This is a genomic window from Tenacibaculum sp. UWU-22 (genome assembly GCF_041021355.1).
Lineage (GTDB): Bacteria > Bacteroidota > Bacteroidia > Flavobacteriales > Flavobacteriaceae > Polaribacter.
Window position 1 is genome coordinate 1 of the sequence record NZ_JBFNGP010000006.1, and the last position, 112,489, is coordinate 112,489.

Below are 112,489 nucleotides of genomic sequence, written 5' to 3' on the forward strand. Positions count from 1 at the left end.
AAATATTTCAGGATCTTCTTTCGATAATACCTCTTCTAAACTTACCATTGGTATTGAAAATGGTGCCAACCAAACCCTTGACCTGTCTGCGCTAGAAGAATCTGCCGATATCAATGCCCTACAAGCAAACTTAAATACACATACAGCTGCAGATGGCGACTTAAGTGCTACCAATGAAATTCAAACACTTTCTATTTCTGGAAATGATATTTCTTTATCTAAAAACGGAGGAACGGTAACTGTACCAGTAACCGAACCATGGTTTGGCACAGATAATCATGCTGCGGCTACTTTGAATACAGAAAACATTTATTCAATGGGTAGAGTAGGTATTAGAACAAACGATCCTAATTTTGACTTAGATGTTGCTGGAGTTATTAACGCTACAAGGCGCGTTACAGCAGGTTATGGTTCTGGAATTGCTGGTTTAACGGTAAATGATGGTGGCGGAAATGCCAATGTTGTATTTAATCATGCAGGTAAAACAGCAGACATAGATGGTAATGCGGGTAGAATAACAGTAAATGTTGATGATACTACTAATGCTTACATGATTTTTCAAGTTGGTTCAAATTTAACAGCAGGTGTAGCCTCCAGCTTAAGCACCATTATGACTTTAAAAGAAGGCCCCTCTGTAGGCATAGGCACAGCTACTCCAACAGCTACACTTGATGTAAATGGTGATGCCAGAATACGCACTATGCAAGCAGGAAGTGCTACCGATGAACATGTGGTTTATTCAAGCGGAGGATTACTTAAAAAAGTACCTGCTCCTTCTCTATCGGTAACCAAAGAAACCATAGGGTATGTTTTTGCTACGGCATTTACAAGTGCATCTGGTGGAAATTTATATAATATAAATTCTTCTGTAAAGAGAACAGGAGTAGGACAATATACTGTAACTTTTACAACACCTCACCCTAATGGCAGTGATTATCCAGTAGTTTTTGGCACAGTAGAAGACGATGTTAATAGAGATTCTAATATTGTTCAATTAGTTGAAGGCTCTAGAACTCCAAATGGTTTTAAAGTATATATAGCTACGGGAGATAATGGCGTTACTGCAGATGTGCTAGTAGACAATGAATGGTCTTTTCAAGTACCTGCCAAAAAAGAAGTTATTACCAATGTTCAATTGAATTAAATTTTAATAATGAAAAGCTATATACAAAACATAGTATTTTTTATTATAATAATTATGACACACATCAGTTATTCTCAATCGCCAAATGGTATAGAAGGGCAAAACATTACCCGTACACTAATTCGCGTTAACAATGTACCTACACAAAGCGCTAACTTATATACCTTTCATAGAATATATCCTAGCACTTCACCGATAAATAATATATATTCAACAAAATATCAAATAAGTATTCAAGCATTAATATTACCTTTAACCACAGAACAAAAAAAATATCTATGGGCAAAAATTTAAAGGTATAAATACTAATGTGGCAGTTATCACTGTCAAGGTTCCTAGTATAACTACTAAAAAAATTAATTCATGAAATATTTTACTAAATTTTTAATTGTTTTTTTATACACATTAAGTAGTATAGCGCAAACACCTTCGGGAGAAAGTATGCTTGGTTTAAATAGTGTACCCACTTCAGAACTAGGAAATATTACCAACCCAATTAGAGGCTCTATTTTGTATAACCCCACTGAAAAAAACTTATATGCTTACGATGGAAAAAATTGGATACCAATTGGTAATGGTGCTGATGATAACCAAAAAATAGATAGTTTTTCTTTAAACACAACTACTGGAGAGCTTTCTCTTTCTATAGAAAACGATGCAGAAGCAGATAAAACTATTCTACTTAATACAATAGAACCTTGGTATGGAGTTGATGATAATACAGGAGCTACTTTAAATACTGAAAATATTTATTCAATGGGTAAAGTAGGCATAGGTACCAGTACAATTAATGGCAAATTACACATACAGTCTTCTGTTGATGCAGGATTAACCTCTACTGAACATGCATTAACCTTAGGTAATCCATCAGGATTTAATTTAATTTTCGATAATAATGAAATATTAGCCAGAAATAATGGTGCCTTTAGTAATTTATATATACAAAATGAATCTTCTGCAAATACTATTTTTAATAACAGTGGAAGTGGAAGAGTAGGTATTGGTGGAGTTCCTTCTCAAAAGTTAGATGTGTTTGGAACAGGACGAATTAGTAATTCTACTTATTTAGCAGTAAACGAAGACGGTACTAAAAACATAGTTAAGATTGGAAATCCCATAGGAGGAAATAATGATGGTTACTACCCTATTTCTTTATTTGGAGGTCCTCTGCAAACAGGTTGGAATAGTGCTTATATGGGGATTGATTCTCCCAATGGAATTTTCAACTTATACCCATACAGTGGACAGGGAAATTTTACTCAATTTAAAGTTACTTTTAATCCTAGTGGAGGAAATATGTATATAGCCAATGGAAATCTGGGGATTAAAGTATCCAGCCCAACAGCTATACTTGATGTAAATGGTGATGCTCGAATACGTAATCTTACATCTAGTAATAGCAGTACAGATATGATGGTAGTAGCTGATGCTAGCGGGGTATTAAAAAAAACCGAACGTGGTATTGCTCCTGTAAAAGAAGTAACAACCAACTACTCATTAACAGCTCAAGATAGTGGATTTATAATTTATGTAAATTCTTCTACCAACAGAACCATTACCATCCCTTCTGGGCTACCCATTGGTTTTAATGTAAGTGTGTATCAACAAGGAACTGGGGTTGTAACTTTCAATGGGGGGTCAGGAACAACTGTGGTTAATCGATTGGGTAGAAGTAAAACGGCTGGTCAATATGCTGGTGTAGGTATTGTACAATATACCAATAACCAATTTACTTTAACTGGAGATTTAAAAATGTAATTATAATGAAAAAAATATTCCTCTTTTTATTTTTCACTATCAACTACAATATCTATTCACAGGGAATTGGACATTACAATCAATACCCTACTTTACATGTAGATACCTATTTAGATCAACTTGACAATACTATTAGCTTTGCCTATTCTATGCGCAGGCTATACAGTAATTACACAGGCCCTATAATTAAATTAAGAAGAAAATCAGACAATATCACGAAAGTTTTTTATGCTATTGATACCGATTTAGTAGACATTAACGCAATTACTACTTGGGCAGCAGGTAGTAATCTTTATGTAGATACTTGGTATGACCAAAGCGGATTAAATAGAAATGCCATTCAAACAACCATTACTAAACAACCGCAATTTTATATCGATTCGGTTTTACCTTATTTTCAAGGCGACGGAGTCGATGATTTTTTAGTGGTAAGCAACAGCCATTTACATGATTTAACAACTAATGGTAAAGATGGTACTGTATTATTAGTAGCCAAAGCTACAGACAGAAATCAAAATTCATTTGGTATATCTAATGGTAATTACAGATGGCTTAGTCATTTAAATTGGGGTAACGAACGAGCTTATTTTGACGCTGGATTTTATAATACTAGTGTTGCTACCAATCAACGATCATTTTATAATTTATCTGGTATAAATGTTTTTAAGCAATATTCGTTAATTTCTGGTTCTCCAAATACAATAATAATGCGACAAAATACCGTAGAACAACTAAACACAACAACAAGCTCAAACAACTGTAATTATAATTTTTCTTTTTTTATTAGTGCCGCTTCTACTTCAACAAGCACCAATCCAGATACAGCTACAGGTAACATGTATGCAACCACTGGATTCAACGAATTTATTTTATACAAAACTAAAATTCCAGAAAATACTTATAAAACTGTTGAACAAATACAAATGGCCTTTTGGGGGCTTTAAATTTTTTTTAAAAAATGAAAGCATCATCTTTAAATAATAATATACTAACCAAAATACTAGTAATAGTTATTATCGGTTTAACGTATACTAGTGGTTTGTTGGCGCAAACTTCTTTTCACAATTTTGGCAACGTTCAAATTCACGATGAGGGTAAAATAGGGTTTCATACAAATTTAGTTAACGACGGCGTTTTTAATCAAAATAAAGGCTTTGCTGGATTTTACAACCTTAATGGAAATTTAACCGTTTCAGGTGAAAACAGACCTGTATTTCACGATTTAGAAGTAGATGTTGCAGACGATTTAGAACTCTATGTTTCGGTTGGTGTTAAAAATATTATGGAATATACTACAGGTAGAGTAATTACACCTAGAGATGATCGCTCAATTTCATTAGATTATTTAAATTTCGATTTATATGCTGGCGAATCAGATACCGAACATACCGACGGTTATGTATCGGTTACGGGTTTTGAAAAATTTATATTCCCTATTGGTGATGATATGCGATTAAGACCTATGATTATTCCTGAACAAAGTGGCAACACCTACTTTAAAGGAGCTTATTTTTACGAAAATCCTGATACCCCAACTACATTTATAAATTCTTTTTTAACTTCTGAAAAACAAACTTCTTTAGGAAACATCAGCAATTATGAATTTTGGGATTTAGATGGTAATACAGAAACGCTTGTTACCCTTACATGGGATAGTAAAAGTAACATTGAATTAATTTCTAACGATATGTCTTTTTTAACAGTGGTAGGCTGGAGCGAAACAGATAACAAATGGGTTGATTTAGGAAAAACCGATATTCAAGGTGATTTTGAAAAAGGAACAATAACTTCAGATTTATTTATCCCAAATTTATATACCGTAATTACTATCGGATCATACGGTGGTGAGGTTGGTGGAATGAGTTCAACTTATAATAAAATTATAACCCCTAATGGCGATGGCAAAAATGATGTATTAGTTTTTGAAGACTTAGATGAATTTGTTAAAAACAAGTTATCAATTTTTAACAGATGGGGTGCTATGGTTTACCAAGCTGAAGGCTACAAAAATAATTGGTCAGGTATATCAACAAACTCTAGTACTGTTAACCCCACAGACAAGCTACCCGTTGGTACTTACTTTTATGTATTAGACCTAAAAACTAAAAATAACGAAGATGTTGTACAAAAAGGATGGATTTATATTACTCGCTAAAAGAGAAAATGAATAGATGCCTAAAACCCTAATCATATTGTGTAATATTTTTTAAACATCCCCTGTTAATTCACAATTATTTCTGATAATTCTATTTTCTTTTTTATTTTGGCACGCTGTTTGAAAATTAGTTTGATAACTGCGGAAGCCGAAAAGCAAATAGAGTAAGCATAACCCTAAATTTAGCAATTATGAAAAAAGGGATACTTTTATTATTAATACTAACCAGTATAGCGACAATAAACGCTAATGACCTCAGAAAATCAACTGCCAAAATTGGGGTAAATAACCACAATAAAGAGGCGGTGACTTTTACTGAACACGGAGTAGAGTTTTACGTGTTTTTTAATGGTAACTTCGATTTTAATGTTCAATATCAAAATAATCGATACGCTGATTATAACGGGCATCGAATAAGAATGGAAGGCCCCAGAAGAATATTTGTTAAACGTGATTATAAAGGACGTATTAGACAAGTAGGTAACATATACATTCATTATGATTTTAGAAACAATGTAACACAAATTGGTAGTGTGCATATAGATTACAATTATGGTTTACTTGCCCGTGTTGGACACTTAACTATTGATTATGATCGATTAGGAATTCCTCATTTTTATGGTAAAGTAAAATACTATGATAATCATTACGACACCCATTTTGGCACCGTTTACGATTATGATGATATGTATTTTCGTAGTGCAGCGTTTAAACTACTTTATCATAAATATAAAGAAGATAACAATTTTTATTACTATAAAGCTCGCTCTGATGCAAAAACTGGTGTACACGATAAAATTTTAAAAAGAAGAAAACATAAAACGTCTAATTCTTTTTACAAAAATGATCACAAGAAAAATAAGTCTTACAATAATGATAGAAACTCTAATCGAAGAAAAAGTATTAAAACGCGTTAGCGTAAATAGCAACTATTTAAAACAATGATTTTTTGTTTTAACCTTACAAGTTAAGTAGTAAAAGTAAAACTTGTAAGGTTTTTTTATTTTTAAAAAATACAGTGAGCTTATAAAAGTATTATTTGAAAAAAATAATTGACAAATGTGCTTTTATTATGTAAAAAATCTATTTTTATGTACTTTTGATTTTAAATTACTTACTGCAATTAAAACCTATGTTAGAAAATATTTTTACTTTATTAATGCTCGTTCTTTTACAAGCCGTATTAGGTTTTGATAACCTCTTATATATCTCATTAGAATCTAAAAAAGCACCCGAATCTGAACAAAAAAGAGTTAGAAGAACGGGGATATTAATAGCTATTGTATTACGAATTTTATTACTATTTATTCTAATTTCTATTATCGATTTTTTTCAAGAGCCCTTTTCTTTTTTAACAGGAAGTATTAAAGGGGTTATTGACTTTTCTTTTAACGGGCATAGTATTATTGTACTAGTCGGCGGAGGCTTTATTATTTATACCGCCATAAAAGAAATATGGCATATGATAGCTAATGAAGATTTACAACATAAAAATAAAACCGAAAGTAACCGAAAAATATCTCCTAATGCTGTAATTATTAATATTGTTTTAATGAATTTAGTTTTTTCTTTTGATTCTATTTTAGCAGCTATAGGCTTAACCAAAGAAATAGACCATCATACTACCGCATTTATTATTATGGCAACTGCTATTGTTATTAGTGGTTTATTAATGTTAGCGCTTGCTGATAGAATTTCGGCATTTTTATCAAAAAACAGAATGTATGAAGTTTTAGGACTTTTTATACTTTTTATTGTGGGAATAATGCTAGTTACCGAAGGCGGCCATTTAGCTCATTTAAAGATTTTTGGTAACGAAATTACAGCGATGAGCAATACAACTTTTTATTTTGTAATTGCTATATTAATAATAACAGACGTTGTACAAGGTCGATACGAAAAAAAAATAGCACGAACTGAAAAACAAACAAAAAACTAAAATTTACGCTTTTTTTTCTAACATCGGTACAAAAATAAAATTACCTAATTCGTGTTTTTCAAACTCATTAGACGATTTTCGTACAAACAATGTCATAATTTGGGTATCACCCCCAATAGGTATTAACATCTTGCCTCCTACCTTTAATTGAGATAACAAAGGTTTAGGCACATACGGAGCCCCAGCAGTAACAATAATTTTATCATAAGGAGCATCTTTAGGAAGCCCTTTATACCCATCACCAAATACAAATTTTTTAGGTTTGTACCCTAATTTAGGTAAAAACAGTGATGTTTTTTTAAACAACTCATGTTGGCGCTCTATCGTATAAACAATGGCTTTTAATTCTAATAAAACAGCTGTTTGATAACCTGATCCTGTACCAATTTCTAATACTTTATCGCCTTCTTTAATTGTTAAAACTTCTGATTGAAAAGCAACCGTATAAGGCTGAGAAATGGTTTGAGCAGCCGCTATTGGAAAAGCCTTATCTTGATACGCATGTGCTTCAAAACTAGAATCTAAAAACAAATGACGTGGAATTTTTTTTATCGCAGTTAACACTTTTTCGTCGGTAATTCCCTTCTCTTTTAAACTAGTAACAAGCTGATTTCTAAGTCCTTGATGTTTTGCTGTATCTCTCATATTTTCAAAACTAAAATTACAAATAATTCAGCATAGATACTTATAAAATTGTATCTTTGTTTTCGTTATATTTTTATCAAGGTTAATTATATACAAGTTGTTTGTTTTATTTGCAAAAAACGACTTATTAAATAAGTATTTTATATTGCTTTCACTCACTAAATACACAAAATAACTATGTTAAAAGTTGGCGTTTTAGGTGCTGGTCACCTAGGAAAAATCCATCTTCGTTTATTACAACAATCTAATAAATACGACTTACTAGGGTTTTATGATCCTTTTAAAGAAAATGCGCAAAAAGTAGCAAAAGAGTTTGGCTATCAATTATTTAACTCTGTAGAAGAATTAATCGATGCCGTAGATGTAGTAGACATTGTAACTCCTACGTTATCTCATTTTGATTGTGCTAAACAAGCTATAGAAAAAGGGAAGCATATTTTTATAGAAAAACCCATAACCAATACCTTACAAGAAGCTGAGGCTATTAGAACTTTAGCCAGTCAAAACCATATACGAGGACAAGTAGGTCATGTAGAGCGGTTTAACCCTGCTTTTATGGCTGTAAAAAACAAAATTGATAACCCTATGTTTATAGAAACGCATCGGTTAGCTGAATTTAATCCGAGAGGAACCGATGTGCCTGTTGTTTTAGATTTAATGATTCACGATATTGACATTGTTTTATCAACCGTAAATTCTAAGGTAGCTGAAGTAAATGCAAGTGGTATATCTGTGGTTTCGAAAACACCCGATATTGCAAATGCACGTATCGAATTTGAAAATGGTTGTGTAGCAAATTTAACAGCTAGTAGAATTTCGATGAAAAACATGCGTAAATCACGTTTTTTTCAACAAGACGCCTATATTTCGGTAGATTTTTTAGAAAAAAAATCAGAAATCGTTCGAATGAAAGAAGTGCCCAAACACCCTGATGAATTTGCAATGATTTTACAAAATGCAGAAGGCGTAAAAAAACAAATTTATTTTGATAACCCCAAAATAGTGCCCAATAATGCTATTTTAGACGAATTAGAATCATTTGCCGATGCTATTATAAAAGATACCACCCCTATTGTTAGTTTAACACAAGGTGCAGAGGCTCTTAAAGTTGCCCAAATGGTTATCGATTCTTTTAAAAATTAAAACAATATTCTTTTTTCAAGTTTGTACAAAAGTGTTTTTTATTCGATCATTTATAAAAACAACTAAATATCGAAATAAAAACACCCCAAACGATTTAACTTAAATTTATTCAAATGAAAAACATTGCTGTAATTGGAGCTGGAACTATGGGTAACGGAATTGCCCACACTTTTGCTCAATTTGGATATCAAGTGCAATTGATAGATATTTCTGAATCTGCTTTAAACAAAGCGATAACAATTATTAGTAAAAACTTAGACCGCATGATTGCTAAAGAAAAAATAACCCCAAACGAGAAGGTTAAAACTTTAGCTAACATTACCACACACACATCTATAAAAGAAGGGGTTAAATATGCTAATTTAGTGGTAGAAGCTGCAACAGAAAACAAAAATTTAAAGTTAAAGATATTTAAAGAGTTAAGTGAAATTTGCTCTGAAGACACTATTTTAGCAACCAACACCTCTTCTATTTCAATTACAGAAATAGCTGCGGCTACAAATAAACCTGAAAGGGTAATTGGTATGCATTTTATGAATCCAGTACCCATTATGAAATTAGTAGAAATTATTAGCGGATATAACACCGCTAACTCAGTGATGGAAACTATTGTGGCTTTAACTAAAAAAATTAATAAAATTCCTGTTGAAGTAAACGATTATCCAGGTTTTGTAGCAAATAGAATTTTAATGCCAATGATTAACGAAAGTATTGAAACACTATACAACAAGGTTGCTGGAGTTGTAGAAATAGATACCGTAATGAAATTAGGAATGGCACACCCTATGGGACCTTTACAATTAGCTGATTTTATTGGTTTAGATGTTTGTTTATCTATTTTAAATGTAATGTATGAAGGATTTAAAAATCCAAAATACGCCCCCTGCCCTCTTTTAGTTAATATGGTAAATGCAAATAAATTAGGGGTGAAATCTGGAGAAGGATTTTACGATTATAGCGAAAACAAAAAAGCCCAAAAAGTGGCTAAAATGTTTGCTTAACCTAGTTATTATTTTTGAGGACTAGCAACAAAAAGCCAAATATTTTTTCACATTTTTCTAGTACATTTTATTTTTAAATTATACATTTGGCACATGTATATCAATAAAAGCATTTCAAAATCATCTATAAACCGCCCTACGGTTATATCTTTTATTGGCATTATTATTACTACTATTATTACCCGTTAAGGGTTAATTTTATTACATATAATCTCCGTTCTCATTTGTTTTCAAATTATTTGAAAACAGACAAATAATCAAAAAAATAATTTACATCAATTTTATTTAAAATGAAAGTTTTAAAATTCGGAGGCTCATCAGTAGCCAATCAACAAAACATAACACAGGTTATAGAAATTATAAAACAAGCTTCTAAAAAAGAAAAAATTGTAGTTGTGGTTTCTGCTTTTGGCAAAACAACAGATAATTTATTATTAGCGGCTAAATATGCTTTAGAAAATACTACCGAAGCAAAAAAAATAGTAACTGAGCTAGAAAAGCTACATATTGAAGTAATCACTGCTTTAGTTCCTTCAAAAAAGCAACAAGAAGTTATACAATACACACAACAATTATTTACCAAATTAACTGCTTTTTACGAGGGTATTTTTCTTTTACAAGAATTGTCGCCAAAAACATTAAGCACTATTGCCAGTTTTGGAGAACAATTATCTTCTTATATTATTGCAAATGCTGCAAAAAAAGAATTAGATGTTATACATAAAGATAGTAGAGATTTAATTATTACTAATGATAATTACGATAACGCTCAAGTAAATTTTAAAGAAACAAATAAAAACATAGTTGCCTTTTTTACCAAAAACACACATCAAATAGTTGTTTTAGGTGGATTTATCGCCGCAAATAAAACAGGGGAAACAACTACATTAGGGCGCGGTGGGTCAGACTACTCTGCAGCCATCTATGCCGCAGCACTAAACGTTAACGAACTACAAATTTGGACAGATGTTAGTGGTATGTTTACAGCAAACCCTAGAGAAGTAAAACAAGCCTTTCCTATAACTCAAATTTCGTACATCGAAGCAATGGAGTTATCGCATTTTGGAGCAAAAGTTTTATATCCGCCAACGATACAACCTATTTTAGAAAAAGAAATTCCGATTAGAATAAAAAATACTTTCGAACCCGAAAACGACGGAACGCTTATTGTAAAAAAATCAAACGACACCAAGGCTGTAAAAGGTATTTCACATATAGAAAATATTAGTTTATTAACATTAGAAGGTAGTGGTATGGTTGGTGTGCCAGGATTTTCAAAACGCATGTTCGAAACCCTTTCGTTACATCATATAAACATCGTTTTTATAACCCAAGCCTCTTCAGAACATTCTATTTGTATTGGAATTTATGATAACGATGCTAAAAAGGCAAAAGAATGTTTAGATGAAACTTTTCAACTAGAAGTTCAAAAAAACAAAATAAATCCTATCGCTGTTGAAAGTAACTTGTCTATCATAGCCTTAGTGGGTGACAATATGAAAAATCATCAAGGGTTAAGCGGACAAATGTTTAGTGCTTTAGGAAAAAACAATGTAAATGTTAGAGCAATTGCTCAAGGTGCATCAGAAAAAAATATTTCGGCTGTAATAAATAGCAACGATGCTAAAAAGGCCTTAAACACGTTGCACGAACAGTTTTTTGAAGAAAAAATAAAGCAATTAAATTTATTTGTTACTGGAGTAGGTAATGTAGGCGAACGCTTTTTAGCACAAATAAATCAACAAGCAGCTTATTTAAAAAAACATTTAAAATTAAATATTAGAATTATAGGAATTTCAAATTCTAAAAAAATGATTTTCAATAAAAAGGGAATCGATTTAACACAATGGAAAAAACAATTAGAAAATGGTGAACCAAGTTCTTTAACCGCTTTTTTTGAAAAAACAAAATCGCTTAACATGCGTAATTCGGTCTTTGTAGATAATACCGCAAACAAATCGGTTTCAGAAGTTTACGAAAACTACTTAGGTAATAATATTGCTGTAGTAACCTGCAATAAAATTGCATGTGCTTCTAGTTTGGTAAATTATAAAAATTTAAAACGTATTTCGCATAAGTATAACGCTCCTTTTTTATTTGAAACCAATGTAGGAGCTGGATTGCCTGTTATAGACACTTTAAAAAATTTAATAGCTTCGGGCGACCAAATTCATAAAATTCAGGCCGTATTGTCAGGTACTTTAAATTTTGTTTTCAATAACTTTAATGCAAGCAATACCTTTCATGATATAGTTGACCAAGCTCAAAAAGAGGGATATACTGAACCTGACCCAAAAATAGATTTAAGTGGAATTGATGTTGCTCGAAAAATTTTAATCTTAGCTCGTGAAAGCGGGTACGATTTAGAATTAGAAGACATTAAAAACGAATCATTTTTACCTGAAAAAAGTTTACAAACTACAAATAATTCTGATTTTTACGCTACATTAACTGAATTTGAAAAGCATTTTCAACAGTTATTTAAAGAGGCTAATGATAAAAATTGCCGATTAAAATATGTGGCTGAGTTTGAAAATGGAAAGGCTAAAGTAGGTTTACAACATATTCCTGCCAATCATCCTTTTTACAATTTAGAAGGCAGCGATAATATTGTGTTATTTTTTACCGAACGATATCCTGTAAATCCATTACAAATAAAAGGTGCTGGTGCTGGTGCTGAGGTTACCGCTTCAGGTATTTTTGCAGATGTAATTAGAGTTGGTAATCGATAAAACAAGTTAGATTTAATTTTTTAGTAAGAAATACACATAATGAATTATATAAAAATATTTGCTCCAGCTACAGTTGCTAATGTTTCATGTGGATTTGATTCGCTAGGACTAGCCGTTGATGGCTTAGGAGATGAAATGAGTTTTACAAAAACGCTAAAAAAAGGCGTTGTTATTAAACAAATTACAGGAGCAAACTTAAGTACAGAAGCTACTAAAAACGCAGCAGGTGTAGTTGCCCTAGCAATGTTAACCAAACAAAATGCAGATTTTGGTATAGAAATTACAATGCATAAAGGATTTTTACCGGGTAGTGGTTTGGGTAGTAGCGCTGCTAGCGCTGCAGGTGCCGCCTTTGCTGTAAATGCCTTACTAGGTAATGTTTATACGCAATTAGAGCTCACTCAATTTGCAATGTTAGGCGAAAAAGCAGCTTGTGGCACCCCTATTGCCGATAATGTTGCTGCTGCAATATATGGTGGTTTTGTTCTTATTCGTAGTTACAACCCCTTAGATATTGTTAAAATTCCTGTTCCTTCTGAATTAAGATTGGTTGCTATCCATCCACAAATAGAGGTAAAAACAAAAGATGCCAGAGAAGTACTACCTAAAAACGTTTTATTAAAAGATGCTGTAACGCAATGGGCAAATGTAGGAGGATTAATTAGCGGATTGTACTCTAACGATTATAATTTAATTTCAAACTCCTTAACCGATATTATTGTAGAGCCTGCTCGTAAACATTTAATTCCTCATTTTGATTTGGTTAAAGAAAATGCTCTTAAGGCGGGTGCTTTAGGTGCTGGAATTTCTGGATCTGGACCTACCATTTTTGCCTTGTGTAAAGGAGACGAAATAGCCGATACCGTATACAAAACTATTAAACAAACATATCAAGATAAAAACATTGGTTTTAACATGTATCGTTCTAAAATAAATGCAGAAGGCGTAAACATTATAGAATCTAAATAAAAAATAAAAAAATGAAGTATTATAGTCTTAATCATACCTCCCCAAAAGTTAATTTTAAAACAGCCGTAGTTAATGGTTTAGCACCTGATAAAGGGTTGTATTTCCCTGAAAACATTACCCCTATTGCAAAAGAGTTTATTGATAATATTGATAATTACTCTAATGAAGAAATTGCATACGAAGCCATTAAACAATTTGTTGGAGACGAAATACCTAAAGCTGTATTACAAGAAATAATAGCCGAAACTTTATCATTCGACTTTCCTGTTGTTAACCTTGAACAAAACATCGGTTCGCTAGAATTATTTCATGGTCCTACTATGGCTTTTAAAGATGTTGGTGCTCGTTTTATGGCTCGTTGTTTAGGATATTTTAATAAAAACTCTACAGAAGAAGTTACTGTATTAGTAGCTACTTCTGGTGATACAGGAGGTGCTGTTGCTAATGGTTTTTTAGGGGTTAAAGGTGTTGAAGTAGTAATACTTTACCCTAGTGGAAAAGTAAGTGATATTCAAGAAAAACAACTAACCACACTGGACAAAAACATTACTGCTTTAGAGGTAGCTGGTGTTTTTGATGATTGTCAAGACATGGTTAAAACCGCATTTTTAGATAATGAGATTTCGAGAACATTAACCTCTGCCAATTCGATAAATATTGCACGTTGGTTACCACAAATGTTTTATTTTTTCTTTGCTTATAAACAAATACATAACCAACATAAAGAAATTGTTTTTTCAGTACCTAGTGGTAATTTTGGAAATATTTGTGCAGGTATTATGGCTCAAAAATTAGGACTACCTATTAAACAATTTATAGCTTCAACTAATATAAATGATACAATACCTAATTATTTAGTAAAAGGTAAATATGAGCCTAAACCTTCTAAGGCTACAATTTCAAACGCTATGGATGTAGGTAACCCAAGTAATTTTGTTAGAATTCAAGAATTATTTAACCAAGATATAAATGCTTTAAAACAGGTGTTTTCATCATACTCTTTTACCGATAACGAAACTAAAGAAGCCATGAAAGCAATCTATAAAAATTCAAATTACATAACTGATCCTCATGGAGCTGTTGGCTATTTAGGATTACAAAAATATGGTTTAAAGAACAACGATTTTGGTATGTTTTTAGAAACGGCACATCCTGTAAAGTTTTTAGATATTGTAGAACAAACATTAAACGTAAAACTACCTATTCCTAATCAAATTAAATCGGTTCTTGACAAAGAAAAAAAGGCTATTAAAATTAGTTCTTATCAAGAATTAAAAGATTTTTTAAACAACTAATATAACTGTTTTATTGGGCGGTATCTAAAAAATATTTTTTAGATACCACCCAAAATTTAGTTTTTAGGCTCAATTAACTTATCTCGCTCCAAAACCCGCTATTCTTTTCTATTCTATGATAGGTTTTTAGTATCGATGCATGAACTGGTTTTGATAAATCTGGATCGTTTTGTAAAAGAGTTATTGCGGCATTTCTGGCTTGATATAAAATAGATGAATCTTTAACAAGATCAGCTATTTTTAAATTTAAAACCCCACTTTGTTGTGTTCCCATTAAATTACCTGGCCCTCGAAGTTTTAAATCTACCTCTGCAATTTTAAATCCGTCAGAAGTTTCTACCATTGTTTTTAAACGAGTTTTAGCCTCTGATGATAATTTAAAACTTGATAATAAAATACAATAGCTTTGTTTAGCACCACGCCCTACTCTACCCCGTAACTGATGTAATTGCGATAAGCCAAATCGTTCAGCACTCTCTACAACCATTACACTAGCATTGGGCACATTTACCCCCACTTCAATTACCGTAGTAGCTACCATAATTTGTGTTTCACCTTTTACAAATCGGTTCATTTCAAACTCTTTATCTGCTGGTTTCATTTTGCCGTGTACAATGCTAATTTGATAGGTTGGTTTAGGAAATTCGCGTTCAATACTTGCATAACCATCCATCAAATCTTTATAATCCATAACTTCCGATTCTTCAATTAACGGATACACTATGTAAACTTGTCTCCCTTTAGCAATTTCTTCTTTTAAAAATTTAAAAATACTTAATCGATTGCTATCATACCGATGCACTGTTTTTACTTCTTTACGTCCAGGAGGTAACTCGTCAATTACTGAAATATCTAAATCGCCATATAAAGACATGGCTAAAGTTCTAGGTATAGGTGTAGCTGTCATAACTAAAATATGCGGAGGAATAGTATTTTTTCTCCACATTTTAGCTCTTTGAGCCACCCCAAATCGGTGCTGCTCATCAATAATAGCCATGCCTAAATTTTTATATTGTATTTTATCTTCTAATAACGCATGAGTGCCTATTAATATTTTTAATGTTCCGTCGGCTAAAGATTCATGAATTTCTTTCCGCTTTTTTGTTTTAGTTGAACCCGTAAGTATCTCAACAGAAACATCCATATTCTGTAACAACTCAGTAATTGCATTATAATGCTGTATGGCTAAAATTTCAGTTGGCGCCATTAAAGTTGCTTGAAAATTGTTATCAATGGCTAACAGCATAGTTAATAACGCTACAATGGTTTTACCTGACCCCACATCACCTTGTAACAATCGGTTCATGTGTGCATGAGAGGCCACATCTTTTCTAATTTCTTTTAAAACTCGTTTTTGGGCATTCGTTAGTTTAAAAGGTAAATGATTTGTATAAAAATTGGTAAACGTTTCTCCTACATTTTCAAAAACAAAGCCTTTTATTTTTATTTTTTGAAGCTGTTTTTTTCGTAATAATTGTAATTGAATAAAAAATAATTCTTCAAATTTTAATCGATATTGCGCTTTTGCTACTAAACTTTGATTTTTTGGAAAATGAACATTTAGTAATGCTTCTTTTTTAGCTAATAAATTATAATTTTTTAAAAAATATTCAGGAAAATTTTCAGTAATTGTGTCTTTTACCTTTACTAATAAGTCTTCTATAAAACCTCGTATAACACGATTGGTTATATTTTTGTTAGTTAGTTTTTCGGTAGATGAGTATACGGGTTGTATTGCCGACTGTATTTTTAGTTTATGCTCTTTTAACAACTCCATTTCTGGATGTGGCATAGAAAAAGTACCTGCATAAAAATTTAATTTTCCATAAACCACATAGGGCTCGTTAATTTTTAGCGATTCTTTTAACCATTTTACACCTCGAAACCAAACTAGCTCAATAGTGCCTGTTTTATCTATAAAAGTAGCCACTAGCCTACTTCCTCTTTTTTGAGGAACCGTTTTTAAGTTAATTATTTTACCTATAATTTGTACTTCTGATGAGTTTTGACGCAATTGATTTATAGTATAAAATTGTGTTTTATCGATATATCGAAACGGAAAAAAATGTAACAAATCGCTACAGGTTTTAATTCCGAGTTCTTTATACAACAATTCAGCCCGTGCTAAACTAACTCCTTTTATATATGTAATCGGTTGTTGAAGATTCATTTAAACACGAAAATACAAAATGGTTTTTAAAATAAATTGTCTAAAAATTAAGATGTACTATTTATTTATAAATGTATTAAAAAACAGATAAAAAGTAAACAACAAATACTTTATCACTTTTTGATTATGTGTTAGCATAATCAACACCATAAATTAAAACAATTAACCTAAACATTTGGCATTATTCAAAATTCTGTGATGAACTTTTAAGGGTATTTAATAACCTTTTAGGAGCATTCTTATACGGTTTAATAAAATAAATTTGTTTTTAATGGTGTATCTTACAGAATAAGCGACGAAGTATTTAAGCCTCAATTATCGAATAAAAATTAGATTATAATTAACTCTAAATAGGGGGCTTTGTAATATTACAATCCAAAAAAAAGTAGCAACGTTCATTTTATAAATACAGTAACTATGAAAAAAACAAGTGTATTACTTTTCGTTTTTATTCTTCTTATTTTTTCGTGCAAAAAAGAAACTAAAAAAACAAAAACAGCGCCTTTACCCTACCCTGTAATTAGTGTGGCAAAAAGAAATGTTAACACCTATCATATATTTCCTACTAATATTACTGGAATTAATAACAATCAACTACGCCCTAAAATTTCAGGATATATAAAAGAAGTGCTAGTAGATGAGGGAGAGAAAGTAAAAAAAGGACAACTACTTTTTAAACTTGAAACCAATATACAAGACCAAAATGCATCTGTTGCTAAAAACCAAATTACTTCTGCAACTGCAAACATAGAGGCTGCAAGAGCTCAAGTTGAATCGGCTCAAGTTGAGGTAAATAAACTTATTCCTTTAGTAGAAAAAAACATCATAAGCGCTGTACAATTAGAAACTGCAAGAGCAAACTTACTTAAAGCAAAAGGCGGATTAAGTCAAGCCTTGGCAGCTCACTCTTCGGCAGAGGCAAATTATAGGGCTATAAATGAAAATATTAAATTCTCTAACATTACTAGCCCAATTGATGGGGTTGTTGGAAAATTTAACTACCGTATTGGTGCTTTAGTTAGCCCATTAGATTCTAAACCCATTACAACCGTTTCTGATGTTAGTAAAGTTTATGCTTATTTTACAATTAATGAAAAACAATACATTTATTTTTTTCAAAATTTTTCTGGTAAAACTTTAGAAGAAAAAATAAAATTAGTTCCACCAATAGAATTAGAGTTAGCTAACGGAACTATCTATCAAGAAAAAGGTACACTAGAAACATCAACAGGAGTTATCGACCCTAATACAGGCACCATACAATTTAGAGTTAAATTTGATAACAAAGATGGCCTTTTAACAAATGGTAATACGGGTAAAGTTCGTATTCCTAGAGTTTATAAAAACGTATTGGTTATACCTGAATCTGCCACTTTTGAACAACAAGGTGTTATTTATGCTTTTAAAACACAAGGTGATAGTGCCGTAGCTACCGTAATAGAACCTAGAGATAGAGTTCATAATTTAATTGTAGTTAATAAAGGAGTTCAAGAAAGAGAAAAAATTATTGTAAAAGGTATCGCAAGCCTAAAAAATGGTACTAAAATTACGCCAAAACTGGTAAATATCGATTCAATTATAAAAATAGCTAAGGTGCAATAACTCAACTATTAACTGCTAAAAAAGCATTAAAATGATAAAAACTTTTATTAATAGACCGGTATTATCATCTGTAATATCTATTTTTATTGTACTACTGGGTATTATTGGAATTTATGTACTACCTGTTACCCAATATCCAGATATTGCTCCACCTACAATTAACATCTCTGCCACCTACACTGGTTCTGATGCTGAAACCGTATTGCAAAGTGTTATTGTACCCATAGAAGAACAAGTAAACGGTGTTGAAGGCATGACCTACATTAGTTCTAAAGCCGATAATAATGGAAAGGCAGATATTAATGTTTATTTTGAACAAGGTGTTAACCCCGATATTGCAGCGGTAAATGTTCAAAATCGTGTAGCAAGAGCAATACCGCTATTACCTGCTGAGGTAAACCAATTAGGGGTGGTTACTCAAAAGCGACAAACAAGCGCTTTAATGTTTGCTACTTTTTATTCAGAAAATAAAGCATATGATGATGTATTTATTCAAAACTATATGAATATCAATATTATTCCAGAAATTAAACGGATTTCTGGGGTAAGTGATGCTTCTGTTTTTGGCTTACGCGATTATTCGATGAGGGTATGGTTAGACCCTCAAAAACTGGCAAATTTTAATTTAATTCCTGCTGATGTTATTAGGGTAATTAATGAACAAAGCCGTCAAGCTGCCCCTGGGCAAATTGGTCAAAATAGTGGTAAGGCATTTCAATATGTAATAAAATATGACGGTAAATATAATGATGTAAAACAGTATGAAAATATTATTATAAAAGCGAGTAGTGATGGCGAAATATTACGTTTAAAAGATGTTGCTAAAATAGAATTATCTGCTTTTTCATACGCTATTAAAGGAGAAACCGATGTGTACCCTTCGCTATCAATGGCAATATATCAAACCCCGGGTTCAAATGCCCAAACCATTATCGAAAACATTCATAAGTATTTAGAAAAAAGTAAAAGTTCTTTTCCTGACGGATTAAAATATACTGTAAACTACGATACTAATGAGTTTTTATCGGCATCTATGGAACATGTAATACGAACGTTATTAGAAGCATTTGTATTGGTATTTATTGTTGTTTTTGTTTTTCTTCAAGATTTTCGTTCTACTTTAATTCCTGCAATTGCGGTTCCTGTATCTATTATTGGTGCCTTTTTCTTTTTAAATGTTTTCGGTTTTTCATTAAACCTGCTAACATTATTTGCTATAATTTTAGCTATTGGCATTGTGGTAGATGATGCAATTGTCGTCGTCGAAGCGGTACACGTGCAAATAGAAAACAAAGAAAATACGGGCAAAAATATGAAAGAGATTACCAATAAGGCTATGAATGGTATTTCTGGAGCTATTATTTCTATTACCCTAGTAATGATGTCGGTATTTATACCTATAACTTTTATTCCTGGCCCGTCAGGTATTTTTTATAAACAGTTTGGTTTAACATTAGTATTTGCTATAGCTATTTCGTCATTAAACGCCTTAACTCTTAGCCCTATGCTTTCTGCTTTATTACTAAAACATGAAAAACACGAAAATTACGAAAAACAAAATTTTTTACAACGCTTTTATACAGCCTTTAACCACTTGTTTAAAAACTTAATTACACATTATGGTAAAGCCATCCATTTTTTAATTAATAAAAAATGGATTGCAATCGGTTTAATTCTACTCTCTATTTTCGCTATTAATTGGGCGAGTAAAACAACACCTACTGGCTTTGTGCCTAACGAAGATCGTAAAATTATTTTTGCTGATGTATCATTACCGCCAGGAAGTTCATTTGATAGAACCTTCAAAGTATTGCAATCTTTAAACGAAAAAGCAAAACAAATACCTGGTGTAAAACAAATGAGTTTTGTTGCTGGTAATAGTTTAATAAATGGTGGTGGCAGCAATTTTGGATTGGCTTTTTTAAAGTTAGATGATTGGAAAAAACGTACTGATAAAGACCAATCTATAGAAACTATAACTGCAAAACTATTTCAAGTAGGTGCCACTATACCTGATGCACGAATTTTATTTTTTAGTCCACCAAGTATACCTGGTTTTGGAATCAGTTCTGGATTTGAAGCACAATTATTAGATAAATCTGGGAAAAAAATAAAAGAATTAGATAATGTCAAAAATAAATTTTTGATGGCATTAAATCAACGTCCTGAAATTTTGTATGCCCAAAGTCCTTTAAACACTAACTATCCACAATTTAAATTAGAAATGGACATGACATTGGCTAAACTAAAAGGAGTTTCACCTGCCGATGTTTTTTCTACACTAAATGGGTATATAGGCGGAAGTATTGCTGGTGATTTTATTAAATATGGCAAATACTATCGGGTAATGATTCAAGCCGCCCCTAGTACTCGTGCTAGTAAAGAAGATTTAAATGCCATGTCGGTTAGAAATAATTTAGGAGAAATGATACCCATTACGCAGTTTGCAACACTAAAAAAAACAAACGGACCCCAATCGGTTAGTAGATTTAACTTATTTAATTCTGCCGCAATTAGTGGGGCTCCTAAACCCGGATATAGTACTGGTGATGCTATTACAGCTGTACAAGAGGTTGCTGCTAAAGAGTTACCTGACGATTTTGATATTGGCTGGTCTGGATTAACTCGCGAAGAAATTAACTCAGGCTCACAAACAGGACTGATTTTTACAATGACGATTATTTTTGTGTTCTTATTATTAGCTGCTCAATACGAAAGCTACATACTACCTTTTTCAATACTTTTTTCACTTCCTTTAGGTATTATGGGTGCTTTTTTATCGCAAAAACTACTAGGATTAGAAAACAATATTTATTTTCAAATTGCCCTAGTAATGTTAATTGGTTTATTGGCTAAAAATGCCATATTAATTGTTGAATTTGCTCTACAAGAACGCTATAAGGGTAATAGTATTATACAAGCAGCTATTTTAGGAGCTGAAGAACGATTAAGACCTATTTTAATGACCTCTTTTGCTTTTATTTTAGGGTTAATGCCATTAGTAGTATCAAGCGGAATTGGTGCCAACGGAAACCGATCATTAGCTACAGGTGCTGCATTAGGAATGTTAATAGGTACTTCTTTAGGTGTTTTAGTAATTCCTGTAATGTTTACCATATTTCAAACCATTCAAGAAAAAATTAAACCCATAAAATTTAACGATATAAAGCAAAATTAATATCGCTTGTTATTTTAAATAATGTAAAAAAATTAAAATGAAACTACTTTATAAATATATTACACTTGCGTTATTCTCTTTTTTGCTAACTTCATGTGGCACAACTTTAAAAACATACCAAAGAGAAACCCCTTATAATTTAACGCAATATCGTAATGCTAAAATACTTGCAGATAGTAGTTCTATAGCTACTTTAAACTGGAAATCATTTTTTAAAGATTCGCTGTTAATACATTATATAGACACTGCTTTAATTAATAATTTAGACATGCTTAGAGCTCAGCAAAATTTAATTATTACACAATCGTTAATAAAACAATCTAAAGCAAATTTTTTACCCAGTATTAACGGAACTTTTAGCGCAACTCGTAGCCACCCCTCAAACAAATCGTTTAACGGAGCAAATTTACCCGATAAAACAACTTTTAATGATTTTTCATTAGGAGCATCCTTTTCTTGGGAAATGGATGTATGGGGTAAAATAAATAGCCAAAAAAAAGCTTCTTTAGCACAATATTATCAAACTGAAAATGTAAAACGCTTAATACAATCACAAATTATTAATGCTGTTGCCAATAACTATTATTTATTACAATCATTAGATGCTCAAAAAGAAATTTTATTAGAAACCATCAAAAACCGAAAGGAAAGTATTACCACTACCAAAGCCTTAAAAAAATCTGGTAATGTTACCGAAGTTGCGGTTAAACAAACCGAAGCACAATTATATGATTCTCAAGCAATTTTATTAGATGTAGAAAATAAAACGACTATCACAGAAAATGCATTGAGTATACTGCTGGGCAAAGCCCCTAAAAACATTCACAGAAACAAACTTTCAACAGAATTATCGACTCCTGACGAGTTTATAAAAACAGGATTTCCTATACAAGTGCTAGATAATAGACCCGATATATTAGCTGCCGAATATAATTTAATGTATAGTGTTGAACTTACTAATATTGCAAAAGCAAGTATGTATCCGTCTATAACAATTAGTGGTTCTGGAGGATTAAATAGCCAAAATTTTTCAGAGTTATTCAATATCAATACTGTATTTGGAAATATTGCAGCAGGTTTATTACAACCTATTTTTAATCACCGAAAATTAAAAACTCAAAAAGAAGTTCGTTTACACGAACAACAAATAGCCTTATTAGATTATAAAGAAAATGTGCTGACTGCTTATCAAGAAATTGCAAACGAACTAACTAATTTAGCAACTAGCAAAAAAAAATTACTTATTAAAGAAAAAGAAAAGCAAGCCTTATTAAAATCGTTAGAATATTCAGAAGATCTTTTGGCGCAAGGTTTTGTAAACTATATAGAAATATTAAGAGCTAAAGATATTGTTCTTAATGCTCAGCTTGAAATTATTAATTTAAAACTAACTCAACTTACCAGTAAAACTAATTTATATAGAGCCTTAGGAGGTGGATGGAAATAAAACCGCTTCGTTTTTTATTTACACAAAACATAGAACAGTTTTGTTAATCATTCAAATAGCATTATTAATAATCTTATGAATTGGAAAAACGTTTTTTAACGTGCCTCTTTTAGTGTTAATCTGAAAAACTTCTTTAAAATCAGTTGTGTTTTGAATTGTAGCAAACAAGTCTTTTAATATGCCTAGATCTGTTAAATCCCCCATATTTGCATAAACTATAAATTTTAAATCCTCTACAGCGCTATATAAATACCTTGCCCCCGCTTTTATGGCTATAACTTCTTTTTTTTCTTTTTTTATATCTAAAATAGAAATATTACATTCAGAATTACGTGAAATTACTTTAAGTAACTTTAAAGTATCATCTTTACTCGCATTATTTACGAAACAAAAAATAGTATGTTTTGTTTTGTTAAATAAATTGATAAACTGATTATTTTTAATCTCATTTTCATTATCTGAAAATAATAATATAATTCCAAACTTCATGTATTTAGAGAATATAAGCATTTAAACTTATGCTACTTAGCATAAAAAAGATTTGTTTATTTTTGATCTACAATTACTGATCTATAATCTATTGATTTGGTTTTAGATTTGTATTCTAATTCTTTTTTACCTCTGTAAAACCATGCTATTTTTGCCAATTGTGCTACTATTTTTACAGAATCTTTCATTGATAATTTAGAGCCATCTGCATGAATCCATCTTTTTAAAGGTATTTCGCATAATAATGTCGTGGCTTTTTTTAATCCGAAATATCTTTTCATTCTCATAAATATTTCGACATCAAAGAGCCATTTAGTAATAAATTTTCTACCAAACACTAACGGAATAACCTCTTTATCAAATATTTTTGCCCCACATTGTGTATCTTTAAAATTCATACCTAAAATGGTTCTAATAATATAATTAATTGTTAGACTAATTATTTTTCGAGCTGATTCTTTGGTAATGTTAGCACCCATTCTGCTAATTCGAGAACCGCTAACAATTTTATATTCTGATTTTTCAATTGTAGACACTAAGTTGTCAAAATCTGTTAAGTCGGTAGATAAATCAGCATCTAAAAAACCTATATAATCTAGATCTTCTTTTTTTACCATATGCAACATCCCCAGCCTAACAGCTTCTGCCTTACCCCCATTTTTTTCGCAATTATAAACGGTTATAAAATCTTCACGCCCTTTTTGTATGTCTTTAAGTACCCCTAAAGTATTATCTTTACTACCATCGTTAACAAAACACAAATGATAGCCTGTGTTTTTATCTAAAAAATCAGTAAATTCTTTACTTAAAAGCCTATTTTCTTCATTATAACAAGGTATAACCACCCCTACACATCTTTCTTGAATTAATACATTATTAGTAGTTGCTTTTACATCTTTTTCTTCAATAGAAGCCCCTATAAGCCTCTTAACTCTTGCCGAAATTTCATTTAAACTTAACGGTTTTTTCATATAATCATTAATACCTAAATCAAACCCTTCTATAATGAGTTGATCATCTGTATTACCTGACAACACCATTATAGGTGTAGATGATTTTTTATGAGTTCTAATATATTTAACTACTTCCATGCCTGAAATACTAGGCATATTCATGTCTACAATTACCAAGTCGGGAGAATGTAAATTATATAATTCGATACCCTTTAAGGCATCTGTTTCAATAATTACCTGATAACCAAGCTCTGTTAATCTTTTTTCTAAAGGAATTAACACTAATTTTTGATCGTCTATGGCTAATACTTTCATAATTATTTAATTGATTCTGTATCAAAAATAATTTTGATTGCCGTTATTTTTTGGTAATTTTCCTCGAAGTATCAATTTCTTTAGATGAATGGGTGGTTATTTGCGATAAACAAATAAGTGACCAAACTGTAATTCTTTTATATTTACAATATGGAAAAAAGCGCAAATTTTTTGAAAGAAAAAACACTAAACAAACACTTAATTGTTGCGCTATTTCTTGGTCTTGTATTTCATGGGGCTACTATCTTTTTTACACTCGAAAGTACGTATGACGCTTTAATTCATTTATTTTTTGCTAATCACTATGCGCATAATTGGTTTGAGCCTTGGAGTTATAAATGGTATACAGGATTTACCCTGTTAAGCTACCCTCCATTAGTACATCAATGTATAGCTATTCTATCACTAATTGGAGGTCTAAAATTTGGACTTTTTAGCGTTGCTTTTATTTGTATTATTTTATTTATTACAGGGGTTTATCGTTTTTCATTACTACTAACCTCAAATAAAACTGTAGCTGGGTATGCAGCTATTTTAGCTGTATTTTCGTCTTCTTTTATAGAAACACTTCATCTTTTCGGGCAATTACCTAGCATTGTGGGTATTTCTTTATTAATGCACGCTTTACCCGAAATATACCAATGGTTAAAAACAGGCAAGTATTGGTATTTATATACATCGTTAGCGCTAATTGCTGTTACGGTAACCTCTCATCATGTTACCCCTATATTTGGAATGGTATTTTTTATTTTTCCTGTAATTGGTTTAGTTATTATGGATGTTTCTAAAGAGCAAATAACTACAGAAGAAAAAGTTACTTTTCGATTATTTTTTAAAAATTTTTCAAAACTATTTAAACGGATAATTGGTTTTGGTATATTATCGTTACTTACTATTATTATATGCATTTTACCCTATTGGATTAATTCTAAAAACAATCCCATTACTCAGGTTCCTATACCGCATGGCTCTCGTGATAATTTTTTAGACATTACCTCTTCTGGTCTTGTTTTTTTTGTAATACCATGGGGTATTTTACTTTTTATACTTCCTTATATTTTTTATCGATATTATAGTAGACGGTATATTTTTTTTGGTCTTTCAATTACAGTGCTTTTTATTTTGGGTACTGGAGGCACTACCCCTATTCCCAGAGCTGTTTTAGGTGAAAATGCTTTTAACATTCTTACCTTAGATCGGTTTACTTTATGGGCATCAATTATGGCTTTGCCTATGTTTGGTGAATTTGTGTACCGCTTTGCAGAAGGTGATATTAGAAAATACATGAAAAAAAAGTATGGGTCGCCTTATTATAGATTGGTTGGTGGGGTATTGGCTTCCTCTTTATTATTTATGTCTATTTTTACGATAGGGCTTGGTTATTTTAGACCCTCTCAGCCTCAAAAAATTAAAATGCTACCCATTGTTAATTTTTTAAATCAAGATCATCATTACCAATGGCGTTACTTAACTTTAGGATTTGGCGATCAAATGGCTTGGTTATCAACACAAACTAGAGCTCTTACTGTTGATGGAAATTACCATTCGGCACGTCGTTTACCCGAATTAACAAGTCGCCCCATTGAACGACTAGAAAATTCAAAATTTAAAGGAATGGCAGGCATTGGGTCTTTACAACAATTTTTAACGGTACCTGAAAAATATAATTTAAAATATATTTTTTCGAACGATAAATTTTACGACCCTATTTTGTACTTCTGCGGATGGCAACGATTATCATTACTTGAAAATGGAGTAATGATTTGGGAAAAATTAAATGTCCCCCCATTACGATCAATTTTACCGAAAAACGATGTAGCTACTTGGCAAAAAATTATGTGGGGAGTAGTTCCTCTTTTAACGCTTATTGTAGCTTTTATTTTAACCATTCAAGCACCTTTTATTTATAAAAGAAAAGCCGTAAGTGATTATTTAAAATTAAAAAACACCCCTGTTGTGTTTTCAAAGAAAATTATAAGTATTATGCTTGTTTGGTCTATAACACTATTATTTATAATTTTATATGGTTTTTACCTTTTTTACTTAAAAAATGATTCGCAAAGAACCCCCCAAAATGTTATTATGGCTTATTATAATGCCTTAGACTTTAAAAAATTTAAAAAAAGTTATGAGCTTATAGACCCTAAAAGTGGTAAAAGTATTGATCAATTTATGTTAGAAATTTCGATTACAGATGGTTTATTAAGCTCTTATGCAAAACTAGATGCTTTAAAAGCCTCTGTTATAAAACAAACCGATAGTATAGCTACAGTAAGAGTAACTACTCACTGGATTACTTCGCTAGAAAAAATAAAAAATATAGCTTACAAAACAGTAGTTAAAAGAAATAAAAAATGGTTTGTTAAACCCGATGATGTTGATTTAGATTTACCTCCCGACCAACTATATACTACAAATACTACCGTTTATTTTAACCAAGGAAGAAAGCGAATTACGACTGAACAAACCGTTCATGAAGATATTTTAAAACAACCCGTTTTAGAGGTTATTTCGGCAAAACTAGTGCAATATGAAGATAAATTTGCTATTGTTGGTGAAGTTCAAAATACAGATAATATTCCTGCCGATGTTGTATTAAAAGGGTTTTTATATAATGATAATAGTAAATTGTTGGCCTCCTATAACGCTAAGGATCAAGTTAAACATAAACTAATGCCTAAAGAGGTAAGTTCTTTTAAAATTGATTTTGAAGGAACGGCTTGGTCTAAAACAAAAGACTCTATTCCTAATACATTTAATCCTGACGAATTTACACCTATTGAATTGAGTGAACAACCTACCCTTTTTAATTTACAAGTAGCAGGTAATGTATCAGGTACTAACTTGTATAAAAACATTGCCTTAAACAACGTTAACGTTAACAATAAAACGGTTACAGGTACGCTGTTTAATAACGGAGTTAAAGAAGTTACAATACCCCAAATTATTATCAGCTATTACAATAAAGATAAAGAAATAATGTGGGTAGATCATTTATTTTTAAACGAAAGTATTAGACAAGAACGCAAACAAAATTTCGAATATGCCTTTATAAATAATTCACCCATAAAAATTATTTCTGATGATATGCAATATTGTTATGTAAATGGGCTAGCTAACGAAAAACATCCAATAAAAAAGAAGCTATTTATCTTTAATAAATTACAAAAAATTAATCACCCCTTGTATAGGTATATTAAAATAGAAACCAATGGGTTTATAGGAAATCCTTAAAAAATAAATGCATATAAAATACACATACTTAGTTTTCTTTTTTTGTGCGATAACAACTTTGTTAACAGCACAAAAAAATGATGATTTACCTGAATCTAATTTATTATACACCTTATTAACTACGCAAAAAGAATTTACTGCTGGCAGCCCTATAACCTTAGTGTTTAGCTCTTCTGTTAAAAAAGAAATCCCCCTGTATTGTTCAAGTAGTTACGGTACAACTTTACTATACCCAACAGTTAAAAACAATCATCTTTTATATACTTTTCCCAACTCTATTAGTAATAAAATTGGCATTGTAAATTGGCAATTAATAACCACCACAAAGCCTTTATCTAGTGCGTTTAACATTATTGCTCAAAAGCAACCAAATACCATTGAAACATATCTTAAACCAACAAGTATTGAAGCTGGGGGTAAAGATTTTGCTATGTTAGTTGCAATACCTACCGATAGGTTAGACAATCCTATGAAAAATAACACAAAAATTGAGGTTAAACATCAGTTTTTATCAGAAAATAACAGCACTATAGTTTATACTGATAATTTAATTGCATCTGAAAATATCTATTCACCTAAAAAAAGTGGTCGAATGATTATTTCAACTTCTTGCCTCGGGCTAAACTCAAAAGAATATGATGTAAACGTTCTACCTACTGCCCCTACAAATTTTACAATTTATGCCAATAGAAATCATAATTTTGCCGACGGAAATCAAATAACCACCTTTACTACTTCAGTAATTAAAGATTCGTTTAATAATATTGTAAGTGACGGAACTTTTGTTGAATTTTTTATCATCGACAAAAAAGGTGCTATTTTAAAAACTTCTGGAACAACCATAAATGGTATAGCTGCTGCAAAAATACTTCACCCAGACCATGAAGATTTTTGGCAAATTAAAGCCTCTGTATTTCAAATGGCTCAAAGCAATACTTTACAACTCAATTACAAAAAGGTAATTACCGATTTTAATGTTGCTTTTACAAATAGCAATAGAAAAATTAAAGTGGGGCCATTAAAAAGTTTTATGAATCAATTAATCCCTGATGGATTAACAGTAACCCTATCTATTTATAAAAATAACACCTTATTAAAAAAAATAGTTAAAGAGTCTAAAGACGGATATGTTACTTTTTACCTACACCCGTCTATTTATACAAACGATTATTATCTATTAAAAATTACCACAGCAGGTATAACTAAAACATTTGAAACAAAAAAAATATGGTAAACATTAGTAAAAATATTGTACGAAGTATTTTAATTATATCATATATAGGGGTACTTTCAATTATACTATTTTTAATTAGCTCGTTATACAGTTACCTAAATACTGGAGCTGATAGAAGTAAAATATTAAATGCCGAAGTAAAAAAAATAGACCAATACACGCCACAAGTTATTTGGAAAAACAATGAAGATAAAACATTTAGCCCTCAAACACTAAAAGAAATTAAAAACGATTACTTAGATGCTTGGTATCTAAAACACATTGCTTACAAAACAAACCTAACCGCTGGCATTAATGATTATTATACCAAAAGTGCACGAAAAAACTTAATCGAAATTGTAGCTCTAAATAAAAAAAATAACATTTCTATTGATGAAACCACTTTAAAACACAACATTGAAATCAATTTTTTTAGTAAAGATGGGCAACTAGCCGTTTTAACAGACCACGATGTAGTAGAATACAAAAAAATATATAAAAACAATCAGTTTGTTTATCAAACAACCGAAACGGCTACTTATAAAGTTATTTTATTATTAGAAGATGGTTTTTGGCGTATTAGGCATTTAGTAAAAGAAAGCGTATCCCGCCCCACTACAAAACAATCTGATACTACGTCATTACTTTTAAATATGAAAGGAATTAATTATTACCCTCAAGCTACTCCGTGGGATATGTTTGGTGCTAATTTTAATATTCATATCATCGAAAAAGATTTTGCCATCATTAAAAACGCAGGACTAAACACTATTCGTATTTTTATTGGCTATGAAGATTTTGGCAAGGATAATGTAAAAGAAAGTAAACTTAAAAAGTTACAACAAGTTTTAGATTGCGCTGAAAAAAACAACCTAAAAGTAGTTGTTACCTTATTTGATTTTTATGGAAATTATGAAGTATTAAATTGGACCTTAACATACAAACATGCACAAAAAATAGTTTCTAAATTTAAAAACCATCCTGCTATTTTAGCATGGGATGTAAAAAACGAACCAAATTTAGATTTTGAATCGAGAGAAAAATCAACCGTAATTGCTTGGTTAGAGCATTTAATTACCACAATTAAAGCTATAGATATTAAGCATTATGTAACCATTGGTTGGTCTAATGTTAAAAGTGCTGATATTTTAAAAGACAAGGTCGATTTTGTTTCTTTTCACTATTACGAAGACTTATCAAGTTTTGAAAAACAATACCGATTATTAAAAGAAAAAATACCTAATAAACCTATTGTATTAGGTGAATTTGGTGTTTCGTCGTATAATGGATTTTGGAAACCTTTTGGTGGATCAGAAAAAAAACAGGCTAACTACTATAAAAAAATGCAAGAAATTATAAAACGAAACAACATACCTTTTATGTCTTGGACATTATATGATTTTAATTACATACCCAAAGAAGTAGTGGGTAGGCTTCCTTGGCGAACTAATCCGCAAAAAAAATTCGGGTTTATATCAAAAAATGGCACTAAAAAACCTGCTTTTAAATTTATTGCTGAATAACTTGTGGGTTTAGTTGCTTGCTAACTATTTCTTTATTGTTAATTATAGCATCAAAATAAGACATATAAATATCCGTAACTTTATCCATAGAAAAAGCAGTTGCTGCTTTGTAATTTGCCTTTTCTAAAGCAATTCTATATTCTTGATTGGTAATTATTTTTTCAATAGCATTGGCTAAGCTAACCGTATTTTCAGGCTCAAAAAACTCACCTCTATACCCTTCGTCTTCTATTAAAGTAGTTAAATCTCCTAAATTAGGCATTATAACTGCTTTACCATAGCTTCCTGCTTGGTGTAACACCCCTGAACTTCCTGTAGTTGAAGTATACGGAAAAACAACTGCCGTACTTTGGTTAAATAAATTAGCTACTTGGTTTTCTTCTACATAACCTGTAAAAGTTAATTGAGGCACATGTTTATATTGGTTTTGTACCTTTTTTAAATATCCAGGTACATTTGGATTATCAGTTCCCGCAATTACAATTTCTATATCTAATTTCGTTTTTTTTCTTACCTTTTCAACTGCCTCTATCATAACTTCTACTTTTTTATACGTACCAAATTTGCCAAAAGTCATTATTTTATATGAGCCTTCAGGTAGTGTGTGCGTTGGTTTTGATGGAATTTCAAAGGTTCCGTGCGGAATCATTTTTACATTACTAACATTATATTTTTTTTCTAATGTAGTTACATACTTATGCATAGTAACGGCAACTATATCTGCTTTTAGTAATAATTTTGTTAAGGTAGTACCAATAAAGTTATACACTTTTTGTGCTATTTTATTAGTTGTAAATCCTGCACTCTCTAAATCTACTTGCTCTAAAATATTATGTAATAAAACTATGGTCGGAATTTTTTTTATCTTACAAATTAAAGGCAACATCAAACCTAAAGCGGCAGCAATTTTTTTATCGCCAAATTTCATAAACTGTAAATTAAATAAAATGGCGTCTGGTTTTGTTTTATTAATTGCCTTTGTAACGTTTATAATATTGGCATAACCATTAAATTTCCAACATTCTTTTACGGTTACCTTACACCCTTGTTCGGTAAATTCAATATCTTTTTTTTCTGGAGTTACGTCAGTTAACAAAATTAACTCTTCTACTTGTTCTTTCGTTCGAAAATTCTTTACTAAATGATAAGCGTATTCATTTAACGTTACTTTGCTTGGTGGATAAGCTGTTACAATGGCTAATTTCATTTTATTAAATTTTAGTTTTATAAGGTTACACAAATTTGCTATTTACAAAACAATTTAAAGCGATAAAACCGTTGAAATGCCTTTAGATATAGACAAACCGAACAAAAGTTTAGATATGTTTTTTATGAAAACTCGTTTTAAAATAAAAGAAACTTGATTGTATTACCAATAACGTTACCATTGCTATTATTTGCATATGAACCACCTGTGCTAAACTGTTATGAAATAATACGATTAATAGTATTTGTAACAGACCAAATACCCCTGATATAATTACTGGAATATACTTGTCTAATAATAAATAGTAATAGGCAAAAATATTTGAAATGGCAAAAAAACCTATAGCTAATGCATATTGCCATAATAACGAACCTATCGACAGATAGCTCTTACCAAACAATATTAAAATTATTTGCTTAGGAAAAAAGAAACAACTAACAACAATTATACCCGTTATTAGTGTAATATATACCACATATTTTGATAGTATTTTAGTTGTGTTTTTACCCTCTTTTTTTAGCTTTAATACCGTTGGTAATAAAAGCATAACAAACATCCAAGCAATAAAATATACTACTCTACCAATTAATGCTAACGACGCATACAAACCTGCATCGTAATTCTCAAAATAATGTTTTACTAAAATTATATCGCTATTATTTATAACTATTTGTGTAAGCTCGTAAAAAGCACTAATCATAAAAAAAGTACGAACCTTACTCGATTGTTCTTTTGTTAAAGGCTCTATTTTTTTAAATGATACTTTTTGTAAACGGTTAGGAAACATTGCGATTACAAAAGATAAAAATATACCTATGGCTACTATTATTGATGTATCTATCATCAACACAAAAAATAGTAATAAGGTAAATAATAAACGACTTATCATTTCTAACTGATAAGTGATTGATAGTGGAATAAATCTTTTTTTACCTTGAAAAATACCCCTGTTAACACTCATTACAAAATAAAACGGAATACCTAACCCAAATATAACAAACATAGTGGCTGTAGATGTTTTAAAAAATGCTTGAAGTTGGGTTGAAAAAAACACAATCAAAACACCTAAAACAAGACCAACTACAAAGGCACTTACATAGGTGTTAGAAATAAATTTTTTAAGTGTTGTAGCATCAAACTCAACTGAAAATTTAGCAGTTACTAATTGAAAAGTCATTGCTACAAACGATAATACTAATAAAAAAGTGATTAAAATGGCTGCATCTGAAAATTTCTCAGGCCCTAAAAACCTACCTAAAACTAAATTATACAGATAGTTACCGCCATTTACAATCAAAACACTTATCATAAATAAATGTTCATGAGTAATTTTTTTTGATATGGATTTAAAAATAGTTCTCATAATAACGGGGGAATTAATTTTTAATAAAAAATAGTTTGGCTACTAGACTAACTAAAAAAGTATCAACTTTTTTAAATAAACCGTAGAGTTATTAAATTTTTAATCATGAGTAGAAAGGTCATCATAAATTTGTTTGCTTCCAAAGCCAATAATTGAAAACATTTTTTTCTTTTTCAAAGCTATCGCATTTAATATTCTAATTGCTTTCATTCCTTCTTTATCTATTTCAACTACACTATCAATATTGACAACTGTTTTTTTTAACTGTCTAATGTTATGTTCAAAAAGAATAATAAAAGATCTAGAATTTAGGGTGTTTATTTTTCCTTTAAGATAAAATATCCCTTCTTTTTTTAATACTTGTAAAGCCATAATTAAAATGTTTTAGAGATTAAACTGACACAAATATCTTTTGAACCTCTATTAAAACACCTTAAATTTCGATGAAAGGAAAGTTTGTTATGATGAATGATTTCTGATTAACTCTTAACTTGCCATTAGTAATATTTAGAGAAGAAATAATTAATTATCTCTATGAAACAAACAACGTTTTTAAAAAATAATTTAACTTTATTCCAATGAAAACAAAACACTTTATCTTATTTATATTTATAGGCATTAGCAGTTTTGCTCAAAACATGCAAGAAGGATTTACATATTTAGAAACAGGTAAGTACAAAAAAGCCGAATTGTTTTTTAAAAATATTTTAAAAGAATACCCAACCAACAAAACAGCTAAAATTTGTTATGGAAGAGCTATTGGTTTAAATGGAAATGCTACCGAAGCTACTGCTTTTTTCAAAAATATTTTAGCCGACTTTCCTGCTGATTATGAAGTAAAATTAAATTATGCAGAATCGTTACTTTGGAATAAACAATACGCAACAGCTGAAAAATATTACAAATCACTAGTTGCAGAGAATAACCAAAGTTTTCCTGCTCTTTTAGGTTATGCAAATACACTATCTAACTTAAAACAATACGAAAAAGCACGTGTATTTGTTGATAAAGCACTAACTGTTATGCCCAATAACAATAACGCTTTAATTTCTAAAAAATACATAAACCTTGGGCTGGCCAATAGTGCTATAAAAAAACAAAACTATAATGACGCTAAAAATTTTCTAGATAAAAATCTAGCCATTTTTTCTGATGATAATGAAACGTTATTAAATTTAGCCAATCTGTATTTAATTACAAACCAATTAAATGAGGCTGAAAAAGTGTATACAAATATTGGCAAAAACCCCAATAATAAATCAATAGCTTTAAATGGTCTTTCACTAGTTGCCCATTTAAAAAACAAGAATAAAAAAGCATTAAACATTAGTAAACAAGCCATTAATAGCTTAACAAGCCATATAAACCAATCAATTACAAACCAAACCAAAGAGCGGTATATTCAAGCTTTAATTTGGAATAAAAAATATACTGCCGCTAAAAATGAAATTACAACGCTTTTAAAAGAATATCCCACCGAAAATTGGGTATTAGCTTTAAGAGCCACTTTAAATACTTATAAAAGTAATTTTAAAAAGAGTTTAACCGATTATACTTTAATTTTACAAAAAGATAGTACTTCTTTTGATGGAAACCTTGGTAAAGCTAATGCTTTAAAAGCAATGGGATATTACAACGATGCGTATAAAAATGCTGAAAACACGTTGTCTTTTTATCCTAATCAAAAAGATGTTGTTAATTTTATTAAAAATTTAGACAACAACTTTACGCCTTTTGTAGATATAAAAACCTCATTTTCATCTGATAATGGTAATAATGAAGCGCAGTCGTACAAGTTTTTTACAGAAGTACCGTTTTCTACCAAATTTAAATTTTTAACAAATTATGATCATAGAAAAACTAAAAATGCAACAAATACCATACACGCAACTTCTAATGATTTTTTAATTGGTTTAGGATATCAATTACTACCTAACCTCGATATTAAAGGTAGTTTTGGAACAGCCTTTACTAAAACTTCAAACACAAACTATAATGAGTTTCTAAGTAATATTACACTTAGCCTTAAGCCTTTTAAATTGCAAAACTTAGAGCTTGGTTATAAACGTGAACTACAAAATTTTAATGTAGATTTATTAGAAAAAGACATTATACAAAATCACTTTTTTGCAAACTATAACCTAAGTACCAATTTTAATTTAGGTTGGTTTACCCAATATTATTACACTTCACAAACCGATAGTAATACAAGAAATTTAGTATTTACCTCTATATATTATAATTTTTTAGAAAAACCAATTATAAAATCGGGGTTAAACTATCAAAATATTTCATTTAAAAACCAAGTACCTACTGTTTATTTTAGCCCTAAAACATTTAATGCTTTTGAAATCTTTTTAAATGTGGTTAAAGACGAAAATACAGCAAAAAGTAAATCATTATATTACAATTTAACTGCTGCTTTTGGATATCAATTTATAGAAGACAATGACAAACAAGGTACGTATAGAATTCAGGGAGATTTTGGTTATAAATTTTCTGACAGAACATTATTAAACATTTACGGTTTACAAAGTAATATTGCGTCTACAACTGCTGCAGGATTTAATTTTACCGAAATTGGTTTACGTTTTAAATGGTACATAGCAAAGAACCCTTTATTTAGAAAATAAAAAAATAAGTTGCTATGTAAAAACAACTATAAAATATTTGTGTAGTTCACTAACGAAGGGGGTAACTAAAAGTTTATTGAAAAAATTTTTTCAATAAACTTTTTTATTAGGTAAAACACCTTAAAAAATTAAATTTACAGTAAATCTAATCTTTGCATAAGCTCAGCTCTATTAGAACGACTTACCGGAACTACATCTTTTTTTATAAGTACACTATTATCTTCAATATCAATAATTTTTTTAATATTAATAATATAAGAACGGTGTACTTTAAGAAATAAAGATTTGGGTAATTTTTCTTCTATTTTTTTTAACGTAGAATGTACTACGTAATTTTTATCTTCTGTTTTTATGTTAATATAATCGCCTTTAGCTTCTACTAAATAAATGCTAGGTATATCTATTTTTATTAAACGTCTATCTATATTTACATAAAAATCGTTTTGCTGCTCTAATTCTTTTTTACTTGTAGTAGTTTTACTTTCTTTTTCTTTGTGTTTTTCTACCTTAGCAATTGTTTTTTCAAAACGTTCAGCCGTTATTGGTTTTAGCAAATAATCTACAATACAATCGTATTCAAAAGCCTCAATAGCAAATTTAGGGTCTGAAGTTGTTAAAATTATTTTAGGCGGATTTTTTACCGTTTGTATAAAATCAAACCCCGTAAAATCAGGCATGTGGATATCTAAAAAAATAAGGTCAACTTTATTTTGATTTAAATATTTAATTGCCTCAATAGCATTTGGAAATTCTTCTAGAACCTTTACTTTTGAAGTAGCTGCTGCTAATTGAATAATAATTGCTCGAGCAGTAGACTCGTCATCTATAATAATACAATTCATAAAATCGTTATCTTTTTTTCAAAAATTCTGTTATAGTGCTAAGAATTGTATGAAACTCTTTTTTTAAGATACTTTTGTTTTCTTTTAAATTATTTTCGTACTCATTAGCTAGTCTATAACTTTTTTCTAATCCAAAAATACTAATTTTATGTTTAAGTTTATGTACATGTAGTGCTGCAGTTTCAAAATCTTCTAATTCAATACTCTTTAAATAGGCTTGTTTTTCTATCGGAAACTCTTCTTTAATGATAGAAAGTATTTTTTTTTGAAAGTCTACATCGCCTCCCGAAAGTTGTTCTATGTATAATAAATTGGGTTGTTCCATTACTTACTTTTTTATACTAAAATAAAACGTGGTTCCTTTATTCGGAATAGATTGTAACCATATTCTACCCTGGTATAAATCTATAATTTTTTTAGCTATAGACAATCCTATTCCGCTAGATGTTGTATTTTTTTCTAACGATTCAAAAGTTTTAAATATTCGCTCAAAATAACTTTCATCTATTCCTTTTCCATTATCCTTTACATAAAATTGCCAATGTGTTTTTAATTCTAAAGCGCCTATTTCTACTTTACCTTTAGGTTTATCGTTATACTTAACAGCATTATCTATCAGGTTTTGAAACAACTGTTGTAACCTATAGCTGTCTCCTTTTATAATAGGTAATTTATTTTTTATATTAACGGTAATATTTTCAGGTACATATAAAAGATCAAGTATATTTTGTATTAATATATTTAAATCAACATCATATTGTTTTAACTCGGTTTTACCTATAGTTGAATACTCTAAAATACCTGTAATTAAAACCTCCATTTTTTCAACATTGCCTCTAATTTGGTCTATCAACTTTTTCCCTTCATCATCTAACTTATTCTGATAGTCTTGTTTTAACCAGGTTGTTAAGGCATCAATACTACGAAGTGGCGATTTTAAATCGTGCGATACCATATGGGCATAATCACTTAATTCTTCGTTTTGATAGGCTAAATCTTTTACTAATTTTTCGCGTTGTTTATTAATTTTTACAATTTCTTTGGTTTGATTATCAATAAATTCTACCAATTTTAAACCATCTAATTCTAGCCCATCTGCTTGTGCTTTTTGAGGTAATTCGTAAAACTTAAGGGTGTCTATAACCCGTTTTAATTTACCTATAACTTTTAATTGAGCTTGAGTTTCTTCTCGTAATTGTTTATTGGCTATTTGTAGTTCTTCAGAACTTATGGTCATAGCGCGTTGTTGCATTACAAATTGTTCTTCAAAATATGCATACGACTGATTTACCGCTTCTAAAAATTTATTTAAATCTTTAGACTCAAGCAGCTCTTGGGTTAAAAATTTTTTAATTTGTCGTTTTAGTAATGAATTCATTATTCACTAATTAGCGTTATGGTCATGGTTTGATTGTGTAGTTGACAAGCTTTTTCTCCGTCGAAAGGCCCTATTTCTCCGTAAGAATAAAAGCCACATAAAGTTGTTGAATCGCCAACCATTTCAGCTACTTCTTCTAATTCTTCTTCTACACGTTGATCTAATAATAATTTTCTACCAATACAACTTACTAAAATAGCTAACTGAGGATTATTTTTTCTTGATTCTAAAGCTTGTTTCGCTGCTAAACCAGAAGCACTAGCAATTTTATCTACATTACTCATCATTAATTGTACAGTGGCATTTTTTGGAATATCACCTGCAAGAATCATCGTATTGTCTTGTTCGTTTATATTTAAAATAGTACGCACTACCGATTCTTTCTGCCCCTCTACTTTTACATTTAAAGGATATAGTAATGCTGCGGCGGGTAATTGATTAGATTTTTCACCTAAGTATTTTTTATATAAATCTAACGCTGGTTTACCATCTAATTCATATAATACATTAGCTTTTGACTTTGTAACAACTCTTTCTGGACCAAAAGGAATCCACCCTCCACGTATAGAAAAAGTAGCTTCTAAAGTATCTCCATAAAACCCAATAGCAATTACTTCTCCAGGTTTAGGTTTTTCGTTATACGAAGCTATCGTTTTTTCAAATCGATCATCATCACCACACAATCCGCCTGTAATTAATATTTTATTTTGGGTAGCAGCGCTCATACCTTTTGTCAGTTCACTTCCGTTAACAAAACTACCTTCAGATACAACAAAAATAAACTTTAAGCCCTCTGTTGAAAATTGCTTAATTAAATTATTTCCGTTTTCAAAACAATCTTTACCTAAAGAATCAAATATATTTGTTGATTTTACTATAAATTGTGTTTTTTCAAATTCAATAGCCGTAATTGTAATTGCTTGTTCTTCTACAGATTCTCCTACAATATTGGCGCTTGTAGAACCAAAAACAAAATGCCCTCCAGTAAATAACTTTTTTACATCTTCGTATATCGATTCATCTTCTAACAAATATCGATCACCAAAAACAAATACCAAAGGGTTTTGTAATGGTTGCTTTTTTGTTAAATATTTCCAATCGGTATGTTTTTCTTTTTGAATTTGTACTATTTTCACACGAATAAAATTTTAAATTAACTATTTATTTTAGCGCTTTTGTGTTTTAATCATCACAAGTAATCTAAGATAAATTTTATCTACAAACTTTTGTGTAGTTAGTCACTTTGGTTTGTTTAATCTTTTTGTTGTTCAGGGGAAGGGGGAGTTTCACAACTTTTTTACAAAACATTAAAAATCACCTTAACTAATACTTAATTTTATTATTTCTTAGCTAACGTAAAATAAAATGTTGTGCCTTTATTTTTTTCGCTTTTCAACCAAATATCTCCTTGGTGTAAATCTACTATTTTTTTCACTATAGACAATCCGATACCCGATGAGTCTTCGTTTTTATTTAAAAAGTGAAAAGTCTTAAATATTGTACTATGATGTTTCTTTTCAATACCAATACCGTTGTCTTGAATCGAAAAACAGTAATAGTTATCTTGATCGATTACATCGATATTTATAATGCCTTTTTCTTTATCATTAAATTTAATCGCATTATTTATCAAATTTTGAAAAAGCTGCTGTAATTTTGTTTTGTCTCCTTTTAGGGTGGGTAAAGTAGTTAATATGTTTATTGAGATATGCTTTGGTACATATAATATTTTAATAAGCTCGTTAACTAGCTCACTTAAATTTACTGGTTTTTTATGTATATCTGCTCCTAAAATAGAATAACTTAACACGTTTGATATTAACTGTTCCATTTTTTGAAGTGTATTTTCTATTAATTTAAAATTATTATGGCTCGGTTCACTCAACTTGCCTTTTTCGTCTTCTTGTATCCAATTTGTTAAGGCATAAATACTTCGTAAAGGCGATTTTAAATCGTGTGAAACAATATGAGCATACTCTTGAAGTTCATTGTTACTTTTTTCTAATTTAATTAAAAGATCGGCATTAATTTTTTGAGCCGCTCTTAGTTCTCTCAAATTCAACGCACTATTAAGTTGTAAAGAAACTAAATTAGCTATACTACTTAAAGTATTTACATGCTCTTTAGTAAAATAATTGGACAGTTCGTGTTCTGAGGCAATAACAGCTATAACCTTACTATTATGGGCAACTGGAACGGCTATTTTAGAAAACTCTTTTTCTCTATCCAAAACCTTAGCCTTTTCACGGTTACGGGTTCCTTTAATTATTTTAGGTTTATTGGTTTTAACCACATGAGCTACAATGCCATCACCTATAGGTAATGTAATTTTTTTGACACTTCTTTTTTGAGTATTAAATGCAATTTTCTCTAAGGTATTATTCACATTATCTACAAAATAAATTGCAGAGTTTTTTGAATTTAAATAAACGGCTATTTGATTAATAATTTCTAAAGCAATTTCGTAAATATCCATGTTGCCTAATATTGCTTTAGCTACATCATTAATCATTTTAATAACTAGCGATTTTTGTCGTTCGAGAGTAATATCTTCAACAAGTACTACTTTAAATATTATATTACCTAACTCATCTTTTACCGCATTTACAATTGTTTTTGACCAAAAAAAAGAGTTGTCTTTACGCTTATATCTTTTTTCTACAGTAAAATCATCAATTTTACCTGCCTCCATTTTTGCTATCAATTTTTTGGTTTTTGATAAATCTTCTTTAACAGAAATATCTTTTTCTTCTAATAAATAAAGTTCTTGTTTGGTGTAACCCAACGATTTTTGGATAAATTTATTTGTTTTTACAATTTTACCCGACTGTATTAATATAATACCTATCGATGAGTTCTCTACAATAATATCTAACTCTTTTTTTTGCTCTTTTATTAGTTTACTTATCTGGTTTGATTGTGTAATATCTCTAACAATTCCTTGTGCAGCAATTGGAATACCATCGTTATCGTAAATAAGACTTGCATTTATATGTACAAATCTTTCTACACCTCCTTTGGTAATTATTTTTACCTTAAAATTAGCTAGTATACCTTTTGCTAATAATTTTTTAAAATATTCTTGCACCCGTTTTTTCTCACTTGGGTGTACTAACTCGTTTAAATTAATATCATCTTTGGTATTATCAAACCCTAAAAACTTAATTGCAGCTCCATTCATTTTAAGTATGTTACCCCATAAATCCATTGCAACATAGGTGTCAATAATATTTTCGAAAACACCATTTAATTCAGTTGTTTTTTCTGAAATCAACCGTTCTAATTTTGCATTAGATTCTTTAAGTTTTAAGGTAACTTCGTATAATTCGGTAGACTTGTGTTCAAGAATTTTTTCAGCTTGTTTTCTGGCTGCTTTTTCTCTAGCAATCGTTCTTTTTAATATATCAATTTGTTGTTGGTTCATTAATTCTTAGTAATAATAAACTTAACTTCAGTACCATTTTCTTTTATTTTTTCTATCTCTATAGTTGCAGAAGTATTAAAATACTCAAATGTTTTATTCATTAAACCTAAGCCAAAGTAATACATTGCTCTATCAGATTTGTATACCATTATTAGGGTTGTACTGGTTTGTTCTAAAACTTCAAAAGTGGGTAATTCGGCATTGGGATAAATTTTTTCAACCTCTCTATGAATATGTGTTTCTATAGACGATAACATCTCTATAGGGTCTTTATATTTTAAAAAAATATCTGGATAATTTTCTCTTAAAGCTTCAAAAAAGTGTTGGGCATATAGTAACAGTAAATCGTCTTTATTGATACCTGTATTTAAACTTAAATTTTGAAGTAATTGTATCATTTCTGAGAATTTATAGGTACCTACAGAAGTATATGCACCCTGTGATTCAAGTTTAGATTGTGCTATGATTTTATCAACCATTTCTAAGCCAAACTTTTTTTCAACCAATTCTAAAAACTCAGTAAAAACAATACCCTTCATTACTTGTTTTAGTTAACAAATCGTTATAATGCCATAAGTTCATTCATACTCCAATACCCCAATAAATTTTGTATTTTTAAAACATACTCCTCATACTTAAGAGGTTTTAAAACATAACCAGCAACTCCTATTTTATAACACTCTAACAAATCTTTTTTATTGCTCGATGTTGTAAGAATTATTGTAGGAATATACTTTAGTATTTCGTCGTTTTTTAATATCGACAAAAATTCAATACCATTTATTTTTGGCATGTTTAAATCTAGTAAAATAATATCAGGAAGTGACGTTTTTTTTTCTAAAATGTGTAAAGCTTCTTCACCATTATTAGCTTCAATTATTTTATGAGGTAAATTTAATGAGGCAATTGTTCTATTTAATTTCATTACCTCAATAGCATCATCTTCTATTAATAAAATTTGTAAGCTCTTTGGTTGCATATAAAAACATGTTAATATATTCGAAATTTACTTTAAAAACCTCATAATTTTTTAATATAATGACAACCTAAAAACTCAGGTTAGCAAACCTTTATTATGATATGTAAAAATAATTTTTTTACATTAAAACACGAATATCGTTAGGTAAAACAATTTTATACTATCGACGAAATGCAATTAAACTTCGATGAATTGTTTTTAATTGTTAAATATTAAAAATAGTTGTTTATTTAAAAACAAAATACTTTGAATAGCCTTCAAAGTATTTTATTAATTAAAAAAAGTTGTATAATTAAACCAAAAACTCGAATAAGTTTGGTTTATCATTTAAATATTCGCCAAAGAAATTACGTTCTTTCATTCGGGTAATTAACGCAGGTAAATCTTCTTTGTTTTCTAACTCAATACCTACCACTGCTGGCCCATCTTCTCTACTTGTTTTCTTTGAATATTCGAAAAAGGTTATATCGTCATTTTTACCTAAAACATCCATTACAAACTCTCGTAATGCTCCTGACCTTTGTGGAAATCGGATAATAAAATAATGTTTTAAGCCATTGTATAATAATGCGCGCTCTTTTATTTCAGCTGTTCTAGTAATATCGTTATTACTACCACTTATTATACAAACAACATTTTTACCCTTAATTTCTTTTTTAAATTGATCTAATGCAGCTAAAGTTAAAGCGCCAGCTGGTTCTACCACTATAGCATCTTTATTGTACATGTCTAAAATAGTTTGACATACTTTTCCTTCAGCTACAGTTACCATTTGATCTAAGAACTCTTTACAGATGTTATAGGTTAAATTACCTACTTGTTGTACCGCTGCACCATCTACAAACTTATCTATTTTTTCGAGCTTGACAACTTTATTTTCTTCGATAGCCGTTTTCATTGAAGGTGCCCCAGCAGGTTCTACACCTATAATTTTCGTTTTAGGCGACAGTATCTTAAAAACAGTTGATAAACCCGAGGCTAAACCTCCACCCCCAACAGGTACAAACAAATAATCTATTGGCTGTTTTGTTTGTTGTAAAATTTCTAGACCAACAGTTGCTTGTCCTTCTATAATTTTTTCATCATCGAACGGATGTACAAATGTTTTTTTTAAATTATCTGAAAATTCTTTAGCTGCCTTATATGCCTCATCAAAAGTATCGCCTATTAATTCAATAGTTACATACTGTTTGCCAAACATTTTTACTTGTTCTACCTTTTGCTTAGGTGTTGGCGAAGGCATAAAAATAGTACCTTTAATTTGTTTTATACTACACGCCAATGCTACACCTTGTGCATGATTACCAGCACTTGCACAAACTATTCCGTTTGCCAACTCTTCTTTAGTAAGTGAGCTAATTTTATTGTATGCCCCTCTAATTTTGTACGAACGTACTAATTGTAAATCTTCTCTTTTTAAAAAAACATTTGCTTTAAAGGTTGAAGAATAATTAAGATTAGGCATTAAAGGAGTTACCGCAACTACCTCTTTCAAGGTAGTTGCGGCTTTTTGTATATCTACTAGTTTAGGCGTATAAATGGTTTTTGTAGCCATATTATATTTGTTTCATCGCAGTCATAGACGCTCTTAAAACTGAACCTATTTTTTCTACAGGATGATTTCTAATTACCTTATTTACTGCTATTAATTGTTGATTGTCTGCCTTATTGGTATTTGAAAAAGGTTTACCAATTACATCAGTAGAAACGGTTTTCATAAAATCAACCAATAAAGGTTTACAAGCGTGGTCAAACAAATAACATCCATACTCTGCTGTGTCAGAAATAATTCTATTCATTTCAAATAATTTTTTACGAGCAATCGTATTGGCGATTAACGGTGTTTCGTGTAACGATTCGTAATACGCTGATGCATCTATTATACCTGCAGCAGTCATTGTTTCAAAGGCTAACTCTACCCCTGCTCTAACAAAAGCTACTAATAAAACACCATTATCAAAATATTCTTGTTCATCAATGTTTTCTGATGTAGCAGCTGTTTTTTCAAAAGCTGTTTCACCTGTTTCTGCTCTCCATTTTAATAAATTAGCATCATTATTTGCCCAGTCTTCCATCATTGTTTTAGAAAAATGACCCGACATAATATCATCCATATGCTTATTAAAGAGTGGACGCATAATTTGTTTTAATTCTTCTGATAATTCGAAAGCTTTAATTTTTGCAGGATTTGATAAACGATCCATCATATTGGTAATACCACCATGTTTTAAAGCTTCAGTAATGGTTTCCCATCCATATTGAATTAATTTTGCAGCATAACTTGGTTCAATACCTTGTTCTACCATTTTGTTGAATGATAAAATAGAGCCTGTTTGCAACACACCACATAAAATGGTTTGTTCTCCCATTAAATCTGATTTTACCTCAGCTACAAAAGAAGATTCTAAAACACCTGCTCTATCACCTCCTGTTGCAACAGCATAGGCTTTTGCTTGTTCTAATCCTTTATTTTCTGGGTCATTTTCTGGATGTACAGCAATTAATGTAGGTACTCCAAATCCACGTTTATATTCTTCACGAACTTCACTTCCAGGACATTTTGGAGCTACCATAATTACGGTTAAATCTTTACGAATTTGCATCCCTTCTTCTACAATATTAAATCCGTGAGAATATGATAATGTTGCTCCTTTTTTCATTAACGGCATTACAGCCTTAATAACTTGAGTATGTTGTTTATCGGGAGTTAAATTAGATACTAAATCGGCGGTAGGTATTAATTCTTCATAAGTACCTACTGTGAAACCATTTTCAGTAGCGTTTTTATACGATTGTCTTTGCTCTTTAATAGCACTTTCTCTTAAAGCATAAGAAATATCTAAACCAGAATCTCTCATGTTTAATCCTTGATTTAGTCCTTGAGCTCCACAACCTACAATTACTATTTTTTTACCTTTTAAAGCATTTACACCATTGCTAAACTCATCACTTCCCATAAATCTACATTTACCTAATTGTGCTAATTGTTCTCTTAAAGAAAGTTGATTAAAGTAATTTTCCATTATTTTAAAATTTGTTTATTGGTTTTTTTAGTTTTCTAATTTTTTAATTCTTTTAACATTTTTGAAACAGGCATTTCATCTTTGGTAATTGCTATTCTGCCTGAACGTACAAATTGCATAATACCATGTTTATCTAAAGTATGATACAACTCTTCTATTTCTTCTTTATGACCTGATTTTTCTAATACAAAGAAGTCTTTATTTATGTTAATAACTCTTGACTTACTGCTATTAATGATTCTTTGAATTTCATCATTGCCTATTAACAAATCAGAACTTAATTTAAACAAGCAAGATTCTTGATAAATGGTATTTTCATCTAAATGATAATACGCCTTAATAACTTCAACTTGTTTTTCTATTTGGCCAATTATTTTTTTAATTTGCTCTTCAGTAACTTTTACTAATAGTGTAAATCTAGATACACTTTTAATTTCTGACTTAGAAACATTTACACTTTCAACATTAATATGTCTGCGTTGAAAAATTGCCGAAATTCTATTTAATAGACCAACATTATTTTCGGTATATATTGATACGGTATAGGTGTTTTTTTCACTCATTATTTCTAATTTATTAACTTAATCTTACATCAGACACAGATGCCCCTGTAGGAATCATAGGAAATACATTATCTTCTTTTTCTACACAAACTTCTAAGAAATAAGCTTCTTTGGCTTGCATCATTTCTTCAACCGCACTTGCTAAATCTTCTCGCTTAGTAACTTTATTTGTTTGTAAATGATATCCTTTAGCTATCGTAACAAAATCGGGGTTAGTCATAACTGTTGAGGCATATCGCTTATCAAAAAACAATTGTTGCCATTGACGTACCATTCCTAAAAACTCATTGTTTAAAACTACAATTTTAACAGCGGCTTTAGTTTGTAAAATAGTACCTAATTCTTGAATCGTCATTTGATAACCTCCATCTCCAATTACGGCTACTACTTCACGTTCTGGCATTCCCATTTTTGCACCAATAGCTGCTGGCAAAGCAAATCCCATGGTACCTAAACCACCTGAAGTTATATTACTTTTGGTTTTGTTAAAATCAGCATAACGACAAGCAATCATTTGATGTTGCCCTACATCGGTAACTATAATAGCGTCGCCTTTTGAAGCTTTATTGATTTCTTTTATCACCTCGCCCATGGTTAACCCTTCTTTGGTTGGGTATAAATCTTGTTTAATAATTTTATCAAACTCTATAGCTTGGTATTTTTTAAACTCTTCTAACCATTGGTTATGAGAATTTTCTTTAATCTGTGGTAAAATAGCTTTTAAGCTTTCTTTTGCATCACCTAAAACCGCTACGTCTGTTTTTATATTTTTGTCAACCTCTGCTGGATCAATTTCAAAATGTATAATTTTTGCTTGTTTTGCGTAGGTTGCTAAATTACCTGTAACTCTATCGTCAAAACGCATACCTATAGCAATTAATACATCGCACTCATTGGTTAATTTATTGGGTGCGTAATTACCATGCATACCTACCATACCAACGTATAATGGATGCTTGTTTGACAAGGCTGATAAGCCTAATAAAGTACTTGCTGACGGAATACCTGATTTTTCTATAAAAGCTTTGAATTCTTCTTCTGCTTCAGATAATATAATCCCTTGCCCAAATACAATAAACGGTTTTTTAGCCGAATTAATAAGCGTAGCCGCCTCTTGTACTTTCGACATATCTATTGTAGGTGCAGGTTTATAACTTCTAATTGAAGTACATGGAGTATATGAAAATTCAAATTCTTCAAATTGAGCATCTTTAGTAATATCAATCAATACGGGACCTGGTCTACCAGAACGAGCAATATAGAATGCTTTGGCTATAACTTGTGGAATATCACTTGCTTTTGTAATTTGATAATTCCATTTTGTTACAGGAGTAGAAATTCCAACGATATCTGTTTCTTGAAAAGCATCTGACCCTAATAAATGAGAGCCTACCTGCCCTGTAATACACACAACTGGTGTAGAATCTATTTGAGCATCTGCAATACCTGTTACTAAGTTAGTAGCACCAGGGCCTGAAGTTGCAATAGCAACCCCAACTTTTCCTGTAGCTCTTGCATATCCTTGTGCAGCATGGATAGCACCTTGCTCATGACGTGTTAATACATGGTGTAATTTATCTTGGTATTTATACAATTCGTCGTATACAGGCATGATAGCCCCTCCAGGATATCCATATAACAAATCAATACCTTCAGCCAATAAACATTTTACAATGGCTTCTGCACCTGTTATGGTTATCTTTTTTTCTACCATATTAATAGATTGTTTTTTTAATTTTGTTGACATAATCAAAAGCAATAATGTTAAAATTCGTCGGTTACACAACCGTTAGAAGCTGATGATACTGTTTTAGCATATTTATATAAAACGCCTCTTTTTACTTTTAAAGCTGGCTGTTGCCATTGCTTTTTTCTAGTTGCTAACTCTTCTTCAGAAACTTCTAATGTTATCGAATTGGTTTCTGCATTTATTACAATAGTATCGCCATCTTTTACTAAAGCTATTACGCCGCCTTCTTGAGCTTCAGGGGTTATATGTCCTACAACAAACCCATGCGTTCCGCCAGAAAAACGACCATCGGTAATAAGTGCCACTTCTTTACCTAAGCCTGCTCCCATAATGGCAGCTGTAGGTTTTAGCATTTCTGGCATTCCTGGCCCTCCTTTTGGTCCTTCGTAACGTATAACAACCACATCTCCTTTTTCTACTTTACCATCACGAATTCCGTCATTAGCAGCGTATTCACCATCAAATACTTTTGCCTTTCCTTTAAAGTATAAGCCTTCTTTTCCTGTAATTTTAGCAACAGAGCCTTCTTTAGCTAAATTACCATATAACATTCTTAAATGCCCTGTTTGCTTAATCGGGTTTTCAAGTGGTTTTACGACATCTTGATTTTCTACTAAATTAGGTACATCAATTAAATTTTCGGCTAAGGTTTTACCTGTAACAGTTAAACAATCGCCATGTAGTAACCCTTTAGTTAGTAAATATTTTAATACCGCAGGTATACCACCTATTTTATGAATATCCTCCATTAAATATTTACCACTAGGTTTTAAATCTGCCAAAAATGGAGTTTCATCAGAAATTCGTTGAAAATCTTCTAAGGTAAAATCTACATTAGCCGCTTTAGCTATTGCTAAAAAGTGTAGTACTGCATTGGTAGAGCCTCCCATAATGGTTACTAAGCGAATTGCATTTTCTAACGATTTTCTAGTAACAATATCTGAAGGTTTAATATCTTTTTCTAATAACACTCGTAAAGCTTCTCCTGCTTTTATACTCTCTTGCTCTTTATCTATACTAATTGCAGGATTTGATGAATTATAAGGTAAACTCATTCCTAGAGCTTCAATAGCTGACGCCATAGTATTAGCGGTATACATACCTCCACAAGCACCTGCTCCTGGACATGCTTTTTCTATTACGCTTTGGTATTCTACCTCGGTTATAGTACCTGCAACTTTTTCTCCCCAAGCTTCAAAAGCAGAAACTACGTCTAATTTTTTTCCATCATGACAACCTGATGCAATCGTACCACCATATACTAAAACTGAAGGGCGATTTAAACGCAACATTGCCATAAGTGCTCCTGGCATATTTTTATCACATCCTACTACGGTTACCAAGCCGTCGTAAGACATCGCTTGTACTACGATTTCCATAGAATCAGCAATTACATCACGCGAAGGAAGCGAATATCGCATTCCTGGAGTTCCCATAGAAATACCATCTGAAACCCCTATAGTATTGAAAATAAGACCTATTAAATCAACATTTTCAGTACCTTTTTTTACTAGCTTAGCTAAGTCATTTAAATGCATATTACACGGATTGCCTTCGTATCCAGTACTCGCAATACCTATAAGGGGTTTTTGTAAATCAGAATTTGTTAACCCAATTGCATGTAACATTGCCTGAGCGGCAGGTTGAGTATCGTCTTGTGTTACTCGTTTACTAAATTTGTTTAATTCCATTTTAATTTGTTCTTGTATTTTTTTTGAAGCATTCTCAGCAATCGAAAATTGATATCTATTTCAAAAAAAATTATACTCTATAACTAGATAACTTTGTTGTTTGATTGCCCGAAATTATTTTTTTATATGCTTTTTTTTGTTTTTTTTTCTACATAACAATGATTTTCATTTTTTATTTTTTTTAAATAAATAGCTAATTATCAGTTATTTAAACTTAATGTTATTATGATACCTATATGTAAAAAAACCTAATAAATTATTTCAGTTATTTATTTTTTCAACAACAAACAGAGCAAAAAAAAAGCTTTCCGTTTTTTAATAAGGAAAGCTCTATTTAATTTTATAAAAAAACATCACTAACCTACCCTTGTGAAAAAATCACAACGACAACAATAATAATGATGTTAATAATACTCTTGTTCATATTGACCAGCAAATTTACGAAATTATTTTTGAGTACCATTAATTTTTTATATGGTTTACTAATTCTTCTAACGAATAGTTGTTTTGTTCACCCGTATACATATTTTTTAAGGTAAATTTTTCTTCTAAAAAATCAGAAACTACATATTCTATTTTTCTACCCATTACATATTTCCATTGCTTTTTTTGTTGATTATTACTCAACGCAACATCTGGATATAACTCTGATTTAACACCTAATTTTCGAAGAGTTGTTATCGCTTTTACTTTTGGTAAATTTTGTGTTTCATCAAAATTTAAAAATACAACTTTTGGAACAGGTAACTCTACGGTTTTAAATAAATTCAATTCTAGCATCACCAAATAAATTCTATCTAATCCAAAAGAAATTCCTACGCCTGAAACATCTTTAAGTCCAAAAATACCAGTTAAGTCATCATACCTTCCGCCTCCGCCAATAGACCCCATTGTAACTGGTTTAGGTGGAGCCACTTCGTATATTGCCCCTGTATAATAGTTTAAACCTCTAGCTAAGGTTACATCTAACTCTAAAATTGCCGAGTCTAAACCTATATTTTCTATACTATCAACTATCATTTTTAACTCATCAACGCCTTGCAAACCTTCGGCTGAACCTTGTAACATTGCTTGTAAAGAATCTATTTTATCACGATTCGTTCCTGAAAAATTAAATAATGGCGCTACTTTATTAATGGCTTCTTCTGAAATTCCTTTCGATACCATTTCTGCTACCACCCCATCTTTACCTATTTTATCTAGTTTGTCTAATGCTACCGTAAAATCGATTAATTTATCTTTTGCACCTATAACCTCGGCAATTCCTGATAAAATTTTTCGATTATTAATTTTAATGGTTACTTCTTTAAGTCCTAATTTGGTAAAAACAGTGTCATATAATTGTACAAATTCTACTTCTTGCCAAAGTGATTTGCTTCCTACCACATCGGCATCGCATTGATAAAACTCACGAAAACGCCCCTTTTGAGGTCGGTCGGCACGCCAAACAGGTTGAATTTGATAGCGCTTAAACGGAAAAGTAATTTCATTTTGATGCTGTACCACATAACGAGCAAATGGCACAGTTAAATCGTAACGTAAGGCTTTTTCAGATATTTGAGGGGTTATTTTTTGACTATTTTTTTCTTCAAGTAACCGTTCATCTACTTTATTTAAATAATCTCCTGAATTTAAAATTTTAAAAATTAGTCTATCACCCTCTTCCCCATATTTACCCATCAGGGTTTCTGATTTTTCAAAACTAGGCGTTTCAATAGGTTGAAAACCAAAGGCTTCAAAAGTGGTTTTTATTATATTAAAAATATAGGTGCGTTGAGCTACTTCGGTTGGTGAAAAATCTCTTGTTCCTTTAGGAATTGATGGTTTCATTTTTTTATAAATTACAAATTACAAATTATAAGCTTTAAGTTTTTATAATTTGTAATTATAGATTGGCTATTTGCATTCTGGTTTGCAAATATCTAAAATTTATAAAAAAGTATTACGAAGAAACAAGGGTTTTATTTTTTTGCTTTAATCTATTAATCGTTGCATTTAATTCGAAACCTAACAATAAAATAATCGCATTTAACCATATAAACAACATCAGTATAAGTAATGTACCTATAGACCCATATAACTCGTTATATCTTGAAAATTTTAATACATAAATACCAAATAAATAAAAGGTGCAAATAGATAGCAAAGTAGTTAAAATAGCACCTGGAGAAATAAATTTAGTATGTTTACCTTGTTTTGTGCCGTAATGAAACAACATTGACACAATGGTAAAAACCATTAAAATATATAAAGCCCCCCTACCTAATTTTAACCAAAAAAAATCGTTTTCTATCCATCCTTGAACGGTTAACTTTTGTAAGCCTATTTGAAAAAACAAGGTTAACGCAACCGTAGTTAGCAAAAAAAACGCCATAACTAAAGACACGGCTAACGAAATAAAATAAGCTTTTATTACACTTCGCATTTCTTTTATATGGTACGAATGTTCGAACCCGCCAAATATGGCGTTTACACCATTTGTCATTAAGAAAATAGATAAAAAAAAACCAAAAGATAATAAGCCTCCATATTGATTGTTAATAATATCATTTAAAACTGTTTTTACAGCATCAAATGTTTTAGGAGGTAAAACTTCAGAAATTAAGGCGAGTAAGCTATCTTGAAACCCTGGTATAGGGATATAGGGGATTAAAGTTAAAATAAATAACAAAAAAGGAAAAATTGCCATAAAAAAGCTAAAAGCAATTCCGCCCGCTCTAGTAGTTAAAGCACCTCTAATAATACCAATACCATACATCTCTAACACATCGTAAAGCGATAAGCCTTCTAATCCAGGAATTTTAATTTTTTTCCCAAATTTAACCAACAGGTTTATAACTGGTATTTTTAATAGCCTCTCCTCTACTGATTCTGTTGTCATTTTTTGTTTTTTACTTTCTTATTTTCAAACCCTCATTACTCAATCACAATATTATATTTGTAAAGTAAGCCTAATATATTTTCTTTTGAAAATTTTGCTTTTTTTACAATATTATTTTCTGGATCTATTGTTAAGTTAAAAGCGGTTGAAAAATTTACCGCTTCTAAATTGGTTTGCCTAAAAATAGCTGCTTTTAAATCAGAATTTTCAAAAACAGTTTTATTTATATCGGCTTCAGTAAAATCTACTTCTTGTAGGTTACAATTTACAAATTTTGTAGCAGGTATTTTTAATTGATAAAATGATGAAAAGCTAAGTTGGCAGTCGATAAATTTGAATTGTAATAAAAACGAATCACATTCATTAAATTTTACCCCTATCATTTTGCATTTTATAAACACACATTGTTTAAATGAGGTTTGATGTACTACCGTATTACTAAAATTACAATTAATAAATTCACATTCTAAAAACTGAATATTTGAAGCATGTACGTTCTCGAAATTACAATTCTCGAACGTACAGCTATCATATTCTCCTTTGATAATTTTAGTTTGAGTAAAATCTACCCTTTTGTAGGTTTTATTCTCAAAATAAATATCCATTTACTGCAATCCTCTTGCTTTTAACATGGGTAATGCTTTGGGGTCATGTCCTGCAAAATCTCTATACATCGTGGCATAATCCATGGTATTTCCTTTTGATAAAATTTGCTCTCTAAACTTTTGTCCGTTTTCTCTAGTTAGCAATCCGTTATTTTTAAACCAATCATAGGCGTCATGGCTTAACATTTCTGTCCATAAATACGAATAATATCCAGCAGCATAACCTCCGCTAAAAATATGTGCAAAATAAGTAGATCGATATCTAGTCGGAACTTCAGGTATCAATAATTTCATTTTATCTAAGGCTGTATTTTCAAATTTAGCCACATCATCTATATTTGTATTTGCGCTAATTGTATGCCATTGCATATCTAAACTAGAGGCTGCTAAAAGTTCTGAAATTGAATAGCCTTGATTAAAGGTTCCTGCTTTTTTTATTTTTTGTAGTAATGCTGCAGGAATTACTTTTCCTGTTTTGTAATGTACTGCATAGTTATTTAACACCTCTGGATGTGTTGCCCAATTTTCGTTAAACTGAGATGGAAATTCTACAAAATCTCTAGCAACACTAGTTCCTGAAATAGAATTATATTTTTGATTTGAAAAAAAGCCGTGTAACGCATGTCCAAACTCATGAAAAACGGTTTTTACATCATCAAAACTAATTAAAGCTGGTTCGCCTTTTGCTGGTTTTGAAAAATTACAAACATTAAAAATTACTGGTTTTTGATTACGTAATTTTGACTGCTTAAAAAAAGAGTTCATCCAAGCACCTCCCCGTTTAGAATCTCTAGCAAAATAATCGCCATAAAATAATCCTAATTTACTGCCATCTTCTTCAAAAAGTTCATACACCATCACATCAGGATGATAAGTAGGTATATCTGGACGTTTTTTAAAGGTAATTCCATATAATTTATTTGCTGCATAAAACACCCCTTTTTCTAAAACATTCGTTAATTCAAAGTAAGGTTTTACTTCTTCTTCATTTAAATTATATTTGCTCTTTCTAACTTTTTCAGCATAATAATTCCAATCATAGGGTGCAAGTTTAAAGTGTTTTCCTTCTTTATTAATTTCGGCTTGAATTTCGTTTATTTCAGAAGTAACTTTTTTTAACGATTGAGGTATTAATTGATTAAACATATCAAAAACCTTATCGGGTGTTGCTGCCATAGTACCTTGTAAACTCCAACTAGCATAGTTGTCAAATCCTAATATTTTAGCTTTTTCAGCACGTAACAAAGCTATTTTTTTTACTAAATCACTAGTATTATATTCGCCTTGATCAGTTCTATGAATCGATTTTTCATATAGTTCTTTACGAACTTCTCTATTATCTAAACTTTGTAATAAGGGTTGTTGTGTAGTATTTATAAGTTTAATTTCATACTTACCATCTTTTTCTAAGCTTTTAATTTTTTCTTCAGAAAGTCCTTTTAATTTTTCTTTGTCAGAAATTATTAATCCTCCTTTTTTACTAGCATCTAAAAGTTTTTTTTCAAAATCATTAGACAAACTCGCTAACTGGGCGTTAATACCTTTTAGTTCTTTTTTATCTTCTTCTGACAAATTAGCACCTGCTTTTACAAACTTTTTATAGTACTCTTTTACCAAATGTTTCGATTCAGCATCTAAATTTAAACTCTCTAAATTATTATAAACCGTCTTAACTTTATTAAACAGTGCTGCGTTTAATAAAATTTCATCTTTATGTTTTGAAAGTTTAGGAGCTAATTCTTTTTTGTCTAATTTAATTGTGTCGTTTGTATTAGCGCTTGATAAGGCATAAAAAATTGTACTAGCATTATCTAACACTCTGCTACTTTCTTCTAAAGCTAAAATGGTGTTTTCAAAAGTAGGCGACTCGGTATTAGCTATAATTTTTTCAATCTCTTTATTTTGAACCTCCATTCCTTTTAAAATGGCTGGTAAAAAATGTTTGTTTTTTATTTTCGTAAAATCAGGCGCTCCATAATCTAAGGTGCTTTTTACTAATAAAGGATTTTTTTCCATAAGTGCACTGCTTTCTTTCTTGGTTTGATCTGTTTTACATGATACAACTACCGCTAACAGCGCAGTAGCTATAAATACAAATTTTTTTTTCATTATTTATTGTTTTTTGTATATCTGTTAATTGAATTAAGCAAAGTGTACAACAACACTTTAACTTTATTATCTTTTTAATTATTCTACAGCTTTTAAGCTTAAATCCATATTATATACTGAGTGGGTTAAAGCACCCGACGAGATAAAGTCGACCCCACACTCTGCATATTTACGAATGGTTTTTTCATTTATTCCGCCCGAAGATTCGGTTAAACACTGGTTTCCTATTAATGCTACAGCTTTACGAGTATCGTCGTAATTAAAATTATCTATTAAAATTCTATAAACCCCTTTGTTTTGTAAAATTTCTTCGATTTCTGCTAAACTACGTGCTTCAACAATAATTTTTATATCTAATCCGTTTTCAGCTAAATATTTTTTTGTTTTTGTTATTGCTTGTGTAACACCTCCTGCAAAATCAATATGGTTGTCTTTAATCATTACCATATCATACAACGCAAATCGGTGGTTTTCTCCTCCTCCTATTTTAACTGCCCATTTTTCTATAGCTCTAATTCCTGGAGTAGTTTTTCGAGTATCTAATATTTTGGTTTTAGTTCCTTTTAGTAAATCAACATAACCCTTTGTTTTAGTTGCAATTGCACTCATACGTTGCATAGCATTTAATACCAATCGTTCGGCCTTTAAAATAGATTGTGATTTACCAGACACAAAAAAAACGATATCGCCATATTTCACCTCCGAACCATCGTTGATTAACGTTTCTACTTTTAAATCAGAATCTACATAATTAAACACCATTTTAGCAAATTCTACCCCTGCAATTACCCCCTCGTCTTTTACTAACAGTTTTGCTTTTCCTTGAGCGTCGGCAGGAATACAAGCTAGTGAAGTATAATCACCAGAACCAACATCTTCTCTAATAGCATTTGTTATAATTATATCTAACTCTTTTTCAAATTGTTCTTTTGAAATCATGTTTTATTTTATTGGGTTGTAAAAATAGCATTTTAATTACGAATCTTCAATATCGAATTACAATTAGCGATTTGCTAATTCATAAATTGTAATTTGTAATTTTGTTTTATGAAAATAAAACTATTAGCTATTGGTAAAACTGATGATAAAAATCTGATTCAGTTAATAAATAATTATCAAAATAGATTAAAACATTATGTGAAGTTTGAATTTGAAATTATAGCTGACATTAAAAACGTAAAAAACCTTAGTGAAGCCCAACAAAAAGAAAAAGAAGGTGAGTTAATTTTAGCTAAACTACAACCTACTGATCAATTAATTTTATTAGATGATAAGGGAAAACAGTATACTTCGGTTGAATTTTCGCAATATTTACAAAAAAAGATGAGTTCTGGAATTAAACAATTGGTTTTAGTTATTGGAGGTCCTTATGGATTTTCTGATGCTGTATATCAAAAATCAAACGGAAAAGTATCACTTTCAAAAATGACGTTTTCACATCAAATGATACGGTTGTTTATTATAGAACAAATTTATCGGGGTTTTACAATTCTTAAAAACGAACCTTATCATCATGAATAAATAACAAAATCATCGCTTATATTTTAATTATTTTTACCTTATAAAATTCTAATAAATGAAACTTGTTTTTGCTACCAATAATCTAAACAAACTTACTGAAGTACAAAAAATGCTTCCAAACACTATTGAATTACTATCGTTAAAAGATATTAATTGTTTTGATGATATTGAAGAAACAGCAACCACCTTAGAAGGCAATGCTCAAATTAAAGCCAATTATATTACTAAAAATTTTGGATACAATTGTTTTGCCGATGATACTGGCTTAGAGGTAGAAGCCCTAAACGGAGCGCCTGGAGTATATTCTGCTCGTTATGCAGGTGAACCAGCCAATACTGAAAAAAACATGGAAAAACTAATTAGCGAATTACACCATAAAACGAACAAAAAAGCACAATTTAGAACAGTTATTTGTTTAAATTTAAATGAAAAACAATTTTTTTTTAACGGAATTTGTAAAGGAAACATACTTTCTAAAAAACAAGGCAATCATGGTTTTGGATACGATCCTATTTTTAAACCTGAAGGCTATGATAAATCATTTGCCGAAATGACATCACAACAAAAAAATAAGATTAGTCACCGTGGGTTAGCTATCGAAAAATTAGTAACATTTTTAACTCAATTATAATTCGTAAACTTGCTACAGTAATTTAATTAAAAACCTAAAAAAGCACATACCGCTTTTCTTTTTTTACAAGAGCAATAAAACATTGAAAAACTTAACAAACACATACACACCTTATTTTATTCTCTTATCTATTTTACTGATTATTTTTTTTATATTAAACATCAGTTTTGGATCTGTTGTCATACCGCTAAAAGAAATTTTTAATATTATCTTAGGAGAACCTGCCTCAAAAGAGAGTTGGAAAACCATTATTATAAATTACCGATTACCAAAAGCAATAACGGCTATTTTAGTAGGCTCTGGCTTATCAATAAGCGGTTTATTAATGCAAACCTTATTTAGAAACCCTCTTGCAGGACCTTTTGTATTAGGTATTTCATCAGGTGCCAGTTTAGGTGTTGCTTTATTAATTTTAGGATCTAGTGTTTTTGGAAGCTTTTTTTTAGCTTCTGTTTTTTCAAATTGGGCATTAGCCATCGCTGCTAGTCTAGGAGCTTTTTTAGTACTTTTAGCAGTAATTATTGCAGCTAATAAAGTTCGTAATACAATGTCTATTTTAATTATAGGGTTAATGTTCGGCTCTTTAACATCGGCAATTATTAGTGTTTTGGCTTATTTTAGTGAAGCAGAACAAATTCAACAATATTTATTTTGGAGCTTTGGTAGCTTAGGAAATTTAACATGGAAAGAACTTTCTGTTTTTGGCGTTATTTATCTTACCGCAATATCTGGTACTTTTTTATTAATAAAACCCTTAAACAGTCTTTTATTAGGAGAAAACTATGCTAAAAGTTTAGGGATTAACATCAAAAAAAACAGAATCTTTATTTTAATACTTACCAGTATATTAACTGGTGTTATTACCGCTTTTTCAGGACCTATCGCTTTTGTAGGATTAGCCGTTCCGCACATTGCTAAATTAGTTTTTTCAACTTCTAATCATAAAATAATATTACCCGGTGTAATGTTAATTGGTTCAATTGTTTTACTAATTTGTGATAGCATAGCTCAATTACCAACAAGCGAATTCACCTTGCCTATCAATGCCATTACATCGCTATTTGGTGCTCCTGTAGTAATTTGGTTATTAGTAAGAAAAAAGAAAATATATATTTAAAATTACAGCTACCCCATTAGAAAAACACCTTTAAAAATTAATGAAAAAAAATTTGTGAATTCCGTATCTAAACATACTATACTAGAAACTAAAAACCTTTCTATTGGTTATCAATCAAAAAAAAAGCAAACGACCATTGCTTCAGCTATTAATATTACCGTTGAAAAAGGAAAGTTTGTAGGCTTATTGGGTAAAAATGGCATTGGTAAATCTACCTTATTACGCACTCTTGCTAAAGTTCAAAAACCATTAAAAGGCTCGGTAAAACTGAATCAAAAAGAACTTACTAGTTATACCCATAAAGAGCTAGCAACTGTGTTAAGCATTGTTTTAACAGAGCGTTTACCCGAAAGCCAACTTACTGTTTTTGAACTGGTTGCTTTAGGTCGCCAACCCTACACCAATTGGATTGATAAATTAACCGAATTAGATTTACAAAAAATACAATGGGCTATAGAACAAACCGAAATTGAGCATTTAAAAAACAAACGATTTTACGAGTTAAGTGATGGGCAACTTCAACGGGTATTAATTGCTCGTGCACTAGCACAAGATGCCGAAATTATTATTTTAGACGAGCCTACTGCTCACCTCGATATTCACCATACTTTTAAAGTGTTTTCTTTACTAAAAAAATTAGTTAAAAATACTGGAAAAACAATTATTATTTCTACCCATGAAATAAATTTAGCTATTCAATTAGCTGATGAATTAATATTATTATCCGAAAACGAAATATATAGTGGTACCATAGAAAAATTAGTTGATCAAAAAGCCTTTGAAAAACTTTTTGCTAAAGACCTGATTAGTTTTAACAAAACATTAAAACAATTCGTTATTAAAAAAAGTAGTTTTGGTAGCTAACAATTAACACAATTACTTTATAAACTAATTAAGAATATTAAATTTAAATGAAAAAAATTTTATTTTTAGTGAGTGTAAGTCTCTTCATTTCCTGTGCATCAAATAAAGACACCTCAAACGACCCTAATATAGATTATGCTGATAAATTTGCTAAAACCATTACAGCTAAAGACCTAGCAAAACACTTATTTATCTATGCTTCTGATGAATTTGAAGGTAGAGACACTGGGGAGCCTGGACAAAAAAAAGCTGTTAATTATTTAAAAAAGTTTTATGTAGACCATAAAATAAACTCGCCGTTAGGTGGTGATGATTACTTTCAAGATATCTCTTCAGAATATTTAAGCACCACAAATCGACGTAAATTAAAATTAAAAGCTTCAGAGAATGTAGTGGCTTTTATAAAAGGCTCTGAAAAACCCAATGAAATTGTGATAATTTCTGCTCACTTAGATCATGTTGGCATGAAAAACGGAGAAATCTATAATGGTGCAGATGACGACGGTTCTGGAACCGTTTCAGTTTTAGAAATTGCCGAAACTTTTAAAAAAGCTGTAGACGCAGGCAAACGCCCTAAACGTTCTATCCTATTTTTACACGTTACGGGTGAAGAGAAAGGTTTATTAGGTTCTAGTTATTATACCGAACATCCTATTTTTCCGTTAGCCAATACGGTTGTTGATTTAAATATTGATATGATTGGTCGTGTTGACGACCGTCACAAAAACAACCCAAATTATATCTATTTAATTGGAGCCGATAAATTAAGTACCGATTTATATAACCTTTCAGAAGCTACTAATAAGAAATACACCAATTTATCTTTAGATTATAAATATAACGATGAAAACGATCCAAATCGTTTTTACTATCGTTCTGATCACTATAACTTTGCAAAACATAACATTCCAATTATTTTTTACTTTAACGGAACACATGAAGATTATCATAAACCCACCGATACCCCTGATAAAATTAACTACGAATTGTTAGAAAAACGAGCTCGGTTAGTTTTTTATACTGCTTGGGAAATAGCTAACAGAAAAAATCGTTTAGTGGTTGATAAAGCAAAATAAAATATTTCATAAATAAATTAAAGCCGCTTTAGAAAAACTAAAGCGGCTTTAATTTATTCTTTATACTCGTTTCTTTTAAATAACTTATATTAGCTTACCAAAATTTACAGCTAAGATGAAAACAGCCACACAATGGTTTAACGAATATGAAGTAAGCCACCAAAACAAAACCAACAAAATTATTCATTACTTCTGTGTACCTGCTATTTTTTTTAGCGTTATTGGCTTGTTAATGTCTATTCCACCTAGTTTTTTAACCTCGTTAAAATTATACAATCCCCTTATAGAAAATTGGGCTTTTGTTATAGGTATTTTTATTGCTGTTGTTTTTTATTTACCCTTACAATTTTGGTACTTTTTACAAATGCTTTTAATTATATTAGTATCTATTGTTTTAAATTTTTGGATAAGCAATCATTATAACCTACCCTTAATTGCAACAACAATATTTATTATTGCTTGGATAGCACAGTTTTACGGGCACAAAATAGAAGGTAAAAAACCCTCTTTTTTTAAAGATTTACAATTTTTATTAATTGGTCCGCTTTGGGTAATTCAAAAAATAACTAATAAAAACAGTTAAAATAAATACTTAGGTTAATTTTAAAATGTTTTTTCTAAACATTATAACTGCTAGTGAGTTTAAAACCACTCCTATAAGTAAAAGAACTATTATTCTTGACATAAAGGTTGTGCTAAAAATAGATAGGTTTCTCCAAAACAAATCATAAAAACCTTGAATACTCCAATAATTTACTGAAATAACAGCTGCTTTTTGCATAATTGAAGGCATAAAAAATAACGGGATCATACTACCACCTATTGCGCTCATTATTAAAATAATTAATGTTGAAAACCCTTGAACTTGCTGTCTGTTTTTAGCAAATGATGCTAACAAAACTCCAAATGCCGAACAAGCGAATGCTGTTGCTACAATCATTAGTAGTAAACCAAACAAATGAGAAGCTATATCTAATCCAAAAAACAGACTTGCAAAAACAAACATAACTAACAATTGTAAAATAGAAATAATATTGATTGAAAGCATTTTTCCAAATAAAATATTCAACGGATTCATTGGAGTATAAAGCAACCGTTTTAAAGTACCTTCTTCTTTTTCATCTAATAAGCCCATACCAATACCCGCAACAGAAAACAACAACATCATTACAGCTGTTCCTGCAACTGCCTGAATTAAACCTAGTTGATTGTTATTGGTAGCTTTAATTAATTTAGTCATTTTAATATCTTCTCCCATAAAACTTCTGTTCGAACGTATTTTTTCTTCACCTGTATTTTTTCTACCTTTAGAAATAGCATCAAAAAGTTTATCATATTGCGCCTGAATGATTTGTTTAACCTCTGGATTAGATATGCCTGCTAAATTTGACAACCTACTACCCATAGCTGCTTTTGAGTTTACCATGTTAAAAGGTAACATAGCAATAGTTGGAATAAGAGATTGCTGTAAAAGACCTATTTCAATCTCTTTTGCTTGGTCGTATTTTAATTCTAAAGGTAATTGATTACCTGTTTTTAAAGAGTCTGAAAAACCTTTATGTATAACCAACACACAACTTTCTTTTCCTTTTTTTATGGCTTTTTCTGCATTTTCTATAGACGACATCTTTATTTCTAAAGGTTTTAACGAATCAAACAACTCTATCGCCTTCTTAGATTCTACCGTATGATCTAAATCGCTAATCAATAAAGATATTTTATTTTTTTTACTGCTTTTTCCTACCCCACCAAAAGCAAAGGCAAACAATGTTATTAAAGCTATAGGTATAGCAAAGGTTAGCAACATTGAACGTTTATCTTTAAAAAAAAGTTTTAAGTCTTTTATAGCTAGTTTTATCATAATTTTTTAATCTCTTAGTTGTTTACCCGTTAACTTTAAAAAAATGGTTTCAAGATTCATTTTTAAAATCTCAATATTTGTAATTTCTAAACCCAATTGATTACATTGTAAAACTAATTTTGATAAATCGCTTTTAACGTTTAATGAATAAAAATGAACCGTATTTTCAATTTGCTTCATATCACCCCAAAAAGCTGAAATCTCTTTAACATCCATATCATTAAGGTTTAAAAATGTAATAGCTATCGTTTCTTTAACCGAACTTGAATTTCTTAATTCATCTAAAGTACCCTCTGCTATTATTTTTCCATCATCTATTATTCCTATACGGTCGCAAAATCTTTCTGCTTCTTCCATATAATGTGTTGTATAAACAATGGTCATTCCTTGTTTATGTAATTTTTCTACTACTTCAAAAATCAGGTTTTTACTCTGGGGGTCAATACCAACAGTGGGTTCGTCCATAAACAACACTTTAGGTTGGTGTAATAAGGCTGAGGCTATATTAACTCTGCGTTTCATACCGCCCGAATAATTTTTAATTTTATCATTCTTTCTTTGGTCTAACCCAAACAGTTTTAATAATTCAGTTGCTCTGCTTGATAATTCATTTTTAGGCACCTCATATAAACCACCCCAAAACATTAAATTTTCATACGCAGATAACTCTTCATATAAAGCTATTTCTTGCGGAACAACACCTATGAGTTTTTTTACCTCTTTGGGTTGCATTTCTATATTTTGATTATCAATTATTACTTCTCCTGAATCTAACTCAAGAATAGAACTCAATATAGAAATTGTTGTTGTTTTTCCAGCTCCATTTGGCCCCAATAAACCGTAAAATTCACCTTCATCTATGGCTAAGCTAATTCCTTTTAAAGCTTCTCGGTTATCATACGTTTTTTTTAAGTTTTTTACTTCAATCATATATTTTAAATAAGTATTAATTATAACAAAAATAGTAGCTTAGTTATTGTAAATTTAGCAATTATTATTATCTTAATAATCAATGGGTTTATCACTTTATTTTAGATTATTATAAAGTCCGTTTAATTCGGGTTATTTAAAATAACCAAAGCTCCAATTACACCCGGAATCCAACCACAAAGTGTTAACAAAAAAATAATTAAAAAAGAGCCACAACCTTTATCAATAATCGAAAGAGGCGGAAACAAAATAGCTAATAAAACTCTAAAAAAACTCATAATATAATTTTGGTAATATATCTATAAGACTAGGCATTATTAGTTTTGTTACAAAAAAACAAAGAATAAAATAATAATTATTAATATTTTTTATGTTTAATGTTTTTTATGTTTAGTGTTTTTATGTTCATCTTAAAAAATAAAATCAAAAATGTTATTTTTGGCAGCATATTACAGTTAATCAATTAGTTTCTTCTAAAAAAGATCTTCTAAAGAGCAATTTAATGACTTTAAACCAACATTTATCAATATTAAAAAAAGACCTTTCAGGTAAATTATATTTTGATAACTTACACAAAAACATCTATGCTACCGATGCCTCGGTATATCGAAAAATTCCGTTAGCCGTAGCTTATCCAAAAGATGTTAGCGATCTTAAAACACTTATTGCTTTTGCAACACAAAATAAAATAACACTTATACCTCGAACTGCAGGAACCTCTCTTGCTGGTCAATGTGTTGGTGATGGTATTGTGATTGATGTATCTAAATACTTTACCCATATTCTTGCTTTTGACGAGGCTAATAAAACAATTACCGTAGAACCTGGAATAATTCGTGACGACCTAAATCGATTTTTAAAACCTTTCGGGTTATTTTTTGGGCCTAACACCTCTACTTCTAATCGTTGTATGATTGGGGGTATGGTAGGTAACAACTCTTCTGGTAGCACATCTATTCAATACGGTGTTACGCGCGATAAAGTGTTACGCATTGAAGGTTTATTAAGCAATGGTAATTCTGTTGTTTTTACTGAAATTACCTCAAACGAGTTTAAGCAAAAAACAAAAAACAACTCGTTAGAAGGAAGTATTTATAAAACAATTTTTGATGAGTTATCTTTAAAAGAAACGCAAGAAGAAATACACCATAATTTTCCTAAAAAAAGTATTCATCGAAGAAATACAGGTTATGCTGTTGATGAACTTTTACAATCAGATTTATTTGGTGGAAATAACCCCACTATAAATATTGCAAAATTGCTTACTGGTAGCGAAGGCACATTGGTATTTTCAACAGCTATTACATTACAATTAAACGACTTACCCCCTTCTAAAAGCATAATGGTTTGTGCCCATTTTACAAGTATAAACGAAAGTTTAGAAGCAACCGTAACGGCCATGAAACACAATTTATACAATTGTGAATTAATGGATAAAGTAATTTTAGATTGTACTAAAAACAACCGAGAGCAAACTAAAAATCGGTTTTTTTTACAAGGCGACCCAGAAGCTATTTTAATGTTAGAAGTAAGTGCAAACACATTAGAAGACGCTGAAATTTTAGCAAATAATTTAATTGAAGACCTACAAAAAAACAAATTTGGATACCATTATCCGAAGGTATATGACAATGATATTGCCAAAGTACACGATTTACGAAAAGCAGGGTTAGGGTTGTTAGGTAATATTATTGGAGATAAAAAAGCTGTTGCTTGTATTGAAGACACTGCTGTTGCTTTAGAAGATTTACCTAGCTACATTAGCGAGTTTACTAAAATAATGGACTCTTACCAACAAAAAGCAGTCTATTACGCACATGCTGGTGCAGGCGAATTGCATCTTCGCCCTATTTTAAATTTAAAGAAAAAAGAAGATGTTATTCTTTTTAGAAAAATTACTACAGAAACGGCTAAATTGGTAAAAAAATACAATGGCTCGTTTAGTGGTGAACATGGCGATGGTATTGTACGAGCCGAATTTATTCCATTAATGATTGGCACTAAAAATTATGAATTATTAAGGCGAATAAAAAAAGCGTTCGACCCTAATAATATATTTAATAAAGGAAAAATTACAGATGCTTTTTCAATGGATGAAAACTTACGCTACCAAATTAACCGTAAAGAACCTGTTATAAAAACAATTCAAGATTTTTCTGATAATCAAGGCATTTTAAAACTAGCTGAAAAATGTAATGGTTCTGGCGACTGTAGAAAATCACCAGAGGCAGGTGGTACACTATGCCCTAGCTATAGAGCTACCCGAAACGAAAAAGACACTACAAGAGCAAGAGCAAACACACTACGAGAAGTACTAACCAACAACACCTCTCAAAACAAATTTAACTCAAAAGAATTAAAAGAAATTTTAGACCTGTGCTTAAGTTGTAAAGCCTGTGCCAGCGAATGCCCTAGCAGTGTTGATATTGCCTCTATGAAAGCCGAGTTTTTATACCAATATCAAGAGGTTAATGGCTATTCTTTTCGCAACAAATTATTTGCTAATAGTACCAAATACAATAAACTAGGTAGTAAATTACCGTATAGCACCAACTTTTTCACTAATACAGCTCTTGCTAAAAAGATAATGGGAATTGCTCCAAACCGTAGTGTACCTAAATTAGCAAAACAACCCTTAGCTACTTGGTTAAAAAAACAACCTGAAAAATTATTCGAAAAAAAAGTATACTTTTTTAATGATGAATTTACAAACTATTACGATACTGCAATAGGTAAAGATGCTTTTGTTTTATTAAAAAAACTAGGCTATCAAGTATTAACGGTAAAACATCAAGAAAGCGGACGAAGTTATATATCAAAAGGATTTTTAAACCAGGCTAAAGAAATTGCAAATAAAAATGTGACTCTTTTTAAAGATTTGATTTCTGAAAAAACACCTCTTATAGGCATTGAACCCTCTGCTATTTTAACTTTTAGAGATGAATATCTTCGCTTAGCTGATGATAAAATAGGGGCTCAAAACCTTGCAAAACACACTTTTACTATTGAAGAATTTTTAGCTTCAGAGTTTAAGCAAAGAAAATTTGATGCTTCGTTTTTTACCAATAATGAAAAAAACATAAAAATTCATGGGCATTGCCACCAAAAAGCATTATCAAGCACGCAGGCTTCTTTTTCTATTTTAAACATTCCTAAAAACTACTCGGTAACAATTATGAATACAGGTTGTTGTGGTATGGCTGGTTCTTTTGGATACGAAAAAGAACATTATAAGGTAAGTATGCAAGTAGGTGAAGATACTTTATTTCCAAAAATTAGAAATTGTGATAGTGCTACTGAAATTGCTGCTGCAGGTACTAGTTGTCGTCATCAAATTTTTGACGGTACTAAGCGAATTGCAAAGCACCCTATAACTATTTTAAAAGAAGCTTTACTCAACAATTAAAATTAAAAACGCCTAAACTTATCTCGTAAAGGTAGCTTTATAAAAGAACAAACCCCACAAATAAACACGTAGAACGTAAAAGTGTTTATTTGTGGGGTTTTACTTTAGTTTTACCTCTACAATTAGCTTTTTAATGGTTCTTCTTGCGACAATAACCAAAAAAACTTATCCAAATCGGGTAAAATAACTATTCGAGTTCTTCTATTCTTTGCTCTATTTTCAGCTGTATCATTTGACACTAAAGGCACTGAAGCCCCTCTACCAGAAGGTATTAACCTATTTGCCTGAATACCAAAGTTATTTTGAAAAATACGTACAATTGAGGTAGCGCGTTTTACACTTAAATCCCAGTTATCTTCAACTACTGCATTATGAATGGTACGAGAATCTGTATGTCCTTCAACCATAACATCTATAGAAGGGTCAGATTTAATAATATTTGCTATTTTTTCTATTACGGTATAAGCTTTCTTTTTCACTTTATAGCTAGCCGTATTAAACAATAATTTATCTGAAACTGAAATCATAACCACCGTTTTATCGATATTAACATCAATACCATCAGATTTTCCTAATTGCATGTCTTTAACTGATTTTTGAAAGTTGTGTAGTAAGGCAACATTCATCGAATCTTTTAAAGTTTTTGCATTTGCTAATTCAGACGGAGCTACATCTTCTAAAATTTTTTGCATTTTCTTTTTCAACGAATTCGAAATTACAGTTGTATTACCAACCAGATCTAATTTCACATCGTTTTGGTGTTGCAAATCAGAATTTAAATTATGTAAGGCATTTAGTTTTCGATTATAATCTTCAACATGCTTTTCTATTTTAGCAAAATTGGCTTCTAACTTTTCTTTTTCTAAAGTTGTTTTTTGCAAATTCGCTCGCGTATCATTGTATTGTTGTTCTAAAGCTACATACTTTTTTTTAGACACACACGATGTAAGAGATAGTACAATTAATACTATCGGAATAATTAGTTTTTTCATTCAAGTTTTTATTTTGGTTTTACTTAGTTAAAACTCTAAAAGACATAATTTAGTATAAAACCAAAAAAAAATTATGGTTCTATAAAACAAATAATAACCTATTAAAAAGTTATTGCAAGCTAATTAAACTGTTTTTTATCGTTTCAATTTTAGCTAAAGTATCCGATTCTTTTTTGCGCTCTAATGCAATTACTTGTTCGGGAGCATTGTTTACAAAACGTTCATTTGATAATTTCTTTTGAATTCCTGTTAAAAAGCCTTCTGCTCGTTTTAATTCTGTTTTTAATTTTATAATTTCGGCTTCAACATCAACCGTTTCTAATGAAATTGGAACGAAATATTCATTCGATTTTATACGGAATGATGCGCTTCCTTCTACTTTATCATCAACATAAGTGATTTTCGAAACATTGGTTAACTTTTGAATTAACTTATCAAAATTTTTCGTAACGTTTTCGTTATTAACAACAGCTAACTCAATAGCATCTTTAAACGAAATGTTTTTGTTTTTTCTAATCGTTCTAATACCTGAAACAACATCGGTTGCAAACTCAAAATTAGTTATCAATTCTTGATTTACATTTTCTAAACTAGCTTCAGGGTATTTAGCAATAATTAAGGCGTCTTGTGGAGTTCTTTCAATAATATGATGCCAAATTTCTTCTGATATAAAAGGCATAAACGGATGTAGTATTTTTAAATTATTTTCTAATACTGTTATTACCGCTGCATAAGTTTTAGCATCAATAGGCTGTTGATAGGCTGGTTTTACAATTTCTAATAACCAAGATGAAAAATCATCCGTTATTAACTTGTAAATTGCCATTAATGCATCTGATAAACGATATTTACTAAAATGGTCTTCTATTTCTAGTAATACTTTATTAAACTTAGCATTATACCAAGCCAAGCCTATTTTTGCTGTTTCTGGTTGTTCTATATTTTCATCTATAGCCCACCCTTTAATTAAACGAAAGGTATTCCAAATTTTATTAGCAAAGCCTTTTCCTTGTTGGCATAAATCTTCATCAAATAGCAAATCATTACCTGCGGCAGAACTCAATAACAGCCCTACACGCACTCCATCAGCACCAAAATCTTGAATTAGCTTTAGGGCATCGGGTGAATTTCCTAATGATTTACTCATTTTTCTACGCTGTTTATCGCGTACCAATCCTGTTAAATATACGTTTTCAAATGGTCGTTGGTCTTTGTATTCATAACCCGCAATAATCATTCTAGCCACCCAAAAGAATAAAATATCTGGCCCTGTAACTAAATCGTTTGTGGGATAATAGTAGTTAATTTCTTCATTATCTGGATTTCGAATACCATCAAAAACCGACATCGGCCATAACCAAGAAGAAAACCAAGTATCAAGCACATCGGGGTCTTGTTTTAAATCAGAAATTGTTAAGCTGGTATTTTGTGCTTTCTCTTTTGCTAAAATTAGTGCTTCTTCAGGGGTTTCTGCAACTACAAAATCTTCTTTCCCGTCGCCATAATAGTATGCGGGAATTTGTTGCCCCCACCATAATTGACGAGAAATATTCCAATCACGAATATTCTCCATCCAATGGCGATACGTGTTTTCAAATTTTTTAGGAAATAAATTTATTTCTTTATTTTTTCCTAAAACTGCTTCTATAGCTGGTTTAGCTAGTTGTTCCATTTTTAAAAACCACTGATCTGAAAGCCTTGGCTCAATAACTACCTTAGTTCTTTCAGAAGTGCCTACTTTGTTTGTGTAGATTTCTGTTTTTACTAAAAATCCTTTTTCTTGAAGTTCTTTAGCAATTTCGTCTCTAACAACAAACCTATCTTTTCCTTCATAGTGTAAACCATAAGAATTTAAGGTCGCATCGTCATTAAAAATATCAATTACGTCTAAGTTGTGTTTATCGCCTAAAACTTTATCGTTTTCATCATGTGCTGGGGTTACTTTTAAACAACCTGTACCAAATTCAACATCAACATACTCATCTTCAATAATTGGAATTTCTCGATTACATAAAGGCACAATTGCTTTTTTACCTTTTAAATGTGTAAATCGCTCATCGTTAGGATTAATACAAATAGCGGTATCACCCAAAATGGTTTCTGGTCGTGTTGTAGCAATGGTTACTTTTTCATCAGAACCAACAATATTATACTGTAAGTAATATAAGCTTGCTTGACGTTCTTCGTAAATTACCTCTTCATCAGATAAGGTAGTTTTAGCCTCTGGATCCCAATTAACCATTCTATAACCTCGGTAAATTAGACCTTTGTTATACAAATCAACAAAAACTTTAATAACCGATTCAGACAAAGCATCATCCATAGTAAAGGCTGTACGTTTCCAATCGCAAGAAGCGCCTAGTTTTTTTAATTGCTCTAAAATAATACCTCCATACTCTTTCTTCCATTCCCAAGCATGTTTTAAAAACTCTTCACGGGTTAAATCGTTTTTATAAATACCTTGATCTTTCAACTTAGCCACTACTTTAGCTTCAGTTGCAATCGAAGCATGATCAGTACCTGGTACCCAACAAGCATTTTTACCTTGTAAACGGGCACGACGAATAAGTACATCTTGTATGGTATTATTTAACATATGCCCCATATGTAACACCCCTGTAACATTTGGTGGTGGAATTACAATAGTGTATGGTTCTCTTTTATCGACTACCGAATAAAAATAATTATGTTGCATCCAGTAATCGTACCATTTATCTTCTACTGTATTGGGGTCATATTTTGACGGAATTTGCATCTTTGGAATGATTTTTGAAATATAGTCTGCAAAAATACAATTATCTATTTTTAACTGAAAGTGTGTAATTAATTTTTTGATAATAAAAATTTTGTAAATTTGTACCGATGACTAAAAGATTGCTTATACTATTAGGATTACTTTTCTCTGTTGCAATTTCTGCTCAAGAGTTTAAGTTTGAAAATGAAACCATTGACTATGGTAAAATAGCCAAAAATTCAGATGGAAAGCGCGTTTTTGAGTTCACCAATATTGGAGACGCTCCATTAATTATTGAAAACATTAAAACTTCGTGTGATTGTGCTGTGCCCGAAAAGCCTGAAAAACCAATTATGCCTGGAGAAAAATCGACACTAACGGTAGAGTACGACACTTCGAAAACAGGTGGTTTTTCTAAAATTATCACTATTTTTTCGAATGCTAAAAACGAAGTTAAGAAAATACGAATAAAAGGATACATAACTAAATAAACAAAAACAAAAATGAAAACAGTAATTGCATTACTTTTTATTGGAGCTATTAGTTTAACAGCTAAAGCTCAAGAATTTAAATTTGAAAATGAAACCATTAATTACGGTAAAATAGCTGTAGGTAGTGATGGAAAACGTGTTTTTGAATTTACCAATGTTGGTGACCAGCCTTTAATTATAAGTAGCGTAAGGTCTTCTTGTGGGTGTACTATACCTAAAAAACCAAAAGACCCTATTATGCCTGGTAAAAAAGGAGAGATAGAAGTTTCGTACAACACAAAAAGAATTGGTGGTTTTACAAAAAACATTACTATTTTTTCAAATGCTAAAAAACAAGAAAGAAAAGTTATTACAATAAAAGGCTACGTGGCTAAAGAGATTGTGCCTGAGAAAGAAAAAAGCATGATGTCTTCTGAAGCTAGTAAATAAAAAATAACCTCTATTTTTTAAACAATATATCCAACGTTTTTTTACGTTGGATTTTTTTTGTTTCAGTTTCTACAAACGTATCAATAAAATATACCTCTTTCGGAATTTCGTATTTAGTAAGATTTTTTACTTGATTAAAAGCAACCTTGTATTGTTGCCCTTCAATAATTAAAATTAATTTCTGCCCTAATCGGTCATCCGAAACTCCTGACACAAAAAAACGGCGAGAAATAATTGTAGAAAGTTTTTCTTCTATTTCTTCAGGTTGTAATTTAATTCCGCCCGAATTAATAATCGTGTCGTAACGCCCTAACCATTCAAATTGCTTATCCGATATTAACTGCACCACATCATTGGTAATAATTAATGTATCTGAAACTTTAGGAGCCGCTATAACCAAACAATTTCGTTTATCTTGATATATTTTTACATCAGGTAAAACCTGATAAAAAAGTAGGATCGTTTTACTTTGGTTTAATTTTTTAACCGCAATATGGGTAATGGTTTCTGTCATTCCATAAGTAGCAAAAACCTTAGTTTTCACCTTTTGAAGTTTGTTTTGTAAGGTTTTAGAAACCACACCGCCACCAACAATTAACTTTTTTATTCTGTTAATTTCATCTAACGAATTTTCTACCTGCATAGGTGCCATTGCGCAGAAATCATAGTTTTTTGTATTGTGTTTAAGCGGATTTAAATCTGGCTGCACCACATCTAAATGCCAACCTAATGCTAAGGCTCGCACCAACATCATTTTTCCTGCAATATAGTCAGGTGAAAGACATAATAATGCCGTAGTTTTTTTAGGTAATTCGAAAAATTTTGAAGTGGCTAACGCCGAATTTAGTAACTGTTGTTTTTTAAGCTTAATCTGTTTTGGTTTTCCTGTAGACCCTGAGGTTTTTACCGTAAATTCATCAGCACTAAACCATTGAAACAAAAAAGGATAAATAGATGAAACGTGAATTCTTGCAAAAGACAATAACTCATTAACCGAAGAAAATGAGTTTTCATTAAGTGTAAAATTAATATCAAAGTTTGTATCCACGTTTGGTTAATACAATTTTACGATTAAATTATACTTGTTGGTTGTTCTGCAGAAGGCTCTTCTACACGACCTAAAAGTTTTTCTTTCCAGTTTTTCCAACCGTATTTTTTAGAAAAAAGAAATAATACTGCTGGATACAATACCAAAACAGGAAAAAACATTTCCCACCCAACCGAGGGCTCTGATGTATCTATAAACAAAGCGTCTGTTTGAAAAACTGCCCAATTATTCGTTACTAAAAATGCGGCAACAATATTGTTAACGGCATGTAAGCCCATAGATAATTCTAAGCCTTCATCCATTAACGTTGTAATGCCATAAAAAAAGCCTGTACCTATATAAAAAACCATAGAAATATATCCTAGTTTTTGTACTTCAGGGTTTGCGCCATGTAACAACCCAAAACATACCGATGTTAGTAGTAAAGGTAACCACTTATTTTTCGACAATATGCCCAAACCTTGCATAAAATAACCTCTAAACAAAAGTTCTTCAAAACTAGTTTGTAAGGGTAATAATAAAAAAGAAATAACCAATAATATAAAAAATGGCACGGCTTTAAAGTTATAAATATAATTTTCAGGTTCCGTAAAAACACTAATTGTTATGGCTATACCCGCCAACAATCCCCAAATTACAAATGCAAATCCAAAACGTTTCCAGTCTATCTTATCTCTTGAAGTAACTAAAGTTTTTACGGGTCGTTTATGTATGTATTTTACCCCAAGTAATAAAAACAATAACCCTACAGCAAACATAAACAGCATTAAAAATAAATACAGATTATTGTTTATACCTAGCCCCATAAAATTATTAGCTGCAGCTTTTGTAAATGCAGTTGTATCTGTTGAATGTGTTACTGCAACAAACAATAACGGAATAGCGCCTATAAACTGCCAGCCAACAAGCACTAATAGTATTGTAATTAAATATCGCCACCATTCATTTTTACCTTTATATGCTTGTTGTATAAAATTCATTTTTCTTTATTATTTATAATTTTACAGGTTACAAACCTATAAAATCTAGTTTCCATTTTTTAGTACTATCGTAACATAAAAATCCGTTTTTTACAGTTAACGGACTTTCAAAATTATTGGTAAACAAACTACCTGTACCCAAGCCCTGTGGCATTGTGTTTTGTAATGTATACGTAAATTGTGCAATTGCATTTAATCCAATATTACTTTCTAATGCCGATGTTATCCACCAATCACAATTATTTTGATGAGCTAAGGTAATCCATTGTTTACTATTAGCAAAACCGCCAACTAAACTGGGTTTTAAAATAATATACTTTGGTTTAATTGTGCTAATACACTTTTGTTTTTCTTGAAATGAGGTTATGCCTATTAATTCTTCGTCAAGAGCAATAGGCAATGATGATTTTTCGCATAAACTTGCCATTTCTTGCCATTGTCCTTGCTTAATAGGCTGCTCTATAGAGTGTATCGATAGGGTAGCCAATTTATTTAATTTTTCTAAAGCTTCAGCGGTATGAAAAGCACCATTAGCATCAACTCTTAATTCAACTTCTTGAGCAGAAAATTCTTTTCTAATTGCCTGTAACAATGCAAATTCTTGGTCAAAATCTATAGCTCCAATTTTCATTTTAATACAAGTAAAGTCTGTGGTTAGCTTTTCTTTTATTTGAGCTTTCATAAATTCTTTGCTTCCCATCCAAATTAAACCGTTTATAGGAATTGTAGCTTTTGCTAAAGTAAATTTCGACGGAAATAACTCAAAAGGAGTAACACTATTGAGTGATAAAAATGCTTGCTCTAACCCAAATTGAATAGAAGGAAAATCGACAAGTTGAAGCACTAATTTTTCTAATCCTAGATTAATATTAGCACAAACCCAATCAAGCCTTTCTTGATAATTGGCTACATCATCAAAACTCAGCCCTCTAAAAAGTCCTGTTTCTCCAACACCTATTTTATTATTACTTTTTAGAATGATAAACCACGTTTCTTTCGTTTTTAAAACCCCTCTTGAAGTACCACTTGGTTTTTTAAAATTGAGTATATATTTTTTATAAGTTGCCGTAATCATTTTACAAAACACACCATTTTTTGATGGGTAGTATTAGAAAATAAAATTAATTTTATTAAACAGTAATAAATGTTATTGGTGCTTTTCTACAACTTCTTTAAGCTGCTTCAGATAACCATAACTTACTTTTTTTAGCTTTGATTTAAAATATGGAAATATACACGACATTATATAATTTTTAGGTCTTATAATACTGTGTTGAGTTATTTTAGTGGTGTTTCCAACAGCAACAAAATTATAGTCATCTATTTTAATCATTTGATTTGAATCAAACTGAAAAGTAATTTTTTTATTTGGTATATACGCCATTATTTTTTTTATCATTTCTATTTTTTGCTCTTTATTTTCTACTACTATTTTGTATGTGCTACCTACTTTTTCTGTGTTTTCTTGAATGGGTTCTATCAATTTTATTTCAGGCTGCCATTGACCTGTTTTATTGGTATCTTCAAAAGTATCAAACACTTTATTTATAGAACTGTTAATTGTTATCTCGGTAGTATATTGAGTTTCTTTAACCACTAAACCCGTAGCAAAAAATATTAGCGATAATATAACGATAACAACTAAAATGTTTTTTATAATTTTCATAAAAAGTAATATTAAATAGTTAATGATTCTCCTATTTTTAATAAAACGAGATCTTTATTGGCTTTTGAAAATTTATTTTTTGCCTCTTCAGTATCAATAACTATAAACGGAAAAGTATTATAATGACAACCTATTATTTTATTACACTTTATAAAATCACTAGCAAGTATAGCATCATCTACCCCCATTGTAAAATTGTCGCCTATTGGTAAAATAGCCGCTGTTAATTTAGTGGTTAATGGTATTAATTGCATATCAAAAGTAAGTGCCGTATCGCCCGAAATATAAAGTGATTTTTTTTCACTAGTTAGTACAAACCCACCAGGCGCACCACCATTAGTTCCGTCGGCAAATGAAGAAGTATGTACCGCGTTTACAAATTTTACAGAAAAATCATCTGTTTTAAAAGTTCCTCCATGGTTTAACGGATGTCCTTTTAATTTTTTTGTAGCATAATGCATTACAATTTCGTAATTAGAAATTATAGTAGCCCCTGTTTTTTTAGCTAGCACTTCTACATCTAAAACATGGTCTTGGTGAGCATGGGTTAACAATATATAATCCGATTTTAATTCGTCAATATTAATATGCGATGCCAATGGGTTACCTGTAATAAATGGATCTATAATAATATGCGTTTCATTTATTTTAATATAAAAGCTTGAATGCCCTAAGAAAGTGATATTCATAATTTTTGATTATTAATGGTAAAATTACAAAACATTACCTATGCCAAAAAGTACCGCAAATAAAAAAGTACTCAATGCTACTTTTTTAAGCTCTCCGTCTAATAAAGATGGTTCTTTATTTACACATACAACATGTAAATGTTTTATTAGAGGAATATAAGCTATTAAAAATATAAATTGAAAAGTGGTTTTATATGTTATACAAACATATAGTAATGCTGAAATTAAACTACCTATAATTAATATATATTGATATTTTTTTGCTTTTTCGCTACCTATTTTTACTACGAGTGTATTTTTACCTGATTGGGCATCATTTTCCCTATCGCGCATATTATTTAAGTTTAACACTGCTGTACTTAACAACCCTATTGAAATAGCAGGTAAAAAAATGGCACCCTGAATCTGTTTTGTATACAAAAAATAGGTGCCTACAACACTTAACAAACCAAAAAACACAAATACAAATACATCTCCAAAACCACTATAACCGTAAGCCGATTTTCCTACAGTATATTTTATCGCCGCTATAATAGAGGCAATACCTAAGCCAAAGAAAATTACAGAGTACAGAAAATTGTCTTTTGAAAAAGATACATAAATTAAAAACAAAGCAAGTATTAAGGTAACAAGTGTTGTAATTAACATTGCTTTTTTCATTTGCTTAGGAGTAATCGCTCCAGAAGAAACCATACGTTTCTCTCCTTTTCGATTATTATCTACCCCTTTTATACCATCTCCATAATCGTTTGCAAAATTAGATAGCACTTGAAAGCCAATAGTTGTTAAAATTGCTAACCAAAAAATAGGGGTATCTATAATTGAAATATAGTGATTAGATTTTGAAATAGAGTTTGAATATTCATTCCCTAAAAATGCTCCTACAATAATTCCAGAAACCGATAAAGGTAACGTTCTTAAACGGGCTGCTTTTATATAATTTTTTATCATAAATAAAGGTTACACAAAAGGTATTGTTCTAAACAAAGTTAAAAACAAACTAAACCTTAGGTGTTTTTAAAACAGTACTCTTATTTTTCGCATATTTATTTCGATTTAAAACCTATTAAAAACACAAATACAGAATTATTTTCTTATACGCGTTAGTTAGGCATAATAAGCCTTAATTCTTGCCCGTTTTTCACTGGATATTGAGCCCCCTCAATAGTTAATTGCTTTTCTAAAAGCTTCATGTTTTCTAAAAGTTTTTTTGGCTTCTCTGCTGCTAAATTTGTTGTTTCAAATGGGTCTGTTGACAAATCAAACAATTCATATTGAGGCTGGTTCGTTTTTATAGGATAATGATAAACAACTTTCCAATGGCCATTAACCATACTAGTAAAATAATTACTGCGGTGTTCGTGTGGAAAATGATTAATAAAAATGTTTTGACGCGTGTCGTTATACAAACCTCTAAACTGTGTAAGTAATGATGCACCATCATAGGTATAGTTACTAGGAATAGGTGCTCCCGCTACTTTACATAGGGTTGGAAATATATCCGTAATATCACCTAATTCTGTCTGAATTGCTCCAACAGCTATAGGATACATTTTTTGGTTAGGGGATTCACTATCAGGGGTAACCCACGCTGCCATAAAGGGCACTCTAATACCTCCTTCCCAATGGTTACCTTTTTTACCTTTAAGAGGAGCAGAACTACTGTAATTATTTTTAATTGGTAAAGGAGCATCAGAGCCATTATCGCCTAAAAATAAAATAAGAGTATTATTACCTACCCCCATTTCTTTTACGTGAGCTATAATATCGCCCAATGATTTATCCATACCTTCAACAAGTGTAGCATAGGCTATGGCTTTTTTTGATTTTCCACTATTTTTATAATGATTGGCAAAACGAGGGTCAGACTGAAAAGGAGCATGAACAGCATAGTGAGACATGTATAAATAAAAAGGCTTACCTTGTTGGTGAGCTTCGGTAATAGCCTTGTTGGCTTCTAAGGTTAAAGCTTCGGTTAAAAATACATCTTTATCATAATATTTTTCTAATCCAGGAACAGCTCGTCCTTTATCGCCTTTTATATTACCATATCCATCTTTACCATAATAACTACCTGGTCGCCCCATATAACCCCCTCCTATATTTACATCAAATCCTAAATTTAAAGGATTAGCACCTTCACTACCTTTAGGCCCAAAGTGTCCTTTACCTATATGTATCGTTTGATAACCTACGGTATGTAATAAACGAGGTATCGTAATTGATTTTGAGGTTAACCCTTTCCAGTTCCAATCTGGTGGACCATATTTGCCTTTATTGTTATTGAAAGGGTCAATCCAAGTGGTTACATGATGTCGGGCTGAATTTTGACCTGTCATAATGGTTGTACGAGACGGAGAGCATACCGAATGTGCATAAAAATTAGTAAATCGAACACCTTGTTTAGCCAATTCATCCATATGCGGTGTACGATAAAAATTGTTTAGGGGGTATTTCTTAGTATTGTTAAGCGTGTCAGATATAAAGGGTACAGAGGTATCCATTGGCCCCATATCATCAACTAAAAACACAATGATATTTGGCGGAGCATCACTTTGTTTAGCTGAGTTTTCATAAACTTTTTTTGACTTACACGACACCTCTAACAACGACACTATACTAAGTAACAGTATGAGATAAAAACTAGAAAATGTTTTTTTATTCATGGTATTAATTTAAATTTTATGCTTATTTATCAAGCATAAACGTGAGTATTTATATAAAATAATTTTATTGTATTGCTTTAATTCTAGTATTTAAGCATATTATTTTAGCGCTTCTTTTATAGAAATAGCATTTCCATCTTTAACAGCTTGAACAAATGCATCTGAATAGGTTTTTAATAGGGTTTTTCTATACGTTTTTGCTTCTTTATAGGTCGCAAATTTACCCAATCTGTATTTTGTTAAACCTCCTTCATTATAGAGTTGAATATCAGAAATTTCAGCTAGTTTTTTATTTGCGTTTTTCAATGCTGCTATTTGTACTGTAAAAATAAGTTCTGGCATGTTTTTAGCCTTGTCATTATTTATTGAATTGTTTACAACAGTAGTATCTTTTGTTAACGGACTTGTAAGCTCTTCAAGTGTTTTTTTACCTTCTTTTTTTCCACAAGAAACTAAAAAAGCAACAATAAAAAACAGATAATATCTTTTTATAATATATCGTTTATGCATAATAATATGTGTTATAAGTTATTCGATTCTGCAATTAACTCGGCAATGTCTTTTACTAAAATTTGATCTTCCTTTTCTTTAAATTTCACACCATCTGTCATCATTGTATTACAATACGGACAAGCTGTTGCAATAATTTTTGCATGTGTTTCTAAGGCATCTTCTGTACGCAAAACATTAATATCTTTATCTCCTTTTTCTGGTTCTTTAAACATTTGCGCACCTCCTGCGCCACAACATAATGCTGTTGATTTATGGCGTTTCATTTCAGTTAGTTGTACCCCTAACTTCCGAATTAAATCACGTGGCGATTCATACACCTCATTGGCTCTACCTAAATAACAAGGGTCGTGATAGGTTAACTGTTTTCCTTTTAATTTTTTATCATCAATTTGTAGTCTGTTTTCATCAAGTAATTTTTTAATAAACTGGGTATGGTGATATACTTGATATTTTCCTCCTAGCTCTGGATATTCGTTTTTTAAAGTATTAAATGAGTGAGGATCGCAAGTAACAATGGTTTTTATTTCGTAAGCATTTAACACTTCAATGTTAGCTATAGCTTGCATTTGAAATAAAAATTCGTTTCCTGCTCGTTTAGCAGCATCGCCTGTAGAGCTTTCTTCTGTACCTAATACTGCAAAATCTACTTTTGCTTGCTGTAAAATTTTTACAAATGCTCTAGTTATTTTTTTGGCTCTATCATCATAGCTCCCTGCAGAACCTACCCAAAACAATACTTCGGGCTGTTTACCTTGCGCCATCATTTCTGCCATTGTTGGTACTATCATATAAATCGTGAATTATGAATTATGAATTAATACAATTCGCAACTCGAATTAAAATTTACTTTTATTACGTTTTTTTCGTTAAACTGAATAAGCATTAATTCAGCTAATTATTGCTGAGCTACTCGTTTTTCCAGTTTAGTCTATCCATTTGACTATATTGCCAAGGAGCTCCATTATTTTCGATATTGGTCATCATCATATTTAACTCTTGAGGAGCTGCCGATTTTTCCATTACCAAATAACGACGCATTTCTATAATAATAGATAATGGGTCTATATTTACAGGGCATTCTTGCACACATGCATTACAGGTTGTACATGCCCATAATTCTTCGGGTGTGATATAATTGTTTAATAATTGTTTCCCGTCTTCTTTAAATATTCCTCCATTAGCATCAATATTTTTACCCACTTCTTCTATTCTATCACGAGTGTCCATCATTATTTTACGGGGCGATAATTTTTTACCTGTTAAATTTGCAGGGCATGAAGAAGTACAACGACCACATTCGGTACATGTATATGCATTCATTAACTGAACCCAATTTAAATCGGTAACATCAGAAGCACCAAACTTTTCAGGAGTTTCATCTGTTTCGCCTTCTTCTGGGGTAGCATACGGGTCGATGTTAGGATCTAACATCATTTTAACTTCTTTTGTAACAGCTTCTAGATTATTTAATTCTCCTTTTGGTGTTAATTTTGCGTAAAAAGTATTTGGAAATGCTAATAATATATGTAAGTGTTTAGAATAATATAGGTAGTTTAAAAAGATTAAAATTCCTACAATATGAAACCACCATGCAGCTTGTTCAATAGTATGTAATGCTTCTGGTGAGTAATTACTAAACCAAGGCGCAACAAACTGACTAATCGGGTTACCAACCCCCGCTTGTTGAAACGGAACATCAGTTGCATTCATTATCAAAAACAATGTCATTAAAATCATTTCGAAATACAGAATTAAATTGGCATCTTTTTTAGGCCAACCCTTCATTTCTTTACTCCAAAACCTAGGTATTCGAACAATATTTCTACGCAACCAAAAAATAATTACAGCTAGGTAAACTAAAGCAGCTAATATTTCAAAAGTACCTATTAAAAACCCATAAAAAGTAGTGCCCAATAACGGCTGAAAAACACGATGCGTGCCTAGCAAACCATCAATTATAATTTCTAAAACCTCAATATTTATAATAATAAAACCAAGATATACTATTATGTGTAAAATACCTGATATGGGGCGCCGTACCATTTTGTATTGCCCTAAAGCAATTTTTGCCATATTTTTCCACCGTGCTGGTTTATGATCTGTTCGGTCAATCGGTTTTCCTAACTTAATATTTCTAATTAACTTACGAATGTTTCTAGTAAAAAAACCTATAGCTAAAATTAAAATAAGAGCAAAAAAGATATTTGACAGGTAGTTTTCCATTGATTTTTAAAATTAACAGCTTTTATTGATTACTGATGTCTTGCGCATTATTTTCTTTATTGTATGGTTTGGATTTTTTGCCGAAAAGAGAAAAATGTACAAATCGTTTAGGGTTTAACTTCATTTCTCGTAACAATTCTTCCATTTCTTTAGATGCATTGGTAAGGTTGGTATACATTGCATCATCGTTCATCAATTTACCTAAAGTACCTTTTCCGCTTTCTATATTAGCTAACACGTGGTTTACATTTTGTAATGTATTCTCTAATTTTAAGGTCATTTCATTAAAATCTGTCTTAGCTAAATTAGCTGAAACTTTAGAAAAATCGTCAGTGATTTTTTTGGTATTTGCTATCGTTGTTTCTAGATTTTCTTTATTAGAATCTAAAAGAGTATTCGCATTTGCTATCGTTTTTCGAACGTCAGAAACTACACCTTCTAAACCAATAATGCTTCTATTTAAACTTTTACGCGCATCGGCATTTACAACAGAATTAAGCCCCGACAATAAAGAGTCGGCGCTTACAATTACATTTTCTAACTTCGCTTGAATAGGGTTTAGTTTTTCACTAACTGATGAAAATATATCTGACTCTACTTCGCCTTTTAAATAATCACCAGAAACAGCAGTTTCACCTTCGTAAGACGGAATTATAGCCAAATTTTGCCCCCCCATTAAACTTGCTGAGTAAATTTTAGCAACACTTTTCTTAGAAAATTTGAAATTGTTGTCTAGGGAAATTTTAACGATTAACTTACCTCTCTTTTTTATATCTGGATTAAATTGTATATCAACAACACGCCCTACTTGAAGCCCATTTATAGTTACCAGACTTGCTTTGTTTAACCCTTGAATACTGTTGTATTCAATAAAAAAATTTCGTTGAGTAGCAGAAAATAAATCTTGTCTTTTTAAAAAATTATAGCCCCAAACAAACAAGCCTATAATAATTACCGAGATAATTCCTGTTTTTAATTCTTTAGACATAATAGCTTTTTATTCAAAAGCAATATTACTAATAATTTTTCTTAGAAAATAGTAGAATCGTTTAAAAAATGGTTATTTAGATGCTTCTAAAACTGATATTTTTTTGCCGTTTTTATATGCCACTATAAATGCAGAAGTATATCCTTTTTCTTTTGCTTTTTTTAAAAATGCTTTTATTTCTTTGTAATTTGATGTATTACCGTAATAATATTTATAGTATTTACCCACTTGTTCTCTTTCTACAGGTTTTAAGCCTTTAAAATTGTATGATTTTGTAGCCAATTTGTTTTTTGACGATGCAATTTGAATTTTATACTCAACAGCATCAGAGCGAGTTGCATTACCAATAGCGGTATTGGCTACTGTATTTATTTGCAAATGATGTATATATTCTTTTATAGAATTGGCAATAGAATTAGCAAAAGCTTTTTGACCTTTGGCTGAATGCAAATAGCTTCCCTCACTTTTATTGGTAATAAAACCTGTTTCAATAAGCACACTAGGCATTGTTGTTTGAAATAAAACTACAAACCCTGCTTGTTTTACCCCTCGATTGGTTCGTTTTAATTTTGTTGTTAAATTCTGCTGAATAATACTTGCTAACGATAAACTTTTATCTAAGTTTTCTTCTTGCATTAGAGTTAACCCGATTACAGATTCTGGAGAGTGTGGGTCAAACCCCTCATACTTTTCTTTATAATTATCTTCGAGTAATATTACCGAGTTTTCTCGTTTGGCTACTTCAAAATTTTTCTTATTTGCATTTAAGCCTAACACCCAGGTTTCAACACCATGTGCTTGTGAATAATGTGCATTACAGTGAATTGAAACAAATAAATCTGCTTTAGCGTTATTGGCTATATCGCCTCTTTTCCATAAATCAACAAACACATCTTTTTTTCGGGTATATACAACCTTTACGTTTTCATTAGCTGTTAATAATTTACCAACTAACAGTGTAATTTTAAGAGCCACATCTTTTTCTTTATAACCCTTATACCCTACTTTACCTGGATCGTGACCACCATGGCCTGCATCTAAAACAACCACATATTGCTTTTGAGCTTCTACAGTAAAAGAATGAAGAAAAAGACTAAAAAAAACTAGTAAAAAAGAAAAATATTTTGTTAACAAATTAAATTTATAAGTTTCTAAAAATTGCATCAGTAAAATTATTTAATTTTGACCTTTCAAATTTGGTGTTTCAACAATTGAGCCATATTTTTACCTACTTACAAAAATAGTATTTATAGCATTGCAAACAAATGTATCTTACATTCTTTTATTTCTAGGCATTTTTTGTGTACAATCTGTATATTCACAAGAAATTGGTCGTAGTAAAATACCTACACAAAATATCAAAAAAGATACATTACCATCTATCAAAAAAGACAGTATTCTAACCAAAAATCGCGATAGTTTATTACTAAAAAATAAAGACACCCTTATTAACGATTCTATAAAACCAAAAGAAATTATAGAGGGTTTAATAACACATGATGCTGAAGGATATAGTATTCAAAATGCTAAAGATGAAACCGTAACGCTTTACGATAAAGCACACGTAACATACACCAATATCGATCTTAAGGCGGGTATTATTATTGTAGATTACAAAAACAATACGGTGTACGCTAAAGGAATAAAAGATAGTTTAGGATACCACCAAAAACCTATTTTTAAGCAAGATGACCAAGAGTCTGAACAAGATTCAATCATATATAATTTTAAAACAAATAAAGCTTTAATTTACGGAGTTAAAACTGTGCAAAGTGGTATTATTACGTATGGTGAAAAAACCAAACGGGTAAACGACTCTACTATTTATATGCGTAAACTTCGATTTACCACCTCTGAAAAAGACAAGCCCGATTTTTATATTGCAACAAACAAAGCCAAACTAATACCTGGTAAAAAAATTATTGTAGGAGGTAGCGATTTAGTAATTGCCGATGTTCCTACCCCTATTTATTTGCCTTTCGCTTATTTTCCTTTAACCGCTAAACGCTCTTCTGGTTTTATTATTCCTTCTTGGGGTGAAAGCAATTCGCAAGGATATTTTTTACAAAATGGCGGATATTATTTTCCGATAAGCGACTACGTAGACCTAACCGTTTTAGGAGATTTATATACCAACGGAAGTTGGGGGGTTAGAACGCAATCAACCTACAAAGTACGATACAAATTTAGTGGTAATTTTAGTTTTCGATTTGAAAATATTAAAAGAAGTATTAAGGGCTTAAGTGATTACAGTAAATCGTCTAATTTCAATATTCAATGGAGCCATAGCCAAGATAGTAAATCGAGTCCAAATTCTCGTTTTTCAGCTTCGGTTAATTTAGGTAGCAGCAAATATTATAGGCAATCAATAAATGAGTTTAATAATTCTCAATACTTAAACAACACCTTAAGTTCATCTATTTCATATTATAAAAAATTTGTAGGCACTCCTTTCAACATGAGTCTTACAGCAACACATTCGCAAAACACCAATACCGAAGATATTTCTATGACCTTTCCGTCGCTACAAGTTAATATGGAACGTATTAACCCATTTCAAGGCAAGGGAGGCACACAAAAAAAACCCATTCAAAAAATTGGTATAAACTATAGCATGCAAGGTGAATATAGAATAAACACAAAAGATAGTTTATTTTTCAAACCCGAAATGTTTAAAAGTGCCAAAACGGGTCTAAAACACAATTTAAGTGCTAGCACCAATATTAAAGCATTTAAATACTTTACCTTATCACCAAGCATATCATATAAAGATGTATGGTATTTCGACAAAATAAACAAACACTTCGATGCAACCATAGTTAATAGCGATGGTTCACTAGGAGCTGCAGTAAACGACACCATTAATGGTTTTACTAGATTTAATGAGTATGGTGGCGGTATATCATTAGGCACACAAATTTACGGTACTTTTAACTTGAAAAAAGGAAGATTAAAAGCAATTAGACATACCATAAGACCTTCTATTTCTTGGAATTATCGACCCGATTTGGGCTCAAAATACAATTTACAAGTACAACAAAGTATTGACCCTACCGATATACAAACTTATTCTCCGTTTGAAAATGGTATATATGGACAGCCTGGAAGAGGTGTCTCTAATTCGATTGGAATTTCTCTAGATAATGTTTTAGAAGCTAAAGTTGCTCCAAAAGATACTGATAGTGAAAAAGAAGATGAAAAAATAACCCTATTAAACAATTTAAATTTTAGCACAAGCTATAACATTGCTGCTGATAGTTTACGGTGGAGCACCGTAAATGCAAGCGCTGGAACACGTCTTTTTAAAGATAAACTGGCATTAAATTTACATGCAATATTAGACCCCTATCAAGTAAATAGCCAAGGGCAAAGAATTAATAAATTTAACACCAATATTCTTAGACTTAACAATATTGGCGCAACCATGAACTATTCTATTTCAAGTAAAGATTTTGAAAAAAAAGAAGACAAAACTAAAAAAAGTGGAAACGGCGCACAAAACACACCTGATGTATTTGGCGAAAAAATGCCTACTACTAATAATATTAGTAACCATAATTTAAATAATAAAACCGAAACAACTGAACTTTATAAAGCAAAAATACCTTGGTCTATCGGTTTAGCCTACTCTATGAACTATAGTAATAACGGAATTACTAGTGGTATTAGTCAAAATTCATTAATGTTTAGTGGTAATATAGAACTAACTCCTAAATGGAAAGTTGGATTTTCTTCTGGTTACGATATTAAAAATAATGGTTTTACCTATACACGACTCAATTTTTCTAGAGATTTAGACAGTTGGCAGTTTAATTTTAATTGGACTCCTTTTGGATTAAATTCATCATATTATTTTTATATCGGTGTAAAATCTAGTATTTTAAATGATCTTAAATGGGATAAAACAAAACCTCCTGACAGGGTGTTATATTAATAAATAAAAACAAATAATCGCAATTTAATTTATTCGAATGAAAAAAATAATCACAACCCAAAATGCACCTGCACCAATTGGTCCATATAACCAAGCTGTTTTGAGCGGAAATACCTTATATGCTTCTGGTCAAATAGCTTTAAACCCAAAAACTGGTGAACTAGTTTTAGATTCAATAGAGGCTGAAACAAAGCAAGTAATGGAAAACATAAAAGCAGTATTAACAGCTGCTGATATGACTTTTGAAAATATAGTAAAAACGTCTATTTTTATTTCAGACATGCACAATTTTACTAAAATAAATGCTGTTTATGGCACATATTTTAATGAAAAAACAGCTCCTGCGCGTGAAACAGTAGAGGTAGCTAATTTGCCAAAATTTGTAAACGTAGAAATAAGTATAATTGCAATTAAAGAGTAATTTTACTTATAAAAATGCTGAAATTCTAAATAACGCATACATAAAACAGGTATGTATTTAGAGTCTAAATATTTAAAAAAGCAACTAAGTTTTTAAAAACATTAGTTGCTTTTTTATTTTTTTACATGTGTCAGTCGTTACAACAAAAATCGAACCCCAACGACTAAATTTCTTCCTGCATTTAATATTCCGTCTTGCTTTAAACGCGACAAATGGTTAATGTATTTTTTATCAAACAAATTATCGACTGATATTGTTGTATTTAATTTTATTTTCCCTAAAATTAAATCACCCCCAACACCAACATTTACAAGATTATAGCCTGCAGTTTTGGTTTCAAATTCACTAATTTTATTTTGTGCAAAAGTACTATGTAAACTTATAGAGGCATATCCTTGTTGTAGCCAATGGTTAAAATCAAATTCAGTTCTTAATGTATTTTTCCATGTATTGGCAGGTATTAAAGGTAAATAATTACCATTATCTTGCTTGCCTACTACCATTTCAAAAGTGCTTTCTAAATGCAACCAATCTAATGGGTGTGGATGCAAGTGAAAGCCAAACTCTCCGCCGTATAATTTTGCATCGTTTTGTTGATATTGATAGGCAGGTTTTCCCTCTATATAGGTTTGAGTTGGAGAAATATAGATATAATCGTTTAATCGATTGTAAAAACCATTAGCAAACACTTCAAAATGCTCTACTTCATATTCAAAAGAAACATCTGCTTGTGTACTTTTTTCTGTTTTTAAATTTGCATTTCCTATTTCAAAACGATTAGTCCCTTCATGTATACCATTAGAGGTTAATTCAGCTAAATTGGGGGCTCTAAAACCACTAGCTAAATTTAATCGAGTTTGTATTTTTTTAAATAATGTAGCTTTTAATCCTACCGAAGCGGTAATACTTTTAAACGATTTATCAATTTTATTAAAAATACGTTTATCATTATTATCTGATATTACTTCGTGGTATTCGGTGTTAATAGAGCGATTATCAAATCGCACACCTGCTTGTATTGTTTTGTTTTGCCAGTTATAATCGGCAGTCGTAAATAACCCAAAATCGTTAATTTTAGCATTCGGAATCAAAATTTCTTCTCCAAAATTAGTATTGGTTTGGTGCATACCTTGTACCCCTAAAATAGTTTCTATTTTATTAAATTTCGGAAAATGATATTTTGCATCATAACTAAATGTTGCCAATTTCATGCTAAGCGAAGCAGTATTTACTTCATTATTTTCTTGCTGAATATTATCAGGCTCTTCAAATTCTTTTCTGTTATTAAGGGTATACCCAAAATCAAAATCTAATTTCGAATTTTCAAAAAACAAATGATTGTGTAAACTAAAAATTTGATTGTCAATATCTTGATACGGAAGCTCTATGTTTGTAGTAATGGTTTGCTCCCCTATTCCGTCGGTTAAACCTATTTTAGAATTATTAAAATTATACCGAAACTCTGAAGCAAAATTGGTTTTATTAAACCCTACTCCAAATTTTATGTCTTTTTCTTTAAATCGTGTATTAGTAACCCGTTGCTGAGTAGGAATTTTATAATCAGAATGAAAAGCATATGTTGCACGAGCTAAAAATTTCCAAACATCTCCAGAGGCTTTTATTCCTACTGAAGAATTACTGCCTATAGTATTACTAAAAAAACGCTGGTTTACTAAAATTTTCTGTTCATTTTCTGAAGCAAATTTTTCAGGATTAATATACAAAACACCTCCTAAGGCATCTGAACCGTACAATAACGAAGCGGGACCTTTTATTACCTCAACACTTTCTATCCCTGTATCACTAACCCCTAAACCATGCTCACTACCAAACTGCTGATTTTCTAATCGCACGCCTTGAGCATACACTACCACTCGGTTACCACTTAACCCCCTAATTACAGGTTTTCCAATACCTTGCCCTGTTGTAACTTGTGATACTCCAGGAATATTGGTAAGCCCTTCTGCTAATGTAGGCACTCCCATTTTTTGAAGCGATCTTGCCGATAATCGTATTACTTTTACAACATTTTGCGATTGTAATTTATTAAATGGCGTAGATACAATTACCTCATCCATTGTAAAAACAGATTCTTCTAATTTAAAATCTAAAACGATATCTTTATTGTTAAAATTTAATTTTTTTGTAATGGTTTTAAAACCTAAATAGGTAACATTAATGGTTACTTGACCATTAGGTATATTTTTCAACTCATACCCTCCTTTTTCATCAGTAGTGCCTCCTTTATGTATGTACGGAGCATAAATTTCTACTCCTAACAACGGATTATTATCGGTATCAGTTATTTTTCCTTTTAAAGTATTTTGCGAATATATAGCTGAATACCCTATGCAACATAGGATATACATCATTTTTTTTATCATGATTTTTTATGATTGATTTTACTTTATTTTTCTATAACACGGTAATTATATAAAAAAACAAAGCTATTTTACATTGAACTATTAACCTGAATTAAACGGTAAAATAAGGAGGTGCTCTAGAAGATTTATAGAGTAAACAAACATCTTCAACTATACCTGAAGTTTTATTAAAAACCTTAGTATAAAAGTTTGGTAAAAAGGCTAATTCGGCTGTTGGAATTTTTACTACATATGGCTGAAAATGCCATTGTAGGGTAATACAATGCTTACCCTTTTTATGTATATGATGATCGGTAACTGATTTACAAACAAGCTCTTTTTCATGTTTTTCAAAAGCATGAAACACCTGTGTTATTAGTGGAATAAATAACACTAAGGCGCATAGTAGGGCTATATGTTTATTAGTTTTTCTTATCTTTTTTAGCTATAAAAATAGTTCCGTTTTGTTTATAATTTGAATAACCTATTTTAGCCGTAAAATTATATGAAGTATCGGTAACCTTTGTAATTTGAACAAAAATAGGGTCTTTATCTAATTCTTTTTTTGGGTTTTTCATTTGTAAAGTGTACGAAAAATTATTTTTCCACTTTATAAATAAGGTATCAATATGCTTTTCTTTTTTTACACTAACCGAGCTATCGCTAGAAATGTTAATATACTTGGTATATTCTTCAATTTGTAAACTATCAATTCTTGTTATTGCTGTTTTACTGTAGCCTTTACCCGCTGGTATTTCAAACTTTCCTATTTTAAACCGTTCAGGATTACCTTTTTTTGAAAAATTACAAGAGTAAATACTCAAAAAAACAAGTATCAAACTAAATACTTTTACAGCTGTAATCAAAGCCATAAAGCTACGGTTATGTATTATTGATTTATGGGATGTTTTTAGCAACTTCATAAATTATATACCTGTATAATTAGACGGCGTTATTTGTTTTAACTCGTTTTTAATAGATGCTGAAACCTCTAAAGTATCTATAAAATTAGCAATAGATTGCTTATTTATTTTTTCATTAGTACGGGTTAATCCTTTTAAAACTTCATAGGCATTTGGATAAGCTTCGCGACGTAAAATGGTTTGGATTGCTTCGGCAACAACTGCCCAGTTATTTTCTAAATCTTCTTCTAACTTTTCTTTGTTTAACACCAATTTATTCAGCCCTTTTAAGGTTGATGCCAAGGCAATTAAAGTATGCCCAAACGGAACACCTATATTACGCAATACAGTGCTATCTGTTAAATCGCGCTGCAATCTAGAAACAGGTAATTTCGCTGCTAAATGTTCAAAAAGTGCATTAGCTATACCTAGGTTACCTTCAGAATTTTCAAAATCAATAGGGTTTACTTTGTGCGGCATCGCAGACGAACCTACTTCTCCTTTTTTAATTTTTTGTTTAAAATAATCAATCGAAACATAAGTCCAAACGTCTCGATCTAAATCAATCAAAATAGTATTAATACGCTTTAAGCCATCATACAATGCAGCCATATAATCATAATGCTCTATTTGAGTTGTTGGAAACGAATGATGTAATTTTAAAACATTCTCAACAAATTGAGTTCCAAATTTTTTCCAATCTATTGCTGAATAAGCAACTTTATGTGCATTAAAATTACCTGTAGCTCCACCAAATTTTGCAGCATGAGGTATGTTTTTAAGTAATGCTAACTGTTCTTTTAAACGTACGATAAAAACTTCTATTTCTTTACCTAATCGAGTTGGTGAGGCAGGTTGCCCATGTGTTCTCGCTAGCATGGGTACATTCTTCCATTCTTCAGCTAAACTAGCTAATTTATTAATTAACTCATCTAAAGCTGGATAATATACTTCTTCTACAGCATCTTTTACCGATAACGGAATCGCTGTATTATTTATATCTTGAGAGGTTAATCCAAAATGAATAAACTCTTTATACGGCTGTAGATTTAATAAATCAAATCGTTTTTTTATAAAATACTCAACCGCCTTAACATCATGATTCGTAACCTTTTCTATTTCTTTTATATCTTGCGCATCTTTAGTAGAAAAATTTTGATAAATTTCACGTAAATCTTTATACAAGCTTTTATCGAAATTAGTTAATTGAGGTAACGGAATTTCACACAAAGCAATAAAATATTCAATTTCTACTTTTACTCGATATTGTATTAATGCCTTTTCTGAAAAATAGGTTGCTAAATCAGCTACCTTATTACGGTATCTACCATCAATAGGTGAAATAGCATTTAATTCTGTTAAATTCATCTTTTAAGATTAGGTTGAAAAATGCAAAAGTAAAAATAACTATACGCTTAATAAAGCTTTATCTAAAAACTTTTCTTCTGTTGCTTGGTTATTAGGTGTAAAATTTTTTTTCCACGAGCTGTACAGCCTTTACTTTGGTGAATAACCTGAGTACTTATTAAATATTCAAGTTCTGGATGAATCCAACTTTTTTGCAATCCAAACAAGTATAAAGTTTGCATCGTATAAGCTTTTACAGCGGTTTTTTGTGGTGTTATCAACCAATCAAAACCAGTTTCTACAATTGTTTCGATATGCGTTTGTTTCAATTTATTTTTTACCTCGTTTGTTTGTTCAGAGGTATAGGCTATGGCCATTTGCTCACAAATTTTAGCACAAGATCTAACCGCTGAATCAAAATGCAATTCAGCAATATGTTGGGTAAAAAAATCAATATAAGGCAATAAAATTGTTAAGCCTTTATCAATGCAAATTCGTTCTAAAACCCAAGCTGCTTTTACAGATTGTTTATTATCAACTTCAAAAACCATATTAATTAAATCGTTAAATAAAATAGGGTTATCCCACACAATATTTGCAGCCTTATTACGATTTATACGTGAGGGGGTATTTATATCAAAAAGTAGCTCTTTGAGCTGTTGATTTACCATTTACTGTATATCTTTACAACCATTTTATGATGATAAATATAAAGAGAGTATTACTTTTTGTAGTCGTTATTGTTTGTTTTTTTACAAACCAAAATATTTTTGCTCAAAAAACAAATGCATTTGATGCCAACGGAAATCGAGATGGCCTTTGGGAAAAATACTATGAAAACGGACAACCTCGCTATATCGGAAATTTTAAACACGGTAAAGAAATCGGTGTTTTTAAATTTTTTTCTATAACAAATGAAAACCACCCCACTAGTATTAAAATATTTTCTGAAACATCAAATATTGCCAAGGTACAATACTTTACTTCAGATGGAAAATTACAAAGTAAGGGGCAAATGATTGGCAAAAAAAGAATAGGTTGTTGGGAATATTACTTTAGCAATGGCAAATTACTCTCTGAAGAAAATTATGTTGACGGAAAACTAAATGGAAAATTAATAAACTACTATCAAAACGGTAAAAAAACAGAAGAAATACCTTACAAAAATGGATTAAAAAATGGGGTTTCAAAAAAATATAGCGACCAAGGCGTTTTAATTGAACTAATTACCTACAAAAAAAACAAAGCAAACGGATTAGCTAAGTTTTTTGATTTAAAAGGAAACTTAAAAGAAACTGGAAATTACAAAAATGGCAAAAGAGTAGGTAAATGGAAATATTATATTGAGGGTAAAGTAGTTTCTAAGAAAAAAAAAGAAATCTTTTCTATTCCTAAACACAAGTATAACTAAACTACCAGAAATAGTAAAATCTATTGTTTCTATAAAATACCATAGTTATTTGTAAATTTGCTCCGCATAATTTAAAAAAAATGAAACGAGTTATTGTAGGACTTTCTGGTGGTGTAGATAGTAGTGTAACCGCCTACTTATTAAAAGAGCAAGGCTATGAAGTAATAGGGCTATTTATGAAAAACTGGCACGATGATAGCGTTACTATTTCTAATGAATGTCCGTGGTTAGAAGATAGTAACGACGCTATGATTGTTGCCGAGAAATTAAATATTCCGTTTCAAGTTATCGATTTAAGCGAACAATATAAAAAGCGCATTGTTGACTACATGTTTAATGAGTACGAAAAAGGACGTACACCCAACCCCGACGTGTTATGCAATAGAGAAATTAAATTCGATGTTTTTATGAACATTGCCTTAAATTTAGGTGCCGATTATGTAGCAACTGGGCATTACTGTAGAAAAGAAGAAGAAACAAGTAACGGAAAAACAATTTACAAATTATTAGCAGGTAAAGACTCTAATAAAGATCAATCATACTTTCTATGTCAATTATCGCAAAAGCAACTAGCTAAAGCCCTTTTTCCTATAGGTGAATTAACAAAACCTGAAGTTAGAGAAATTGCTAAAAAAGCCGATTTAATTACCGCTAACAAAAAAGACAGCCAAGGTTTATGCTTTATAGGTAAAGTTCGGTTACCTGAATTTTTACAACAAAAACTAGAACCCAAAAACGGAAATATCGTTCAAATTCCTAACAACTTTAATCAATATACCAAAGTCGTTCCTAATTTTTCAAATAAATTAGAAGAATTAAAATACAAGTCAGCAAAATATTCATACAAAGCAACCGACGGAAAAATGGTAGGCACACATCAAGGGGCTCATTATTTTACAAAGGGGCAACGAAAAGGTCTTGCTGTTGGCGGTACCAAAGAACCTCTTTTTGTAATTGAAACTGATGTAGAAACAAATATTATTTATGCTGGTGAAGGAAAAAATCATCCTGGTTTATATCGAAATGTACTATTTGTTTTTAATAATGAATTACATTGGATACGTGAAGATTTAACCCTGCAAAATGGCGAATCTATGGAAGTAAAAGCTAGAATTCGCTATCGACAGCCTTTAGAAAAAGCTACTTTATATAAAGTTGAAAACGGACTATTTGTAGCATTCGAAAACCCACAATCTGCTATACAAGAAGGGCAATTTGTAGCTTGGTACAATGGTGAAGAATTATTAGGTTCTGGCGTAATTTCATAACGGCAGTAAAAGCTAAATAAAATTTTGTATTTTAGACCAACCTATCTCTTTAGGGTTTAAGTAGGTTATTTTATTATTTTAAAAAACTAAAATGAATAAAAACACACTTCTTTTTATTGGTCTTTTAGTTTCTATTTGTTCTTTTTCTCAAGAAGATGCTTGGGTGTTTTTTAACAATAAACCAAATGCAGCTAGCTATATAGCAAACCCATTAACTATGTTGTCGCAACGCGCTTTAGACCGAAGAGAAAAACAAAATATAGCCTTAGATGATAAAGATGTACCCGTAGACATTAATTATTACAATCAAATAAAAAATGCAACAGGAATTACAGTTTTAGCAAAATCTAAATGGTTAAACGCATTACATATTCAAGGCACAGAAAGTGCTATAACTAATTTAAAATCAAATTATTCTTTTATAAAAAATATAGAATTTGCCAATAAATCGATAGCTGTAAGTGCTAAAACAACAACGGTTGCAAAGCAACAACAAAAGTTTACAGAAACCATAACCGAATTTAACTATGGTAATGCCGCTAACCAAATAAAAATGTTACATGGTGATTTTTTACATCAACAAGGTTTTACGGGGAGTGGAATGCAAATAGCTATTATCGACGCGGGTTTTACCAATGCAAACACATTAGCCGCATTTCAGCGTTTACGCGACAATAATCAAATTTTAGGTGGTTATAATTTTGTAAATAGAAGTACTAATTTTTATACGGGAAGCTCGCACGGAACACATGTGTTATCAGATATTGGCGGGTATATTGACGGGCAGTTTGTAGGCACAGCTCCTGATGCTTCGTTTTACTTGTTTGTTTCTGAAGATACTTCACGAGAAGTTCCTTTAGAAGAAAGTTTATGGGTTGAAGCGGCTGAAAAAGCCGATAGTTTAGGGGTTGATGTAATTAATACCTCGTTAGGATACACCACTTTTGACAACGCTAATTACAATTATACGTATAGCGACATGGATGGTAAAACAACTTTTATCAGTAGAGGAGCTGAAATTGGTGCTTCAAGAGGTATGGTTTTAGTAAACTCTGTCGGAAATTCTGGAAATAGTAGCTGGAAATATGTTGGTGCCCCAGCAGATGCTGAAAATGTATTGGCTGTTGGTGCTGTAGACGCATCAAAAACAATAGCTAATTTTAGTTCATACGGCCCTACAGTTGACGGAAGGGTAAAACCCGATGTTTTAGCACAAGGGCAAGCTGCTTATGTTATTCATTACCAATACGGAACACCTGCTACGGCAAACGGAACCTCTTTTTCTTCGCCTATTTTAGCTGGCGTAGTTGCCTGTTTTTGGCAAGCCTTTCCTAATAAAACACATACCGAAATAGTTGAAGCAATAAAACAATCTTCCGATAAATACAACACCCCAGATGCTCATTATGGTTATGGTATTCCTAATTTTGAATTAGCAAAACAAACACTAACTATTTCAAATTCTAATAACGATTTTACGAATGTTGTTGTTTATCCAAATCCTGCTACAGATACTATTCATTTTAAAATAAATGAAGATCAATCTAATTATCAATTAAAAATATTTTCACTTTTAGGCGAACAACTACTTAGCACCACAAACCTATCAAAAAATATAGCGATTTCTCATTTATCAAGTGGTATATATTTAGTCCAAATTCAACATAAAAATCAACACAAAAATATTTTATTAGTAAAAAAATAAATGACACAAACCATTTCAAAACTTTTTAATATCACCTACCCTATTGTTCAAGGAGGAATGGTTTGGGTTTCTGGTTACAAATTAGCTTCGGCAGTTTCTAATGCTGGCGGATTAGGATTAATTGGTGCAGGTTCTATGTACCCTGATGTATTGCAAGAACATATTAAAAAATGTAAAAAAGCAACCGATAAACCTTTTGGGGTAAATGTGCCGATGTTGTATCCAGATATTGAAAAAATTATAGATATCATTATAAGCGAAAAAGTTAAAATTGTATTTACCTCTGCTGGAAATCCTAAAACATGGACTCCTTTTTTAAAAGAAAAAGGTATTACCGTAGTGCATGTGGTTAGTTCGGTAAAGTTTGCTTTAAAAGCAGAAGCGGCAGGTGTAGATGCTATAGTATGTGAAGGTTTTGAAGCTGGTGGACACAATGGGCGTGAAGAAACCACTACCTTTACGTTAATTCCAATGGTAAAACAACAGGTAAAAATTCCTATAATAGCTGCAGGCGGAATTGCTTCGGGCAGAGGTATGTTAGCCGCAATGGCTCTAGGTGCCGATGGCGTACAAATTGGCAGTCGATTTGCTGCAACCAAAGAATCTTCTGCACATCAAAATTTTAAACAAACAATTATTGATGTAAAAGACGGCGACACCCTATTAACCTTAAAAGAGTTAACCCCTGTACGGTTGGTGAAAAATAAATTTTATACTGAGGTACAAGAATTGTATAAACAAAACCCAACAACAGAAGATTTAAAAGAATTATTAGGCAGAGCGAGAGCAAAAAAAGGAATTTTTGAAGGCGACGTAGAAAATGGAGAGCTAGAAATTGGTCAAATTGCTGGATTAATTAACGAAATAAAATCAGCAAAAGAAGTTATAACCGATATTATAACCGAATACAATACAGTAAAAAAAACGCTTTAAAAACATTATTTTTTTACCATGTCTCAATTTTTACAATACATTAATTAAAACCACTGTTAATTTGGTAACTTTGCTTTTTTCGATAAAATAGGTATGCCAAAAGAACAAGACTTTATAGAAGTTTACGGAGCCCGAGCGCACAATTTAAAAAATATTGATGTAAAAATTCCTCGCGAAAAACTAGTGGTAATCACAGGTTTAAGTGGTAGTGGAAAATCTTCATTAGCATTTGATACAATTTATGCTGAAGGGCAACGCAGGTATATAGAAACTTTTTCTGCCTATGCACGTCAGTTTTTAGGTGATTTAGAACGACCTGATGTCGATAAAATCGATGGATTATCGCCCGTAATTTCTATCGAACAAAAAACCACCAATAAAAGTCCCCGTTCTACAGTGGGTACCATTACCGAGATATACGATTTTCTTCGTTTGTTGTTTTCTCGCGCTGCCGATGCCTATTCGTATAATACAGGAGAAAAAATGGTTAGCTACTCTGATGAGCAAATTAAAAATTTAATTTTAAAAGATTTTGCTGATAAACGCATAGCTATACTAGCACCTGTAATTAAATCTAGAAAAGGGCATTACCGAGAGCTATTTGAACAAATTTCTAAACAAGGCTTTGTTAAAGTACGAGTTGACGGAGAAATTGTTGAAATTACAAAAGGAATGCGTTTAGATCGATACAAAATACACGATATAGAAATTGTTATCGATCGTTTATTAATAAACAAATCATCACAAGAGCGGCTAGAGCAAACCATAAAAACAGCGTTATATGCAGGTAATGATATTTTAATGGTAATTGATGTCGATAATCAAAACCTACGATATTTTAGTCGTAAATTAATGTGTCCTAGTACTGGTATAGCTTACCCTGACCCTGAACCCAATACTTTTTCGTTTAACTCACCCAAAGGTGCTTGCGAAAATTGTAATGGTTTAGGCATTACTAACGAAATTAATTTAGAAAAAGTAATTCCAGATAATACTATTTCTATTAAAAATGGAGGAATTATACCTCTTGGAGAGCAAAAAAATAGTTGGATTTTTAAACAGTTAGAATATATTGCCGAACGGTATAAATTTAAATTAAATACCCCTATTAATAAAATTCCGAAAGAAGCAATAGAAATTATTTTACACGGCGGAAAAGAAAAATTTAAAATTGAATCAAAAACAGCAGGAGTAACTCGAAATTATGAAATTGATTTTGAAGGTATCGTTTCATTTATAAAAAACCAATACAATCTAGCCCAAAGTAGTAGTATTAAGCGTTGGGCAAAAGGATTTATGAATGAAGTTACCTGCCCTGTTTGCAACGGAAACCGACTAAAAAAAGAAGCACTTTATTTTAAAATCGACGATAAAAACATAAGTGATTTAGCCCAAATGGATGTGCTAGATTTAGCCAATTGGTTTGAAAAAATAACTAGCAAATTATCAGACAAGCAACAATTAATTGCTGCCGAAATAATAAAAGAAATCCGTACCCGAATTCAATTTTTATTAGATGTCGGTTTAGATTATTTAACCATCAACCGAACCTCTAAATCGCTTTCAGGAGGCGAAGCACAGCGTATACGATTAGCCACACAAATAGGCTCTCAACTTGTAGGGGTACTTTATATATTAGATGAACCTAGCATTGGTTTACATCAGCGTGATAACGAAAAGCTCATTAATTCGTTACTTAAATTACGCGATTTAGGCAATTCTATATTAGTAGTAGAGCATGACAAAGACATGATTAAACATGCCGATTTTGTGTTAGATATTGGCCCAGGCGCAGGTATTCATGGAGGTGAAATTGTAAGCCAAGGAACATTTAAAGATTTAACCCAACATACCACCTTAACTGCAGATTATTTAACCGATAGAAAAACAATTGTTGTACCTGAAAAGCGAAGAAAAGGTAACGGAAAAACAATTAAACTTTTTGGAGCTAGTGGAAATAATTTAAAAAATGTTTCAGTTGAATTTCCTTTAGGACAAATGATTTGTGTTACTGGGGTTTCAGGAAGCGGAAAATCAACTTTAATTAACGAAACACTATACCCTATTTTAAATGCACATATTTACCGAGGGGTAAAAGTAGCTATGCCCTACAAAAAAATAGAAGGCATTGAAAATATTGATAAAGTAATTGATATCGACCAATCTCCCATAGGGCGTACACCTCGCTCAAACCCAGCAACATATACAGGAACGTTTGGTGAAATTAGAAATTTATTTGCTAAAACCACCGAATCAGCCATTCGTGGATATAAAGCAGGTCGATTTAGTTTTAATGTTAAAGGTGGTCGGTGCGAAACATGTCAAGGAGGTGGTGTTCGTGTTATTGAAATGAGTTTTTTACCCGATGTAGAGGTTGAATGTGAAACGTGCCAAGGAAAACGTTTTAATCGAGAAACCTTAGAAATTCGTTATAAAGGCAAATCAATTGCTGATGTGTTAGATATGACCATTAACGAAGCAACACAATTTTTTGAACATATTCCTAAAATATATCGTAAATTAAAAACGATACAAGATGTTGGCTTAGGTTATATTACACTTGGGCAACAATCTACCACACTTTCAGGCGGTGAAGCACAACGAATAAAACTAGCAACTGAGCTTTCAAAAAAAGACACAGGAAATACTTTTTATATTTTAGACGAACCTACTACTGGGTTACATTTTGAAGATATTAGAGTATTAATGGAGGTTTTAAATAAATTAGCCAATAAAGGGAATACTGTTTTAATTATTGAACACAACTTAGATGTTATAAAATTAGCCGATTATATTATTGATATGGGGCTAGAAGGAGGTAAAAACGGTGGCGAAGTATTAGCTACAGGAACCCCAGAAAAAATGGCTACCCATAAAACAAGCTATACTGCAAAATTTTTAAAAAAAGAGCTTGAAACTAACTAAAGGCGCTAAAGTTAAAAACACATATTTTTTCAGTTTTTTACACCAAAAAAATATGTGTTTTTACAAAAAATTTAAAGTTATTTTATTACATCTCTAACTTTTTAGCATTTTTGACCTTTTGTTTAGTAAGCGCAATATCAATTACCTCATGCATTTCAGTTACATAATGAAATGTTAGTCCTTTTAAATAGCTCTCTTTAATTTCAGCAACATCTTTTTTATTTTCTTCACATAAAATAATTTCTTTGATATTGGCTCTTTTGGCAGCTAATATTTTTTCTTTAATTCCACCAACAGGCAACACTTTTCCTCGTAAGGTAATTTCACCTGTCATGGCTAATTTATTTTTTACTTTACGTTGAGTAAGCACTGATATTAAAGATGTTAACATGGTAATCCCTGCACTTGGTCCATCTTTAGGCGTAGCCCCTTCAGGTACATGAATATGAATGTTATACTTTTCAAAAAGCATAGGATCTATACCAAATTCTTCGGCATGCGCTTTAATATACTCTAATGCAATGGTTGCAGATTCTTTCATTACTTTACCTAAATTACCCGTAATGGTAAGACTACCTTTTCCTTTAGATAAAATAGATTCGATAAATAATATATCACCACCAACACTTGTCCAAGCTAACCCTGTTACAACACCTGCTACTTGATTATTTTCGTATTTATCACGTTCTAAACGAGCAGGCCCTAAAATAGTTTCAATATCTTCATTCGTTAACGAAACATTATATTCTTGTTCCATAGCTATAGACTTGGCAGCATAACGTACTACTTTTGCCACTTGTTTTTCTAAACCACGAACACCAGACTCTCTAGTATAGCCCTCAACAATTTTTTCTATTTGTGTCTTTCCTAAGCTTAAATCTTTAGTTGCAAGCCCGTGTTCTTTTAATTGTTTGGGCAGCAAATATTTTTTAGCAATTTCTACCTTTTCTTCAATTGTATAGCCTGTTACATTGATTATTTCCATACGGTCACGTAAAGCCCATGGTATTTGTGCTAAATTATTAGCTGTTGCAATAAATAATACTTTAGAAAAGTCGTACCCAACTTCTAAATAATTATCATAAAATTCGGTATTCTGTTCTGGGTCTAAAACCTCTAACATTGCCGAAGAAGGATCGCCTTGATGGCTTTGACCTAATTTATCGATTTCATCTAACACAAAAACAGGATTAGACGTACCTATTTTTTTTATGTTTTGAATTAAACGTCCAGGCATAGCACCTATATATGTTTTTCTATGCCCTCTAATTTCAGCCTCATCACGTAAACCACCTAAAGACATTCGGGTGTATTTTCTACCTAAGGCTTCTGCAATAGATTTACCTAACGATGTTTTACCTACTCCTGGAGGCCCATATAAACAGATAATAGGCGACTTCATATCGTTACGTAATTTTAAAACAGCCAAATGTTCAATAATACGCTCCTTTACCTTTTCTAATCCAAAATGATCTCTGTCTAATATTTTTTGTGCCTTTTTTAAATCGAATTTATCTTTAGAATATTCTCCCCAAGGCAACTCTAACAACAGCTCTAAATAATTACGTTGCACGCCATATTCTGCCATTTGAGGGTTCATTCGATTTAATCTGTTGATTTCTTTTTCAAATGTCTTGGCAACTTCTTTATTCCATTTTTTTGTTGCAGCTTTAGCTCGCATTTCTTCAAGCTCTTGCTCATTAGAAACCCCGCCTAATTCTTCTTGAATGGTTTTTAATTGCTGGTGCAAATAATACTCTCGTTGTTGCTGATCTAAATCTGAACGCGTTTTTGATTGAATATCGTTGCGCAATTTTAGTTTTTGCAGTTCTTTATTCAGATTCTTTAAGGTTAATAAGGCACGTTCTTTTAAGTTATCTTTTTCTAAAATAACTTGTTTTTGCGTTACACTTAAATCCATATTAGATGAGATAAAGTTAACCAAAAACGAATCGGAGTGTATATTTTTAATAGCAAATGAGGCTTCAGTAGGTAACATCGGGTTTTCTTTTATTACCTGCAAAGCTTGTTGTTTTACAGAATCTATAATTGCCTTAAATTCTTTTTGATTATCTATATCGCGCTCTTCAACAGCTTCTTTTACAGCTGCTTTTAAATAAGGTTGTTCTTGAATTACACTTTCTATTTCAAAACGTTTTTTACCTTGAATTATTACGGTTGTATTACCATCGGGCATTTTTAAAACTCGTAAAATTTGAGCGACAACACCTGTTTTATATATATCATTAAAAGTGGGCTCTTCTACTTCTTCATTTTTTTGAGCTACTACGCCAATAATTTTATCTCCTTTATTAGCATCTTTTATTAATTGGATTGATTTATCTCTACCCGCAGTAATAGGTATTACAACGCCTGGAAATAATACGGTATTTCTTAACGGAAGTATGGGCAACACTTGAGGAATTTCTTCTTTGTTAATAATTTCTTCATCTTCAGGAGTCATTAACGGAATTAATTCTGAATCTTCGTTGAACATATGTTGAAGCGACAAACTGTCTAAATGTAAAATTTTTGATTTACTCATAAGTATCTATACTGTCAATTTGACATCTGCTTTTTTGATTTCTCAAAAAAATTATTTTTCAATTTTAACTAACTAACTACAAATAAACAACATACACGTTGTTTACCTTTTGTATTTAACTTATAGAGTCAATTCTTATGCCAATTATTTATTAACTGTTAAAATAAGGCCATCGTAAGCTAAAAAAACATTTTGAGGTAATTCTTTTTCTGCCTCAGCATGAAATCCCAACTGCTCACTAACATGTGTTAAATACGCTTTTTTAGGATTTATTTGTTTAATAAAATTTAAGGCCTCTTCTATGTTAAAATGAGTATTATGAGGTTCTTTACGTAAGCCTGTAATAATTAAAACATCTAAATTTTGCAGTTTTTTTTGTTCTGTTTTAGAAATGGTTTTTGCATCTGTTATGTAAGCAATAGTGTTAAACCGATATCCTAATATGGGTAAATTACCATGCATTACTTCTATAGGAGTTACTAAAACCTCGCTTAAATTAAACGCTTGTTTATGTGAAATAATATGCGGATTTACACTCGGTGCACTAGGATATCTGTTTTTAGTAGCAAAAATATAATCGTATCTTTTTTTTAATATCCTCAACACACTTTCTGAAGTATAAATAGGCACCTTGCCTAATTGAAACCCAAAAGGTCGTATATCGTCTAAACCCGCAATATGATCGGCGTGTTCGTGGGTAAATAAAATTCCGTTAATCGACTGCACCTCTTCTCTAAGCATTTGCTGTCTAAAATCAGGACCACAATCAATAACATAATTTTTATCATCCCAAGAAATCATAATTGAAGATCGTAATCGCTTATCTCTAGGGTCTTTAGATTTAGCTACTGGGTGTTTACTAGCAATCATTGGAACTCCTGTTGAGGTTCCTGTACCTAAAAAAGTGATTTTTAATTGTGGGGTTGTATAATTCATACCTTAAAAAGGTAGTATAAAAATTATGTGAAAACTATCTTTCTTATCGTATTAACTTTTTATATTTAATACGTTTGGGTAATACATCGCCTCCTAGTCGTTTCTTTTTATTTTCTTCGTAATCAGAGAATGATCCTTCAAAAAAATACACTTGACTATCCCCTTCAAAAGCTAAAATATGTGTACAAATACGATCTAAAAACCAACGATCGTGACTAATTACTACTGCACATCCTGCGAAGTTTTCTAACCCTTCTTCTAAAGCACGTAGTGTGTTTACATCTAAATCATTAGTAGGCTCATCTAACAACAACACATTGCCTTCTTCTTTTAAGGTCATGGCTAAATGTAAACGGTTACGCTCTCCTCCTGAAAGGGTATTTACTTTTTTGTTTTGCTCACTTCCTGAGAAATTAAAACGACTTAAATACGCTCTAGAATTTACTTGTTTGCCTCCCATCATTACTAAATCTTGTCCATCTGAAAAATTTTCCCAAATAGATTTTTCAGGATTTATATCGACATGCGATTGATCTACATAAGCAATTTTCGCGGTTTCGCCAACAGTAAAAACTCCTTCATCGGGATTTTCTTCTCCCATAATCATTTTAAAAATAGTTGTTTTTCCTGCTCCATTAGGACCAATAACACCTACAATACCTGCCTGTGGAAGATTAAATTCTAAATTTTCATATAGTAATTTGTCTCCATAAGCTTTCGACACTCCTTTAGCATCAATAACATTGGTTCCTAAACGTGGCCCGTTAGGAATATAAATTTCTAACTTTTCTTCGGTTTGTTTTTGATCTTGGCTTATTAATTTTTCATAATTTTTTAAACGCGCTTTTTGTTTGGTTTGACGACCTTTAGCACCCTGACGTACCCACTCTAACTCTCGCTCTAAAGTTTTTTGACGCTTAGAGGCTGTTTTACTTTCTTGGGCTAATCGTTTCGATTTTTGATCTAACCAAGAAGAGTAATTTCCTTTCCAAGGAATACCTTCACCTCTATCTAACTCTAAAATCCAACCAGCTACATTATCTAAAAAATACCGATCGTGTGTTACCGCAATTACGGTACCTTTATATTGAGCTAAATGATGCTCTAACCAATGTACCGATTCGGCATCTAAATGGTTGGTTGGCTCATCTAACAATAAAATATCAGGTTCTTGTAATAACAACCTACACAAGGCTACTCTACGACGTTCGCCTCCTGATAATACACCTATTTTTTTATCACTCTCAGGGGTGCGTAATGCATCCATGGCAATTTCTAACTTGGTATCTAATTCCCATGCATTTGAGGCATCTATTTTATCTTGAAGTTCGGCTTGACGATCCATTAATTTTTGCATCTTATCTGGGTCAGAATACACTTCTTCTAAACCAAACATATCGTTGATTTTATTGTATTCGTCTAACACAGAAACCGTTTCTGCAACTCCTTCTTTTACAATTTCTAAAACTGTTTTATTTTCGTCTAACTGTGGTTCTTGTTCTAAATAACCAACTTTATATCCAGGAGAAAACACAACATCACCTTGGTAGTTTTTTTCTACTCCTGCAATAATTTTTAAAAGCGTAGATTTTCCTGATCCGTTTAAACCAAGAATACCAATTTTAGCACCATAAAAAAAACTTAGGTAAATATCTTTTAATACTTGTTTTCCTGTAGATTGATAGGTTTTAGAAACCTTATTCATTGAAAAAATAACCTTTTTATCGTCGCTCATACTTTATATAATTATAAATATTACACTCTTCCTTTTAAGGCATTAAATACCCAAGCTATACAAAAAAAACCAATACCAACAGTTGCAAATCCCCAACCTGCTACATCTTCATAACGGTAAATTCCCATTAAAATTAACACTACACCCATTAACATCATTAACATAGTTGCCCAACCTAAAACAGTATTTTTGTTCATTGCCATATTTAGTTTTTTTTAAACAGTTCAGCTACAAATATCGTGAAATATTTGTTTTTAAAAAGTAATTTGAGTGTATAAAAAATAGGTTTTTTTAACACATTAATCTAGCCTAAACAAGCCCTTCGTATACCTGTTTTTATTTTTTATTTTATAATTACAGCTCTGCTGCCAATCGACTTCCTTGACTTATCGCTCTTTTGGCATCTAATTCGGCAGCTACATCAGCCCCTCCTATTAAATGTACTTTTATTTTTTTTGCTTGTAGCGGTTCTAACAATTCTTTAAACGGTATTTGACCTGCACAAATAATTATATTATCTACCGGTAATACTTTAATTTCTCCGTTTTTAATATAGTGTAACCCTTGATCGTCAATTTTAATGTATTGCACATCATTAATAAATTGTACTTTTTTTCTTTTTAGTACCGAACGATGTATCCAACCTGTAGTTTTACCTAGTTTTTCTCCAAATTTTCCTTTACTACGTTTAAACATAAAAATTTCTCTTAACGAGGGTTGAATATAGGGGGTAACACCTTCTATACCCGCACGAGCTTTTAAGGTTTTATCAATACCCCACTCTTGTAACCAAGCATCAATATTTTGTGAGGTGCTTTCACCTTCGTGCGTTAGGTATTCTGATATATCAAAACCAATACCTCCTGCTCCAATAACTGCCACTCGCTTACCAACAGGTTTTTTATATTTAATAACATCAATATAGTTTAGTACCTTATTGTGCTCAATCCCATCTATTTTAGGAGTTCTTGGGGTAATTCCTGTAGCTAATACCACTTCATCAAAATTACCATTTACAATATCTTCAGCAGAAACTCGTGTATTTAACTTAACATTTACTTTATGTAGCTCTAATTGCTTTTTAAAATATCGAATGGTTTCGTAAAATTCTTCTTTACCTGGAATTTGCTTTGCGATATTAAATTGCCCGCCTATTTCTTTATCTGCATCAAATAAAGTAACATCATGACCTCGTTGCGATGCAATGGTTGAAGCTGCTAACCCTGCAGGTCCTGCCCCTACAACGGCTATTTTTTTCTTAACCGAAGCTACATTGTAATTGAGTTCTGTTTCATAACACGCTCTTGGATTCACCAAACAACTTACCTTTTTGTTTTGAAAAGCATGATCTAAACAAGCTTGATTACAAGCTATACAAGTGTTAATTTCATCTGCTCGATCTTCTTGGGCTTTGTTTACCCATTCAGGATCTGCTAAAAAAGGACGTGCCATAGAAATCATGTCTGCATGCCCTTCTGACAATACTTTTTCGGCAGTTTCAGGCATGTTAATTCTATTTGAAGTTATTAGCGGAATACTTATTTCTGATTTCATTTTTTTGGTTACCCATGTAAATGCCGCACGAGGTACCGAAGTGGCAATGGTAGGTATTCGTGCTTCGTGCCAACCAATACCGGTATTAATAATAGTTGCCCCTGCTTTTTCTATTTCTTTTCCTAATTGTACTATTTCACTCCAAGAACTTCCTTGTTCTACCAAATCTAACATTGATAGTCGATAAATAAGAATAAAATTTTTACCTACCGCTTCACGTATTTTTTTTACAATTTCTATAGCTAAACGAATTCTATTGTTATAGTCTCCTCCATACTCATCGGTTCGTTTATTGGTTCTTTTTACAATAAATTGATTAATTAAATACCCTTCAGAGCCCATAATTTCAGCACCATCATATCCTGCTTCTTGAGCTAGTTTAGCACAATTTACAAAATCATTAATGGTTCTTTGTATTCCTGATTTTTTTAAATAAAATGGTGTAAACGGAGTAATTGGTGATTTTATTTTTGATGGTGCTACGCTAAAAAAATGATATCCATAGCGCCCAGAGTGTAAAATTTGAATACAAATTTTACCACCTGCTTTATGTACTGCTTCTGTAACTACTTTATGCTTATCTGCATGTTTTTTAGTACTCATTCGGGCAGAAAAAGGAGTGGTCCAACCTTCAATATTAGGTGATACTCCCCCTGTAACAATAAGCCCTACCCCACCTTTAGCTCGTTCTGCATAATACGCTGCTAATTTAACATATCCATTGCTTTCTTCTTCTAAACCTGTATGCATAGACCCCATTAAAATTCGATTTTTTAATGTTGTAAACCCTAAATCTAAGGGTTGAAAAATATGTGAATACTTCATAAGTTACTATTAAAAATATTATGTATAAAATAACCTTTCTAAAAACCAAAAAAGTATAGCACTGCTATTTTTGTTTAGTGATTATAATAGGTAAACTGGTAATCTAATACATCAAAAAAATTATCGTTTAAAGTGTAATTTTTCAATCATTTCTGATGAAAGCGAATCAGCATATACACCATAAGCATCTACTAAGGTTCCTTTAACCCCTGTATTTGTTTCTATAGCATACACTACCGAGTTGTCATCGGCACTACTCATACCTTCAAAACGATACATTTCAACTATAGTAAAAGTTTCTGGTTTATAAATCTCATTTCTTTTTTTACACTCTAAATGTGTAGCATGTACGTTAAAGTCATGCGTAAAACCTCTTTTTTCTAAATCGGTTAATGCCTCCGATAAAGTGTCATATGTTTTCATATTTATATTTTTTATTTTTTAAATAAAACATCGGCATACTCAGGCGTTTTATCAAAAACTGATTTTGCAAAAGGGCATAATGGAATAGCCTTTACATTATTATCTCTCATAAAATGCACTGCCGCCTCAACTAATTTGTAACCAACTCCTTGACCTCGTAGAACATCACTTACCTCTGTATGGTCTATAATTATTTTATCAGTTCCTGCCCAAGTGTAAGTCATTTCAGCTTCTTTATTTTGGTTAACCATCACGTAAAAAGCTCCTTTTTTGTTAGTGTTTTCGTGTAGTACTTGCATCATCTAACCTTTAAATTTAACTTTTACGTGTACGCCATCACAATAGGGTTTATTTTGAGAACCTCCACAACGACAAAAAGCTGTTGTTTTATTTTTGTTTTCGGTAGAGCCATCAGAATTTGTAACTTGTAAATCCCCATAAACTAATAACGGCCCATTTTCGAGAGCTTCTACCTTAGTTACCGTATGGATTGCCTCCGTATTTTCTTCTTTGTTAGAAATATACGACAAAGCTTGTGACGGACACGCATTTATTTGTTTTTTTATTCTTTCACTACTTGCTCCCTGCATATTAACCCATGGTTTATTTTGAGGGTTAAACACTTGAAGTAATTCTTTCCAGCATTTTTTTGAGTGAATACATATACTTGGTTTCCATGTTACCGTAATGTCATCATTACTGTATTTTTTAATAATTTCCTTTTCATTTAACATAATTACTGTTTTTAATGGTTTTTTATAGAATCTATTTGGCTTTGTAATTTTTCTATTTGCTTTTTCTTTTCTTGTTCTTTTAATTGTATTTTTAACGAATCTATTTTTTGTATTTGAGTATCTAAATTTTGTTTTACCAGAGTATTTTTTGCAAAATAGGGATTTGTTTTTTCACTTTCTTTCCAAGCTTCAGCTAATTGGTTATACACGGTAATATCCCATGTACTTGGGTGTTTTACATCAATCCAAACTACATCTCTATATTCACTGTCTACTAAAACTAAATCTGGAGTTGCCGCCCCATCAAATTTATCAGAGTCTTTTTTAATTGCTGAAATTGTACCTAGAAAAAATAATCGTTTTCTACCCGCTATATTTTTAATGTAGGGTCTAAACTCAACAGGTTTATTAACTGACCAATCAAATTCTTTACGCGACTCTATTACTTTTAAAGGCATTGCCGAAACCCCTGCATAACCTTGTTTTTTTGATGAATGATCGTAATAATATAGTTTATTTGTACCATCTGCAGGAATAAATACGCTATAGGTTAAACTGGTTCGTTGATCACCAACTGGTTCTAATCCAAACCAATGATACAAACCAGAATAAGCACCTATTTTGGTGTCAGAAAAATCAAAATCGGTAACAAAGGGTTGTTGATTTTGACCGTCTGGCAAATCGGGTATTTTAACAGCTGTTTCCATATTCCAAGGTAATGGGTCACTAAATCCACCTAAAAACTTTAGCGATTCTGCCTGTAATCGAGATACTTTTTCTGCTAAAATATTTTGTCTTGTTAAATACAGATAATTTTTAATATTTTTAGGTGAGATATAGGTTCCTTTTCCAAAAAAAACACGTTCTAAATAATCTTTAAATGTATGCGCTCCATTTTTTATAACCATTACTCCTCCAAAAGTTGGATAAGGAAACAAAAAGCCTTTCCATTTAATTAAACTAACAACTTCTACCCATTCATCATTATCGTTTTTCATATAAAAGGTATCACTAGGCTCTATGGTAAAGAGTTGAAAAATAGACAATCGTTGTACAACTGCCCTATAAGTATTACGACTAAACTTTAACGATTCTCCAATAGAAAAGGTAACAGGAATACGATTTTCACTAGAAAAACGAGGAAAAGGAGTTGTACTAGATACAGCAAAAATTTCTTCAATATTATCGCTAATTCCTTGCCAAATATATTTTTCTGCTGGCTGTATGGCCATTGTCCATTTATTAGTAGAATCAACACGAACTAAATGAGGTAGTGAAACATCTTTGGTTTCTCCTACCGATTCATTAGCCATTGAAAAAATATTACGAAGTGGCTGTATTCGTTCGTTTTGCGTAAGAGGCAACTCTACTATTTCTATACGATTTAAATTATTGAAAATGCTAAACATCTTCATATAATCGTACATTTTATAACGCCAACCTACAACATATAAAAATCCGAAAAAAAAGAGAACTCCTAGTAAAACTACTATTTTAGTGATATAATTTGGTGTTTTTTTTAACTTTGTTATTCCTAAAAAAAGTACCAACAAGCTTATCAAAATTATAAAAATATATTTTCGTAAAAATAATAATGCAGGTTGATAATACTCTCTAAAAACAAACAATACCAATAATATAAGCAGCATTGAAAAAGTTAGGGTAAACTTTTGTTTTGTTCCTTTTTGCCAGTATTTTTTCATCATAATTTAATGTGTTAAACCCTTTTTTATAGCAATTCTTTGTATTGCCTTTATCTGCTTTATTTATTTTAAATTTTAATCTATCAGATTATTAAGCTGTACATATTGTAATAAAATAATAGTTCTAGCATCAACAATTTCTTGGTTTTCTATCATTTGTAATGCTTTAGAAAAGCTTAACTCTAAAACCTCTATTTCTTCATTTTCTGACATCAAGCCTCCACCATTATTTATTTTATCTGCTTGCTGATATTCACTTAAAAAAAGATGTACTTTTTCACGAACAATACCAGGAGATAAAAAAACCGTACTTACTTTTTTTATATTAGACACTTCATACCCAATCTCTTCTCTAGCCTCTCTTATCGCTGTTTTTTCTGGAGACTCATTAGGGTCAATTGCGCCTCCACAAACTTCTATAGAAAAACCATTTGAAACACCAGCTACATATACAGGCATTCTAAATTGTTTTGATAAAATTACTTTCTTAGTTTTTGAGTTGTATAACAAAATGGCTACACCATCGCTTTTACCATATACTTCGTGAATTAAAGTCTTTAACTCTCCATTTTTAAAGGTAAAATTAAACTTAACATGCTCTAATTTACCCCAGAAATTAGAAATAATTGTTGATACCACATTGCTTACTTTAGTACTACTCACTTTTAACTATTTTATTGATTTTAAAACTATTATTTACAAATACTCGTTATATTTTTAGATAAATCAAAATCATCAATCATTTTCATATACACCAATATAAACTGTTTTAGGCTAAGCAATTTCGTTATTTTTTTTTGAATTAAAAATAAAATTATATCAAATAAAAACCGTTTTATAACTTAATCACTCCTTTAATTAAATTTTGTTGTTATTTTTTTATTATTTTTACTAAATTAAGGTAACTTTGTCATGTCTATGAATATGCAACGATTTAGGTTTTCTTTATTGTTAGTTGTTTTTTTATGTTTAGGCTGGCGTAGTACTTTTGCCCAACTAAGTAAAAAACACTTTATACCTCCTTTAACCTATGCCGAAGAAGGAAATGCAACCCCACAAGACCAATATTTTTATATTTCTACGCCAAGCACAACAAACGTAACCTACACCATAAGACCGGTCGGCTCACCTGCTACCAGTTATATAACTGGTTTTGTTTCTAAAGCTTCCCCTCAAAAAATTCTTATCGCAAATGATCAAAATTCGCAACTTTTTGTCGATTCTAATCAAACCAGTATTGTTACCTCTAATAAAGGCTACATCATTGATGCTAGTGATGCCATTTATGTTTCGGTAAGGGTAAGAGCTGGTAATGGAGACCAAGCAGGAGCCTTAGTTAGCAAAGGTGCGGCAGCCCTCGGAACCTCTTTTAGAGCTGGAATGTTTACAAACGAAAACCCTGTATTAAACAATTACTTGAACTTTATTTCTGTTATGGCTACAGAAGATAATACCACGGTTACCTTTTCTAATCTTCCTAATGGGCTTGTTATAAAAAATTATACAGGTACTACCCCCATAACTGGAATTGTGCTAGATGAAGGCGAAAGTTATATTGTTGCTACTAATGCTTCAGATGCAAGCATAAACAGAGACGGTTTAATTGGAACACTTGTACAATCTGACAAACCCATTGTGGTTAATTGTGGCTCTGCTAATGGTAGTTTTCATAATGGTAGCGGAAGAGATTACGGTATAGACCAAATTGTTGGAGAAGATAAAATAGGAAGCCAATACATTGTAGTTAAAGGAGATGGACTAGATGGCTGGGAAAATGTTTTAGTCGTTGCAAACCAAAACAATACCAGTATTTACGTTAATGGTAATACTACCCCAATAGCAACTATAAATGCTGGAGAATACTATTTAATTGAAGGTAATTATTACAATAGTGATGGAAACATGTATATTGAAACCTCTAACCCTACTTTTGTTTATCAAGGTGTTGGTGCTAGTAATTCTGAAGCAAATCAAGGATTGTTTTTTGTGCCGCCCATAAGCTGTAAAAACAAAGGAAATGTAGATAATATTCCAGAAATAGAAACTATTGGGAGCACCGTTTTTACAGGTGGGGTTACCTTTGTTACTAATCAAGGCGCTACTATTAATGTAACCTCTACATCTGGCACTGTTAATCTTTTGGGTCCATACCCCGTTACAGGGAACCCCGATTATGTAACCTACAAAGCAGCTAATTTAACAGACGACATTACTGTTTCTAGTACTGGCGAACTATATTGTGCTTACTTTAATATGAATAGTGCAGCTACCTCTGGTAGTTTTTATTCTGGTTTTGTAACCGCTCCTGAAATAACTCCTAGTGCCGAAAATGAAAATTTAGGGTATTGTATTCCTAATTTAACTTTAAACGCTACCAACGGAGACAAATTTGATACTTTAGAGTGGTTTTTTGACGACCAAAACGGAAGTGGTTTTGTTTCTGTTGGAACAGGAGTTAGTCACAAACCTGTTTCTCCTGGTGGGTATAAGGTTGTAGGAACTATAACGTGTGGAGGTAATACCTATACATACGACTCTGATGAGTTTTTTGTTAGTCGATGCCCTGATGATTATGATAACGATTCTATCATAGACAACCTCGATGTAGATATCGACAATGATGGAATTTTAAATTGTGACGAATCAC

The 112,489-nt window shown here is 31.1% G+C and carries 91 protein-coding genes and 1 pseudogene; 36 read left to right on the forward strand and 56 right to left on the reverse strand.

Annotation, left to right across the window (positions count from 1 at the left end; translation table 11 throughout):
- The 7 genes and pseudogenes from AB2B44_RS09790 to AB2B44_RS09820 form a co-directional block, all read left to right on the forward strand.
- Positions 1-1,144: pseudogene (locus tag AB2B44_RS09790) on the forward strand (hypothetical protein); the annotation flags it as partial.
- A 54-nt stretch (positions 1,145-1,198) separates the two neighbouring features.
- Entirely contained in the window at positions 1,199-1,438 is a 240-nt protein-coding gene (locus AB2B44_RS09795; RefSeq protein WP_369049403.1) for a hypothetical protein, read from the forward strand.
- Positions 1,439-1,507: 69 nt separating this feature from the next.
- Positions 1,508-2,902, forward strand: coding sequence for a hypothetical protein (locus tag AB2B44_RS09800; protein ID WP_369049404.1), 1,395 nt, complete (start codon positions 1,508-1,510; stop codon positions 2,900-2,902).
- 5 nt (positions 2,903-2,907) lie between these two features.
- Positions 2,908-3,846 carry an arabinofuranosidase catalytic domain-containing protein gene (locus tag AB2B44_RS09805; protein WP_369049405.1) on the forward strand — a complete coding sequence of 313 codons (939 nt, stop codon included), beginning with the start codon at positions 2,908-2,910 and terminating at the stop codon, positions 3,844-3,846.
- Positions 3,847-3,860: 14 nt separating this feature from the next.
- Positions 3,861-5,057, forward strand: a complete 1,197-nt coding sequence (locus tag AB2B44_RS09810; protein WP_369049406.1) for a gliding motility-associated C-terminal domain-containing protein — start codon at positions 3,861-3,863, stop codon at positions 5,055-5,057.
- A gap of 191 nt (positions 5,058-5,248) precedes the next feature.
- Positions 5,249-5,974, forward strand: a complete 726-nt coding sequence (locus AB2B44_RS09815) for a hypothetical protein (protein ID WP_369049407.1) — start codon at positions 5,249-5,251, stop codon at positions 5,972-5,974.
- A 215-nt stretch (positions 5,975-6,189) separates the two neighbouring features.
- A complete protein-coding gene (locus tag AB2B44_RS09820) occupies positions 6,190-6,996 on the forward strand; it encodes a TerC family protein (protein ID WP_369049408.1) in 807 nt (268 codons plus the stop codon).
- Positions 6,997-6,999: 3 nt separating this feature from the next.
- Here the strand turns inward: AB2B44_RS09820 and AB2B44_RS09825 are convergent, their stop codons facing one another.
- A complete protein-coding gene (locus tag AB2B44_RS09825) occupies positions 7,000-7,641 on the reverse strand; it encodes a protein-L-isoaspartate(D-aspartate) O-methyltransferase (protein ID WP_369049409.1) in 642 nt (213 codons plus the stop codon).
- A 177-nt stretch (positions 7,642-7,818) separates the two neighbouring features.
- Here AB2B44_RS09825 and AB2B44_RS09830 point away from each other — a divergent pair, with 177 nt between their 5' ends.
- From AB2B44_RS09830 to thrC, 5 genes are all read left to right on the forward strand, one after another.
- Positions 7,819-8,784, forward strand: a complete 966-nt coding sequence (locus AB2B44_RS09830) for a Gfo/Idh/MocA family protein (RefSeq protein ID WP_369049410.1) — start codon at positions 7,819-7,821, stop codon at positions 8,782-8,784.
- Between the two features lie 113 nt (positions 8,785-8,897).
- Positions 8,898-9,785: a 3-hydroxyacyl-CoA dehydrogenase family protein gene (locus AB2B44_RS09835; protein WP_369049411.1), complete on the forward strand. Its 888-nt coding sequence runs from the start codon at positions 8,898-8,900 to the stop codon at positions 9,783-9,785.
- A gap of 290 nt (positions 9,786-10,075) precedes the next feature.
- On the forward strand, positions 10,076-12,517 hold the full coding sequence (gene thrA / locus AB2B44_RS09840) for a bifunctional aspartate kinase/homoserine dehydrogenase I (RefSeq protein WP_369049412.1): 2,442 nt from the start codon (positions 10,076-10,078) through the stop codon (positions 12,515-12,517).
- Between the two features lie 39 nt (positions 12,518-12,556).
- Positions 12,557-13,486 carry a homoserine kinase gene (locus AB2B44_RS09845; RefSeq protein ID WP_369049413.1) on the forward strand — a complete coding sequence of 310 codons (930 nt, stop codon included), beginning with the start codon at positions 12,557-12,559 and terminating at the stop codon, positions 13,484-13,486.
- A gap of 11 nt (positions 13,487-13,497) precedes the next feature.
- Entirely contained in the window at positions 13,498-14,781 is a 1,284-nt protein-coding gene (gene thrC, locus AB2B44_RS09850; RefSeq protein ID WP_369049414.1) for a threonine synthase, read from the forward strand.
- Between the two features lie 73 nt (positions 14,782-14,854).
- On the opposite strand, the gene recG is transcribed toward thrC, so the two are convergent.
- Positions 14,855-16,951 (reverse strand): ATP-dependent DNA helicase RecG, encoded by a 2,097-nt coding sequence (gene recG, locus AB2B44_RS09855; RefSeq protein ID WP_369049415.1) that lies wholly within the window; start codon positions 16,949-16,951, stop codon positions 14,855-14,857.
- A 417-nt stretch (positions 16,952-17,368) separates the two neighbouring features.
- On the opposite strand from recG, the gene AB2B44_RS09860 reads away from it, so the two are divergent.
- Genes AB2B44_RS09860 through AB2B44_RS09870 form a run of 3 tightly spaced genes read left to right on the forward strand, consistent with a single transcriptional unit; the run spans position 17,369 to position 23,178 of the window.
- Positions 17,369-18,553, forward strand: coding sequence for an efflux RND transporter periplasmic adaptor subunit (locus tag AB2B44_RS09860; RefSeq protein ID WP_369049416.1), 1,185 nt, complete (start codon positions 17,369-17,371; stop codon positions 18,551-18,553).
- Positions 18,554-18,584: 31 nt separating this feature from the next.
- Positions 18,585-21,731: an efflux RND transporter permease subunit gene (locus AB2B44_RS09865; protein ID WP_369049417.1), complete on the forward strand. Its 3,147-nt coding sequence runs from the start codon at positions 18,585-18,587 to the stop codon at positions 21,729-21,731.
- A 37-nt stretch (positions 21,732-21,768) separates the two neighbouring features.
- Positions 21,769-23,178, forward strand: a complete 1,410-nt coding sequence (locus AB2B44_RS09870; RefSeq protein WP_369049418.1) for an efflux transporter outer membrane subunit — start codon at positions 21,769-21,771, stop codon at positions 23,176-23,178.
- A gap of 51 nt (positions 23,179-23,229) precedes the next feature.
- On the opposite strand, the gene AB2B44_RS09875 is transcribed toward AB2B44_RS09870, so the two are convergent.
- Both AB2B44_RS09875 and AB2B44_RS09880 read right to left on the reverse strand, forming a co-directional pair.
- Positions 23,230-23,667, reverse strand: a complete 438-nt coding sequence (locus AB2B44_RS09875; protein ID WP_369049419.1) for a hypothetical protein — start codon at positions 23,665-23,667, stop codon at positions 23,230-23,232.
- 56 nt (positions 23,668-23,723) lie between these two features.
- Entirely contained in the window at positions 23,724-24,935 is a 1,212-nt protein-coding gene (locus AB2B44_RS09880) for a response regulator (RefSeq protein ID WP_369049420.1), read from the reverse strand.
- 150 nt (positions 24,936-25,085) lie between these two features.
- Here AB2B44_RS09880 and AB2B44_RS09885 point away from each other — a divergent pair, with 150 nt between their 5' ends.
- From AB2B44_RS09885 to AB2B44_RS09895, 3 genes are read left to right on the forward strand one after another with little or no spacing between them, the layout of a single operon-like run.
- Positions 25,086-28,169: a hypothetical protein gene (locus tag AB2B44_RS09885; RefSeq protein ID WP_369049421.1), complete on the forward strand. Its 3,084-nt coding sequence runs from the start codon at positions 25,086-25,088 to the stop codon at positions 28,167-28,169.
- 58 nt (positions 28,170-28,227) lie between these two features.
- Positions 28,228-29,403, forward strand: coding sequence for a hypothetical protein (locus AB2B44_RS09890; RefSeq protein ID WP_369049422.1), 1,176 nt, complete (start codon positions 28,228-28,230; stop codon positions 29,401-29,403).
- Positions 29,397-30,905 (forward strand): glycoside hydrolase family 2 TIM barrel-domain containing protein, encoded by a 1,509-nt coding sequence (locus AB2B44_RS09895; RefSeq protein WP_369049423.1) that lies wholly within the window; start codon positions 29,397-29,399, stop codon positions 30,903-30,905. Before AB2B44_RS09890 ends, AB2B44_RS09895 begins: the two co-directional genes overlap by 7 nt.
- On the opposite strand, the gene AB2B44_RS09900 is transcribed toward AB2B44_RS09895, so the two are convergent.
- The 3 genes from AB2B44_RS09900 to AB2B44_RS09910 form a co-directional block, all read right to left on the reverse strand.
- Positions 30,892-32,112, reverse strand: coding sequence for a glycosyltransferase (locus AB2B44_RS09900; RefSeq protein WP_369049424.1), 1,221 nt, complete (start codon positions 32,110-32,112; stop codon positions 30,892-30,894). The two genes, AB2B44_RS09895 and AB2B44_RS09900, sit on opposite strands and share 14 nt — an antisense overlap.
- Positions 32,113-32,221: 109 nt before the next feature.
- On the reverse strand, positions 32,222-33,475 hold the full coding sequence (locus AB2B44_RS09905; RefSeq protein ID WP_369049425.1) for an oligosaccharide flippase family protein: 1,254 nt from the start codon (positions 33,473-33,475) through the stop codon (positions 32,222-32,224).
- A gap of 99 nt (positions 33,476-33,574) precedes the next feature.
- Positions 33,575-33,847 carry a hypothetical protein gene (locus AB2B44_RS09910; RefSeq protein WP_369049426.1) on the reverse strand — a complete coding sequence of 91 codons (273 nt, stop codon included), beginning with the start codon at positions 33,845-33,847 and terminating at the stop codon, positions 33,575-33,577.
- Positions 33,848-34,053: 206 nt separating this feature from the next.
- Here AB2B44_RS09910 and AB2B44_RS09915 point away from each other — a divergent pair, with 206 nt between their 5' ends.
- A complete protein-coding gene (locus tag AB2B44_RS09915; RefSeq protein WP_369049427.1) occupies positions 34,054-36,108 on the forward strand; it encodes a tetratricopeptide repeat protein in 2,055 nt (684 codons plus the stop codon).
- Between the two features lie 134 nt (positions 36,109-36,242).
- On the opposite strand, the gene AB2B44_RS09920 is transcribed toward AB2B44_RS09915, so the two are convergent.
- The 17 genes from AB2B44_RS09920 to nadC all read right to left on the reverse strand — a co-directional run bounded on the left by AB2B44_RS09920 (position 36,243) and on the right by nadC (position 56,292).
- The gene (locus AB2B44_RS09920) at positions 36,243-36,950 is read right to left on the reverse strand and encodes a LytR/AlgR family response regulator transcription factor (RefSeq protein WP_369049428.1); all 708 of its coding nucleotides are present in this window, start codon (positions 36,948-36,950) and stop codon (positions 36,243-36,245) included.
- Positions 36,951-36,957: 7 nt separating this feature from the next.
- Positions 36,958-37,275 (reverse strand): Hpt domain-containing protein, encoded by a 318-nt coding sequence (locus AB2B44_RS09925; RefSeq protein ID WP_369049429.1) that lies wholly within the window; start codon positions 37,273-37,275, stop codon positions 36,958-36,960.
- A 3-nt stretch (positions 37,276-37,278) separates the two neighbouring features.
- Positions 37,279-38,328 (reverse strand): ATP-binding protein, encoded by a 1,050-nt coding sequence (locus AB2B44_RS09930; protein WP_369049430.1) that lies wholly within the window; start codon positions 38,326-38,328, stop codon positions 37,279-37,281.
- The gene (locus AB2B44_RS09935) at positions 38,328-39,464 is read right to left on the reverse strand and encodes an FIST signal transduction protein (protein ID WP_369049431.1); all 1,137 of its coding nucleotides are present in this window, start codon (positions 39,462-39,464) and stop codon (positions 38,328-38,330) included. The genes AB2B44_RS09930 and AB2B44_RS09935 overlap by 1 nt, the downstream gene beginning before the upstream one ends.
- Before the next feature lie 203 nt (positions 39,465-39,667).
- The gene (locus tag AB2B44_RS09940) at positions 39,668-41,752 is read right to left on the reverse strand and encodes a PAS domain S-box protein (RefSeq protein ID WP_369049432.1); all 2,085 of its coding nucleotides are present in this window, start codon (positions 41,750-41,752) and stop codon (positions 39,668-39,670) included.
- Complete coding sequence (locus tag AB2B44_RS09945; RefSeq protein WP_369049433.1) at positions 41,752-42,291, reverse strand: heme NO-binding domain-containing protein; 540 nt, start codon at positions 42,289-42,291, stop codon at positions 41,752-41,754. The genes AB2B44_RS09940 and AB2B44_RS09945 overlap by 1 nt, the downstream gene beginning before the upstream one ends.
- 23 nt (positions 42,292-42,314) lie before the next feature.
- Positions 42,315-42,731: a response regulator gene (locus AB2B44_RS09950; RefSeq protein WP_369049434.1), complete on the reverse strand. Its 417-nt coding sequence runs from the start codon at positions 42,729-42,731 to the stop codon at positions 42,315-42,317.
- A gap of 292 nt (positions 42,732-43,023) precedes the next feature.
- A complete protein-coding gene (gene ilvA / locus AB2B44_RS09955) occupies positions 43,024-44,286 on the reverse strand; it encodes a threonine ammonia-lyase IlvA (RefSeq protein WP_369049435.1) in 1,263 nt (420 codons plus the stop codon).
- Position 44,287: 1 nt separating this feature from the next.
- Positions 44,288-45,754: a ketol-acid reductoisomerase gene (gene ilvC, locus AB2B44_RS09960; RefSeq protein WP_369049436.1), complete on the reverse strand. Its 1,467-nt coding sequence runs from the start codon at positions 45,752-45,754 to the stop codon at positions 44,288-44,290.
- 35 nt (positions 45,755-45,789) lie between these two features.
- Entirely contained in the window at positions 45,790-46,317 is a 528-nt protein-coding gene (ilvN, locus tag AB2B44_RS09965) for an acetolactate synthase small subunit (protein ID WP_369049437.1), read from the reverse strand.
- Between the two features lie 13 nt (positions 46,318-46,330).
- Positions 46,331-48,064: a biosynthetic-type acetolactate synthase large subunit gene (gene ilvB, locus AB2B44_RS09970; protein ID WP_369049438.1), complete on the reverse strand. Its 1,734-nt coding sequence runs from the start codon at positions 48,062-48,064 to the stop codon at positions 46,331-46,333.
- Positions 48,065-48,081: 17 nt separating this feature from the next.
- Entirely contained in the window at positions 48,082-49,758 is a 1,677-nt protein-coding gene (gene ilvD / locus AB2B44_RS09975) for a dihydroxy-acid dehydratase (protein WP_369049439.1), read from the reverse strand.
- A gap of 462 nt (positions 49,759-50,220) precedes the next feature.
- Entirely contained in the window at positions 50,221-51,588 is a 1,368-nt protein-coding gene (gene hisS, locus AB2B44_RS09980; RefSeq protein WP_369049440.1) for a histidine--tRNA ligase, read from the reverse strand.
- Between the two features lie 112 nt (positions 51,589-51,700).
- Entirely contained in the window at positions 51,701-52,639 is a 939-nt protein-coding gene (locus AB2B44_RS09985) for a YihY/virulence factor BrkB family protein (RefSeq protein ID WP_369049441.1), read from the reverse strand.
- A 35-nt stretch (positions 52,640-52,674) separates the two neighbouring features.
- Positions 52,675-53,244 carry a pentapeptide repeat-containing protein gene (locus AB2B44_RS09990; RefSeq protein WP_369049442.1) on the reverse strand — a complete coding sequence of 190 codons (570 nt, stop codon included), beginning with the start codon at positions 53,242-53,244 and terminating at the stop codon, positions 52,675-52,677.
- Complete coding sequence (locus AB2B44_RS09995) at positions 53,245-55,353, reverse strand: M3 family metallopeptidase (RefSeq protein ID WP_369049443.1); 2,109 nt, start codon at positions 55,351-55,353, stop codon at positions 53,245-53,247.
- 78 nt (positions 55,354-55,431) lie between these two features.
- Positions 55,432-56,292 (reverse strand): carboxylating nicotinate-nucleotide diphosphorylase, encoded by an 861-nt coding sequence (gene nadC, locus AB2B44_RS10000; protein WP_369049444.1) that lies wholly within the window; start codon positions 56,290-56,292, stop codon positions 55,432-55,434.
- 108 nt (positions 56,293-56,400) lie between these two features.
- On the opposite strand from nadC, the gene rlmH reads away from it, so the two are divergent.
- From rlmH to AB2B44_RS10030, 6 genes are all read left to right on the forward strand, one after another.
- Positions 56,401-56,874, forward strand: coding sequence for a 23S rRNA (pseudouridine(1915)-N(3))-methyltransferase RlmH (rlmH, locus tag AB2B44_RS10005; RefSeq protein WP_369049445.1), 474 nt, complete (start codon positions 56,401-56,403; stop codon positions 56,872-56,874).
- 55 nt (positions 56,875-56,929) lie between these two features.
- On the forward strand, positions 56,930-57,505 hold the full coding sequence (locus AB2B44_RS10010; protein ID WP_369049446.1) for a non-canonical purine NTP diphosphatase: 576 nt from the start codon (positions 56,930-56,932) through the stop codon (positions 57,503-57,505).
- A gap of 82 nt (positions 57,506-57,587) precedes the next feature.
- On the forward strand, positions 57,588-58,622 hold the full coding sequence (locus AB2B44_RS10015; protein WP_369049447.1) for a FecCD family ABC transporter permease: 1,035 nt from the start codon (positions 57,588-57,590) through the stop codon (positions 58,620-58,622).
- Between the two features lie 54 nt (positions 58,623-58,676).
- Positions 58,677-59,486: an ABC transporter ATP-binding protein gene (locus AB2B44_RS10020; protein WP_369049448.1), complete on the forward strand. Its 810-nt coding sequence runs from the start codon at positions 58,677-58,679 to the stop codon at positions 59,484-59,486.
- A 47-nt stretch (positions 59,487-59,533) separates the two neighbouring features.
- On the forward strand, positions 59,534-60,562 hold the full coding sequence (locus tag AB2B44_RS10025) for a M28 family metallopeptidase (protein WP_369049449.1): 1,029 nt from the start codon (positions 59,534-59,536) through the stop codon (positions 60,560-60,562).
- A 115-nt stretch (positions 60,563-60,677) separates the two neighbouring features.
- Entirely contained in the window at positions 60,678-61,145 is a 468-nt protein-coding gene (locus AB2B44_RS10030) for a DUF962 domain-containing protein (protein ID WP_369049450.1), read from the forward strand.
- A gap of 9 nt (positions 61,146-61,154) precedes the next feature.
- On the opposite strand, the gene AB2B44_RS10035 is transcribed toward AB2B44_RS10030, so the two are convergent.
- The 3 genes from AB2B44_RS10035 to AB2B44_RS10045 form a co-directional block, all read right to left on the reverse strand.
- Positions 61,155-62,423 carry an ABC transporter permease gene (locus AB2B44_RS10035; protein WP_369049451.1) on the reverse strand — a complete coding sequence of 423 codons (1,269 nt, stop codon included), beginning with the start codon at positions 62,421-62,423 and terminating at the stop codon, positions 61,155-61,157.
- 6 nt (positions 62,424-62,429) lie between these two features.
- Positions 62,430-63,353, reverse strand: a complete 924-nt coding sequence (locus tag AB2B44_RS10040; RefSeq protein WP_369049452.1) for an ABC transporter ATP-binding protein — start codon at positions 63,351-63,353, stop codon at positions 62,430-62,432.
- Between the two features lie 122 nt (positions 63,354-63,475).
- Positions 63,476-63,631, reverse strand: a complete 156-nt coding sequence (locus tag AB2B44_RS10045) for a YqaE/Pmp3 family membrane protein (RefSeq protein WP_369049453.1) — start codon at positions 63,629-63,631, stop codon at positions 63,476-63,478.
- A 224-nt stretch (positions 63,632-63,855) separates the two neighbouring features.
- Here AB2B44_RS10045 and AB2B44_RS10050 point away from each other — a divergent pair, with 224 nt between their 5' ends.
- Complete coding sequence (locus AB2B44_RS10050) at positions 63,856-66,759, forward strand: FAD-binding and (Fe-S)-binding domain-containing protein (protein WP_369049454.1); 2,904 nt, start codon at positions 63,856-63,858, stop codon at positions 66,757-66,759.
- 122 nt (positions 66,760-66,881) lie between these two features.
- On the opposite strand, the gene AB2B44_RS10055 is transcribed toward AB2B44_RS10050, so the two are convergent.
- Both AB2B44_RS10055 and AB2B44_RS10060 read right to left on the reverse strand, forming a co-directional pair.
- Entirely contained in the window at positions 66,882-67,751 is an 870-nt protein-coding gene (locus AB2B44_RS10055) for a flagellar motor protein MotB (RefSeq protein WP_369049455.1), read from the reverse strand.
- A gap of 109 nt (positions 67,752-67,860) precedes the next feature.
- Positions 67,861-70,506, reverse strand: coding sequence for a valine--tRNA ligase (locus tag AB2B44_RS10060; protein ID WP_369049456.1), 2,646 nt, complete (start codon positions 70,504-70,506; stop codon positions 67,861-67,863).
- Positions 70,507-70,613: 107 nt separating this feature from the next.
- Between AB2B44_RS10060 and AB2B44_RS10065 the strand changes: the two genes are divergently transcribed.
- Both AB2B44_RS10065 and AB2B44_RS10070 read left to right on the forward strand, forming a co-directional pair.
- Positions 70,614-70,976 (forward strand): DUF1573 domain-containing protein, encoded by a 363-nt coding sequence (locus AB2B44_RS10065; RefSeq protein ID WP_369049457.1) that lies wholly within the window; start codon positions 70,614-70,616, stop codon positions 70,974-70,976.
- 12 nt (positions 70,977-70,988) lie between these two features.
- A complete protein-coding gene (locus tag AB2B44_RS10070) occupies positions 70,989-71,405 on the forward strand; it encodes a DUF1573 domain-containing protein (RefSeq protein WP_369049458.1) in 417 nt (138 codons plus the stop codon).
- Between the two features lie 10 nt (positions 71,406-71,415).
- Here AB2B44_RS10070 and AB2B44_RS10075 read toward each other — a convergent pair whose 3' ends face one another.
- The 12 genes from AB2B44_RS10075 to AB2B44_RS10130 all read right to left on the reverse strand — a co-directional run bounded on the left by AB2B44_RS10075 (position 71,416) and on the right by AB2B44_RS10130 (position 83,342).
- Complete coding sequence (locus tag AB2B44_RS10075) at positions 71,416-72,453, reverse strand: AMP-binding protein (protein WP_369049459.1); 1,038 nt, start codon at positions 72,451-72,453, stop codon at positions 71,416-71,418.
- 23 nt (positions 72,454-72,476) lie between these two features.
- Complete coding sequence (locus AB2B44_RS10080) at positions 72,477-73,433, reverse strand: lysostaphin resistance A-like protein (RefSeq protein ID WP_369049460.1); 957 nt, start codon at positions 73,431-73,433, stop codon at positions 72,477-72,479.
- A gap of 28 nt (positions 73,434-73,461) precedes the next feature.
- Positions 73,462-74,508 carry an o-succinylbenzoate synthase gene (locus tag AB2B44_RS10085; protein ID WP_369049461.1) on the reverse strand — a complete coding sequence of 349 codons (1,047 nt, stop codon included), beginning with the start codon at positions 74,506-74,508 and terminating at the stop codon, positions 73,462-73,464.
- 72 nt (positions 74,509-74,580) lie between these two features.
- The gene (locus AB2B44_RS10090) at positions 74,581-75,099 is read right to left on the reverse strand and encodes an SRPBCC family protein (protein WP_369049462.1); all 519 of its coding nucleotides are present in this window, start codon (positions 75,097-75,099) and stop codon (positions 74,581-74,583) included.
- A gap of 11 nt (positions 75,100-75,110) precedes the next feature.
- The gene (locus AB2B44_RS10095) at positions 75,111-75,788 is read right to left on the reverse strand and encodes a metal-dependent hydrolase (RefSeq protein ID WP_369049463.1); all 678 of its coding nucleotides are present in this window, start codon (positions 75,786-75,788) and stop codon (positions 75,111-75,113) included.
- Between the two features lie 24 nt (positions 75,789-75,812).
- Positions 75,813-76,739, reverse strand: coding sequence for a 1,4-dihydroxy-2-naphthoate octaprenyltransferase (gene menA, locus AB2B44_RS10100; protein WP_369049464.1), 927 nt, complete (start codon positions 76,737-76,739; stop codon positions 75,813-75,815).
- A gap of 152 nt (positions 76,740-76,891) precedes the next feature.
- On the reverse strand, positions 76,892-78,454 hold the full coding sequence (locus tag AB2B44_RS10105) for a sulfatase (protein WP_369049465.1): 1,563 nt from the start codon (positions 78,452-78,454) through the stop codon (positions 76,892-76,894).
- A gap of 99 nt (positions 78,455-78,553) precedes the next feature.
- Positions 78,554-78,964, reverse strand: coding sequence for an SPOR domain-containing protein (locus AB2B44_RS10110; RefSeq protein WP_369049466.1), 411 nt, complete (start codon positions 78,962-78,964; stop codon positions 78,554-78,556).
- An 11-nt stretch (positions 78,965-78,975) separates the two neighbouring features.
- Positions 78,976-79,755, reverse strand: a complete 780-nt coding sequence (locus AB2B44_RS10115) for a (Fe-S)-binding protein (RefSeq protein ID WP_369049467.1) — start codon at positions 79,753-79,755, stop codon at positions 78,976-78,978.
- A gap of 118 nt (positions 79,756-79,873) precedes the next feature.
- Positions 79,874-81,190: a 4Fe-4S dicluster domain-containing protein gene (locus tag AB2B44_RS10120; RefSeq protein ID WP_369049468.1), complete on the reverse strand. Its 1,317-nt coding sequence runs from the start codon at positions 81,188-81,190 to the stop codon at positions 79,874-79,876.
- A 22-nt stretch (positions 81,191-81,212) separates the two neighbouring features.
- Positions 81,213-82,178: an MlaD family protein gene (locus AB2B44_RS10125; protein ID WP_369049469.1), complete on the reverse strand. Its 966-nt coding sequence runs from the start codon at positions 82,176-82,178 to the stop codon at positions 81,213-81,215.
- A 72-nt stretch (positions 82,179-82,250) separates the two neighbouring features.
- Positions 82,251-83,342, reverse strand: a complete 1,092-nt coding sequence (locus AB2B44_RS10130; RefSeq protein ID WP_369049470.1) for an N-acetylmuramoyl-L-alanine amidase — start codon at positions 83,340-83,342, stop codon at positions 82,251-82,253.
- A gap of 91 nt (positions 83,343-83,433) precedes the next feature.
- Between AB2B44_RS10130 and AB2B44_RS10135 the strand changes: the two genes are divergently transcribed.
- Positions 83,434-86,112 (forward strand): putative LPS assembly protein LptD, encoded by a 2,679-nt coding sequence (locus AB2B44_RS10135; protein ID WP_369049471.1) that lies wholly within the window; start codon positions 83,434-83,436, stop codon positions 86,110-86,112.
- 37 nt (positions 86,113-86,149) lie between these two features.
- Positions 86,150-86,533: a Rid family detoxifying hydrolase gene (locus AB2B44_RS10140; protein ID WP_369049472.1), complete on the forward strand. Its 384-nt coding sequence runs from the start codon at positions 86,150-86,152 to the stop codon at positions 86,531-86,533.
- Positions 86,534-86,670: 137 nt separating this feature from the next.
- On the opposite strand, the gene AB2B44_RS10145 is transcribed toward AB2B44_RS10140, so the two are convergent.
- The 5 genes from AB2B44_RS10145 to AB2B44_RS10165 form a co-directional block, all read right to left on the reverse strand.
- The gene (locus tag AB2B44_RS10145) at positions 86,671-88,905 is read right to left on the reverse strand and encodes a TonB-dependent receptor (protein WP_369049473.1); all 2,235 of its coding nucleotides are present in this window, start codon (positions 88,903-88,905) and stop codon (positions 86,671-86,673) included.
- A gap of 103 nt (positions 88,906-89,008) precedes the next feature.
- Positions 89,009-89,290, reverse strand: coding sequence for a hypothetical protein (locus AB2B44_RS10150; RefSeq protein WP_369049474.1), 282 nt, complete (start codon positions 89,288-89,290; stop codon positions 89,009-89,011).
- Between the two features lie 28 nt (positions 89,291-89,318).
- Positions 89,319-89,768 (reverse strand): hypothetical protein, encoded by a 450-nt coding sequence (locus AB2B44_RS10155; protein WP_369049475.1) that lies wholly within the window; start codon positions 89,766-89,768, stop codon positions 89,319-89,321.
- Between the two features lie 54 nt (positions 89,769-89,822).
- A complete protein-coding gene (gene purB / locus AB2B44_RS10160) occupies positions 89,823-91,166 on the reverse strand; it encodes an adenylosuccinate lyase (protein ID WP_369049476.1) in 1,344 nt (447 codons plus the stop codon).
- 62 nt (positions 91,167-91,228) lie between these two features.
- A complete protein-coding gene (locus AB2B44_RS10165) occupies positions 91,229-91,816 on the reverse strand; it encodes an adenylosuccinate lyase (protein ID WP_369049477.1) in 588 nt (195 codons plus the stop codon).
- 26 nt (positions 91,817-91,842) lie between these two features.
- Between AB2B44_RS10165 and AB2B44_RS10170 the strand changes: the two genes are divergently transcribed.
- The 5 genes from AB2B44_RS10170 (at position 91,843) to uvrA (ending at position 99,387) form a co-directional block, all read left to right on the forward strand.
- On the forward strand, positions 91,843-92,556 hold the full coding sequence (locus AB2B44_RS10170; protein ID WP_369049478.1) for a toxin-antitoxin system YwqK family antitoxin: 714 nt from the start codon (positions 91,843-91,845) through the stop codon (positions 92,554-92,556).
- 80 nt (positions 92,557-92,636) lie between these two features.
- The gene (gene mnmA / locus AB2B44_RS10175) at positions 92,637-93,824 is read left to right on the forward strand and encodes a tRNA 2-thiouridine(34) synthase MnmA (protein WP_369049479.1); all 1,188 of its coding nucleotides are present in this window, start codon (positions 92,637-92,639) and stop codon (positions 93,822-93,824) included.
- A 91-nt stretch (positions 93,825-93,915) separates the two neighbouring features.
- On the forward strand, positions 93,916-95,529 hold the full coding sequence (locus tag AB2B44_RS10180) for a S8 family serine peptidase (RefSeq protein WP_369049480.1): 1,614 nt from the start codon (positions 93,916-93,918) through the stop codon (positions 95,527-95,529).
- Complete coding sequence (locus AB2B44_RS10185) at positions 95,530-96,462, forward strand: NAD(P)H-dependent flavin oxidoreductase (protein WP_369049481.1); 933 nt, start codon at positions 95,530-95,532, stop codon at positions 96,460-96,462.
- Between the two features lie 93 nt (positions 96,463-96,555).
- Entirely contained in the window at positions 96,556-99,387 is a 2,832-nt protein-coding gene (gene uvrA, locus AB2B44_RS10190) for an excinuclease ABC subunit UvrA (RefSeq protein WP_369049482.1), read from the forward strand.
- An 85-nt stretch (positions 99,388-99,472) separates the two neighbouring features.
- On the opposite strand, the gene lon is transcribed toward uvrA, so the two are convergent.
- The 10 genes from lon to AB2B44_RS10240 form a co-directional block, all read right to left on the reverse strand.
- Positions 99,473-101,932 (reverse strand): endopeptidase La, encoded by a 2,460-nt coding sequence (gene lon, locus AB2B44_RS10195; RefSeq protein ID WP_369049483.1) that lies wholly within the window; start codon positions 101,930-101,932, stop codon positions 99,473-99,475.
- 144 nt (positions 101,933-102,076) lie between these two features.
- Entirely contained in the window at positions 102,077-102,868 is a 792-nt protein-coding gene (locus tag AB2B44_RS10200) for an MBL fold metallo-hydrolase (RefSeq protein ID WP_369049484.1), read from the reverse strand.
- Between the two features lie 43 nt (positions 102,869-102,911).
- Positions 102,912-104,603, reverse strand: coding sequence for an energy-dependent translational throttle protein EttA (gene ettA, locus AB2B44_RS10205; RefSeq protein WP_369049485.1), 1,692 nt, complete (start codon positions 104,601-104,603; stop codon positions 102,912-102,914).
- A gap of 20 nt (positions 104,604-104,623) precedes the next feature.
- A complete protein-coding gene (locus tag AB2B44_RS10210; protein ID WP_369049486.1) occupies positions 104,624-104,806 on the reverse strand; it encodes a CAL67264 family membrane protein in 183 nt (60 codons plus the stop codon).
- A 151-nt stretch (positions 104,807-104,957) separates the two neighbouring features.
- The gene (locus AB2B44_RS10215) at positions 104,958-106,982 is read right to left on the reverse strand and encodes an FAD-dependent oxidoreductase (RefSeq protein ID WP_369049487.1); all 2,025 of its coding nucleotides are present in this window, start codon (positions 106,980-106,982) and stop codon (positions 104,958-104,960) included.
- Positions 106,983-107,102: 120 nt separating this feature from the next.
- On the reverse strand, positions 107,103-107,405 hold the full coding sequence (locus AB2B44_RS10220) for a phosphoribosylpyrophosphate synthetase (RefSeq protein WP_369049488.1): 303 nt from the start codon (positions 107,403-107,405) through the stop codon (positions 107,103-107,105).
- Positions 107,406-107,416: 11 nt separating this feature from the next.
- Entirely contained in the window at positions 107,417-107,704 is a 288-nt protein-coding gene (locus AB2B44_RS10225; protein ID WP_369049493.1) for a GNAT family N-acetyltransferase, read from the reverse strand.
- A gap of 3 nt (positions 107,705-107,707) precedes the next feature.
- Positions 107,708-108,139 (reverse strand): (4Fe-4S)-binding protein, encoded by a 432-nt coding sequence (locus AB2B44_RS10230; RefSeq protein WP_369049489.1) that lies wholly within the window; start codon positions 108,137-108,139, stop codon positions 107,708-107,710.
- Positions 108,140-108,150: 11 nt separating this feature from the next.
- Complete coding sequence (locus AB2B44_RS10235) at positions 108,151-109,845, reverse strand: hypothetical protein (RefSeq protein ID WP_369049490.1); 1,695 nt, start codon at positions 109,843-109,845, stop codon at positions 108,151-108,153.
- 72 nt (positions 109,846-109,917) lie between these two features.
- Positions 109,918-110,505 carry an NUDIX domain-containing protein gene (locus tag AB2B44_RS10240; protein ID WP_369049491.1) on the reverse strand — a complete coding sequence of 196 codons (588 nt, stop codon included), beginning with the start codon at positions 110,503-110,505 and terminating at the stop codon, positions 109,918-109,920.
- Between the two features lie 261 nt (positions 110,506-110,766).
- On the opposite strand from AB2B44_RS10240, the gene AB2B44_RS10245 reads away from it, so the two are divergent.
- Positions 110,767-112,489, forward strand: a 1,723-nt coding sequence (locus tag AB2B44_RS10245) for an IgGFc-binding protein (protein ID WP_369049492.1), incomplete at its 3' end; no start/stop codon positions are given.

Bases quoted from the DNA above. Each gene is read 5' to 3' on its own strand.
- AB2B44_RS09810 (WP_369049406.1), top strand. From the start codon at position 3,861: ATGAAAGCATCATCTTTAAATAATAATATACTAACCAAAATACTAGTA.
- AB2B44_RS09895 (WP_369049423.1), top strand. From the start codon at position 29,397: ATGGTAAACATTAGTAAAAATATTGTACGAAGTATTTTAATTATATCA.
- AB2B44_RS09820 (WP_369049408.1), top strand. From the start codon at position 6,190: ATGTTAGAAAATATTTTTACTTTATTAATGCTCGTTCTTTTACAAGCC.
- ettA (WP_369049485.1), bottom strand. From the start codon at position 104,603: ATGAGCGACGATAAAAAGGTTATTTTTTCAATGAATAAGGTTTCTAAA.
- AB2B44_RS10125 (WP_369049469.1), bottom strand. From the start codon at position 82,178: ATGTCTAAAGAATTAAAAACAGGAATTATCTCGGTAATTATTATAGGC.
- AB2B44_RS09835 (WP_369049411.1), top strand. From the start codon at position 8,898: ATGAAAAACATTGCTGTAATTGGAGCTGGAACTATGGGTAACGGAATT.
- AB2B44_RS10045 (WP_369049453.1), bottom strand. From the start codon at position 63,631: ATGAGTTTTTTTAGAGTTTTATTAGCTATTTTGTTTCCGCCTCTTTCG.
- thrA (WP_369049412.1), top strand. From the start codon at position 10,076: ATGAAAGTTTTAAAATTCGGAGGCTCATCAGTAGCCAATCAACAAAAC.
- AB2B44_RS10090 (WP_369049462.1), bottom strand. From the start codon at position 75,099: ATGAAAATTATAAAAAACATTTTAGTTGTTATCGTTATATTATCGCTA.
- AB2B44_RS09795 (WP_369049403.1), top strand. From the start codon at position 1,199: ATGACACACATCAGTTATTCTCAATCGCCAAATGGTATAGAAGGGCAA.
- AB2B44_RS10060 (WP_369049456.1), bottom strand. From the start codon at position 70,506: ATGCAAATTCCGTCAAAATATGACCCCAATACAGTAGAAGATAAATGG.
- ilvB (WP_369049438.1), bottom strand. From the start codon at position 48,064: ATGTCAACAAAATTAAAAAAACAATCTATTAATATGGTAGAAAAAAAG.
- AB2B44_RS10030 (WP_369049450.1), top strand. From the start codon at position 60,678: ATGAAAACAGCCACACAATGGTTTAACGAATATGAAGTAAGCCACCAA.
- AB2B44_RS09950 (WP_369049434.1), bottom strand. From the start codon at position 42,731: ATGCAACCAAAGAGCTTACAAATTTTATTAATAGAAGATGATGCTATT.
- purB (WP_369049476.1), bottom strand. From the start codon at position 91,166: ATGAATTTAACAGAATTAAATGCTATTTCACCTATTGATGGTAGATAC.
- AB2B44_RS10080 (WP_369049460.1), bottom strand. From the start codon at position 73,433: ATGAATTTTATACAACAAGCATATAAAGGTAAAAATGAATGGTGGCGA.
- AB2B44_RS10230 (WP_369049489.1), bottom strand. From the start codon at position 108,139: ATGTTAAATGAAAAGGAAATTATTAAAAAATACAGTAATGATGACATT.
- AB2B44_RS10145 (WP_369049473.1), bottom strand. From the start codon at position 88,905: ATGATGTATATCCTATGTTGCATAGGGTATTCAGCTATATATTCGCAA.
- AB2B44_RS10025 (WP_369049449.1), top strand. From the start codon at position 59,534: ATGAAAAAAATTTTATTTTTAGTGAGTGTAAGTCTCTTCATTTCCTGT.
- AB2B44_RS09805 (WP_369049405.1), top strand. From the start codon at position 2,908: ATGAAAAAAATATTCCTCTTTTTATTTTTCACTATCAACTACAATATC.
- ilvD (WP_369049439.1), bottom strand. From the start codon at position 49,758: ATGGAATTAAACAAATTTAGTAAACGAGTAACACAAGACGATACTCAA.
- AB2B44_RS09925 (WP_369049429.1), bottom strand. From the start codon at position 37,275: ATGGAACAACCCAATTTATTATACATAGAACAACTTTCGGGAGGCGAT.
- AB2B44_RS10220 (WP_369049488.1), bottom strand. From the start codon at position 107,405: ATGAAAACATATGACACTTTATCGGAGGCATTAACCGATTTAGAAAAA.
- AB2B44_RS10115 (WP_369049467.1), bottom strand. From the start codon at position 79,755: ATGATAGTACCAACAATGGCAGAAATGATGGCGCAAGGTAAACAGCCC.
- AB2B44_RS09930 (WP_369049430.1), bottom strand. From the start codon at position 38,328: ATGAATTCATTACTAAAACGACAAATTAAAAAATTTTTAACCCAAGAG.
- ilvC (WP_369049436.1), bottom strand. From the start codon at position 45,754: ATGGAAAATTACTTTAATCAACTTTCTTTAAGAGAACAATTAGCACAA.
- AB2B44_RS09915 (WP_369049427.1), top strand. From the start codon at position 34,054: ATGAAAACAAAACACTTTATCTTATTTATATTTATAGGCATTAGCAGT.
- AB2B44_RS10050 (WP_369049454.1), top strand. From the start codon at position 63,856: ATGACTTTAAACCAACATTTATCAATATTAAAAAAAGACCTTTCAGGT.
- AB2B44_RS09945 (WP_369049433.1), bottom strand. From the start codon at position 42,291: ATGAAGGGTATTGTTTTTACTGAGTTTTTAGAATTGGTTGAAAAAAAG.
- AB2B44_RS10210 (WP_369049486.1), bottom strand. From the start codon at position 104,806: ATGGCAATGAACAAAAATACTGTTTTAGGTTGGGCAACTATGTTAATG.
- AB2B44_RS09905 (WP_369049425.1), bottom strand. From the start codon at position 33,475: ATGAGAACTATTTTTAAATCCATATCAAAAAAAATTACTCATGAACAT.
- AB2B44_RS10200 (WP_369049484.1), bottom strand. From the start codon at position 102,868: ATGAATTATACAACCCCACAATTAAAAATCACTTTTTTAGGTACAGGA.
- AB2B44_RS10185 (WP_369049481.1), top strand. From the start codon at position 95,530: ATGACACAAACCATTTCAAAACTTTTTAATATCACCTACCCTATTGTT.
- AB2B44_RS09885 (WP_369049421.1), top strand. From the start codon at position 25,086: ATGGAAAAAAGCGCAAATTTTTTGAAAGAAAAAACACTAAACAAACAC.
- AB2B44_RS09800 (WP_369049404.1), top strand. From the start codon at position 1,508: ATGAAATATTTTACTAAATTTTTAATTGTTTTTTTATACACATTAAGT.
- AB2B44_RS10055 (WP_369049455.1), bottom strand. From the start codon at position 67,751: ATGAAAAAACTAATTATTCCGATAGTATTAATTGTACTATCTCTTACA.
- AB2B44_RS09875 (WP_369049419.1), bottom strand. From the start codon at position 23,667: ATGAAGTTTGGAATTATATTATTATTTTCAGATAATGAAAATGAGATT.
- AB2B44_RS09830 (WP_369049410.1), top strand. From the start codon at position 7,819: ATGTTAAAAGTTGGCGTTTTAGGTGCTGGTCACCTAGGAAAAATCCAT.
- AB2B44_RS09845 (WP_369049413.1), top strand. From the start codon at position 12,557: ATGAATTATATAAAAATATTTGCTCCAGCTACAGTTGCTAATGTTTCA.
- mnmA (WP_369049479.1), top strand. From the start codon at position 92,637: ATGAAACGAGTTATTGTAGGACTTTCTGGTGGTGTAGATAGTAGTGTA.
- thrC (WP_369049414.1), top strand. From the start codon at position 13,498: ATGAAGTATTATAGTCTTAATCATACCTCCCCAAAAGTTAATTTTAAA.
- AB2B44_RS09900 (WP_369049424.1), bottom strand. From the start codon at position 32,112: ATGAAATTAGCCATTGTAACAGCTTATCCACCAAGCAAAGTAACGTTA.
- AB2B44_RS10130 (WP_369049470.1), bottom strand. From the start codon at position 83,342: ATGCAATTTTTAGAAACTTATAAATTTAATTTGTTAACAAAATATTTT.
- AB2B44_RS09870 (WP_369049418.1), top strand. From the start codon at position 21,769: ATGAAACTACTTTATAAATATATTACACTTGCGTTATTCTCTTTTTTG.
- AB2B44_RS10215 (WP_369049487.1), bottom strand. From the start codon at position 106,982: ATGAAGTATTCACATATTTTTCAACCCTTAGATTTAGGGTTTACAACA.
- recG (WP_369049415.1), bottom strand. From the start codon at position 16,951: ATGAATCTTCAACAACCGATTACATATATAAAAGGAGTTAGTTTAGCA.
- rlmH (WP_369049445.1), top strand. From the start codon at position 56,401: ATGAAAATAAAACTATTAGCTATTGGTAAAACTGATGATAAAAATCTG.
- AB2B44_RS10235 (WP_369049490.1), bottom strand. From the start codon at position 109,845: ATGATGAAAAAATACTGGCAAAAAGGAACAAAACAAAAGTTTACCCTA.
- AB2B44_RS09860 (WP_369049416.1), top strand. From the start codon at position 17,369: ATGAAAAAAACAAGTGTATTACTTTTCGTTTTTATTCTTCTTATTTTT.
- AB2B44_RS10035 (WP_369049451.1), bottom strand. From the start codon at position 62,423: ATGATAAAACTAGCTATAAAAGACTTAAAACTTTTTTTTAAAGATAAA.
- AB2B44_RS09880 (WP_369049420.1), bottom strand. From the start codon at position 24,935: ATGAAAGTATTAGCCATAGACGATCAAAAATTAGTGTTAATTCCTTTA.
- AB2B44_RS10140 (WP_369049472.1), top strand. From the start codon at position 86,150: ATGAAAAAAATAATCACAACCCAAAATGCACCTGCACCAATTGGTCCA.
- AB2B44_RS10105 (WP_369049465.1), bottom strand. From the start codon at position 78,454: ATGAATAAAAAAACATTTTCTAGTTTTTATCTCATACTGTTACTTAGT.
- nadC (WP_369049444.1), bottom strand. From the start codon at position 56,292: ATGATTTCAAAAGAACAATTTGAAAAAGAGTTAGATATAATTATAACA.
- ilvN (WP_369049437.1), bottom strand. From the start codon at position 46,317: ATGAGTGAAAAAAACACCTATACCGTATCAATATATACCGAAAATAAT.
- AB2B44_RS09940 (WP_369049432.1), bottom strand. From the start codon at position 41,752: ATGAACCAACAACAAATTGATATATTAAAAAGAACGATTGCTAGAGAA.
- AB2B44_RS10040 (WP_369049452.1), bottom strand. From the start codon at position 63,353: ATGATTGAAGTAAAAAACTTAAAAAAAACGTATGATAACCGAGAAGCT.
- AB2B44_RS10085 (WP_369049461.1), bottom strand. From the start codon at position 74,508: ATGATTACGGCAACTTATAAAAAATATATACTCAATTTTAAAAAACCA.
- AB2B44_RS10070 (WP_369049458.1), top strand. From the start codon at position 70,989: ATGAAAACAGTAATTGCATTACTTTTTATTGGAGCTATTAGTTTAACA.
- AB2B44_RS09985 (WP_369049441.1), bottom strand. From the start codon at position 52,639: ATGACAACAGAATCAGTAGAGGAGAGGCTATTAAAAATACCAGTTATA.
- AB2B44_RS09865 (WP_369049417.1), top strand. From the start codon at position 18,585: ATGATAAAAACTTTTATTAATAGACCGGTATTATCATCTGTAATATCT.
- AB2B44_RS09920 (WP_369049428.1), bottom strand. From the start codon at position 36,950: ATGAATTGTATTATTATAGATGACGAGTCTACTGCTCGAGCAATTATT.
- ilvA (WP_369049435.1), bottom strand. From the start codon at position 44,286: ATGGCTACAAAAACCATTTATACGCCTAAACTAGTAGATATACAAAAA.
- AB2B44_RS09910 (WP_369049426.1), bottom strand. From the start codon at position 33,847: ATGGCTTTACAAGTATTAAAAAAAGAAGGGATATTTTATCTTAAAGGA.
- AB2B44_RS09815 (WP_369049407.1), top strand. From the start codon at position 5,249: ATGAAAAAAGGGATACTTTTATTATTAATACTAACCAGTATAGCGACA.
- AB2B44_RS10110 (WP_369049466.1), bottom strand. From the start codon at position 78,964: ATGCATAAACGATATATTATAAAAAGATATTATCTGTTTTTTATTGTT.
- AB2B44_RS10170 (WP_369049478.1), top strand. From the start codon at position 91,843: ATGATGATAAATATAAAGAGAGTATTACTTTTTGTAGTCGTTATTGTT.
- hisS (WP_369049440.1), bottom strand. From the start codon at position 51,588: ATGAAACCATCAATTCCTAAAGGAACAAGAGATTTTTCACCAACCGAA.
- AB2B44_RS10180 (WP_369049480.1), top strand. From the start codon at position 93,916: ATGAATAAAAACACACTTCTTTTTATTGGTCTTTTAGTTTCTATTTGT.
- AB2B44_RS10065 (WP_369049457.1), top strand. From the start codon at position 70,614: ATGACTAAAAGATTGCTTATACTATTAGGATTACTTTTCTCTGTTGCA.
- AB2B44_RS10010 (WP_369049446.1), top strand. From the start codon at position 56,930: ATGAAACTTGTTTTTGCTACCAATAATCTAAACAAACTTACTGAAGTA.
- AB2B44_RS10095 (WP_369049463.1), bottom strand. From the start codon at position 75,788: ATGAATATCACTTTCTTAGGGCATTCAAGCTTTTATATTAAAATAAAT.
- AB2B44_RS10120 (WP_369049468.1), bottom strand. From the start codon at position 81,190: ATGGAAAACTACCTGTCAAATATCTTTTTTGCTCTTATTTTAATTTTA.
- AB2B44_RS10225 (WP_369049493.1), bottom strand. From the start codon at position 107,704: ATGCAAGTACTACACGAAAACACTAACAAAAAAGGAGCTTTTTACGTG.
- uvrA (WP_369049482.1), top strand. From the start codon at position 96,556: ATGCCAAAAGAACAAGACTTTATAGAAGTTTACGGAGCCCGAGCGCAC.
- AB2B44_RS09990 (WP_369049442.1), bottom strand. From the start codon at position 53,244: ATGGATATTTATTTTGAGAATAAAACCTACAAAAGGGTAGATTTTACT.
- AB2B44_RS10155 (WP_369049475.1), bottom strand. From the start codon at position 89,768: ATGGCTTTGATTACAGCTGTAAAAGTATTTAGTTTGATACTTGTTTTT.
- AB2B44_RS10165 (WP_369049477.1), bottom strand. From the start codon at position 91,816: ATGGTAAATCAACAGCTCAAAGAGCTACTTTTTGATATAAATACCCCC.
- lon (WP_369049483.1), bottom strand. From the start codon at position 101,932: ATGAGTAAATCAAAAATTTTACATTTAGACAGTTTGTCGCTTCAACAT.
- menA (WP_369049464.1), bottom strand. From the start codon at position 76,739: ATGATAAAAAATTATATAAAAGCAGCCCGTTTAAGAACGTTACCTTTA.
- AB2B44_RS09825 (WP_369049409.1), bottom strand. From the start codon at position 7,641: ATGAGAGATACAGCAAAACATCAAGGACTTAGAAATCAGCTTGTTACT.
- AB2B44_RS09995 (WP_369049443.1), bottom strand. From the start codon at position 55,353: ATGAAAAAAAAATTTGTATTTATAGCTACTGCGCTGTTAGCGGTAGTT.